Consider the following 114,702-nt stretch of genomic DNA (forward strand, 5'->3'; position numbering starts at 1 on the left):
TTCATCGAAACCCCATGGCGGGTGTACGAAAAGGGTGGAAGCTCGATTTAATGTGCAGGCGATGCGGCGTTGCCAGATCTCGCTTTTTGTCACGGCTGAAATCGGACGCACAGGCCGAGTACGTCAGTCCTGCTCGCAACGCACCCGGAGAGGAAATCCCTATGATCTACCCCCCCGCCGCGTGCTCGAAATAGATCGTCTTATCGTCTAAAAGAGACTTCCGCCAGATCTGGCGCAGACTTCTAATTTTTTCGCATCCGATATATTGCGCCAGCAAACAAAAATCGAGTTATTCATAGCAGACGTCATCGCAGCCTATCCGACGGCTTGCCGCACCTCCGTACGCTGCCGCACATTCGCATTTTTCGCACCAACGGGGTCGTGCGCAATTGCGATGTCACTATTTCGATCATTTCGAACAAGCGCCCGTATAGCGTGAAAACACCGACAAAAGCTGGTGGAGCAAACGGCGCCGAATTCGCGAAACCGCACGCAAAGGTGCTAGCGCTTCGTCACGAAATGCCAGAGCGCCGCACACTCGGTCTCGGATATCCGGTAGTGAGGCATGGCTTTGCGCAACATCACGTTGACCGGGTCGATGCCTTCCCTCAGCGCCCTGCAGAACGTTGCCTGATCGTAACTGCTCGCCGGACCGTCCCTTCGACTCTTCGCAGGAAACAGGTTGCCGGCGGTCAAGGGTGGTGCGAATGCGTCGCCCGAGCCGGTTTGCGAATGGCAGTTCGCGCAACGCGTGGTCGAGCCGGGCAACAGACGATCGTCGTCGCGCAATTGCGCCTCAACCGAATGCTGCCCGTTGAAGATCGAACACCCGAGATCGTTCGACTCACAAGGCGGCGCGCCATGCGCGACATACGTGATGTTCGCCAGCGCCAGCGCCAGCGTCAGCGCACGCGCCGCGGTTCGCCGTGACCGTAACGCCATCACTGGATCTGCACCGTGCGCGAAACGCTCGGCACGCCCTTCGCGTTCAGGCCAAACAGCATGTAGTAGCCAGGCACGACGACACCCGGATCGGAAGGAATATTGATCAGATATTCGCCCGCCGTTCCTACCGTGAAAGTCACGGGTACTCGCCGCTGCTCGTTGTTGACCGCGTGGGTCGACGAAGACATGCGCATCAACGCAAAGGCCTTGATGCCACTGCTGCCCGTTACGGCGATCGATGTCCCGAGCTGTGCCGTAGTGGGCGCGGCCGTGAGGGTCGGTCGTGTTGCCGCCGAGCCGTCCGCGTTGAGCAGGTACGGCGGCGTCAGTATTTCGAGGTTCGTATGGTTTGTCGAGCAGGTTCCGCACAGTCCACCGCCACCACTCAGTACGCGACCGTCCGACAACAGCAGTGCGATGCTGTGATAGTTACGCGGCACGGCTTGCGGCGGGAGCACCGAGAAAGTCTTGGTGGTAGGGTCCCACAACTCTGGCGCCAGCACGGCGGTGTCGTCCGAAAACGTTATCGGGAACGCCTCTCCACCCAGGACTACCACCTGACCGTTCGGCAAGACCACGCTGGTGTTGAAGGCGCGGCGGTAATTCATCGGCGTAAGCGTTTGCGTCACCGCGGTGCCGCTGCTGATGTCAATTAGCGTGGCGTCCGCAGTCGCGTTGGAATACTCGTAGCTCGGCGCACCGCCTACAGCCAGGATCTTGCCGATATCGTACATAACGGCGTTGCCGTTCATCGCATCGGTATCGCTGCCCCGGTTGCCGGCAGGCGTCACGCTGCCCGCGCCGGCGGTATCGAACCAGTGCATGGCAACGCTCGGACCGGCGTGGAAGACTCGCCCATTCGCCACCGCAAACAGCCATGCATGATTGTCGGAGCGGAAAATGCCAGCCGCGTCATTCGTGAGGATGTAGTCGGCGAGAATGGCGCTATTGACCTGCCAACCCGTACTCGGCGACCAGGTTTCGCCGGTCTTGCCGCCCTCACCTCCGTTCCATGAGCCGCCCACCAGGAATACGTTGCCATTGCTCAACGTTACGCTGCCGTGGTAGGCGCGCGCAATTTTCATTAGAGGACCTCGCGACCATTTTCCGGTCGAAGGCGTGTAGAAACTCGTCGCGTCGCTGCTCGAGCCACCAGTGACGTAAATACGGCCGTCCGGAAGATTGACGACGCCCGGGCAGAACATATCGTGGCCGGTATTCGTCACGAGAACCTGTTTGCTCGTGCCGGTAGTCGGGTTAAAGATTGCGGTGTATGTGTTGCCGGGGGTCACTTCGCCAGACGTAAAGTCCAGCTTCTGGTCGGAGGACCACACTACCACGGTGCCATCGGGCAGATTCGCCGCAGCTGCCGGCACGATCGACAGGTTATAGGGTGTAGTCCACTTCGCCGGCAATGTTTTCGCGGTCATGCCGCTGATCTGCCACGTCTGCAGAGCGGCTCCGCTGCAAGGCTGCTGCGTGATCTGCGAGCCCTGCGCCGTGAGGCTGGCAGCAGCCAGACACAGGTGACTCTGCGACGCGACGATTGCAAAGCCGCCACCCTGCGGGATCAGTTGAAAGCTTTGATTCGCCTGGCCATTGCAGGTCCACTGGTCCGCCCCAGCGCCGGCATCCATGCTGACACCGTAGATGTCGAGGCAAAGGTTGCTGTTGACGTTGACGAACTGATAAAGCCCGTTGTTCTGCGTCAGTGTCCAGTGCTGGTTATTCCCGCCATTGCACGTCCACTCGATAACCGAGGCGCCAGGCGTCTTCGATTCGGCGTTCACATCGGCGCACAAGGTCGTGCCGTTGACGGTAAGCGTGCTCGATGTCTGCGCGTCGGCAGCTGCGGAGAACATCGAAAGCGCCGCCATGAATGTGATTGGCAGCAACGCTTTCACGCACCTGTCGAACAATTGCGAGAGGATCCTAAACGATCGATTTTGTGACATAGCCTCAGTCCAATAGGTTACACACGCCCTAATGCGCCCAGTACATCGCAAACTTGATCCGCGCGAGGCAGGTCATCACTTCGCCAGCGCAACATTGCGTTCGCGTCAAAGCAGTAGATTTGGGTCGAGTGATCGGCAATGTTGCCGAGTGGCAGGGTGCTGCCCGAAAGCGCTTTGCGCATCCGGTCGACGTCCTGCAACGTCGGCGTGGCCGCCCGCCATTCGGGTCCGGCCTGGAAGCGCATGAGCCATGCGTGCAGCGCGGGCGGCGAGTCGGAAAGCGGATCGATTCCGATCGACACCAACTGAACGGGGTAGCGGTGCTGTAACTGCGATATCCGTTGCTGAACCGTGCTGAACAGCGCACCCTGCAAAGGACAAACTGAAGTGCATCCTGTGTAAATCGTCTGCAACGCGGTCACTTTCTGACGCAACAGGTCGGTTAGCAACCGTTTCTGGCCGCTTTGATCGACCAGCCAGAAGTCGTCGAGACGAATGGGCGGCGTGACGAGTCCTACGCTTGCGTGCTGCGCGTATAGCGGAAAAGAAACGCCTGCCAACGCCGCGGCCGATACGCCACGCAGCAGCGCGCGGCGTCCCGGACTTCGGACCGGCGCGCACGCACGCAACGCCGCGCGAGTCGGCGCGTGTTGATGGAACATGACTATGATCTCCCGCAACGTGTAATGGCTCGCAGAACCATTCGTCGCCATCTTCTATTGCGTGTTACCCGCGCGATAATGCGCACGAGTCGCGCGACGGCTACGTTCGCTTTCTAATTTCGAATTAACGGCATTCGGGAGCGTAGCAGAGAACCTTCCGGAAAATGACAGCGTCAGGCCCGCGACTTGCTCCGCTTTGTGAGGTCGGACACATAACAATGAAACTTCAAAAACTGGGTGTTTTAGAAAGCCCGAACAAAATCCTATGTCGTCCTGAGATTCGTCGTGAGGCGGCGGAAATGGCGAAGTCGCGAAAATGGATTGCGCGCTCAAACGTGGCGGCAAGACGCGTCAGGCAGGTGGACCAGGTCGGCCTGACCGAAGAGACTCGGCTGACCGTTACCGAACTGCCAAGCCCCGCTCCTACAACGAAGGGGTTGCCCAACAAGGCCTCAGCATCGGCACGATGGCAAGTCCGCGATGGCGAATAGCAAGCAGCACCGGTGTTCCGGCGGCTTCGAGTTTCGCCGCGACCACGGCGAGCCATTGCGCGTGTTTCGCTGGCGATGAGATGCAGGTTCCGCGCGCCTGGCTCCCGGCCGTCTCCTTGTTCCAAAGCCCAAAGTCAAACCGTGGCAAAATTCGCATTCCGCGATTTATTTGATGCGAGCGGTGCGGCGCATATAAATGCCTCGTCAGCATTATTTTTCTTTCTAAAACCATACCGAAACATTTAATTGTCATTTAATTAGGTCCCGAGCCATCCGATAAGAACCATACATTGACGGAAATTAAAGCACCCCGACTGTCTAAAAGCGACAAGTAACAATTTTGTAACGGTTTTTTTGTTGTTTTGTGAATCTCGAACTCGGGCGTGAGAACGCGTCTGGATAAGCGTTGAAACGGAGGAGGGACACGTTGCCGATAGGCTCACATAGCACAAATTTCGTTGTTACGCTTAGTTACGCCCGATGGGACATGATTTGTTCCAATTCTGTATCATTCGTATTCATCAGATCACTCAGGGAAAACCTTGTCGATTTTAATTCAATTGGAAAAACTTCGCAATTTGCGACGAATTACCGAATTTTCCGATTGAAAATGATGAAAGCGGGTTTTCAGTAGTTCGCATTAAATCTGAAGATTAAAACGCGATTAGTGCCCCACGCGAGTGCGGCAGCGGGCGGCTCTTGACGAAAGCCGATCATATTCAGTTGTACTTCGTGTTGTTGCGTATTTTTTCGTGGCGACGTCCTTATCACGCGAACGTTGTTCGTTTTAGCGGCCAGGTTCCATCGGCCTGATAGACAGATGTCCTTCTTCAGCAGACTCTCTCCAAGACTAAAACCGTCATTTCGTCGGCTTCCCCAGATCGCAAAAACTGCTTCGGCGCTTGCATTTATCGCAGGCGTACTAAGCCTTGCAGGTTGTGGCGGTGAAACAAGCGATGATGGCAGCACCGCGTCCGTGACCGCCAACTCCCTGCCTGCCGACACAGTCGCGAACGCGGCTACAGATCCGTACAGCAACGGCGTAGTGCCCCCCGATAATGGCTCTCCGCCGGTTCAGGCGAACGGTCAGCCTTATAACCGCGCCCTGGTGCAACGGGCGGGACAAGGCGATTGAACCGTTTCGCGACGATCGATACGAAACCCGCATATCCCGTGCAAGAGCATTTTCAATCGTGATGTCAGCGACCGTTGACTCACGCGTTTGACGTGTTTGCGTTACGTATGCCATCGCTTCAGGCACTGATGGTCATCGGCAAACGTAATTCCAACGTTCTCGGCCCATCCCCGGTCAGTAGCAATTTATAGCTAAGCCATGAAACTCAGACTCTACTCACTATTCGCCGTTTTAGCCCTGTTGTGCGGGCAATCGATGCCAGCGTTCTCCAAGACGAGTTCGACCGCCGCCACCGCCCAGCAACTCGCGGCGCTGCAGCCGCCGCCTACCGGAAGCGGAAACGACCGTTTTGCAATGGACGTGAACTGCAATCTCTGGAGTGCGGATCAGACGGCGCTGAGCGAATGCTCAAAGGACCTGGATCTGATTGCCGGATTGGGCGTGGGTACGGTTCGCCTCGGCGTTTCGTGGGACTTCATGACGCTGGCCGACGGCAGCACGCTGGACCCCAACAAAGTGGCCTTTCTGAAGTCGCTTCTGAACGCCGCGCGCACGCGCGGCATGAAGATTCTTTTCCAGGTGGGCATGTACGCGCCGTCTAGCGCATACCAATGCCCGGCCACCAAAAATCCGCCGACCGCATCGTCACCGAGACTCGACTTCTGCGACGCGACGTTCACGAAGTATCTCGGCTCGCTCATGGACGTCGTTCTGCCCTTTACGGCTGACATCGAACTGTTCAATGAGACCAACTGGTCGTTCTCCGCTTCGGACCCGTCTTACGGCGATCCGAACGGTATCTCCGGATACATTCTGAATCGCAGCAAGACGCTCTATTCGGAAGCCCGGCAGATCCTGAACACGAAAAGCCAGTCGGGCTACAAAACGGTTCTGCACACTCAGGGCATCTCGTACTTCTACAACTCGGCGTACCCGAATAACGGCTGGCAACCGCCCGCAGGAAACGAGCTGATCCAGGCGACCGACTACATCAAGGCAATGGGTAACAACACGAAGAGTGCTTCCAGCCCGTTGAACACCACGATCGATGTCGTCGACGTTCACCCCTACTTCGGCAGCGCCGAATACAACATGCTGGTGCAGGCATTCATGACCACGGTGTCGAACCTCGTCAGCAGTGGCGCGAAGCCGATCTGGCTGACCGAGACCAACAATGGCACCAACGGTACGGATGCCGGACAAACGGCCGCATTCAACCAGTTGAAGGTGCTGATGAACAACGGTTCGGTGGCAAAGGCGTTCTGGTATGTCGTGCGCAACGGCGATCCGAGCAATGGCGAAGGCGACGGCTATTCGATCTACGACTACAACCGTAACCTGATTCGTCCGCAGCTGGCAGCCGCGATTCAGGCCTACACGGCGACCATTCCGCGTTCGCAACGCTTCCTGTCCGGCTCTTACCTGACTGCGATCAAGTAAGCCTGCCTGCTGTAACCCATGAATGAACGGAGCGCCGACTATGGCGCTCCTTCTTTTTTCCGTTTTGGCCGGGTTGACAGGACCGCATCCAGTTTGAGGGCGCAGCGAAATTCCCGAGGACGAGCTTCGCGAGGATGAACTGGCACTGTGCCAATGCGTTGCGTCAAACTCGTCGCTGCCGTAATCGAAGGAGCAGACACGGCAAACAACGCGGCGCCACCCGAGAGTCGAGAAACGCCCGATCCTGATACGCCGTGCGTCCGGTCGCGCACGCCAGGCGGCATATTCGCCCGACAGCGGACGAGTCCGCTCAGCGGCGTGCCTTTCTGCTTTTCTTCGGCTTCGGTGGGGTGAGTGCGGCGCTCCAGAATGCGGAGGTCGAGCGTTTGGCTGCCGCTGTCGTTCTTACCCGCGCTGTGTTGGCGACGGTACAGGCGCAGCTTAACCACATGCTCAGGAACGGATTCTTCTTCGTCCACGGATTCTTCATGTCGGCCTCGATTGAACGGACGTCGAGCGGGCGAGCTACTGATAGGTCGACACGCTCGTTCTGCGCGTCGGTGTCGCGGCGAAAGCGGGCACGCAATGGCTATTCCCGAACATTCGTAGCCTCTTCGCGCCATCTACCGCATCGCTCGCCCAGCAGGACGTTGCGGTAAGAAAATCACGCAAAGCGCCATGAACGAAACCAGAATCACCGACGCATAGAGTCGGCTGATCTCGAGCCCACCTTGAGAAATGGGTTTGTCGAGCAGGTCCCCCAAGGTCGCGCCGAGCGGACGCGTCAGGATGAACGCCGCCCAGAATATAGCGGTCCGTGACAGCCGCGACCAGTAATAGAGCGCACCGACGATCAGCAGCCCCCCACCGAAGATCAAAGCGCCGTACTCATAGCCAAGCCCCAGACCGCCTTCGTCCGATCCCGCCACCCAATCGCCCAAGGCCGTACCCAGTGTCTGCGAAAAGAGGATCGTCACCCAATAGAACCACTCGGCTTTGGGCGTGGTCACGCTCTGCACCGCCACCGTACCTTCCGATTTGTACCAGACGCCCAGGCTCGCAAGCAGAAGCGCGAAGACGATGACTACACCGCCCGGATAGCCGACTCCCACCGAACGATCGAAGAAGTCGGCCAGCGTGGTACCGAGCGTGGTCGTTGCAACGATGGTCGCCCAATAGAGCGAGGCATTGAACCGCTCCGCCCTGATCTGCCCTGCGACCAGCCCAATAAAAATAACCGCAAAAATCGCGGTGCCGATCAGATAACCCAATTTGAGCGACATGGTCACCCAATCGCCGCCCGTTTCGCCAAGCGTCGTGGCGGCGATTTTGATGATCCAGAAGCCCAGCGTGATCTGCGGGACTTTACTGACTGCATGCGCGCGAGTTTGCGACGGGTTGCTATTCATGTGACGTGCTCACTATTCTCATGGCTTGAACATAGGCTCAACCATCGCAGAGCAACCCTTAACAGCACCTTAAGCATCCCGCCGAATCACGCGGTCAGATTTTCCTGCGCCAATAACGGGGCGGTAACTCCGAGTCCCTTCAACGCAGTTCCAGCCACATCGGCTGATGATCGGACGAGCGGCTGTGCTGATCGACATCGCACGATGCAATGCGTGCGCTCAGATCTTCCGTGACAAAAACGAAATCGCACGCGAATGCTCCATCGGGCCATTGCTCGTGATCGTATAGGCCGACCGTCGCGGCACGCGGCTCGCCGGGGTGCGCGCGGGCCCACGCATCGACGAACGCCGGAGTGTCGGTGATCGGTTCGAGCATCCGGCGAAAGGCGGTGTCTTCGAATGCGCTGTTGAAGTCTCCGCAGACAATCGCGCTGACCGGGCGCGCCGTATCGGCAAACGGACTGTCCGGCTTCTCGCCACGCGCGGGAGCGCGCGCGTGAGCGCACGCCTCCTGATGCAACTCGCGCAGTCTCGCCACTTGTGCGAGCCGCTGTTTCTCCGAATAGAACTCGAGGTGCGTGCTGATGACACGAAGCGGACCGACGTCGGCTTCGAGCACCGCTTCGAGCGCGACGCGCAGCATCGAGGGCTTGGCGGGGTCCGCGGGCCACGGCAGAGAATGGCGCAGCACCTGACGAACCGGCAAACGGGTCACGATGGCATTGCCGAACTGCCGCCGATGACGGCTTGCGCCCAACGAGGGCAGATCGGAGCCGATCGCATCGAGCACGGTCATCTCCGGCAGCAGAGCGGCAAGTTCGGCGAACTGATCGGACGATGGCGCGCCTTTCAGTCCGCCGGCCGCCGGTTCTTCGTTGAAGCCGCGCGTGACTTCCTGCAGACACAGGACGTCGAAGTCGCACAACGCGCGTGCTTCCCGCACGATCCGTCCGAGGTCGACGCGGCCGTCGACGCCGCATCCCCACTGAATGTTCCAGTCGACCAGTTTCATGACGGCCTCCTTGAAAGATCCGGCTACAGTGTATCGCCGCATCCTGCGCGGTGACTCAGCGCTGGACAGGACGAGCGCATTTCAATCACACGCCTCCCCTTGTTATGAGCGTCCACAGGGTCACTGAAAGTTAGCGATGAAATTGCGCGGTAAAAATTGTCAGTGAAAGTAAGCGCCAAAAAATGCCGTGCATGCGATGAATTATGCTGACCCCCTCATCCGCGACCGGCTCAATTTCTTTAGAAAACAATGAATAGCTTCGATTTGTCCATCGAAACATATCTGTCCAACATACACTTCGGCCATTTCGCGACTCTATCCATCCAGGCCATCGACAACCTGTACACCTTCAAAGGCCTCGTACTCATTCCCGTGCTGTGGTGGATGTGGTTTCAGCAAGACGAGTGCCGCGAATGGCGGCGAGAAATGGTTCTCGCGACGCTTGTCAGCGGCATCGTGGCGCTCGTCGTCGGAAGACTGCTGACTCACTGGTTGCCATTCAGGGTGCGCCCCGTCTACAACACCGAACTGCATCTGCGCTTTGCCAGCGGCGAAATCAAGGACGCAGTGCTGACCAACTGGAGTTCCTTCCCGAGCGATCACGCGATGCTATGGATGGCGGCCGCCACCGGCATCTTCCTCATGTCGCGGCGCGTCGGCGTGCTGGCGCTTCTCTATACTGCGCTGTTCATTTGCCTTCCGCGCGCCTATCTCGGCTTTCACTATCCGACCGATTTGCTGGTGGGCGCCGCGGTGGGGATCGCGATCACCTTGATCATGACGCGGGATGCGATCCGCGTACGCTACGCGACGCCGGTGCTGCGATGGACCGAACGCCACCCGGCGCCCGCAGCGACGCTGGCCTTTATTCTGTGCCTCCAGCTCGTCACGCAGTTCGACGAACTGCGCAAGCTGGCGAGTGGCGTAATGAAACACCTATGATGGCGGCGATGATTGCTCCAGGTTTGTTCTCGTGCGACGGCGGCTGACAGCGACAGCGAAAGCTACGCGGACCCCTGAACGTAGCGCGCTTCGTTCAGATCCGCGAGAAGCGTCGGACCTGTCGGTCGCCAGCCCAAACGCGCCTGCGTCTGCGCGCTCGATGCCGGCATATCGAGCGCGGCGAACATCGCCATCCATCCGAAGTACGCCTGCGCCTCGCCGCGCGCGATCGAGACGACCGGCAACTTCAGGCCGTGTCCGAGCGCCTCGGCGATCTCGCGGGCGCTAACGCCTTCTTCGCCGACCGCGTGATAGCGCGCACCGCGTTCGCCCCTCTCGATCGCGAGCCGGTACAGCCGCACGACATCCGACAGATGCCCCGCCGGCCAGCGGTTGCGTCCCTCCTCCACATAGGCGCAGACGCCTTTGTCCCGCGCGATCTGGATGAGCGGCGTGATGAGGCCTTGCCGGTACGGGTTATGCACTTGCGGCAAGCGCATCACCGACACGTTGACGCCCGCCTCCAGTTGCACGTTGCCGGCCAGCTCCGAGCCGATGCGTGGGTTCGGGTGACTGGTGTTGAAGACGTCTTCGGTGGCCGGCTGCCCGTTATCGCGGCTGCCGACGCCCGTGCCCGACGTGATCAGAAGCGGCCGATCCGAGCCGGCCAGCGCCGTGCCCAGTGCAGCGATAGCACGCTTGTCCTTCTCGCAGTTCTCCACGAAGTGCGAGAAATCGTGGTCGAAAGCAAGGTGAACGACGGCGTCCGCCTTCGCGGCGCCGCTGCGCAGGCTGTCGGTGTCTTCGAGCGTACCGCGATGGACCTCCGCACCGGCTGCGCTGAGAGCCTGCGCGCCCTGGTCGGACCGGGTCATGCCGACAACCTGATGCCCGGCTTGGATAAGTTCGGGCACCAAAGCCGAGCCGATAAACCCGGTTGCGCCCGTCAGAAAGATTCGCATGGTCAAGTCTCCAGAATAGCCACCGACGCACTATGCGATCATTCACTATGCTATTGAAGTAGTGAGCTTATCCCGGTAAAGCGACTAACAGGTTAATCATCCCAGTGAACACCGCCCAAACCCTCGGGGACTTTCTGCGCAGCCGCCGCACGCGGCTCGATCCGGCCAGCTTCGGCTTCTCGGGCCGCAGGCGTACGCCCGGATTGCGCCGGGAAGAAGTGGCGCAGCGCGCGAATATCAGCTCGACGTGGTACACGTGGCTCGAGCAGGGCCGCGGCGGCGCGCCATCCGCCGCGGTGCTCGAGCGGATCTGCGCGGCGCTGATGCTGACGAATACCGAGCGCGAACATCTTTTCATGCTGGGCCTCGGACGCCCCCCGGAAGTGCGCTACCGGTCCACCGACGCAGTGGACCCGCGCTTGCAGCGCGTGCTCGATTCACTCGATGCCAGCCCGTCGATCATCAAGACCGCGACGTGGGACGTCGTCGCGTGGAATCGCGCCGCAGCCGTCGTGCTGACCGACTACAGCGCGCTGCCGCCGGGCCAGCGCAACATCCTGCGCTTCCTGTTCGGCGATCCGGCCGTCCGGGCAAAACAGCACGACTGGGAGAGTGTCGCGCGCTTCGTCGTGGGGACGTTCCGAGCGGACGTTGCTCGCGCGGGGCTCGCTTCCGAGGTGGGCGATCTGGTCGACGATCTGTGTCGCGCCAGCCCGGACTTCGAACGCATGTGGCGCGAAAACCAGGTATTCGGCCACAGCGAAGGACAGCACGTTAAGCGCCTGCTGCATCCTGCGTTCGGGACCATCGAAATGGAGTATTCGCTGTTCGCCGTCGATGGTCGGCCAGACCTGAGCATGCTCGTGTACACGCCGCTCGACGCGCGAATCGCGGCGCGCATCCGCAGTACCGTTTCATCGATCGATGAGAGTGCCAGCGCCGCGCCTTTGACCGCTGCGTGATCGGCTTTGACGCTCGAGCGCGAGCGCGGCCGCCGGATCGCACTCGGGCGACTCCGCAATTGCTCGTGGAAACCAACGAGGTTGAAGCACCTTGGGGAACGACTACCGAACTGCATCGTTCGGCCCGTTATTTGGCCGCACGGCATCGGACAAGCTTCGCGTAAGAATCACGATGACCGCCTCGCCGGCGGCAAGCAAGTTTGCGCCCTCCACGAAGGTTTCGCCGATGCGCGTACTCACCGTCGATAGCAACACCATGCCCGGGCGCAATTGCACGGTGGCATCTTCGACGCCCATGTTCAGCGCGATGAAAAGGCGTTGATTGCCGTATCGCCGCTCATAGGTCAGCACGTCGCCGTCAGCAACGACGTTCTCGATCGTGCCCCGCACGAGCGCGGCGTTGCTGCGGCGCAGGCTCAGCAGGCGCCGATAGAGCGACAACATGCTCGACATGTCGCCGTCCTGTTCGCGCACGCTCGTCGCCGTCGCAATCGGCAACCACGGTTTGCCGTCCGTAAAGCCCGCATTCGCCAGCGAGCCATCCCATTGCATAGGCGTGCGCTCGGGATCGCGCCCCTGGCAAATGCCCGGTTGCCGGAGTTCCGCCGGGTCCTGGATCTCATCTGACGCGATATAGCCATCCGGCATGCCGATCTCATCGCCGTAGTAGAGCGTCGGCGTCCCTCGGAGCGTCAACAGCAGTACAGCGGCCACCCGCGCCTGCGCCGCGCCGACGCGCGATGCAACGCGCGGATTGTCGTGGTTTCCCAGCACCCAGTTCGGCCACCCGTACTCGGGCAACGCGATGTCGTAATCCCGGATCATGCGGGCGATGTTCTGCGCGTCCCATCTCGCGTTGAGCAGCTGGAAATTGAACGGCATGTGCACACCTTCGCCGTTCACGCCGTAATACTTCACCAGTCGCGGGACAGTCAGGTAGATTTCGCCGATCAGCACGCGCTCGCCGTACTCGTCCAGTGTGGCTCGCATCGAGCGGACGACTTCATGCACTTCCGGCTGATCCTCCGTGTAACTTTGCAAGAGCCGATGATGTTCCGGCTCGCCGGGCCGATAGCCGGGATTGGGCGGATTGTCGCGAAACTGCGCGTCCTTGATCAACAGCCACAGCACGTCCACGCGGAAGCCGTCCACGCCGCGATCCAGCCAGAATCGCAGCACTTGATCCATCGCGCGGCGTACTTGCGGGTTTCTCCAGTTCAGATCAGGCTGCTCCCGCAGAAACGCGTGATAGTAGTACTGTCCCGTCACCTCGTCCCACTCCCACGCCGAGCCTCCCATGCGGCTCAACCAGTTGTTCGGCGGCCCGCCATCAGGCGCGGGATCGCGCCACAGATACCAGTCCCGTTTCGGATCGTCCCGCGACGAGCGGCTTTCCTCGAACCACGGATGCCGGCTCGACGAATGGTTCGGCACGAAATCGAGCAGCACCTTGAGCCCAAGCCGATGTGCGTGGCCCATCAATTGCTGGAACCCGTCCAGAGTGCCGAATATCGGATCGACGTTGCAGTAGTCCGCGACGTCATAGCCAAAGTCGGCCATGGGCGACGGGTAGATGGGGGAGATCCACACCGCATCGACGCCTAGCGCCGCGACATATTCAAGGCGCGCGCTGATGCCGGGTAGATCGCCGATGCCATCGCCGTTACTGTCCTGAAACGAGCGCGGATAGATCTGATAGATCACGCCGCGTTGCCACCACGCAAGCTCCGACATTGCAATTCCTCTTCGCGATCGATCGTTTTGGCGCTATGCGCGGAACCTATGCTCAATGACCTCTGGTACAAGAACGCGATCATTTATTGCCTCTCGGTAGGCACCTTCATGGATGCGAATGGCGACGGCGTCGGCGACTTCCAGGGCCTGATGCGCAGGCTCGATTACCTGCAAGGGCTTGGCATGACGACGATCTGGCTGATGCCCTTCCACCCCTCGCCCGGACGCGATAACGGTTACGACGTTTGCGACTATTACAACGTCGACCCGAAGTACGGCACGCTCGGCGATTTCGCCGAGCTTACGCATGCGTGCGCCGAGCGGGGCTTGCGCGTCATCATCGATCTGGTGGTCAATCACACGTCCGATCAGCATCCGTGGTTCCTGGAAGCACGCAGCGATCCCGCTTCGAAGTATCGCGACTGGTATGTCTGGTCGGACGACAAACCGCCCGATGCGCAACGTGGCGTCGCGTTTCCGGGCGTGCAGAAGTCGACCTGGAGTTTCGACAAGCGGGCGAGACGCTGGTACTTTCATCGTTTCTATGATTTTCAACCGGACCTGAACACATCGAATCCGCATGTGCAGGCGGAATTGCTGAAGATCATGGGCTTCTGGATCCAGCTGGGGGTTTCCGGATTCCGCATGGACGCGGTGCCCTTCGTCATCGCGACGAAGGGCCCGAAGGTGCGCCGCCCTGTCGAGCAATATGAGATGTTGCGAACGTTTCGCGAGTTTCTGCAGTGGCGCGAGGGCGATGCGATCATTCTGGCCGAAGCCAACGTGCCGCCCAAAACCGACCTCCACTACTTCGGCGACGAGGGCGAGCGCCTGCCGATGATGTTCAACTTCCGGGTCAATCAAAACACGTTCTACACGCTCGCGACGGGCAACACGAAGCCGTTGAAGGACGCGCTCCTTGCGACGAAGCCACGGCCGCCGAGCGCGCAATGGGGGGTGTTTCTGCGCAATCACGACGAACTCGATCTGGGCCGGCTGACGCCCGCTCAGCGCGCGGCAGTGTTCGCCGCGTTCGCTCCGGACCCCGACATGCAGCTCTATGGGCGCGGCATCCGCCGCAGACTTGCGCCAATGCTGTCGGGCGACAGACGCCGCCTTGAACTTGCCTACAGCCTGATGTTGAGTTTGCCCGGCACGCCCGTGTTCCGGTACGGCGATGAAATCGGCATGGGCGACGACCTGCGCCGGCCCGAGCGCCAATGTGCGCGCACGCCGATGCAATGGTCGGGCGAGCCGCAAGGCGGCTTCACCAGTCATTCAAACCCGCCCGTCCCGACGATCTGCGGCGGGGCTTATGGCTTCGAGCGGGTCAACGTGGCGAAGCAGCGACGCGATCCCGATTCGTTTCTCAACTGGACGGAGCGGATGATTCGCATGCGCAAGGAAGTGCCGGAAATCAGCTGGGGGGACTTCGAAGTGCTGCCTACCTCGCGAAACAATGTGCTCGCGCTCAGTTATCAGTGGCGTAACAACTCCGTGCTGTTTCTGCATAATTTCCGCGCCGAAGCGTGTACCGTCGAATTCCGCCTAAGCTCCGACGAACCGGGTAGACAGTCGCTGATCAATCTTCTGTCCGACGACCACAGCGAGTCCGACGATGGCGGCCGCCACGCGGTGGTGCTCGAGCCGTTCGGATACCGATGGTATCGGGTGGGCGGCCTCGGCTATCTGCTCAGGCGGACCGAGGTCTAGCTGACGAGTCGCGATCGTGCCTTCGGTCGGACCGGGTATCGGGTATCACGGGGCGACACGGTTAAACTGATACGATCGCGTGCTTCTGGTCGTTCGCGGACTCACGCGACTTGTCGACTCACGCGAATGTTCAGCCTGCTCGACTCATCGGATACGCAATCGAATAAAGGGATGTCATGGCAAAGGATGAAATAGTCTGGGGAATTTTGGGCGCCGCAAAGATCAACGATAAGGTGGTCGTGCCCATGCACAACGCGCCGAAGTGTCGGGTGAAAGGCATCGCGTCACGCTCTCCGGAGAAGGCGCGGGAAGCCGCGGCCAGGTATGGTCTGGCTGTCGCATACGATAGTTACGAGGCGCTCCTCGCGGACCCGGAAATCGACGCGGTCTATATTCCATTACCCAATCATCTCCACGTGGAATGGACGATCAAATCGGTCGAGGCGGGCAAGCACGTCCTGTGTGAGAAGCCGATCAGCCTGGACGCTCAACAGGTTGAACGGCTGATCGCCGCGCGCGACAAGAACGGCCGATACGTCCAGGAAGCGTTCATGGTTCGCACGCATCCGCAATGGTTGAAGGTGCGGACCTTGATCGACGAAGGCGCGATCGGCGAATTGCGGGCAGTGACCGGCGGTTTCACCTATCACAACACGAACGAACACAATATCCGCAACAGGAGCGAGCTAGGTGGCGGCGGTCTGCTCGATATTGGTTGTTATCCGATCACGACGTCGCGCTTCACTATCGGGCGTGAGCCACGGCGCGTAGTTGCGCTGGTGGAGCAGGATCCGACCTTCAAAGTGGACCGGCTCGGCTCCGTGCTGATGGACTTCGATGGCGTGCAGGCGAGTTTCTTTTACTCGACTCAGACCTATCCGTACCAGCGGATGCAATTTCACGGTACCAAGGGGCGAATCGAAGTCGAAATTCCATTCAATGCACCACACGATCGACCGACGCGCCTGCTAATCAGTGAGCACAATAGCGACGGTGTCGCGACTGATCGCTGGCTGGAGCTTGCGGTGTGCGATCAATATGGCGTAGCCGCCGCCACGTTCGCGCAGGCGATCCTGAGTGGGAGCCCGCAGGCTATTCCGCTAGAAGATGCGCGCGCGAATATGCGGGTGATCGATGCCGTGTTCCGCTCGGCTCAATCGGGCGCGTGGGAGAGCATCGCCCAAAGTTGACGTGCAACGCTTGCACTTGCCGCGCTGTTCGACGCGCGGCAAGTGCCCAGTTGTCCGCTTTCGCAAAGCCATAGACTATGGCAAGCGAAAGTGGTCTCTACCTGGCCGGCGCGGTGACATCGCAGTCGCCGCCGTGGGCACCGCTGCCGGTGTTTTTCAGCGTAAGCACGAGTCTGCTACCTCTGTTTGCCGTCATGATCTGACCATAGCTAACCGTGGGAATGAACTGGATATCCGGTGCCACCGCCACCGGGGGATTTCTCGCTCCGTCGACGGTCAGGTCGAGTTCCACGGTGATAGAGTCGATTGCAGCGCCCAGATCCTGCTTCCGGCCGGCCTGATCTTTGCGGAAATTGCACAGGCCCTGGAGAACCTGCTCGAGGGCAGTCGGGATATCAACCGGCTTGCCCGGTGCGATCGGAGGCGTGTTACAGCCGACGATCATGAACGGCAAGGTGCAAAGCGCTACGTATCGGCAGGCTCGCATCAGCTTCCCCGCTTGATCTGGTGGACGTGGTGTCTGCCATCCCGTGCTGTCGCTGGTTCAGTGCCCAGCTGGCGCACGCGAACGCAAACGCTCAATACTTGATATTCCTGGCCGCCTGACGGCCGTTCTGCTTGGTTTGCCGCTTGTCCTGCCGGCATTGCGAATTGCTCTTCTGGTCCGTGGCCCGGCACTCCTGCTTCGTGTGGCGGGAACCCTGGCGTGTCTCCTGGCGAACGTCACGTCCGGCGCGACGTTGCTGAGCCTGTTCGGTTGCCCAGGAGCTTCCCGCGCAAGCCATCACGGACACAGCCGTAACCGCGACCGCGAACTCCCGGCTCCATGAAAACATGGTGACCTCCCTGACAGATTGAACACGAGTGTGCCGACTTTGTACAAGGGTGCCACGCGTGGCTGTCGCGTCAATCGGACCAAGGTCTTAGGGCCTTCGCGTCGTGCGCGATCCACATGCGGCGCGCTTCGTTTTCCCAGGCGGGTCCGAACAGCCGCCGTGCTTCCGGTTCGATGAACAAGAAAACGAGGATGTTGCGGTCCGCTCAACGAAGCGGTATCCCACGCGGCCGCGAACGGCGGTCCATTCAGAATGACCGTGAACCAGCCGTAGCCAGCGAATCAGCGAACGCTCACTCGTCCGCCAAAAAATTCGGATGACTCGTGCGGATCTGATCGATCTGACTCAGCGTCCCCGACAGATGCTTGCGTAGCGCTGCCTGCGCCGCCTCGACATCGCCTTTGTCGATCGCATCGACGATCTCGGTGTGATCGCGCACGACCGCTATCGTCTTGCCCTCCACCGGCAGATTCAGGCGCCGCAGCCGGTCGATATGGCCGCTCAACCTACGCACCAGATCCCATAGCTGCGGCACGCCGGCCGCCTCGTACATCTGCCGATGAAACGCCTGATCGAGCAGCGAGAACTGCTCGTAGTTCTTCAGGTCGAGCAATTCCGTTTGCCGCGCGATCGTCAGGCGCAGTTCAGCGATCAGCGTGGCGTCGCGCTGCTCCGCGAGCGTGCGCACCACTTCGAGTTCAATCGAGCGGCGCAGGAAATGCGCCTGCAGCGCGGACGTCACGTTGATCTGACTGACGACCGTCGCGTGCTGCGGATAGATGTCGACGAGACCTTCCTCGCCGAGCTTCATCAGCGCGTCGCGCACGGGCGTCTGGCTGAGCCCGTAGCGGTTCGCCAGCTCGGTGCGCGACAGCACCGTACCCGGCGTGAGTTCGAGGGAAAGGATCATTTCGCGCAGTCGCTCGAATACTTGCGGCGCGGCGTGGCGGGAGCGGTCGAGCCGGGTTACCGTCGACGAATGAGCGTGGTTTTTCATGGCAGAAACTGAAGCATGGAAGCAGGCGTGACCCGGCATGGCGGTCCGCTGAGGCACTAGTACTATAGCCGACGCTCGCCCCTTCCAGCGGGCTTGCGAGCGGAATTCCGCGAACAGTGCACATGGGTACTTACCCCAGTAACGCACTAATACATTAGTGCTTTACCATCCGTCCCATCAAACTCCTCTTATGCCGATTGCCATCATGACTCGCGACATCACCATCACGCAGGTGCGCATCACCCCGATCGCCTTCCGCGACGGCCCGCTGCTCAACGCCGCCGGAATCCACGAACCTTGGGCGCTGCGCGCCATCGTCGAGCTGGAGACGAGCGACGGCCGCGTCGGCATCTCCGAGACCTATGGCGACGAACCGATGCTGCGCGTGCTCGAACAGGCGAAGTCGCTGGTGACCGGCCTGTCGCCGTTCGACCTCAATCGGATGGAAGAGCGCGTGCGAGCGTCGATCAAGGCGAGCCCGGGCGCGGTCGAATTCGAACTCGCGCCGGGCTCGCACTCGGCGAAGAACGCGCCGAAAGTCATCAGCACGCTCGAAGTCGCGATGCTCGATCTGCAAGGGCAGATCGTCGGCGCGCCGATCGTCGATCTGCTCGGCGGCAAGGTGCGCGACACCGTGCCCTACAGCGCCTATCTGTTCTTCAAATACGCCGAGCACGTCGACAAGCCCTATGCACCCGATGCCTGGGGCGAAGGCCTGAGCCCCGAGCAGATCGTCGCGCAGGCGCGGCGAATGATCGAGCTGTATGGCTTCCAGAGCATCAAGCTGAAGGGCGGCGTGTTCGAACCGGCACACGAAATCGCGTGCATGCGCGCGCTGCATCAGGCGTTCCCCGGCGTGCCGCTGCGCCTCGACCCGAACGCCAACTGGACGCTCGAAACGAGCATCGCCGCCGCCCCTGAACTCGACGAGCTGCTCGAGTACTACGAAGACCCGTGCCCGGGTCTCGAAGGGATGGCCGAACTGGCGAAGCACACGCGCCTGCCGCTCGCGACCAACATGGTCATCACGACGATGGAAGATTTCCGGCGCGGCGCCGAGATGGGTTCGGTCAAGGTCCTGCTGTCGGATCACCACTACTGGGGCGGCCTGCGCGCGACGCAGACGCTCGCGCGCATGTGCAAGCTGTGGGATCTCGGCATGTCGATGCACTCGAACTCGCACCTCGGCATCAGCCTGATGGCGATGACGCACGTCGCGGCAAGCATCCCCAACCTGACCTATGCGTGCGACACGCATTATCCGTGGCAGGAGGAAGAAGTCATCAAGGGCGGCCGCGTGGAGTTCGACAACGGCTCGGTGCGCGTGCCCACCACGCCGGGCCTCGGCGTCGAGCTCGACCGCGAGCGGCTCGCCGAACTGCATGCGCAGTATCTGTCGTGCGGCGTGCGCAATCGCGATGACCTCTCGCAGATGCGCAAGTACGAGCCGGGCTTCACCGGCAAGAATCCGCGCTTTTAGCTCCCGCTTCCAATCCGCGCCTACGAGCCCTGCGACGCGCAACGCGCGTCGCCATCGAAGGAGACAACCCCATGAGTAGCCCGATTGCCGACACGGCGCGGCCCGAGCTCGCCGGCGCGCTGGCGAGCGCGGTGCGCAAGATCAAATGGCGCGTGCTGCCGCTGTTCGTCGTGATGTTCATCGTGAACTACATCGACCGCGTGAACATCGGCTTCGTGCGCCAGCATCTGAGCGCCGATCTGGGCATCGGGGCGGCGGCCTATGGGCTCGGCGCGGGGCTCTTCTTCATCAGCTACGCGATCTTCGAAGTGCCGTCGAACATCCTGCTGCAGCGCTACGGCGCGAAGCTGTGGCTCGCGCGCATCATGCTCACGTGGGGGCTGGCCGCGGCCGGCATGGCGTTCGTGCGCGGCGAGACGTCGTTCTACGCGATGCGGCTCCTGCTCGGCGCGGCCGAAGCGGGCTTCTTTCCCGGCGTCATCTACTACTTCACGCAATGGCTGCCGAGCAACGAGCGCGGCAAGGCGATGGCGATCTTCCTGAGCGGCTCGGCGCTCGCGTCGGTGCTGTCCGGGCCGATCTCCGGCGGGCTGATGCTGATCGAAGGCGCGGGGCTGCGCGGCTGGCAGTGGATGTTCATCATCGAAGGCATGTTCTCGGTCGTGCTCGCGGGCTTCATCCTGCTGTGGCTCGACTCGAAGCCGCGCGACGCCACCTGGCTCACCCGCGCCGAGCGGGACGCCTTGCTCGATGCGGTCGGCGAGGAGCAACGCCAGCGCGCCGCCGCGCACCCGGTCAAGCCATCGATAGGCGCGCTGCTGCGCGATCCGCAAATCCTGATCTTTTGCCTGATCTACTTCGCGGTATCGCTGACCATCTACGGCGCGACCTTCTGGCTGCCCAGCATCATCCGCAAGATGGGCCATTTCAACGATTTCCAGGTCGGCCTGTACAACTCGATTCCGTGGCTGATCTCGATCGCGGCGATGTATCTGTTCGCGATGCTCGCGGCGCGCTTCAAGTTCCAGCAGGCGTGGGTCGCGTGCGCGCTGCTGATCGCCGCGCTCGGCATGTATGCGGCCGGCCAGGGCGGCCCGGTGTTTTCGTTCGTCGCGATCTGCTTTGCTGCGATCGGCTTCAAGGCCGCCTCGTCACTGTTCTGGGTGATCCCGCAGGGCTATCTCGACGCGCGGATTTCCGCCGCGGTGCTGGCGCTGATCAACTCGATCGGCAACCTCGGCGGCTTCGTCGCGCCAGCGGCCTTCGGCTTCCTCGAACAGAAGACCGGCTCGATCGAGGGCGGCCTCACTGGACTCGCGGTGATGTCGGTGGTGGCCGCCGGGGTCGCGTTCTTCTCCCGCATGAGCCCGCGCGAAGGAATGCCCGCCTCCGCGCATTGACTGCATCGAACAACCGTATAGACACTATTTCCAGAAACCTTAGGAGACACGATGAAAACGATAGAAGCCACGACGGCCGTCGCACGCGCGGCCGTCGGACGATACCGATGGACCATCTGCGCGATGATCTTCGCCGCGACGACGATCAACTACATGGATCGTCAGATGCTCGGGCTGCTCGCGCCGCTGCTGCAAAAGGATATCGGCTGGAGCCAGGTGCAGTATGCACAGACCGTGATGGTGTTTACGGTCGCCTATGCGGTGGGTCTCGCGATCTTCGGCCGCATCGCGGATCGCGTCAGCACGAAGAAGGTCTACGGCAGCGCGATGGCGCTGTGGAGTCTCGCGGCGATGCTCCACGCGGTGGCATCGACCGTGCCGGGCTTCGCGGCCGTGCGCGGTCTGCTCGGCTTCAGCGAGGCGGCCAATTTTCCGGTTGCGATCCGCACTACCGCCACGTGGTTTCCGAAGAAGGAACGCGCGCTAGCGACGGGCTTCTGGAACATGGGCGCGACGATCGGCGGCATCGTGGCGCCGGCCTTCGTGCCGATCGCTGCCGTGATGTGGGGCTGGCGCGCGACGTTCATCGCGGGCGGCGCGACCGGTTTCATCTGGCTGGCGGTGTGGATGCTCGTTTATCGGCAGCCTTCGGAGCATCCGTCCGTGTCGAAGGAAGAACTCGACTACATCAATGCGGATCGCGAGGAAGTCGTCGAGCAGAAAGTCGGCTGGTTGTCGGTGCTCAAGTACCGCGAAACGTGGGCGTTTGTCTTCGGCAAGCTGCTGACCGATCCGGTGTGGTGGTTCTATCTGTTCTGGCTGCCCAAGTGGCTCAATGAGTCGCGCCATATCGACATCGGACATATGGGTCTCCCACTGATCGCTATCTATACGATGGCGTCGGTCGGCAGCGTGGCGGGCGGGTGGCTGTCGTCGCGTTTGATGGCACGCACCAACAAACCGAATTTTGCGCGCAAGCTCACAATGCTCATCTGTGCGTTGTGCGTGGTGCCGATCGCCACCTTGTCGTATTTCCAGAGCCTGTGGTACGCGGTGTTCGCCGTGGGTCTCGCGGCAGCGGCGCATCAGGGCTGGTCGGCGAACCTCGTCACGACGGTCGGCGACGTGTTTCCGAAGCGGCTGGTCGGCACGGTGGTCGGCATCGGCGGTGTGGCGGGGATGGTCGGCTCGTTCTTCTACTCCGGCGTGATCGGCGAGACGTTGCAGCGCACCGGGCAGTATTGGGCGCTCTTCACCGTCGGCGCGTCGGCGTATCTGGTTGCGTTGGGCATCATTCATCTGCTAATGCCGCGGATGACGGCGGTGAAGCTGCGGGATTGAAGTGCTGGTGGTGGGTGGGAGGACGGGGGGACGTGGTATGGATAGGTGGCGTTCCTCACCCTTGCAGGCACGGCCCCCGCAGACGCGGGGCCGCTTCTTGTCATTCCTTAGCGTCCGTATAAACACAAGCCGATATATCCACCGTTCGGAGATAATCCTTCTTGCAACACGACGCAATCTCCGCGCGTTTTTCCCGATGAAATATACGCTTGTGGCGGAGCCTTTTTATAGTCAAAGGCCTATCCATCGGTGGATGTGGACGCAGAGGTCCCGGCTGCGCGGTGATGCAGAACAACTCCAATCAACTAGTGGCGCGCATCATAAACTGCGAGACGTTGAAACGAAAGAGCCCGCATTGGCGGGCTTTTTCGTTTCATGGACAGCATTGCAGCTGATTAACTGACGTATCAGGCAGTTTTTGTCGATTGTCAAATCCGACTTTTCATGCGAATCCGGTTTTGACAATCAGATGACTCCGAATTCGAAAAATGTGGTTTTAGTGTCGAATCCTGACAATCGTTGACAGAAATTAGTTTGCGATTGCCTCAGCATGAACCGTATGCGCGCGAGGTGTGCGCCGTCAGGTGCGATGCCGGTCCGGCGTCGTGTGAGGTCACTGGAATACGCCGTTGCAGTATGCAGGGCTTCATCCAGCATCACAGGTACAAGCAATGAATAACCGTTATTACCGGCTTGTTTTCAGCAAGCTCCGGGGAATGCTCGTTGCGGTCGCAGAAACCGCAGTCGGACAAGGTAAGGCAGGTCAGGGAGAAACCGGCCCATCGGTCGCGCTGCAATCGTTCACCCTCTTCGCAATCCGTCACGCGGCCTTTGCCGCACTAGCTATTTTCGGTCTTGCGCCCGTCACGTCGTACGCGCAGATCGTTCCCGGTGGCGCACATGCACCCGGCGTCATCAGCACGGCGAATGGTCTACCACAGGTGAACGTGAACAGACCGTCGAATGCGGGCATATCCGTGAATACGTACTCGCAGTTCGATGTGCAAAAAAACGGCGCGATCCTCAATAATTCGCCCGTTAACACGAACACCCAACTCGCCGGGCAGATATCGGGTAATCCGAACTTCGGACCGAACAACGCCGCAAAGATAATCGTCAACCAGGTCAACAGCAATAATCCGTCGCTATTGCGCGGTTATGTCGAGGTCGCGGGGAAAAAGGCGGATGTCATCATATCGAACGCTTCCGGCCTGGTCGTGGACGGCGGCGGCTTTATCAACACCGCACGTGGAATTTTAACGACTGGTAATCCGCTGATCGACGGCAATGGCAATCTGACGGGTTTCAGTGTAACGGGCGGCATGATTACTGTCCAAGGGGCGGGCCTGAACACTTCAAATATTGATGAAGTGGACTTATTGTCCCGCGCCCTGCAGGTGAATGCAGCGATATATGGCAAGTCAATGCATGTTGTGACGGGCGCAAACAGCATCGACTACACGAGCCTGATTCCAACGCCGATTGCAGGAAGTGGCCCCGCTCCCGGCGTTTCCATCGACGTGTCGCAACTGGGTGGCATGTACAGCAACCGCATCGTTCTGGTGGGGACGGAGAACGGCGTGGGTGTTGCGAATGCCGGTACCATCGCTGCGCAGGCGGGGGATCTGATACTCACGAGCGCGGGCCAGCTTGTACAGTCCGGCACGATGAACGCGAGCGGCAATCTCGGAATTAACGCGGCGGGCGTCGCGAACAGCGGCACGATCTACGCCCAAGGCAATACCTCCATTGGCACGGCGGGAGCCGTTACCAACAGTGGCACCGTTGCGGCACAACAGAATACGTCGATCACTGCGGGCAGCGTTGCATCGACCGGCACGCTCGGCGCGGGCGTGAATGGCGATGGTTCGGTGGGCAGCGGCGGCGACCTGCTGCTTTCCGCATCGGGCCAGCTTGATGCCAGCGGCCTGAACATGGCGGGCGGCAATGCGACGCTCTCGGGCAGCGGCGTGAATCTCGCGGGCAGCGAGACGGCGGCGAACGGCAACATGGCGCTGGCGGCATACGCGGGCGACGTGAACCTCGCCGGGGCGACCACGAGCGCCGCAGGCGCGGTCAACGCGCAGGCTGCAGGTGCGCTGGTCAATGACCGGGGAACGCTGACGGCCGGCGGCAGCATGACGCTTGACGCCGGCAGCCTGTCGAACCAGAACGGCGGCATGTCCTCGCAGGGAGCGTTCGTCGCACAGACTTCGGGACAGATTGCGAATCAGGGCGGCGAAATGGTTTCGCAGGGTGCGATGCAGGTACGCGGCGGAGACATTTCGAACAACCAGGGGGCCATGCAGGGCGCCACGGGCGTGCTGGTAGCCGGAGCCTCGCTGGACAACAGTGCGGGCCGGATAACGTCGCTCAGCGCAGACGGCCTGTCAGTCACGACCACGGGGCAGCTTCTGAACGCAGCAGGCACCACCGCCGGTGGTGCGCAGGGTGGCGTGATTGGCGGCAATGGTACCGTGACCCTGCAAGGCGGGAGCATTGTCAATCACGGCACGGTCAGCGCGCAAACGGATCTCCAGCTTGACGCGCAGTCCCTGAACAACGACGCGGGTACGCTTCAGGCGCAGAACAATGCGACCATCAATGCCGGGGCGCAACTTACCGATAACGGCGGCGTGATCGTAGCCGGTCAGCTGGCGGCGGTGAGCGCCACGACGCTGGACAACAGCGGTGGCGTCACCCAGGCGGCGCAACTGTCGCTTGACGCCACGAACCTCCTCAATCACGCAGGCACGATCACGCAGACTGGCACGTCAGCGATGACCGTGGCCGTCTCGGGAACGCTCGATAACTCTGCGGGCGGGAAAGTCCAGACGAACAGCACGGACCTCACGCTCGCCCCGGCGGTTCTGAAAAATGATGGTGGCACCATCACCCACGCGGGAACTGGCACTCTCGCGATTGATCCGGGTAATGGCTCGGGTTCCTTTTCAAATGCGGGCGGCACGGTGATCACGGCGGGGCAGCTTTCGGTGCACGCCGGCAGCCTCAACAATCAGGCCGGCGCGCTGGCTGCGATGGGGGCCATCGCGGCCAGCGTCGCAGGCGACGTGAACAACACGCAGGGGGCGGTACGTTCGCTGTCGTCGATCTCGCTCGCGAGCGGCGGCGCACTCACGGACACGGGCGGCCAGATCCAGTCAGGTACCGGCGCTGCGGGCGACGCCAGCTCGCTCTCGGTTCAGGCGGCTTCCATCGACAGCACAGACGGGCTCATCGGCAACCTCGGCACGGGAGACACCACCGTGCAGGGCGGCAGCCAGATCGTGAACAGTGGCGGCCTGATCGCAGGTAATGGGTCCGTGAAGCTCGGCGCGTCTTCCATCTCCAACACGCAGGGCGGCCAGGTCAGTGGCGCGAATGTCGCGATCCAGACCGGTACGCTCGATGACACGGGGGGCAAGATTGGCACCTTCGCCGGTTCGGGCGGCAATGTCGTCATTTCGGCGAGCGGGGCCGTGTCGAACACCGACGGCCAGATTGGAGCCGATCACGACCTGTTGCTGAATGCCGCGACGCTCACGGGTGGCGGCGCATACAGCGCGGCCAATGACGTGTCGGTGAATGTTCAGGGCGATTTTGCGCCGACGCCGGATATGCAGTTCATGGCCGGTCACGACCTCACCTTTACGCTGCCCGGCACGTTCAGCAATTCCGGCTCGCTCGAGGCGGTCGATAACCTGGCCATCAACGCGGACGACATCGCCAACAGTGGGGCGATGATGGCAGGCGGCACGCTCATCACGCACTCGAACACGCTGGAAAACACCGGTGCAATAGTCGGCGGCAGCGTGTCGCTGAACGCCACCAACAGCATTTCGAATGTAGGACCAACCGCGCTCATTGGCGCGACGGAGAGCAACGGCACGCTGGAACTGCTCGCGCCCGACATCGAGAACCGCGACGACACCACGGCCACCGACACGCAGGCGACGACCGCGATTTTCGGCTTGGGCAATGTCGTCCTCGCAGGCGGCAAGGATGCGAACGGCAACTACACGAACGCGAATCTTATCCGCAACCAGTCGGCGCTGATCCAGTCGGCGGGCGACATGACGCTCGCCGCCAATCAGGTCACGAATACGCGGACGACGATGACCACGACGGGGCTGAATCAGTCTGTCGATCCGTCCTTGATCGCTCAGCTCGGCATCAGCCTGTCCGGGTGTACTGCGGTCAACATGGCCGCGTGCTCGGGTCAGGATGTGGGCTGGACCACCCCGGATAACCCGGCGTTCCTGACCATGATTGGCGGTGTGTACACGGTGCCGCCGCACGGCGGCCAGTGGAATAGCGGCTACCAGTACACGACCTATACGGGCGTGGCGGTAGCAAACCTGATTGCGTCCATCAGCCCGCAGGCGCAGATCATTGCGGGCGGCAACCTGGACGCGTCGAAAACGGGGCTGTTCCAGAACTACTGGAGCGCCGTCGCCGCCGCGGGCAACATTGCGATGCCCGTCTCGCTCGACGCGGATAGCTGGCGCGGGCAACTCGCGCCCGAGGTACAGGTCACCTACTCGGGCTACTATCACTACAACAACTACGACAACAGCGAACACAACTGGACCTTGCCGTTCGGCAATGCGCCGTTTGTCGGTTCCAATCCGGGCGGCTACCAGGTAGCACCGGCTGACGTTCGCGTCTACGGCCTGCCCGACTACGAATCCACTTGGACGGCCGGTGGCACGATTTCTGGTACAGGCGTGAGCGTCAACAACACGGCGGGTAATGCGGGGATTCCATCGCTCGGGCTTGTACCCGGCCAGTCGGTCAGCGGGGTGAATGTCGGCGGGGTCGGCGGCAGCGCCGTCCAGGTCGATCCGGCGATTGCTCGCGCCACGGCGGCGAACGTCCTGAGCAACCTGACGATCCCGCAGGGCGGACTGTTCAGACCGGACACGGCACCGAACGCGCCGTACCTGATCGAGTCGAACCCGGCCTTTACGAACGCGAAATCGTTCATTTCCAGCGACTACTATCTCCAGCAGCTTGGCCTGAATCCCCAGACGGTGGAAAAGCGCCTCGGCGACGGCCTGTACGAGCAGCAGCTCGTGCAGAACCAGATAACGTCGCTGACCGGCAAGGCCGTACTCGGCCCCTACACCGATACGCAGTCGATGTACGAAGCGATGCTGGCAGCAGGCGCATCGCTCGCTGAATCCCTGAATCTGTCGCTCGGAGTGGCGCTGTCGCCCGAGCAGGTCGCCGCGCTCACGACCAACGTGGTCATCATGCAGACCGAGATCGTGGACGGGCAGTCGGTGCTCGTGCCGGTCGTCTATCTCGCGCAGGCCAGTCAGCAGAACATGAATGGGCCGCTCATCGCGGCGACCAACATCGATCTTCAGAACGCGCAGAGTTTCACGAATAGCGGCACGATCCAGGCCAGCAATTCGCTGACGATCAACGGCCAGTCCGTAGACAACGCGTTCGGCACCTTGCAAAGCGGTGGCCTCATGTCGCTGGCGACAACGGGCGATGTCAACCTGACCTCGGCGACCGTAAAGGCCGGGAGCCTCGCGCTGAATGCAGGCGGCAACCTGCTGCTGAATACGGCGACGAACACCGTCAATCAGGTCAGCGCAACAGGGGCGACGCGAACCACGACCAAGCTGGGCCCCATCGCGAACGTGAGCGTGGCAGGCGACGCCGCGATTGTGACAGGCGGCAACTTCGAGCAGAACGGGGCCAATCTCAATGTCGGCGGCAACCTCGGCATGGCCGTGGGCGGCAACTACGACATCGGCACCGTTCAGACCGGCGAGCAGAAGGTGGTTCATGGCGCGAACGGCGTGTCGGATACGGACCTCAACAGCGCGAACGGCAGTTCCGTGAATGTTGGCGGCGTTTCGCAGATCGGCGTAGGCGGCAATCTGACCGCGACGGGCGCGAATATCAATCTCGGCGGCGGCGGGACGATCGCGGTGAACGGCGACGTGACGCTCCAGGCGGCGAACGCGACCTCGACCGTCGACAGCAACAGCTCGGTCAGCGACAGTCACGGCAGCAATTCAGACTCGTTGCACACGTCCGCCGATACGCTGACGGCGACGACGCTTAATTCCGGCAATTCGCTTACCGTCGCATCGGGAAACTATATCAACCTGATCGGCAGCACGATCAACCTCGACAAGGGGACGGCCACGCTTGCGGCTGCGAACAACGTTAATATCGGCGCGGCCACCACGACCTATGTCGACAATTTCCAGGGGCAGCATAGCCACAGCAACGTGGTAAGCGGCAAGGAGGTATCGAGTTCGAGCAACACGACGACGACGCTTTCGCAGGGCAGCATGATTTCTGCAGACGGCGTGTCGATCTCAAGCGGCAAGGATATCAACGTCGCGGGCAGCACGATCGTCGGGACAAACGATGTCTCACTGAGCGCCGTGCATGACGTGAACATCACCACGACGCAGGATACGAGTCAGAGCAGTTCGTTCTATGAGGAAAAGAAGTCGGGCTTCGGCGCGATGAGCGGTGGTGGCGTGAGCCTGAACTACGGCAATAGCGACACGAAGGAGACTACGCATGACAGCAGCGTGACGAACAACGCCAGCCTTGTCGGCAGCACGAACGGCAACCTCTCGATTCAGGCGGGCAACACCCTGCACGTAACGGGCAGCGATCTCGTGGCAGCCCAGAATGTCACGGGCACGGCGGCCAACGTGATCATCGATGCGGCGACCGACACCTCGCACCACGACGAAACCCAGGAGGTGAAGCAGAGCGGTTTCACACTCGGCCTGTCGGGCAGCGTGGGCGATGCGATCAACGGTGCGTACCAGCAGGGCCAGGCGCTCGCGAGCGGCAACAGCAACGGCCGCGCCGAGGCGCTGCACGCCATTGCGGCGGGCGGCAATGCGGCGATGGCGGGTATGGGTGCAGCGGGTGTGATGGGCGGCGCAACCGGGCCGAACGCGCCGAGCATTGGCGTGCAGTTGAGCTTCGGTTCCAGTCAGAGCAAGAATACGTTCACCGAGGATCAGACGACGCAGAAGGGTTCGAACGTTCAGGCGGGCGGCACCGCAGCTTTCGTGGCAACTGGCGACGGCACGCCCGGCAGCGGCAACCTGACAATCGCGGGTTCGAACGTGAGCGCGAACGATGTCGTGCTCGCCGCGAAAAATCAGGTCAACATCGTCAACACCACGGACACGGACACGACCGCCAGCACGAACAAATCGAGCAGCGCGAGCGTCGGTGTGTCCTATGGCACGCAGGGTTTCGGCGTCTCGGCGTCAATGTCCAACGCGCACGGCGACGGCAACAGCAATGCGGCGATCCAGAACGCGTCACACGTAAGCGGCGCGAACGGCGTGACCATCGTTTCGGGGGGCGATACCAACATTATCGGATCGCAGGTCAGCGGTAACCAGGTGACCGCGCAAGTCGGCGGTAACCTGAACATCCAGAGCGTGCAGGATACGACAGTGAGCGCCGCGCACCAGAGCAGCGTGGGCGGCGGCTTCAGCATCAGCCAGGGCGGCGGCAGCGCGAGCTTCAGCGCGCAGAACGGGCATGCCGATTCGAACTATGCGCAGGTGAACGAACAGGCGGGTATTCAGGCGGGCAACGGTGGCTTTGATATTAGTGTCAAGGGCAACACGAATCTGGCGGGCGCGGTGATTGCCAGCGATGCCGATGCGTCGAAGAATTCGCTGACGACCGGTACGCTCACCTACAGCGATATCCAGAATCAGTCGCACTACAGCGCGTCGAGCAACGGGATCGGCGCGGGTGTGGGCGTAGGCAACACCGGCAAGGCGACGGGTCCGGGTTCGGTCAGTGGCACACCTGGCATTACGCCGATGATCTCGCAAAACGAGAACGGTGACGACAGCGCCACCACGCGCAGTGCGGTCAGCGCAGGCGCGCTCAATATTACGGACGGCGCGAAGCAGTCGCAGGATGTGGCGGGCCTGCGCCGCGATACAACGGATACCAACGGGACGGTCTCGAAAACGCCGGACGTGAACGATATCCTGAACCAGCAGGCGGACACGATGGCGGCGGCGCAGGCGGCAGGCCAGGTGGTCGCGCAGGGTAATGGCGCGTATGCCGAAGCGAAACAGGAGGCAGCCGAAAAGGCTGGTGACACGGCTACGGCCGCTGCATGGGCCGAAGGCGGTGACAACCGTGCACTGCTGCATCTGGCGGGCGGCGCGCTGATTGGCGGCCTCGGTGGCGGCGGTGCGTTCGGGGCGATCGGTGGTGCGGCTGGTGCGGGCCTATCTTCGAAGCTCGCGGGGCAGCTTGAGAGCCTGTCCAAAGGTGTCGCAACAGAAACGGGCTCGGAACTGCTCGGCAACCTTGCTGCGAATGTCGCAGCGGGCGTGGGAGGTGTACTCGTCGGCGGCACCGCAGGCGCGGCCACGGCGTCGAACGTCGAGTTGTACAACCAGATGCTTCATCAGAAGAAGAAAGACCTCGTATCGCAGGTTTGTGGGGCGGGCGCGCAGTGCAGTGATGAGACGCTGAATGCTGTGATCCAGGCGCAGGGCGATCTTTACAATACTGCCCAGAATAACGTGCGCGACACGAGCGTCGCTGCAGGTGTCATTGCCGGCAGCGTTGCTGCGGGTGTTCTGGCTCCAGAAGCCTATGCCGCATATAAGGCTGCGCAGGCGGGGTATTCTCTTGCGACGGCCGCGTTGACCGGTGCAGCTATTTCCAGCGGGACATATACTGCGCCGATCGTGTTGAGGTCAGATTACTCCAGCGCTCAGAACTTCGTTGACAGTTTCAACCAGCAATTCTCTGCGGTCGGTCTGGGCGCAGCAGCGAGTGTAGGAGCGGTAAACGGCATGTTCGCGACATCGATGTTTGGCTGGGCAGGTGTCGCAAATTCGATAAAGAATGTTGCCACAGTCCCCGGCTTTGTGCTTCAGGTCAACAAATTCGTCTTGGGGCAGGCCGCAGGTAAAGCGGCTCAGGCGGCTGTTCAATCGCCTCAAGGATCATCAAACAAGTGATGAGGAACTAACAATGTTCGATGGCTTTTGGAGCGGTGTTTTTGGTGGTCTGTTTGGCCCAGCGATTTCGCGTTGGCTTGGGCGGTACACGTTTTGGAAAGTCTTTGTCATCTCCCTAACAGGGATTTATGCGCTGATGTTTCTAATTGCGAGTTTTAAATTGGGCGTTGCGCATGCGATAAAAACGATATCGGCAATAATTCTTACGATCCCGGGATTTTTTGCACCAGTTGGGATCGCTGCAGCCCTGGCATTCTGCGCATTCCTCGGTGCAACGTCAGCGAAGGAAAAAGAATAGTCCCTTTGGTGGACGTCAACGGCGCAACTGCATCGCGTGCGCCAGCGACCCTGGTGGGCCAGACGCCTACCGATTCGGGTGCGCGATGGATGTCTGCCGGGACAACTGCAAACGGACAACCGGTCCTGACGCAAATACTTGCGCCGTCCGATGCCCCGTTGCAGAGCTATATTCTGGCGAACTACAACGGCGTATCGCCGGGGCAGGTGCCTAGCGAATTTACGTATCCGTCGAGCAGCACTGGCGGCTCAATCAACGTGACCGGACCATTTACCAATTTCGGTCAATCAGACCTTGATTTCGTGCGCGGCACTACTGCGGACGTGGCTACGATGATATCGACTTCTGCTGGACGATTTGGATCAGCGACCGCGGCTGCGGCATCCATCCCATCACCCTACGCGCCTGTGTTCGATTCGGCGACATTTGTAGCGACAGCGTTCGGTATGGCAGCCGATGGCGTCAGTCAGTTGGTACAACCGAATGTAGGTCAGTACTATGAGAATAACATCGCCGGGATCACCGGAAATGCGGTTGGGGGCAAGTATCCGGGATTGGCGCCTGCGGTGAATGAAACGGTAAACGCCATTAATAATACTTCTGCTGCTACCGCGATCCAGAATTTCTTCAATAAATCGTGGAGCAACTTCGTAGACGGAGGGAGCAAGTGAAAATTATTGAAAATGGAAATCTAACGTGGTGGTTTAGTGTGGTGCTGATAATTATTGGGGTAGCAATCATGTTCGCATCTTTTAAGTATGCGCCGCCATCGCGATGGAGCGTTATCCCGGTTCTGTTCGGTTTTGGCGTCGCGGCTGTAGGTGGAATGGCTTGCAGGGCGCGAATGATGCACCTCAAGCCTTTTGATAACAGCTACAAGAAGGCGCGCAAGAGCTACGAAACGAAGGCGGATGAGGAAGATAAATAACGAAATGCGGTCCGTAAAGGCCGCTTACCGGAGTTGTCCACGCTATGAATCAAAGAATATTGGCTAGCTTATTTTTGAGTTTTTTCCTTGTCAATGCGTCGTATGCTCATGAGCCAAATTGCCAGTCACAGACGATTGAGTCCCATACAAGTAAAATATGCGTTGTCGATAAACCGTTTCAACATACCTACTACATGCTGTCGGTTGATGGATCATTTATATTCTCGTTGCCCGATGACTATGTTGAGAGCGTTACACTGGTGCATCATATACCTGAGGATGCAGCAATCGAATTTCCGCTTTCCAAGCAGGGCACTCCCACCGTAACTATTTCGGGTGGTTGTTTGCCTATTTCGGAAAAACAGGATGTTGATGGGAAGAAGGTTGGTATCGAAGTTGGTCGCTCCTGTTCCTTTAATTGGGGAAATGTAGCGATAGTCAAGGATTTGCAGTTTAAATCTGAGCTTTGAATGACGAAAAACCAGCTGGAAAGCCTTTCAAAGGGCGTCACGGCGGAGACGGGTTCGAGCCTCCTGGGCAACCTTGCCGCGAACGTCGTAGCGAACGTGGGCGGCGCACTGGTCGGTGGAGGAACAGCGGGCGCGGCAACCGCAACGAACGTGGACCTCTACAATCGTCAACTGGATACCAAGGAGAAATCGCTCGCGCAGCAATTGTCCGATGCGAGCGGCGGGAAATACACGGTAGCGCAGATCGAGGACCAGATGCGCCAGATGGATATGAGCGTCAACGGCACCACTACATCGGGTGCGCCAGCTACCCTGGTGGGCCAGACGCCTACCGATTCCGGTGCGCAATGGATGTCTGCCGGGACAACTGCAAACGGACAGCCGGTCCTGACGCAAATACTTGCGCCGTCCGATGCCGCGTTGCAGAGCTATATTCTGGCGAACTACAACAGCATATCGCCGGGGCAAATGCCTAACGAGTTTACGTATCCATCGGGCAGCAGAGATGGTTCGATCAACGTGACTGGACCATTCACCAGTTTCGGTCAGTCGGACGCAAACTTCGTGCGGAATACGACGGCCGATGCGGCCTCAATGATTTCAACCAATGTTGGGCGTATTGGTGCTGCCGCTGCGACAGCAGCAGCACTGCCAACACCATATGCACCAGTTTTTGAAGGAATTGCGTTTGGATCGACAGTCACGGGTTGGGTAGCAGATTTCGTGGTACAGACGGCACGTCCCAATCCGGGTTCGTATGTGGCGGGGGCAGTTGTGGATCTGCCACTGGGAGGTGTTGCGAACAAATATCCTCTCGCTGGCACGGTAATTACTGAATCTGGCAGTTGGATCAAGAACACTACGACGTTTAATGACGTCAGCAGCCAACTGAACAACGCGGTGCAAAACAAAAAATGAAGATCATAAGCAACGGAAACTGCGCGCCCTGGTTTCGCATTCTGTTGTGGGCAACGGGTATAGCGATAGCGGCAGCCTCATACTTCCTTTTGTCTGGCATAGAAAAGTTTGTTGGCGTTGTTATCGGAATGATTGTTCTGGCGACAGGTACCTATGCAGAGCGCGCAAATATGCTTCATTTGAAGCCTTTCGACGACAGCTACAAGAAGGCGCGCAAAAGCTATGAAAGGGACGATGACGAAAGCAAGAAGTGAAGATGAAAAATAAGAAGAGGCGTTCGTTAGGCCCGCTCGCGGTTCTTGTTTCTCTCGCCGTCCACGCCCAAACCCCGCCCGAGATAGCAGCGGCGGCGCGCACGAACGCCGAGCAGAACCAGCAGGTTCAGCAGCAGCGCGATGCGCAGCAGCGCGACGCGCAGCAGCGCGCGGCCACCGTCGCCGCGCCGGTTGTGCGCTCGACCGCACCGGTAGCGGGAGAATGGCCGGTGCTGCCAGTCGAGACGCCGTGCTTTCGCATCGACACGTTCGCGGTCGATGTGCCTGAAACGCTGCCTGAGGCGGTTCGCGTGAAAGGCGCGTCGGCATTGCCGATGGACCCATTCGCATTCCTGCATGAATGGCTGCGGCATTACGAGGGGCAATGCGTCGGCAAGCAGGGTGTAGACATGCTGGCGAAGGGGCTGCAAGGCGCAGTCCTGAGCCACGGCCACATCACGTCGCGCGTCCTGTTGCCGACCCAGGACCTCTCGAAAGGTACGCTGAAGTTCACCCTCATACCGGGCGTTATCAGAAACCTGAAGTTTGCTGACGCCAGCACGCAAGGCACGCTGAAAACCGCGTTCCCTGCACGCGACGGCGACGTACTCCAGTTGCGTGACCTTGAGCAAGGTCTGGAACAGATGAAGCGCATACCGAACCAGGATGCGACGATGGAGATTGTCCCCGGCGTCGTGCCCGGCGAAAGCGATGTGGTCGTGACCGTGAAACGCACGAAGCCCTGGTCGCTCGTGGTCTCGGCAGACAACTCGGGTACCGACGAGACGGGCCGGTATATCGGTAACGTAACGCTCGGCCTGTATAACCTGCTGGGCCTGAATGACATTCTCTCGGCGGGGTTCAACCAGGATTTGCAGTTTGGCAATCACGACCTCGGCACGCACGGCTGGAACGCCTCGTATGCGATGCCGTGGGGTTACTGGACTGGCACGCTGTACGGCTATACGAACACGTATTACCAGCAGATCGCGGCCACCAATGGAACCTACGTTGCGAGCGGCAACGCGCAGACGGCGGGCCTGAAACTGGAGCGGGTTGTCCACCGCAGCCAGAACGATGTGTCGGGAGTCGAGTTCCAGCTTATCAAGCGCTTCGGTGTGAGTTTCATCGAGGACGCCGAGATTCCGCAGCAGTACCGCGACAATACATTTATCGAGGCGGGGCTGACCAACCGGCACTACTTCGGCGCGGCGCAGTTCGACGGGACACTGGCCTACCGTCAGGGTATCGGTGGCCTCGGCGCGCAGCCCGACACACCGGGTGGCCCAACCTACCGCTTCAAGATGGCGACGCTCGACGCAAACCTCTCGGTACCGTTCGCGGTCGCCGGGCAGGCGCTTCGTTATGTCGGCACCCTGCACGGGCAGTTCACCAACGACGAACTGAACTATATCGATGACCTGAGTATTGGCAGCCGCTACACGGTGCGTGGCTTTAGCGGACAAACGATGCTCGCGGCAGAAAGAGGCTTCTACTGGCGCAACGAACTCCAGTATCCGCTCGGCCAGACGGGGCAGGTTCTTTATGCAGGCCTCGACTACGGTCACCTGTGGGGACCGTCCACGGCGTACCTCGCGGGTACGCAGCTCGCGGGTGCGGTCCTGGGGTTCAAGGGTTCCGTACCCTCGCGCCTGGGCACGTTCAGCTATGACGTGTTCGCCGGGACGCCGGTCTATGCACCGACCGGCTTTCCTGCGCCGAGCGTCACCCTGGGCTTTCAGGTGACAGGGCAATTCTGATGAGTGATTCACTGACCATAAGGAGATAACAATGCTGATGAGCCGGAAATTTTCGATGAGTCTGATTGGTGCCGCAGTGCTGCTTGCTGCGTGCGGCAGTGGGAGCGGCAGCGGTGGTAGTAGCGGTGACGCAGCAGCGGCGGCGGATTCGTCGGCCTCGGCACCGGGAGCCGCTTCTGCTCCAGACGCGGCGTCATCCCCGCAATCGACCGCGTTCAACTGTCCGGCCAACTACAAGCGGCTCGATATTGCCCTCGGTACGGCAGCCGGCACGCCTATGACGATGGTAACCGACGACAATATCGCAACCTTGACACTGAAGGCCCCCACTGGCGGCGTCACGCGCGCTCTGACGCTCTGCCTGGGCAAACCCGATCCGGTGCCCGCTGGCGTGCAGACCAGCTACGCCTACGAAATCACGGAAGGCGGTGATGGCGATATCACGCAGATGGACAGCCGGCTACTGACTTTCAATTTCACGACGACCCAGCCCGTGACGGGTACACCGGCGGTCGAACTGGCGACCGTCACGACGGCGGGTGTGGCCTATTCGCCGACAATTCCGGGGGCGCTGATGGCGGTAAGCCCGAACTACAGTGTTGCCGGTTATGTGAACGGGACCGGGCTGTACGTCGTTCGCCTGACGAAGTAGGCCCATGAGCGGACGACACAAGCAATGACTTGGCAGCGATGCGCGAGCATCTGCGACATACTCTCAACGCGCTATCCCGCATCAGCGAAATCCTCGAACCCTAAGACTGCGCTTCGCCCCGAACGCGGTCGCCACGAGAGGCCTTATGACCATCGATCCCTCCGTCGTCGCCGCATTCACGCCCACGGGCAAGCTGCGCGCGTCGATCAATCTCGGCAATCCAATCCTGGCCAATCGTCACGCCGACTCCGGCGAGCCGTTCGGCGTATCGATCGATCTCGCGCGCGCGTTCGCCGCGAAACTGGGCGTCGAACTGGAGCTGGTCGTCTTCGATACGGCCGGCAAATCGGTGCAGGCCGTCGGCGAGGAGCGCGCGGATTTCGGCTTCTTCGCGATCGATCCGTTGCGCGGCGAGACGATTGCGTTCACGGCGCCGTATGTGTTGATCGAAGGCTTCTACCTGGTGCGCGACGACTCGCCGGTACGCTCGAATCAGGATGCGGATCAGGCGCACAACCGGGTCGTCGTTGGCAAAGGCAGTGCGTACGATCTGTTTCTGACGCGCGAGCTGAAATCCGCGCAAATCGTGCGCGCGCCGAGCTCGCCGAGCGTCGTGCCGACGTTTATCGAGCAGCATCTGGAAGTGGCGGCAGGCGTGAAGCAGCAACTCGAGGCCGATGCGAAGCAAACTCCCGGTCTGCGGCTGCTAGACGAGCGCTTCATGGTGATCCGGCAGGCGATGGGTGTGCCGAAGAGCCGCGGCGAAGCGGCGGCTCACGCGCTGTGTTCGTTTGTGGAAGAGATGAAGGCCTCGGGTTTTGTGGCGCAATCGCTCGCGCGGCACAAGATCGCGGGAGCGTCGGTTGCGCCTGCGGCGTAGCGGGCCGCTCGAACCCGACACCGCGTAGCTTTCGAAGCTGCTGGCATAGCAGATACGCGGGGCCGCGCGATGCTTCGGCGCGGCCCCGCCATCACCTTCAGCGACGCTCAAACGAGCGTAGTCTGCACATCCACATTACCGCGCAACGCCTTCGAATACGGGCAGGTCAGATGCGCTCGCTCGATCAACCCCTGCGCCACGTCACGCTCGACACCGGGAAGACTGACGAACAGCCGCGCCTGAAGAAAGTAAGCGCCATCGGTGGTGCCGAGATCGATCTCCGCATCGACGCTGGTATCGGCCGGCAACGACAGGTGCAACGCGCGCGCCGCCAACCCGAGTGCGCCGATGAAACACGCCGACCAGCCCGCGCCGAGCAACTGCTCGGGATTCGTTCCACCCCCCGAGGTGCCGGGCGGCGACAGCTTGATGTCGAGACGGCCGTCCGAGCTGCGCGCGGCGCCTTCGCGGCCGCCGGTCGTATGGGTTTTGCCGGTGTACAGCACTTCTTCGATGCGGGTCATGGTGGCTTACTCCTGTTGATCCGGTGATATTCAGGTCTGCAAATCCGGGCTCGAACTTGCGGTGCACGTATTTGAACGCGCCGACGTATCTCGCATGTGTCTGGATCAGCGGGTTTGGTAAGCGCACGTATCCCCGGGCCGCGCGGATACATTGCGATACAAGGAGCGGCAAACGGGAGCCAGGTGGAGCGCGGCGCGACAACTCACGCGCGCCATCGCGCCCGTCGCTTCATTCAGCGACGCCGGTCGAAATACCGCCGCAACAGATAGTTCGCGGTCGAGCCATGCAGCAGCACCGACAACACGATCGCATCGAGCACGGCCGGCAGCAGCGGCGTCATCGCGCCACGCACGTATTCGAGGCCGAACATCAGGTAGTAAAACGCGCCGACGCCGCGAATCCCCATCCACGCCATCAGATGCCGCTGGCTATTGTCGACGCGCGCACCCATCATCGCGACGACGACGGACAGCGGCCGCGCGACGAAAAACAGAAACACCGCGGGCAACACGGCGCGCAGATCGAACATCTCGCGCCAGTGCGCGGACACGACGCAGCCGATGATCAGCATCAGCGACAACTCCGCGAGCCGCTCCATTTCGCGCATGAAGCCCATCATCGATTCGGCGAGGATCGCATGCGCCATTTCTGGATCCTGGGCGACATCGACCTGTTCGCCGTGCTGCACCTCGTCGAGCACTTCCGAGGGATTCTTGTCGCCCGTCGCGCGCAGTTCCTCGTGACGGACGGCGACGCCCGCCACGAACACCGCGACGAACGCATAAGCGTGCAGCAGCAGCGCCGCGCCGTACGAGGTCGACATCAGGCCTAGCGCGAGAAACCCGTCGAGACCGATCGCTTCGCCGTAGCGGGTGCGCAGAAAGAAGATCGCGCGCGCGAACACGATCGCAAACACGCAACCGATCACGAGCGCACTGACGATCCCCCACAGCACCGAGCCGACGAAATGCACGCCACTGCCCGAGCCGAACAGCCTCGCGCCGGCAAGCGTCAGTCCCAGCACCGCAAACGGATAGGCGGCACCGTCGTTCAGGCCGCCTTCACCCGACAACGCGAAGCGCACGGGCTCGTCGTCGCCAGCTTGCGTCACGCGCAGCTCGTTGGCGAGCACCGGGTCGGTCGGCGCGAGCGCGGCCGCGAGGAACAACGCCGCGCCGTCCGCGCGGCCGGTCACCAAAGCGGTGAAGCCGAACATCAAGGCGACGGTGAAGAGCATCGCCGGGCCGCCGAGCCGCAGCGGCAACAACCACAGCGGATTGCGCAGCCGCACGCGCAGATGCATGCCGATCGAAAACAACGACACGACGAGCCCGACTTCAGCCAGCGTCGCGAGCAACGCGGTATTGCGCAGCAGATCGACCCCGACGAGCCCGGACACGGCCGGCCCGACCGCCACGCCGACCAGCAGATAGATCATCGCGCCGGTCAGCGGCAAGCGGCGGATCGGCCCGCGCGCGACGGCCATGAACGTGAGCAGCGCGCCGATCAGCAGGAACCAGACCGGTTCGTCCTTCATGGCGGAATCGCGAGCACGCGCGGCGACGGCGGCAGCCAGGCCGCGTCGCCGCTAGCGCGCGCTGCTCGCGCCATGCCTGCGGCGCTGTCCGTGCTGAACCGCGGCCTGGTTCGCGCGCCCCGCGTGTTCACGGTTCGCCTGGTCGCGGCTCGACTCGCCAGGCGCCTTGCGCGCAGACGACGCCACTGGCAACACCCGACATCGCGGCGATGGCAAGGCGCTGTACAACCTTGTTCATGAGCGACCCCTCGGTTCGGACCTGCTGGAATGCACTGTCCGTTCCGTTGCAAGCCGCGTTCCTCGCCTGAGGCGTGAACGTGCCGATCGCCCTCACACACCGAATGGAAAAGTCTCCGCCGCATGGTTCTTTTCGTCGGCGGAAACGGGCAGCGCGCTCACCGCGCTCGTGCGATCGAACCACACGAACGCATCGAACTGCTCGGCCAGCGACGCTTGCGCGTAATGGCTATACCGCTCGGTCCCGGGACGGTAGATGACGCCGATGAAGCGCTCCAATAGCGGCGCGCGCAGCCGGTCGCGCAGCGTGTCGTGCATGCCGGGCCGCAGGTCGAGCAGGAAGCGCGGGAGACCCGTGCCGTGCATGCTGAATTCGACGCTGCCCTCGAGCGATGGCTGCACGGTTTTCACCTCCATCGGTGCGCCCCAATCGCTCGCCGCGGCGACCGTGCCGCTGTGCGTGCCAAACCCGATCAGCGCCGCCGCGTCGCCGAACTGCGCGCGGCACAGCTGGCCGAGATTGATCTCGTCCTGCATGCGGCCCATCTGCGTGGCGCTCGCGTCGCCGATATGCGAGTTGTGCGCCCACACGACCAGACGCGCCTGCGGCCCGCGGCTGTCGAGCGTATGACGCAGCGTGTCGAACATATGCGTGTCGCGCAGATTCCAGCTTTGCGGCCCGCCGTAGTACATCGCGCGATAGTAGTGCTCGGCGACCGCCACGAGCCGGGCGTTCTGCGCCGCGTCGAGGAAGCGCTCGCCGTCTTCGCGCGCATAGTCGAGCCGGCTTTTCAGCAGATCGCCGAGTTGCGCGACCACGTGTTCTTCGCACTGCGCGTAGCCGCCGCTCAACGCGGCGCGTCCATATACGGCCGGATCTTTCTGCCACGGACTGAGGCACCCATAACGCTCGCGAGCGATGCGCGCCGCGGCAGGGTCGACGCTGTCGAGATAGCGCAATACCGCGTCGATCGATTCGGAAAGGCTGTAGATATCGAGCCCGTAAAAGCGCGTTTCGCGCTCGGGGTGCGCGGCGTTGTGCGAGCGCAGCCACGCGACGAAGCCCATGAAGTCGGTGTTGCGCCACATCCAGGTCGGAAAGCGGCGAAACGGTCGGGACCGCCCGCCGGGCATCGGCCGCTCGCGCACATGCCGGTCGACGATCGCGGCGTCGGGCCAGTCGGCCTCGACCGCGATCATCGAAAAGCCGTGCTGCTCGACGAGGCGCCGCGTGATCGCCGCGCGCGCACGGTAGAACTCCGACGTGCCGTGACTGGCCTCGCCGAGCAGCACGACGCGATGCCCGGCGAAGCGGTCGAAAAATGCCGCGAATTCCGCGGAATCGATGTCGGGCAACGGTTCGGCCGCGTCGCGAATCGCGAGTTCGAGCGCGGCCGGCGTAGGCGCGGCCGGCATAGGTGCGGCCGGCGTAGGCGTGAGCGGTATGGGCGTGGACGTGGATGCGGGCCGCAAATCCGCGCGCGCCGCGCCGCCTGGCTCCGGCCAGCCATCGTCGCCGACGAGCGGCACGAAGCGCACGTCGCCGAACGCATCTTCGTCGTAGTCGTGTTCGTCGCGCCGCACGATCTTCACGAGCCGCTGACGGCTCTGACTGCTGCCGACCGGCATCACGAGCCGTCCGCCCACGGCGAGTTGCATGCGCAGCGCTCGCGGCACACGCGGTCCGCCCGCCGCCGCGATGATCGCGTTATAGGGCGCATGCGCGGCAAGACCTGCGGTGCCGTCGCCGACATGCACTTCGACGTTCTCGTAGCCGAGCCGCTGCAAGCGCTCGCGCGCGCCCTCGGCGAGGCTCGCGTCGCGTTCGATGGAATCCACCCGGCCCGCGATCTCCGCGGCGATCGCGGCCGCATAGCCGGAGCCCGTGCCAATGTCGAGCACGCGATCGCCGGGCTGCAACTCGGCGGCCGCGAGCATCTTCGCGACGATGTACGGCTGCGAGATCGACTGCTCGCCGCCGATCGGCAGCGGCGTATCGTCATACGCGAATTCGCGCAGTTCGGATGGCACGAATGCCTCGCGCGGCACGCGCCGCATCGCCTCGATCACGTAGTCGTCGCGCACGCCGCGTTGCACGATCTGCCGTTCGACCATCCATGCGCGCGCTTCGTCGAAATCGCTCATCGCGGCCTCCTCGCGAATGCGCGGCCCTGCGCGCGCCACGCATTGCGACGGGGCCGCGCGCGAGTTCGCTGCTCTTTCACGCTTCAGCAATGAGCATACCGCCGGCAGGTGCTCGTGGCGATGCGCGAAACGTGAAGCGCGCCCGGACCGATCTTTGCTGCGCGCTTCTCGGGAGCGATTGCACGAACAAAATGCCGTCCGAATCCGTCGCACAACCAAAGCGAAAATCATGAACATTCCCATGCAGGTCGTGTCCTTCCTCAGCTCGCGAGGTCTGAAGCTCGCGACCGCCGAATCCTGCACCGGCGGCCAGATCGCGTCGTATCTGGCGAGCGTGCCGGGTAGCGGCGCGTGTCTCGATGTCGGCTTCGTCAGCTACTCGCCATCGGGCAAAGCAGGCTTTCTCGGCGTGCGGCAAAGCACGATGAAGCAATACGGGCTTACCAGCGAAGCGGTCGCGCGCGAAATGGCCGAGGGCGCGCTGCGCCAGGAAGGCTGCTGCGCGGACATCGCGGTATCGAACACGGGGCTCGCCGATAGCGTCGCGCATGGCGGCTCCGCTGACGATCCGCCACCAGGCACGCAATGCTTCGCGTGGTCGTTCCGACGGCGCGGCAATGAGTTCACCACCTTCGCCGAGACGCGGCGCTTTTCGGGCGACCGCAACGACGTGCGGTCGGCCGCCGCGCTGTATGCGCTGTCGCGCGTCGAGCATTACTTCGCTCGACTCCCGCGCGTCGAGCGGGACCACCGATGAGAGAGCGCGACGCGCCACCAACGCGCATTGCCGGTGGCACCGACGCCATCGCCGGCGTCGGTGTAAAGGGGCGGCGCTCGCTTATCCGGCGCGCGGCCGCGTGGCGCGCTTCGGCGGTTCCATGTCATCGTCCGACATTTCCTGCAGTTGCTCTTCGGGCGCGATGCGCGAGCCGCGCTCGCGCTCCGCGGACTGATCGGTCGGCTCCTGCGGCACGGCAGCCTCGTCGGCCGCGCCTTCCGCCTCGATCTGCCGGCGCGCTTCTTCCCAATGGTCGTCGGCTCTCCCTTCCGGCGACGGATCGTTTTCCCAGATCTGGTACGCCCGCGTGCGAATGCGGGCTTCGAGTTCCTTGTCCATAAGTGCTTCTCCGTGAACGTGAGCGATGCCGCGGTACGGCGCCAGATGCACCGTGCCCGAATGACGGCGAGCCACAGGCTAGCAAGCGTTGTTCCGCGCGGTGCGCGTTCGTTCGATGGCACCCCGCTATTCGACGAGCCAATCAAATCAGCGCGCCGCCGGACTGGTGCTCGAGGAAGGCGACGTCGACGACGTCGGAACGAAAACGGCGGGCGCACAGATCCACCGCGTGCCGGCCGTGAACCAGGGCAAGCGTTTGAAGGGGATCGTGTCGCCAGGCGATATCGCGGCGGGCCGCGCGCTCACGCCTCGGGACAGGCAAGGTCGGCCGCGACGATTCGCGCACCGTACTCCTCGGCGGCGAGCCGCGCTTCCTCGATACTGTTGAACGGACCGACTTCGGGCGCGCCATCGAACGGGAACAGACGGCGGCCATCCACTTTACGGCTCACCAGCAGATCGGCATAGAATCGCCCATCGGCGCTGCGGCGCGCGGTGACGTAGATGGAAAAGTCGTCGCTTGAGGCGACCCCTGCCGCCAGATACTGCGTCAGTTTCAGCTTTCTCCTTGACATGGCTCTCCCCTGCTGCATCAGGCGATCCTGTTGTACCCTCCTGAAATCGATGTTAATGGACATGTAACAGGGTGCGCACGTCCGTAAGTGTCGACTTATAGACAAGACTGTCGCAGCGACGTTTTAAACGAATCAGTGCGAGCGCCGCGCGCAAATTCAAGACTCCCATCAGGTCTTGTCGCCGACCGCGCGACTGCCCGCCTGATCCAGCCTGGCTTGCAGCGTTTGCTTGCGCGCCGCGACCTTTTCACCGAGCGCGGCGAGATCGCAGCCGGTGCGCCGCAAGGCCGGAAAGAGTTCGCCTTCCTCTTGCTCGACGTGATGCCGCACGAGCTCGGACATGACCTTGAACGTCGCGTCGAAGCCTTTGTCGCCCGGCTTCAGCGTCTCGAACTTCGCGATCAGCGTTTTCACCAGAAAATGCTCGACGTAGGCTTCATCGACATCGAGCTTGTCGTCGTCGGGCAGCGCCTGTTGCGCGGCCGGATACAACAGTTCTTCCTCGATGATCGTATGCATCGTCAGCTCTTCGCATGCGCGCTGCGTCAGCGCGGCTTCGGCTTCGAGCGTGTCGCGCTCGTCGCCGCGCGATTTGCCGAAGGCGTCGAACAGTTTTTCCACGGCGCGGTGATCGGCCTCGGTCATGCCTACTCGGGCGCATCGCTCGACGACGGCCGCCAGGTCGATGCCGGGGACTCGTTGCGCAAGGCGCTGCGTGCGCTGCGCGAGCGCGAAATGTTCAGCCTGGAGCTTGGCCAATTTCGCCAGTGCAGGAGACACCGCGGCGCAACAGCGCGAGTAGGACAACGCGCGGCGCGCGGGGCCACGCGGCCGAACTCCTGCATTCCATGCTGCTGGAAATATAAGTCCAATGCGAGATAATGCGTGTCTGGCCCAGCAGGAAATGGGCTCGTTGCCCTATAAAAATCCACCGCTGGACTATCCTTTTCCAAGAAGGGACGCGCAGCCATGTCAAAAAAGCGGGGGCAGTCTCTGCCTAGCCAGGCACACTATCCGATCGTCGGCATCGGCGCATCGGCGGGGGGGCTCAACGCGCTGACGGAATTCTTCGAGGCGCTGCCCGCGCACACGTCGATGGCCTTCGTAGTGGTCGTTCACCTGTCACCGGATCACGAAAGCAATCTGGCCTCGCTGCTGCAGAAAGTCACCAGCATGCCGGTGCAGCAGGTCACGGGCCCCACGCCAATCGAATCGGATCACGTTTATCTGGTCGCGCCCTCGTTCGAGATGATCATGGTCGACGGCTACCTGCGCGTCACGCAGAAGCAGTCCGAGGAAGGACGCCGGGCGAGCATCGATTTGTTCTTCCGCACGCTCGCGGAGGCGCACCGCGAACGCGCGATCGGCATCGTGATGTCGGGCGCGGGCTCGGATGGCTCGGTCGGCCTGTCGCGTATCAAGGAAATGGGCGGCATTACGCTCGTGCAGGACCCTTCCGAGGCCGAATACGACAGCATGCCGCGCAGCGCGATCGCGACCGGCATGGCCGATTTCGTGATGACCGCGGCCGAGATGCCGCAACGGCTGATGGATCTGTGGTCCACCGCACGGGAAATCCATTTGCCGGCCGCGCAGGCGGAAGAGCCCGACGAAGACACGGTCAACGAGTCGGCGGAACGCGCGTTGCGCGAGATCATGGTGATCCTGCGCACCCGCACCGCGCACGACTTCCGCCATTACAAGCGGGCTACGGTCCTGCGCCGCATCGAACGCCGGCTACAGGTCAACGGCATCACCGAGCTGCAGGCGTATCGCGACTATTTGCATCTGCATCCCGAAGAAACCCAGGCGCTGCTGCAGGACATGCTGATCAGCGTCACCAATTTCTTCCGTGACAAGGAAGCGTTCGACGTGCTCGAGCGGGAAGTGTTGCCGCCCCTGTTCGAACAGCGCGGCGAGCAGGGCCGTATCCGCGTTTGGTCGGTGGGCTGCGCGACCGGCGAGGAAGCGTATTCGCTGGCCATGCTGATGCAGGAGCGCTCGATAAAGTCACACGAGGGCGTGTCGTTTCAGGTATTCGCGACCGACATCGACGAGCGCGCCATTTCGTTCGCACGCACCGGTCTGTACCCGGACTCGATCTTCGCCGACCTGACGCCGGCGCGCATCCGCCAGTTCTTCACGAAGGACGCCGCGCACTTCCGGATCAAGAAGGAGCTGCGCGAACGCATGCTGTTCGCGCACCATAACGTGCTGAGCGATCCGCCGTTCTCGCGGCTCGACATGATCTGCTGCCGCAACCTGCTGATCTACCTCGACCGCGAAGCGCAGATCGAAATTCTGCGGATGTTCCACTTCGCGCTGCGGCCCGGCGGCGTGCTGTTTCTCGGCAGCTCGGAATCGGCCGACAGCGTGAGCTCGATGTTCACCGTGGTCGACAAGCGCAACCGCATCTATCGCGCGAACATGACCGTGCGCGGCGACACGCCGGTGCCGATGGCGATTTCGGGCACGATGAGATCGCGGCCCGTGGTGACCTCGGTGCAGCCGACAGGGCGCCGGCGCTTCTCGTTCGGCGATCTGCATCAGCGGCTCGTCGAGCAATATGCGCCGCCTAGCGTGCTGGTGAGCCGCGAATCCGAAATCGTTCATCTGTCCGATCGCGCCGGGCGTTTTCTGCAATATTCCGGCGGCGAGCCGTCGCATAACATCGTGGCCGCCGTGCGCCCGGAACTGCGGCTCGAACTGCGCACCGCGATCTATCAGGCCTTGCACACGAACCGCAGTGTCGAAGCGCGCCGCGTGCACATCGAGCGCGATGGCCGTTCGTACTTCGTCAGCATGACCGCGCGGCCGGTACACGATCCGGAAGCGAACGCGGACTTCGTGCTGGTGCTGTTCGACGAGGTCGAGGACAGCATGGCCAACGCGGAAACGGCCTCGGCCGACGTGCAGAAAGACCCGATCATCAGCCAGCTCGAACGCGAGCTGCAACGCACGAAGGAACAGTTGCAGTCCACGATCGAGCAGTCGGAAACCTCGACCGAGGAGCTGAAGGCGTCGAACGAGGAATTGCAGGCGATCAACGAGGAACTGCGCTCGGCGACCGAGGAACTCGAAACCAGCAAGGAAGAGCTGCAATCGATCAACGAGGAGCTGACCACGGTCAACGCGGAACTGAAGTCGAAGGTCGAGGAAACCGGCAAGATCAACGACGACTTGCACAACCTGATCGCCGCGAACGACATCGGCACGATCTTCGTCGACCGCAACTTCTGCATCAAGCGCTATACGCCGCGCGCAACCGACGTCTTCAGCATCATTCCATCGGACATCGGCCGGTCGCTCCTCGACATCACGCACCGGCTCGAATACGACAGGCTCGCCGACGACGCGGCCGAAGCGTTCGACTCGCTGCGCCTGATCGAACGCGAGCTGAAGAGCAACGACGGGCGCTGGTATCTTGCGCGCTTCGTGCCCTACCGCACGACGGAAGACCGCATCGACGGCGCGGTGCTGTCGTTCATCGACATCACCGATCGCCGTCAGGCGGAAGACCGGCTGCGCGAAGGCGAGCGGCGCATGCGCATCGTCGCGGAGGGCACCAAGGACTACGCGATCATCACGTTCGACGATAACGGCGTGATCACTAGCTGGAACGCGGGCGCGGAACGGATTTTCGGCTATTCGGAAGCCGAAATGATCGGCCAGTCCGCCGACATCCTGTACACCGACGAGGACCGCGCCGGCAACGTCGCGCAACGCGAGTTCGCCGAAGCGCGTCTGAACGGCCGCGCCGAAGAGGAGTGCTGGCATCTGCGCAAGGACGGCACGCGCTTTTTCGCGAGCGGCGTGCTGTCCCGTCTCGACGAACCGGGCATCAGCGGCTTTGCGAAGATCACGCGCGATCTCGGCGAATATGTGCACGAACCGACCTCGGGACGCGGCACCCATGTCGAAACGCTGCGCGCGGCGAGCGAGCGCGACGCGCAGCGGCGCCGCGACGAATTTCTCGCGGTCGTGTCGCACGAGCTCAAGCATCCGCTGAACCTGATTTCGGCCAGCGCCGAGCTGATCGCGCGCGCGCCGGAAGCGCGGCAGAACCTGAACGTGTCGCGCGCGACCGATACGATCCGCCGCACCGTGATGGGCCAGGCGCAAATCATCGACGATCTGCTCGACATTTCGCGCGTGCGCACGGGCAAGCTGTCGGTCGTGCGCACCGTAGTGGACATGCGCGAGATCGTGCAGCGCGTGTGCAGCGCGGTGCAGGACGATGCCGCGCAACGCGGCATCACGCTCAGCGTCGAGATGACCGATGCGCCCGTGATCGTTCACGCCGATCTCACGCGGATCGAGCAGATCGTGTGGAATCTGATCAGCAATGCGCTGAAGTTCACGCAGCGCGGTTCGATCCAGGTGTCGTTGCAGGTCAACGATCACGCCGAGGCCGTGCTGCGCGTCAGCGATACCGGCATCGGCATCGAGGCGTCGCTGCTGCCGCATATCTTCGAGATGTTCCAGCAGAGCCGCGATCCGGGCTCGCACCGCGGGGGCCTCGGCATCGGCCTCGCGCTGGTGCGTGATCTGGTCAACCTGCACGGCGGCGCGGTGCGTGCGGAGTCGGACGGCGTCGGCCGCGGTGCAACGTTCACGGTGACCCTGCCCACCCACCGGCTCGCCACCCGCACGAGCGCGGGTATCGAAGTCACCGCCGAGCCGTTGAAGGGCACACGTATCCTGATGGTCGACGACGACGCCGCGACCGTCGAAACCTTCAAGCTGCTGCTGGAAAGCGAGGGCGCCGAAGTGCGGACCGCGACGAGCGGCGAGGAAGCGCTGACGATGATCAACGGCAACGCGCCCGATATCATCCTGTCCGACATCGGCATGCCGGGCATGGACGGTATGGAGTTCATCGGCAAGCTGCGCGGTATGCCGGCGATGAAGTCCGTGATCTGTATCGCGGTCAGCGGCTTCGGCCAGCAGGCGGACGTCAGCGCGGCCGAAGACGCGGGCTTCGACGCGCACCTGAAAAAGCCGGTGGTTCTCGAAGACCTGATGAGTATTTTCGCGCGGCTGCGCGGCTGAACTAGCGGCTTGACGGGGCGCAACGGGTCTATCCGTTGCTTTGCGACGACGACGCGTTGCGCGACGCGACCCTCGCGACGGCCGCGTTGACCTCGATCGGTGGCTGCCTGTCGCCGAACGGCGGTTCCACCGACAACACGGTCGCACTCGTCGAAGCGCGCTATCCGAGCGTTCGCGTCGTCGGATGCAACGGCAATCTCGGCGCGGCAGGGCGCAACCACGCGGTCGCGTGCGTCGAGACCGACTATGTCGCGTTCTGCGATGACGACACCTGGTGGGGCCCGGGCTCGCTCGAACGCGCGGTGCAATTGCTCGATGCATGGCCGCGCGTCGGCGTGCTGAATGCGCGCGTCGCGGTCGGCGCGGACAACACGACGGATCCGACCTGTGCGTTGATGCGCGCAAGCCCGCTCGGCCGTGTCGGTCTGCCGGGGCCCTCCTTGATCGGCTTGATGGCGGGCGCATGCGTGTTTCGCGCGGCGCTGTATCGCGAGATCGGCGGCTATGAGCCGCGTCTTTTCATCGGCGGTGAGGAAACACTCGTTTCGCTCGACGTGCTCGCGTCGGGACATGCGATCGTCTACTGCGAGCAATTGACGCTCCATCACCATCCGTCGCCGGTGCGCGACAGCGCGTTGCGCCGTCGCATGCTCGCGCGCAACGCCGCGTGGGTCGCGTGGCTGCGTCTGCCGTTGGGCGAAGCGTTGAGCGCGACTCTGCGCGCCCTCGACGTATTCGCGCGGGAAGGCACGCTGATGCGCGACGGCACCGAATTACTGGCCGGGCTGGCGTGGACCGTGCGAGAACGCCGGGTGGTCCCCCGGTCGATCCTCGCGATGCGCGACCGCGTGCGCGCCGCCGAGCGCAATCTCGACGCGTCCGCAACGACGACTGTTGGTGGCAAGTTCGACGCGCCGATCTGAGACCTCGCCCAGACCTGAATCGCGCGCATCATGATCGCGGCAACGCCGTGTCCGTGCGCGACGGCGGCTGCGCGAGCCGCCGGATCGCGGCGATCAGTTCTGCGGGCGCCACGGGCTTGTGCAAGTGCGCGTCGAAACCCGCGGTGCGCGCACGCTGTTCGTCGAGTGCGTCCGTGTAGCCGGTCAGCGCAATCGCGGGCAGTGGCCCGCCGCGTATCGACGGCCGCCCGCCTTCCAGTGCGCGCAAACGGCTCAGCACGTCATAGCCATCTTCGCCGGCCAGCATCAGATCGCAGAGCAGCACATCCGGCCATTGCGCCGGGTCCGTCGCGCGCAGCCAGTCCAGCGCTTCGGTGCCCGCTGCACATAGCCGTACGCGTGCGCCGCTCGTGCTCAGCACCGCTTCGAGCGCGTCGCGCGCTTCTTCCTGGTTGTCGATCGCGAGCACGAAGAGGCCATCGAGCGGAGCGGGCTCCGCCGATCGGTCCCGAGCTCAACGCGGCCGAGATAATCGCGAGGCGATCCGCACGGCAATCGACCAGATCGACGCTCAGCGACTCGCGTCCGCCCGCGTGGTTCACGTGGGCGGACCAGCCGCACACTTGCGCACGATGTTCGATCAGGCTTTTCCAGACCTCGACGACTCGCAGTGATCCCGGGCTCCGGCACGCAATTTCTACACGGCTGGCGTGTCCGCGCGAATGCGCATCACGGTCTGACGCGACGTGCCGAAGCGCCGCGCGACCTCGCTGACCGACTGTCCTCTGCCGAGAGATTGCAGCACGCGTTGACGCTGCTGCTCGGAAAGCGACGGCGGCCTGCCCGTGTGCTTGCCGCTCGCGCGAACGGCCGCGAGACTGTCGCGGCTGCGCAGGCTGCGGCACGCGGCGTCGAGCCGCACCAGCGCGCGCAATGCCTTCACCGCCGAGGGCTCGGGGCGCCCGGCCAGATCGGTATGGCCGACTTCGACGCAACGCAGCGCCACGCCGGCCTTCCGGCACTGCATCACGGTGGCGAGGATGTCGCGCGCGTTGCAGCCGAGCGCGGCCAGCTCGAGCACGACGAGCGTGTCGCGCGGCGCGATTCGTCGGATCAGACTCTGCAGCTCGGGGCGGTCGCGCGCCTGCGCATAGGTCGGCAGATCTTCGACCACGACCCGCGCGAGCGTGACCATGTAGCCGGCCTTGTCGAGCCGGATCAGCGCCTGCTCGTGCCGAACCGCATCGTGCGCGCCGAACAGATAGATGTGAAGTTTTTCCACTTCGCCTTCGTAGTGACGATCCGCCATTAGCGGCGCTATTACGTCGGGGTTCCCGTTTTTTCGAGCGACGACGCCTGGACACGCCGTCACTCATCGCGCTCAGGGCTGCCGCTGGCCGCCCTGATGCGTCGGAGGAGTCTGGTTCTGTTGCTGCTGTCCGCTGTCGCGGCCGGGCTGCGCCGGATTCGACGGCTGACGATTCGAATTCTTGTCCGAAGTCATGACGCTCTCCTACGTGAGATTGCGGGTGACCGTGGCTAACCGCGGCCATCGTGATCAACCCGCAACCAGCGTTCCCGGTCCTGCCCGCGCCAGAGCGTTGCGGCGCGGGCATGCAAGCGCCTGGCTATGACGCTTCCGCTGGCGATGCGAGCAGCCCGGTGGAGGAATTTTCAAAGTGTATCAATCGCGTTGAACGTCCAATACGGTTGGCGTCGGTATTGGCGCGATTGAACTGTCATTGCGTGGGCGGTGGAGGCGCGGCAAGTGACGGCCGCGCATCGGGAACCGCAATCGGGGACGGCCGCGGAATCCGTCTGACGGGAAGGCATGTAGCGCCCTGCTCAAAGCTCGGCGCCAGAGCGGCCATGCAGATATGAGCCGACGCGAAGAACGCGACGGTTCGCTCGCCTCTTTACTGAAGCCGACTGCGCAGCGTCTTCGCGGCGGCGACCATGTTCGTGAGCGCGGGAATCACTTCCGCCCACTGACGCGTTTTCGTCCAGCTCGCGCATCGTCATCGTTATCCGTTCTATTACTACTATCGAAGCTCCCCGTGCCGGACAACCGGCGGCCGGGCTTACGCCCTTCCCTTGTGGGCATTATGCGATGACAACATCGCTTCGTTTTACGCATCCAGACCGAGGTGCATGACTTCAGCAACCCGCATCCCGGTCCTGGCGAGCAACAATATGATTGCTGTGTTCCGCAGCGGCTGAAACGTCGCAGCGTCGACCCGCACTTGATGAGCCGTTCCACATCATCGTTCGTCAGGCTGGCTGGAAGCGTCGCGTGACGCCATCTCCGGATTCGAGGTAGTGGTTCCTCGAGACCGGACGGCACACGACCCATCACGGTGAGAAACCGCAGCATCGCGCGCAGCGCGACGATTGGCGAATTCGATGGTCGGCGCCTCTTGCTCGAAAGTTCGCGGTGCAGAAATCCGCGGAGATCTTCGATTGACAGGTCTTGCCAAGCCAGCCTGACGCGCCACGAAACGTCGGCGTGCCTGGTTCAGTAACCTGGTGGAGGCGCCGTATCGTAGGCCGGCGGCGGAGGCGTCGCTTCGTCGTGCGTCCGGTACACATTGGCGGCGCTGCGCGGGACCGGCACACGCTCGCCATTTGCGTACATGCACTGAACGTACGCCTGATCGTAGCGATGTTGAAGGCTGATGGAGGAGCTCTGCGCCATGCCGGCGCCGATCATGCTGCCGCCGAGCAGGCCTGTGCCTGCGCCGACCGCTGCGCCACGGCGGCCGTTGAACGCCGCACCGGCCGCCGCCCCGAGCGCGGTACCGACGGCCATACCGCCCAGGGCGCCCGTCGCTGTGGCCTGTTGGTTGCTGACGCCGCCGGTCTTCTGAGAAGCAAATTGCTGGCATGTCGCGTCGTCGGCGCGGAATTGATCGAAGGACTTGCCGGTGCCGGGCAGGGCCATCACTGTGGGACCCATCGGCACGCCCGCACAGCCGTCGAGCGCGATGATGCAGCTCAGACTGACCGCGGCGGTGACTAGCGCGGATACGCCCCGTTTCGTGCGCATTGCCAGAGAGAGAGAATTCATCTTGCTCATGTCATTTCGGCCCGGTTGGCCTCACCGGCACTTCCACCCAGCCGCTCGAACACCCCTTCACGTACGGGTAATATTTTTTTGTCACCGGGCAATACCACCAGGTACCCGACGGCGGACTCGTCTGCGTTTTTTCGACGTAGACGGTGCTCGGGGTTGGCTGGACCGACTGGACGACGAGTGGGGCGGGCGCAGCGTAGTAGACGGCGGGGGGCGCCATCATCATGGGGGGCGGGACACCCACAAGGACACCGACGCGCACATGCGCTTGCGCGGTGCTATGCAGGCATACGGCCGTAGTCGCGATCAGCGCAAGCAAAACTATCCTGGATCTCACAAACTTTCTCCTATTCGATGAAGCGGGCCTGCCGCGATCCGGCGCAAAACGGTAAGGCCATGGCGCAAAAAACCGAACGGGTTCAACCTGGCGAATTCCGCTGCGCGACAAAAAAGGGATCTCGTTGGTGCTGGTTGAAGTGAATCCCGCGTGGCCGAACCTGGTGATTCCGGGGCCGGCCGACCCCGAAGGCAGATTCCCGACATCTACGCCTTCCGCTGAACCTCGCGTCCGGAGGGGGTACGCCGACGTCGCTATGGAAAGCCAGACAAGGCTGCGGCTTGCCCCGCCGTGATGTCCAATCAACTTTCGTTGTAGATAGAACGATACGAGGCCAGCTGAGCCATCGCCGGTACCCCCGAAACTGCGGAGCCCAGTTTCACGCCACCGCGCCCACTGAACGCCTGCTGTTGAGCCGCCACGCTCGCCAGCGCCGCGTGGATGTTCGCCGGATAGTGTGCGTCACCGTTGGGGTGGTCAGAGCCCGCTAGCTGCAGTCGGATGACTTCTTCGTGCACTAGCTCACGCGTCAGAGGACCATTGCCCTGAGCAGAGGTGGCCGTGGGGAGAGCGATGACTGACACGACAGTGAGAACGGGCATGAACGCTTTAGCCATGATGAAGCTTCCAGTCTCGAGCGCCGGGAACAACAGACGCCGGGTTAGCGAAACAACGACCAGGCAAGGTCTTGAAGTCCGTGTGCCCGTTCCGTTGAGGTCCGTCATCTTCTTATCGTTCGATTACAAATAGTTCTCTTCAATACATTGTTTCCGAGCTTGCAACGTCGAGAGGCATCTATCCGCGCGCAGCGGTCGCGAAACGACAGGGCGCCGTACCGAACGGCGATCTCGGGGCGCGGAGCCCTCGTGCTGCGACCTGCATTTGATGAAGGCCGCCCAACCGGCGTAATTTGCGAGCGGACGGCGGATGTATAGGCGCGTCAAGAACCGATACGCTTGGATAACTCGGGGTCTACCTTGTCCGGTCAACGATTCGCGAGCCACCCAACCTCCATGTTCATGAAATGGCAACTCACAATTGCGCGGGTCGAATAACGACGCGCTGTCGATATACTGCAACCCACATCTGACACAGCATGTGCTCAGTTTTGCGGTGGATACCGGCTCTGTTATTTACAAAGGATTAGCCAGCGCAACGATTCACGTCCAGGCGCAGACAGTCGGACACTGAAGTCATTCACGAGATCGTGCAGCACGCGTTGCGCAGCGCAGCTACGGCATCCACTGCAAGCGGGGCTATAGATGTGCTCGGCGACGCGCTGCTCGAAGTCGAGCGCCTGGTCGCAAATACAAGCCTCCTGATGCACTGATTGGTATAGGTCCGGCAGCAATCGACATTCACGTTCCCGGTCGCGCCACCGATGCCGTCGGCGCAAAAGCAGCCGCTACCCTTCCTTTAACCCATAGGAGTCTTCAATGAAAAAGTGGTTTGCCGCGCTGCTGATTTTATTCGCAGCGAGTTCACACGCAGCCGGCGATTCGTCGATGAGCGCAACGGTTGAAAGCGTCGCAGGTATCAATCAACTCGGCGGACTCGTAGTGCTACGGTCAGCGGACAGCAAGTGCCGTTACTACGGTGTACTGCAGCAGACTGCGCGTGCGCCGCGTGGCATGGCAGAGCACATCGCTGCAGTGATCCAGGACGGAAAAGTCTATGACTGGATGACAGTTATCAGTTACTCGGAATGCCTGCAAGCGAACGGAACCTACACCAAGGAACGCGTTTCGCTGGATTCGCCCGGCGGAAAGCGGTTCCGGGTGGGCGATAGCGTAGAGCTGCGATCACCGGTGTAACGAGGGCCAGCAAGCCACCGATAAGGGCTTTTACCAGTCCCATGAGCGCGAGAAATCACGTCGACGACTATCTATTCTCGCTGATTGCAGACAGGACACGGAGCTCTACCGGACCGGAATTGCGATCGGTGGGTTCCTGGTTCGAGATGATATCGCTCGTACTTCGGACTACGACGGTTCGAGAGATCGACAGCGGTATTTCTGCAGCACGTAGTCGCTTCAGGATTGCAAATAGCAGATCGCTTCTGGTATCCCCGGCGATTCTCGGGCTACCGACATAGCCGGTAACAGTCAATGTCATACCGTCAGGCGTCAACTGGCTAAAGATCACCGATGGCGCGGGACGATCGAGAACCGATGGGTGATCCAGGTAAGCTTGCAGAAGAACATCGCGCACCTGCTCCGGATCGACGTCCAGCGCAAAAGTAAGGGCCAGTGTGACAACCCCCTGCGTTTTGTTTCCCATTGTCACGTTGCGCACATTCTGAGAAATCAGGTGCGAATTGGGAACGATCACCGTTGATCTGTCTGCGAGCTGTATTTCGGTCGCACGTACACTGATGCGCCGGATATCGCCTTCAATGCCGGTGATACTGATCATGTCGCCTACTTTGACCGGCCGTTCAGCAAGCAATATCAGGCCGGAAATGAAGTTTTTAACGATTTCCTGCAGACCAAAGCCGATGCCCACCGACAATGCGCTGACGATCCACGCCAGGTTATGCCATTTCACGCCGAGTACGGACAAGGTTTGCAGCGCGACGAGGACATAGCAGACGTTGGCGAAGACCGTTACCAGCGACGCGCGCATACCCGAACTCATTTGCGTCTTGGGCAGAAACTCGGCGTCCAGCCATTTGCGCATGAGCCCAACCAGATACAGGCACACTGCACAGGTAAAGATAGCGCTGAAGATATGGGCGGGAACGATATTGAGCGCATGTAATCGCTCGCCACCGAGTACGTCGAGAATGCTATCGACCAGATCTCGGGGCGTTGTCCCGAGGCCGCCCGTTAGCAGTGCGATGACTGCGGCGAGCATCAATGCGCTGCGAAGAATGGCGGAGAGTACCGTCGCCACCTGTTCGAGATGAACATCTTGCAGCCCGAATAGATGCCTGATTGTTTTGCCGCTGGCGTGGCATGGCGAAAATACGGTTTCGCAAACATCATGAGCGAGCTTCGTCAGCAGATAAACGCTGCTCAGTACGAGATCGAACCAGACCAGTTCGTAAGTCATGAACCGCGCGAACGAAACATAACCACAGAGCAATGCAATCAGAGAAGCTCCGACGGCAAGGCTGACGGCGGCATGAATAATGCCAGCGAGGGTAGAACGCGCCTCAGGCGATTCTCCGGCAGCGGCGAGCGCAGTGAGTACCCGGTTTGCGCGTAAAAGCGACATCCCGATGGTCAGAGCGACCACCAACGCCACCACGCCGCGAGTAAAGAGCGTAAGTTGCACGCTGGTATCGACGGCCCGGTTGATCTGCTCGATGGCTCCTGAAAACAGCAGCAGTGCGGCCAGTGTCCGTGGGAAAGGGCGTAGCGCGCGAGCGACGGGATCCGCGATGGCCGGCAACCGCCATGACGGATGTCGTGTGCAAAGCAATGCCCGGCCGAGAGCGGCGACCAGCGCGCAGGTCACAACATGTTTGATGATTTCGCTGGCGAAGCTTTGCAGCGCAGGAGGCAGCGCCTGCTGACGGGTCAACGCGAAGTAGAGCAGATCAATGGCACATATGGTGGTCACCAAAGACGCGACGACGGTCGAGATCGCCATCGCGCTGCGCCGTATCCGGCCTTCCGGAAGGCGGCGTAGGCAGAACCGTTCTGATGCTCTGTCGAGAAGCCGTGTTCCGATCGTTGCAACGGCCAGGGCGAGCAGCACAAGCAGGGACGTTGCAACCCGCTGCCCCGTTTGCCATGTCGTTTGAATCTGCCTGTCGATCTGCGCATTGAAGTCTCGCAGACGTTGATAGTCAGCCGTGTCCGGGTGGAGCGCCGACGCCCAGAACGCGGCGCTGACTACGCTGTCGGAACGAAGAGCCAGTTGATCTTTCAGATGGTTTTGCAGCAGTCGCGTGATCTGGGCGCTCAGGTTGGCAAGGTTCTCCTTGATCGTTGCCGCCTGCTTGAGTTCGGCATCGAGTTGCAATTGCTGAGCAGCGAGAACGCTGCGCTGTTGGGCGACCGCGGGAGTTTCCGCGGCGGATTCGGAAGCGGGTGCTGTTCCGAGTACGTCGAGCTGGGCATGCGTTTTCGCGCGATCGGGCTCCAGCGACGTGGTTATCAGCCTGTCGACGTCTTCGGCGACGCGGCGGCTCAATGCGTCCAGCCCGGACAGCTGCGCGTCGCTTGTTGCCGTCGAAGCACGCTGCCGGATCTGGTCCTGTTTTTCCTGAAGCGCACCGAGCCTTTGTAATGCCTCGGAGCCCGCGCCCATGGATGGCGAAAAATCAGCAGGAGCATCTATGCTAAGGGGTGGCAGCGTCGCTGCGTTGGAGGCAACCGGAATCAGGCCGAACATCGTCAGCGCGATAAGGTGAAAAATGACTGCAACTATTTGTCGCGCGGTGGAAGCGCGGCGAAGAGTATGCATTTGAGAGATCTGGCTCATGCACACGATACCTAGTAAGCGGTGTTGCATTCGGTCGCGGCCGGGCGTGAAATGAGGGAGCCGCACTGCGGTAGAAGAGCAATCTTAATGAATCATACGTGATTATAATATCATATATGATCGATACGGCAAATATGAAAGCTGAGTGCACGGTCAGCGCTTGGCCCGCTGATTTGCGATGGCGGCCGCTTGAGCATCGGCGTGCGCTATCCGGTTTGTGCGAGAAGCGTTCGGTATAGTGGGACGTTGAAAGATGGAAGCTGATCCTGGATGCTTTTTACCAGGCTTCCCGCGATATCGGGCTCCCGACTAATTGGCATCTATCAAACCATCGTTTCCTGGACTCACGGGTAGGCGCGCAGGCAACGCGGTAATGGAGGAGCATCGACATGGAACAGAGCAACGCATTGCCGGATTCGATCCGAGCAGCGATTGAGGCGCACGGCGGTGCAGCGCGATGGGCCGAACTGGCGGAAATCGAGGCGACGGTTTCCGCCTGCGGCCTTCTGTTCACTGCAAAGCGACGGCCAATACTGCGACAAGTGCAGGTTCGCGCGTCGACACACGAGCCTCGTTTCGCTTTCAACGATTTTCCGCATGTTGGCGAAACGAGTGAACTTCAAGGAGAAGAACTTGTTCGCGTCGTCGGGCGAGACGGGGCTATCCTGGCTCGCCGCGACGGACCGCGAACAGCATTTCGTGGCTGGCGACGGCAAATCTACTGGGACGACCTCGACTTTGTCTATTTCGGCGCCTACGCGTTCTGGAACTATCTGACAGCACCTTTCTTATTCTTGCGCGGCGGCTTTACGTTCCAAGAACTTCCGCCACTGGCGACTTCGGCCGGGATATGGCCAAGAATCCGGGCGACCTTTCCCAGCGATATTCCAACGCACAGCCGGGTCCAGGATTTCTATTTCGATAAGCAACATCGCCTTTGCAGGATCGATTACACCGCCATGGTTATCGGACGCTGGGCGCGGGCCGCTCACATCTGCGAGGACTTTCGCGAATTCGATGGATTCCTGGTACCGACTCGCAGGACGGTGAAGCCGCTGCCGGTTGGCAATGCTCCATTGCCAGCTCCGACTCTCGTCGCGATCGAGGTCCACGATTTTCGACCAAGGCCTTCTGATTGACGCCAGTCCAATCGGCCGCGGCGACTGACGAAGCGAGGCGGCCGCGCTCAGGCTCGTGGGATTGCATTTGGCCGGCAACCCGGGGAGCGTGTCAAGGCCGACAAGCTCGCGCCAAAAGTTCTGACACTCGTTGCGACGGGACAGTCGTATCGCGAGATTGGACAGAGGCTTTCCAGTAGCAAGAATACGGTGCTTGCCATCGTAAAAAGGGCGCGCGCCGACGAACAGGGAGTATGAATGAAGCAAGATGCATTGCTCGCGCTGCCGCTGACTGACACGGAGATCGAGCAACTCGATGATTTCCTGATCAGCGATTCGGCTCCGGAAGAGGCGATGGATGTCTCGATGATGGATGGTTTCATGACCGCGCTCGCATCGAGTCCGAACCTCGTCATGCCTACCACGATGCTGCGCTGGATCTGGGATGCAGAGCAAGGCGTGGACCAACCCGCGTTCGCGAACGCCGAAGATGCCGACCGCATCGTCGGCCTGATCATCCGGCACTGGAATGATGTCAATGCCACGCTGCGCAAGACGCCCTGCGCGTATGAACCCCTGGTCCTTGAGCGTGACGGGGATGACGGCCGGGCGCTGTCGATCATCGACGAGTGGTGTGTCGGGTATTACAAGGGCATCACGCTGGATCAGGCAACGTGGTCGCCCTTGATGGCGCAGCACCCTGAATGGTTCACGGTCATCCTGTTGTACGGCACCGAGGCCGGCTGGGATGAGCTCAAGAGACGCAAGGACGGTCTCGACCAGCATCAGGCCTTCGCGGACTCCCTGGCAGACTCGGTACTCCGCATCCATCACTTCTGGATACAACAGGTCCTACCGACAGTGCCGCACTCGCGCAGGCATTGAACACGATCGACAGCGACGACGGCCAGAAGCATGGGCGCAAGATTGCGGCATTGCGCAATGAGCTCGTGGTACTTGACGTGTCCGGATTCCATGGCGGGTTCCCTCACTGACGGGTTGGCGGCACTCACGATGCCGTGGCCCGAACGCGCGGTGGGTGGGCCTTTTGGGGCTGCGACTCGAGCGCGGTTGTCGCGCCGAGCACTGACCTGATGGCGCGCAGCGCCTCTTCCTGCGCGGGTGTCGGCGGGATGCGCAGCACCCGCCGGTCGGCCAGCAGCTTGTCGAGCAAGGTCAGGAGCCGGTTTCGGTCTTCCGGGCTGGCGAGCAGATCGGGCAACGTCTGGATAGCCTGTTGCGGCTCAAAAGTCGCGATGAGTTCCTGCTCCCCGCGAATGCGCCGCCAGTCGGCAGGAGGCAAATGCGGCAGGTCGTCGGCATATTCATCGACCAGTTGCTTGACTGTCTCGATGCGCGATAGCGGCAGCGGCTCGCCCTTTGGCGCGAGCAGGAACGCGGTGCGCGCGACCGCCTCGTTGTAGCCGCCCTGCCTCAGCGAGGCGAGCGCCGCCTGGACGAACGGCAGGCTGCGAGGATCGGCGGTGGCGGACGTGCCGGCCCCATGCTCGCCGAGGCGGTCCGGGTCGTACATTGCGAAAAGATTCGCGTAGATGGAGAAGAACAGTGCTTCGATGCTGGCGTCTCTTACCGCCCGGAGCTGATCGAGCGAGGCGCTAATCAGTTCTGAGCCGCGCTGCTCCATCTTGCGCCAGGGTTCGAGGTCGCTCGAGGGCTGCCGGCTGGCTCTGACAGCATCGGCCATCGGACGCAGCGCGGCCACCCACGGATTCAGGTCCGAGAATGCCCAACGCTGGAGACGCAACGGATGAAAATCGCGCAGCAACCGCGCGGTCATCTCGCTCGACGCATGCTGCACAAAGGGTTGAACGAACAGCTCGTAGGCTCGCTGGTTGAACGCCGACACCACCGCCACGGCCTTGAACGGCTTTTCGTCCTCGCGCCGCAACTCGTTGAAATGCTCGACGGCTTCTTCCAGCCGGTGTTCGGTGAGCGAGACCTCGTATTCCGTTTTGCCGTCTGCGCCCTTTCCCTCCTTGATCGACATGCCGTAGAGGCCCGGCGCGAGCGTCTCGATTGTCTCCAGCACGTTGAAGATTTGCGTGTATTCCTTCTTCGCCACCTTGCCGGAAACAAAGATGCCGAGATGGCCGACGTCCTCGTGCATCAGGGCGACGATGACCTGGCCGCGCGCCTTGATCTCCTCGGTGCTGCTGTAAATGTCAGCGACCCAGTTAAACGCCTGTTGCGGCGGCGTGATGTTGTCGCCCATCGATGCGAAAAGGATGATGGGCGAGCGGATGGCACGCAGATCGAAGGATTTGCCCGACGGGCCGGACACTTCGCCGGACCACAGCTTGTTGCCGATGAAGAGGTTACGGGTGATCCACTCGATCTCTTCCCGGTTCATCAGGTAGTAGCTGCCCCACCACCGCTCGAACTCGATAAAGCGCGCCGGTTCCGTATCGATGTTGGCGAACACGTTGTAGTACTTGTCCCAGAACGTGTTGGCGGGGTTCAAATACTCGAAGTTGTTCACGAGATGCGCGCCGTCGAACTTGCCGTTGCCAAGATCGGCCGCCAGGGACGAGAGCCACGTGCCCCCCAGAATGCCTCCGGCATAACGCATTGGATTGGGCACCTCGCTCTCGCTCCACGCCCCGCTCCAGTAAGACATGGGCGCGCCGTTGACCAGGATGGGACCGGTGTCTTCCGGCGACGAACTGGCAAGCATCATCGCGGCCCAGCCGCCCTGGCAATTTCCGACGATCGCGGGCTTTGGGCTGTCTGAATGCAGTTCGCGCACCTTCCGTACGAACTGCTGCTCGGCCGCGCACACGTCGAGCAGGGTCTGGCCGGGCTCTGGCTCCTGGGAGAACACGACGAAGTAGACGGGATGACCGGCGCGCAGGGCAACGCCGACCTGCGAATCGTCCTTGAAGCCCCCGATGCCGGGACCGTGCCCGGCGCGCGGATCGATGATCAGATACGGGCGCTTCTTCACGTCGACCACGACACCCTCCGGCGGCCGTATCGACAGCAGAGCGTAGTTGACGGGCCGCTCAAAGTGCCTCGCGTCGAGCACTGTGTCATAGTCGAAATGCAATGCCGGCTTGATCCCGGCCTTGTTGCGCTCGATGAACTCGTTGCCGCGTTGACGCAAGGCATCCCAGAACAGGACGGACCGCTGCGCGAAATCGGCCGTATAGTGCCAGGCACCCCATGATGTGAACTGCGCCAGGTTGGGAATGTTGAGCGCGGACGTGCCGTCGCCCCCCTTGATTGCGTCGCTCGTCCTCTGCCCGAACCGTTGCCGGGCCTCTTCCAGGCGATTGTGCAACAGGCGCAGGATTTTCAATGCGATCTCGTGATTGCGTGTCAGCTGTGAAACCTGGTCCATCTCATGAATCTCCTTAAGCGAAGCAACTTAACCCGGCACAACTGCTCATTCCGTTGCCTGGATGCAGAGAAGCTTGGATGCCGACTGGATTACGGGCAGCATCAAGCACAAACAATCCTTCAACTGACAAATATGTCATTTCACGCTGCGTCGCCATCTGGGCACCCCTTACCTCGACCTACTGCGCTTCTTCCTGAATCATCGGCGCTTCGTGCGCAGCCGCCGGGCCGAGCGTCAAGGCAAAATCCCGGGTGAGTTGATGACGGGGCGGGACCACCCGCACTGGCTCACGATGCTGGGACTTGGACCGCTTCAACGGCGGCAAGTCTGAGCGCGGGAGGTCGATACCCAATACCTCCAAATCCATCGGGATACTAACCACAACGTACTTTGTCGCCCCTTTTCGTCAAACGCCCCCTATCGCAGCACACGTCGCACGCAGGCGTTTCTTTCATGCTTCGACCACATGCGGCAGCAATGCGGCGCCACCTAACCAGCAGCGCAAGGTCCCATGCCCCGTTCGAAGAACTCCGCGGTATGGTCGATAAACGCCCTGACTTTCGCGGGCAACAGTGCGCGTCCGATGTATGCCAGGCGGACCTCGGCCAAAGTATCGGCGATCTCGAAGTCTTCCAGCAGACGAACGAGCCGTCCGGCCTTTATGTCCTGCTCAACAAGGGCGATCGGAAGCAGACCAATACCGGATCCTTCGAGTACGATGTCGCGATTGAATATGGGATTGTTCGACGCAATTTCGTAGCTGATCGGGACCGCGATGTTTTCCTGATCCATTCGAAAGGTGACGCATGGTTTGTGCATCGAAGGAGGGACCGTGACAAACACATGGTCGGCCAGGTCAGCCGGATGCCGGGGCCGAGGACGCCTGCCCAGATAAGCTTCCGTTGTGACAATGACCAGCGGCAACCGCTGAAGCAGCCGCGTCACAGCCAGATCCGTCGCCAGCATGAAAGGCAGGACGATACCCAGATCGTAACCGTCGGCCGTCAGGTCCACGGGCCGCTCGGTCAATGTGATATCCAGGGTGACGTTCGGATGCTTGCGTTTAAAGGACGCAATCAGCGGCGCGAGCCACGTCAATGCGGTGGTCGTATGTGCGACCAGTCGCAGCATGCCCGCCGGCAGTCGACCGTGGCCCGCCGCACTGGCTTCCAGGCAATCGAGGTCATCCAGGATGCGACAACATCCATCGTAAAAGCGCTCCGCGGCTTCCGTCAGCGAAAACTGTCGGGTCGAGCGATGGAAAAGTCGCGCGCCCAGGCGCTCTTCCAGCGATGCGATCGCCCGCGAAACGACCGATGGCGAGAGATCCATCATTTCCCCGGCACGTCTGAAGTGTTTGACTTCGACGATAGTCCGGAACAGGCGCAAGCTTTCAATGTATTCCATGGTTCACGTCCCATCTGCTATCTGACGACTTGTGTAGATATCCTTTGGATATCAGTCCTGTTCGTGGACCTGTACCGCACCGCACGCTGTGGAACATAGTCCAATGCCGTGCAACCGCGACAAAGGGTACTGTCCGGTCACGCCTGGTGCGCGAGGATGCGCCTGGTGTCACCACCGCACATGAAAGCGCTGAGCATTCTGCCGTAAAGACACCAGAGAACCGAATCACATCAGATCGGCTGTTCTATCAGGCTAACGCTTCTCGCACAGATCATTGCGTGAGCATTAGCCGGTGTGGGCCCAGTGAGGCGCGGCCTGTAGATGGCATCTCCGACTTCGATTAGCCGACCGGTCAGCGCACAGATGCCTGGCACCCGCGCGACGACTTCGCACCATGTCTGGTATCCATAGTGTCCGCAGCGCGCATCGCACCATGAAACGATCAGTGTTTGCGCGGTCGGTTGGTCGAGTACCCGTATGATTGGTTTGCTGGTCGAAGCGATCGACTGTCGAACCGAGGAACCGTTCAAGGCAGATCCGTGCGCAGTGGCTCGTTCGTTAAGTCTCCAATCGCCAAGCCTTGTGACGGTCATACTCCACGGATCAACAGCGCGATTCATAACCCGGCTCCCTCCGTGCAAGCTCGAACGCTTGCGCTTCGCGTGAGCGCTGCCCACCATAGCTGCTCCCTTCCGTCGATAATTACCGGTCCGATTGCGTCGGCAAAGACCTTTTTGATGTCTTTGACCCTGCGAACATAGTCACGCTTTCATGAACGGCGCCTAACCGAAAAACACCGTGGCCCCGGCAAGTCCCCTGGGTCGGGGAGATCGTTCTTCGAGGCTTTACCGGTATGCTGCTGCCGGGCCCAAAGTCCTATGCGTGCGCTGCCCCCGTGCCGCCATGTGCGTTGTCGCAGGTGGCAGCCAGGACGCTGCGGGCCGCTTCGACCAGGACTGCATATCGGCAGCAACGCGTGCAAAATCGCTCGCCGCCGGGGACCCAGGAAATGCATCGACGACACAGCGCGAAAGCTCTGCCGCTTGCGCGATACACGGATCGATTGAGATGCAGCCTGCCTTGAGAACCGAGACAGCCAGATAATCGCGGGCAATGGCTCCGAGACTTTCCAGCAGCGCGTGAGTGTCCGCTTCACCCTCGAACAGATTCACAATGATGCGGAATTCCTCGATGCCCTGTGCGAGACGCAGGCGCTTCATGCAAACGTAAGTGTCTGCTACTGCAGCGGCCGACAGGTGCATGACGACGATGACGTGGTGGGCTTGCAACGCAAGTGGTGAAAACGCGCCGTTGCCGGCAAGCTCGGCATCAATCAGCACGATGTTCGGCGGGCTCGTGAGCACCGCGTCGTACTGCAGGCCAGCGAAGTTTTCGTGATCCGTATGGCCGGTGCCAGTCGAGTGGAACTGACGTCGACCACGGTCAACGGCCAGCACGCGCGGCAAGTTGCGATGTATCGCGGGAACGAACACGCCTGCGGCGTGAATGTCTTGAAGCATTGTGCTCGCCGACCGCGCGCCAGGACATTCGTCCACCACCAGCACGTCCATACCCTGTCTGGTCAGCGCCATCGCGAGGTTGACAACGGCAGTTGTACGGCCGACTCCTTTCGAGCCGCTTGTGACAGCGACCACACGCGTAGCACTTTTGGCGAACATCTGGCGCAACCCGAGCGCCTGTCCGGAGACTATATCCTTCACTGATTCCCCCACGTATCGAGACCTCCGCGCCCATCACGAGTAGCGTTGACGGCCCGCGCGCCGTCGGTCATAACGACTTTCCGATCGCACGTTTCATCGACGCGTGAATTGTACGCTCTCTCGTCACTACTGACAACTAAATCAGAAATGGTTTACATGTCAGATATGGGTGACAGATGCAAAAAACGCGAACGGCGGGTTGGCCCCGAACTCATCTGGTTCTTTCTTGCACGTCGGGAATTGAAATGCTGCGCGCTGCCTGAAAATGGAGGTAGCGGTACGTCTAGCCGGCTACAGCAAGGCTTGACGCCGTGCCTTTCGGGTCGTCTCGATCAACAGCCGAAGGCGCTTGGGGTGCGGCCAATGTGCTGTTGTGGCGAGCGGGGGTGGAGTGACACCTGTCGATGCCTCCGACTGATGCCCGCGGTAACTTATCGAGCGGTTGCGTCGCCTTGGCGACAGCTCGGCGCCGCCATGCCGCGTTCACTCGGAAGGGGCTGCCGCGGGAATTGGGCTGTGCCAGTCCATTCAGTCATATGAGTCGCTATGGTGCGCCCATGGGTACGTCCGGGCGACGATTGTCGTAGACTGTTTCTTCCGGCTGTCGCGACAACACGCACGAAAAAAATCCGGCAAGCACTGTCTGAAGCACCTTGTCGCTCACCGTTTGCGGACTGCACATCCTGAAGAACTGCACACCCTCGCACAGGCTCACCAGGCCAACCGCGAGAGCCTCGGCCTGCAGGGGCAACGGCCTGCCGTTGCGCTCCGAAAGCATGCAGATGTGCGCGCTGATCTGTTCCAGCTTCTCCTGCCGGAAGGCGTTAATGCGCTCCCGAAACGGGGTGTCCCGGCACGCGAGCAACTGGGCCTCGACCCAAAGTGGAAAGCAATCGTGTTCAACAATAGATTGGCCGTAGTACGCGATGGCGCGGTCCTTCATTTCATCGGGCGTGCCGCCCTTCTCCATCATCGCCAGGAGATTCGTCCGCGCCCTATCGTCGTCGCGGCGCAACAACCTGAACAGCAGATCCGGCTTGCCGCCGAAGTTTGAGTAGAACGCGCCGCGCGTATAGCCAGCCGCCTCAGCGATGTCCTCCACGCTTGTCGCGGCGAATCCCTTTTTAACGAACATCTTCCGCGCAGCCTCAAGCAGGCATTCGCGCGTCTGCTCTCTGCGCTGTGCCCGCGTCAGGCGTTCCCGCTTCATGGCATAAAGTACCGGTCAGGCCGACATCTGCGGTGCCGCCAGATCGGCATGCCTGTCAGATGACGGTTTTCGCAATGATCCGTCGACGCCCGATCAGGCCGCCTCGTGGTTTATGTGACATTAAACTCATATCTGATTTTACTGTCAATAGCGACGACGAAATCTGGCAAACGTGAGGAGAAGTCGGAACCGCCATACCGCGCACTGGTATTCCGGACCAAGGCATCCAGACGCCCTTCGGAAAAGCGCAGAGGCGCGCTTCGCGAGGACGTCGTGAGCTTCCTTCGTCCGGTTGGAAGATCTTCGGGCGATAGCGTGCGGCCTTGAGTCGGCCGGCGACTGCATACGTCGCCCATCCTGAAGCGTGAGCGGTCCGCCCGTCTCATGCCAAGCAGCTTCGTTGCGGTGCCCATGATCACGCGACTTCCATACCGCTTGTCGACTGTGCGAGGCTGAGCTCCCCAAGGTAAACGCTTTCGCCCAATTCGCATTTGCGCCAGGCGCTGCCGAGGGCATGACGTATTTCGACTCTGTAAAGACCGCTTCCCTTGGTGAGACCACCGAAGCGGAAATCGCCGAAGCCGTCAGAGACAGTCTCCGCCACCTTCTGATTGCCGAGGTAAAGGGCTACGACCGCATCCGTGACGCACTCGACGACATCTCCCATCCGCGCGCTGACGCTTCCGCCGATGAAGCAGGTTTCCCAGCGCTCGAGGTCGCTGTACCACACGCGCGGTTTCGTGCCCAGGTTAGGCCGCAAGACCTTGAGCCCCTCGCGCTGGGCCTTCTCGGCCATCGCCGCGTCATCGAGCTTGACCGTCTCGAAGACGTCGGTGGGGCACGACTGCTGGCAACGCGGCTGCGGCCAGCCCTGGTCGAGTAGATGTGCATCGAAAATCCAGGTCTGCGGCAGTTGCAGCTCATCGTTCCAGACGATCGCCTTGTACGGGCAGGACTTCACGATGTCCTTGCGGCCCCGAGCCTTGTCCGGATCGATGATGACGACGCCGTCGGCGCGCTTGCGAATGGCGTCGCCGCCCACCCGCATGCACGGTGCCTCGTCGCAGTGGTTGCACATGACCGGCAGATACGTGGTTTCGACCATATGCGAGTCGCCCTGGACGCGGCGCAGAATCCGGATGGGGCTGTCGGCGTTGGCGGCGGCTGGCGCGGCATAACCGGGGAAGTCGTTGCCGACGTGCTCGTCCCGCGCGGCGATCACGCAGTTCTGGCAGTTCTCGCAACGCCCCACTTTGATAATCAGGTTCCACTTGCTCATTCGAAATTCCTCACGCGGCGCGACCGAGCATGAACGCTTCGGTGCCTAGCCACTTCTCGACCTGCACCAGGCAGGAATTTGGGCTCATGCTGCTCGTGCCGGCGGTTTGAGGCCGGTCAGGGGTGAGCATGTTCATGCAACCGCCAATCTCGACGCACTCGCCGTCTATTTCGACCAGCTGAAATTCGGCGCTCGCCTCATACGACTTGACCACTCCCGCGCTAACCAGCGGCGAGACGTCGGCTGCGCAAATCACCGCGCCGCGGTCGTTGTACACCTTGACGAGGTCGCGGTGGGCAATGCCTCGAATGGCCGCGTCGGCCGGACCTAGCCTCAGCAGCCAGAAGCGATGGCCACCAATCAGCGCGCGATGGTCATCGATGCTGTTGACCGAGGAGTTCTTGCCATCACAATGGGTATGGAAGCTGTAACGGCTGTGAGTGGCGATCAACTGCAGCGGATAACGCTGAGCCAGGTCCGAACGCAGCCCCTCCCAGGACGGGATGTATCGGTTGAGCGGTGGTCGCTCGGGATTGTCCGCAGTGTGCCGCTTCAGCAACTCGGGCACGAACTCCAGCTTGCCGCTCGGCGTCTGCAGGCCCATGCCGAATTTCTCAGCGAACTGCGACGGCAGTGGATGGGGTTCCTGCAGGTCCTTGCGCCGTCCCTCCGCGAACCAGCGCATGTCCACCGGATGGCGCAATTCGGGCTTCTCGGGCGGCACGACGAAATAGCCCTTGCGGCAGAACTCGCGCCACGAAATGTGATCGGGCAGATCCGACGAGTCGAAGACCCGCTTGACCCAGTCCAGCTCGCTGCATCCCTCGGTGAACACCCCGCCAAGGCCCAGCCGGGTCAGGATGGCAGTGAAGATGTCGTAGTCGGAACGGGACTCGCCCAAAGGCTCGATGCACTTGTGCTGCAGCGTCATCACGCGATGATTGACCGTGCTAAACCCATGGTGCGCATAGCCGCCGGAATTCGCCCATTCGCCGATGTCCCAGCGCTCCAGCGCGGTGCATGCAGGCAGGATGATGTCGGCGAACTGGGCCTCGCCCTCCATCCAGATCGACTGGTTGACCACGAACTCGATGCTCGGGTGCCGGTAGGCTTCAGCCCAGCGTCCGGAATTCGTCACCGTGCTGAAGGCGGATCCGCCGTAGCGGTAGATCATGTGGATCGGCGAATATCCGGGCATGGGGTAGCTGAACGGCGCGAACTGGGCTTCCTGGGACATGCCGTCCCAGAGGTAGCCCGTCGCATGGCCGTTGATGATGGCGTCGGGCAATTGCTGCCGCGGGACCATTTGCTTGACCGGATTCATGGACAGAATGTGCGGCATGCGCTGGTAATTGTTCACCGCATTGGCGGTCCACGCCAGGTCGCCGGATATGCCGCCGTCCGCGTAGCCGGGGAAATAGAAATGGAGGTCGTGGGGCACGCCGGCCTCAAGGCAGCCGAAATTGACCCCCGGCTTACCCCAGCCCTGCATCGCCATCATCATGATCATGCAGCGCGCCCATTGCGCTCCGGTCGCGCCGCGGCCCGCGCCGCCGAATCCCGCGCCGGTCATCCCGACCGCGAGATGGACCTTCCTGTTCCCCCATCGGCGCGCAAGCGCACGGACGTCCTTGGCGGGCACGCCGGTTTCGCCCTCCTGCCACTCGGGCGTCTTGGGAACGCCGTCGGATTCGCCCAGAAGATAGGCCCTCCACTCGTCGAAACCGGTCGTGCGGGTGGCGATGTAATCCTCGTCGTACAAGCCCTCCACGGCCCATACGTACATGATGGCGGTGGCGAGAGCAGCATCGGTTTGCGGTCGGACCGGAATCCAGCGCCCGCCCAGCAACTGCGCGGTGGGGTTGCAGTGTGGGTCGATATGAACGAACTCAATGCCGAGTTCCTTTGCCCACAGGCGCCGCGGAGTCCCCTCGAATCCCGCATAGGCCCCGTTGGTACTTTCGGGGTCGCAGGACCAGAACACGATCATGTCGGCTTCCTTCAGGCAATCCTCGACGCCACCATAGCCGGATGGCACGCCAACGCGCATCGAGTTGCCGAAATGATGCATGGCACCCCAGTACCAGCCTTCCCAGCTATCCGGATTGGCCGCGACCCGGGTAAAGCCGATCAGGTTGGCAAAGCGCGTCAGCGCGCTGAGGTAGTAACCCACGTTGCCCCACTGGTGATGGGACGACATCGGGAAGGTGATGGAACCGGGACCGTGAACGCGCTTCTGCCGGTTGATTTCCCTGGCGACAATGTCCAGGGCCTCGTCCCAACTGATACGCACATAGCCGGATTTGCCCCGGTTCTGGGGATTGCGTTCGCCGTCAGGGTCGAAGTCGACCCGCTTCATGGGGTGAAGGATGCGCTTGTCGGAATAGACCAGCGACTTGAGCGTCAACGCATGGGGCGCGACCAGGCCACGCCGTGGCGGGCTGAAACGGCGGCCGCGCGCCTCGATCACATAACTTGGCGCATCCGTGCTGTCCAGCTCGATGGGCGTCACCCGAACGACGCGGCCATCCTTGACGTAGACGAACAGAGGCCCGCCGTTGGTGCAGGTGGTGTAGCGGCGGGTGCCGTCGCGCAAAGGCGTGCCCATCGGCAGGCCGACGGTCCGCATCATGCTCAGGGTCTGCATTAGCCAAACCAACAGTTCGTCCTCGCCCTCGGTGACCACCTTGAAGTTCTTGGCAGCGTGGATGATTTCGCCCTGGTCCGGATTGGGAGAAAAGAACTTCAGGGCGGTGGCGACATCCTTGAAGACCATGCTCACGTCGGGCCGCGGATGCCTGCCGGCGCTAGAACGGACGCGTCCGTTCCTGAACTTGATGACGCGACCGATGCTTCGATCCGCGAGTCCGATCCAGGCGACGAGATCGCGCTCCTTCAGGCGATCACGATAAGCGGGAAAGCGGCGTGCCGTCAGGTCAAGAACCTTGGGCAAAGCAAAAAGAATAGTCTTGAGGACCTGTCGTTTCATTATTCGATCCAAAGGGAAGCGGGGTGCGCTAGCGGTGGCATGACGTCGCGGACCGCAGCCAGGCCCGGGGCGCGAAAAATAACGTAGTCGATGTCTTCGATGGGCATTCAAATCTCTCGATCGGTGCATTAACGAGTCGTACGCACTAGAACGTGTAGGCGACGTTCAGGAAGACGCTAAGCGGATCGAGCCGGAGCGTCGATTTGGAAACGATCTGCGTTCCAGTCGCGGTGTGTCCGTCTAACGTAAGGTTGGTCTTCACCGGCATATAGTTCACAGAGGTTCCGACAGACCAGTGTTTTGTAATGGCGTAACTTGCCCCGATCTCGAATACCGGATTCCACGATGAACTGAGTGTTGCGTGTGCCGAACCACCTGGACCAACGCTATCAGTGACAAACTGGCTATTGGTTGTCCGAACCTGGGTGAACCACGTATAGTTCACACCCAAACCGATGAATGGACGGAATTTCGAGCCGGCCGAAAACAGGTGATATCGAAGTTCGATGGCGGGCGGCATTGGCCTCGTCGAGCCGAGGTTGCCATACTTCTCCAGCGTCCCATCGCCAACCAGATTTACTGTCAATGGCAGTCCCAGAAGCATAGCGACGCCAATGTTGTCCGTGACGTAGTACTCGGTGGTAATTCCCACCGTATTCGTTGACGTCGCATGCGCCCCGGTACCGGCTAGCTGGCGATTCACCGTTTCGCCGCCAACACTCTCCACGGTGAGTGGCGTTGCGTCGCCCTGTGGCGCGATGTGAAGCCATCCGGTGGACAGCGTAATGCTTCCCGCCGACTGGGCGTTTGCATTGTCGGTAAGCGCAGCCGAGCAGAGGCAAGCCGCCATACCGGCAGAGCTGATCATTCGCCTGTAATTCCTCACGTGTCATCTCCTGTCTCGTTGCCCGGGAATTTTTGTGAACCCGTGGTGCTTCCTGTGGAACCGATGCGGCGCTCCGTCTGGGGTCGTTGCGTCGTTCCTCAGAGGCTTCGACCGCTTATCAGGTCCGCCGGTTATGTCTGATTAGGTAGTTTTACTAAATGACATAAAACAGGCACGAATGTTTAGAACACCGCTACTGCCTCATACACGTTATGTGGAAATACGCTTTCGCGTTATCCTTACCATCCTTTCTATTCTTCGTACCTCCTCGTGTCGAGACTTCAATCCGTCTAGTTATTCGTTCTCTGCCTTTGGAATAATTGCTGGTACAGCATGCCTCCATCGCCCTGCACGCTAGTAAGCGCGCATCGCCAAACGTTCAGTCTCGGGCGGGAATACGCACCACGCACCGTCGCGGTGCCGGTAGAAAAATAATCCAACCGGCCCTGTCGGCAGCAGTAGCTCGATACGCACATAGGGTCTCTGGTTTGTGCCCGCACGACCGAATCGGGTAATCCGAACCGCATTCGCCGATATTGGCCCGAGCCATTTTTCAACAACCGAACGCAAGGACCTTTCTGAAGCAATATTGACCCTCTTTCCTCTAAACCGACGCGAGCGTTTAACTCATGACACTGGCGTTTGAAACGCCGCATCAAGCCGCGTGCGCGTGACTGAGCGCCCCCGCTGATGTCAGGCTCCTATCACCATGGCCTGCTGTGCGTCTCTATCGCCGCTGGTACATCAACATTGCTCTTTCCGTGATGGCCTCGCGGCAACCGAAAGCGAAAATGCGAACGGAAAGCGCCCGAGCGCGGAAGTCGCCAATGCTTCGAGCGCGGGGTCGGGAAGTTCGACGTGAAGCGAAAGCCCGCGCGAAGTATCTTCAATAATCCTAACGGTTGCTCCCTCGACGCCAGCCTCCACGAGTGCCGACTGTAACGCGTCTACCGTTTCGCGCTGTTTCAGCGCCGGCTTGAAAATCTTGCCCACGCCTGTCAACGGCATCGCATCCAGGATTCTGATCCGTTTAGGCAGTGCCGCGCGCTCGCCTATCTCGAGTCGCACGAACTCGGCGAGTTCGTCCTCAGTCGCGGTTGCACCCGGTTTGAGCTGGACATAGGCAATCGGCAACTCCCCGGCGTGTGCATCGGGACGACCGACCGCCGCCGCGACGTTGACGGCGGGATGGCGATAGAGCGGTTCCTCGATCGCTGCCGGATCGATGTTGTGACCGCCACGTATGATCACTTCCTTTTTGCGACCAGTAAGCCAGAAATAACCATCGACATCGCATCGACCGAGGTCGCCGGTATTGAGCCAGCACCTGCCATCGCCGAGATCCAGCCAGAGCCCCTTGTTCTGCTCGGGCACGATATAGCCGAGGAAAATGTTCGGGCCGGAAATAGTCAGCAGGCCGACCTCATCGATCTCGCAATCCCGTACATATCGCCCGTCAGCGTCGACGATGACGGCTTTCATCGCCTGGCCCGGAATGCGGAGCCCGATTGAGCCCAGCCTGCGCTCCCCCAGCGGCGGATTGGCGCTGCTCACGCAGGTCCCCTCGGTCAGGCCATAGCCCTCGAGAATCCGGATGCGCGTCCTTTGCTGAAAGGTCCGGAGAACTTCGACCGGCATGGGAGCCGCACCGCACAGTCCGTACTCAAGCGAACTCACATCGTGCTCGCCGACAGGAATATCGAGTAACGCCGCATAAAGCGTCGGGACACCGCTGAAGAAATTGATGCGGTGATGCTCGACGATTTCCCAGAAACGTTTGACAACGCCATCGCCGCGATAGCCTTGCGGCGTGCCGAGCACGACCTGGGCGCCTTTGGAAAAAGGCAGGAGACCCGTTGCCATGACGGCATTCACGTGGAAGAGTGGCAGTCCGCAGAAAAGCGTCTTGCCTGGCCCGACGCTGTCGCCGAAGAATTGACCCGTGCTCCAGGCATTAGCCACCTCATTGCCGTGGCGGCGCATCGCAATTTTCGGCAGGCCGGTCGTCCCGCCCGTACAGAAGTACGACGACACGTCGTCGGCGCCAAAGTGCCGCGCGCCTTGAAGTGCCGTTCCCGACTCCTGCGCGATGGCAACGCCGAAGTCGTGGATCTCGATATGCGCAGGAACCGCGCCCCGCACGCCGCCCTCGCCGTGCAGCCTTGAACACTCACGCTGCAGCATTCGCGTCGCGGACTGTTTTGAACCCGTCACACGTTCGGCCGGATTCACGAGCACCAGATCCTTCAGCGAAGAAACCTTGTGCAGCACCGCTTGTACCTTTTGCCAAAGATCAGTTCCGGGAAACGGCGCCAGCGTTACCAGCACGCTGGCACCTGCAGCGTTGAGGAGTTGGCCGATGGCTTCCTGCTCGAGCAATGGATTGATCGCGCAGACAATTCCGGCGGCCTCCCCACCCCAGATCACGAAGTGCGTTTCAGGGAGGTTAGGCAGAACATATGCGACGACTGAGTCGCGTTGTACTCCGAGGCGCGAGAACATGTTCGCGGTGCGCGTGATATCTCGGACGAGTTCACTATACGTCCAGCACTCGGCGTTCCGATAGTCGTCGGCCGTTGCAAAGAACGAAAGTGCCGGTGCCGATGGATTAATCGCCGCGCCCCGGCAGATCATCTCGTAGGTGCTCGACGGGAGATCCGCCGGCAGCCCTTGCGTTTCGATGGCAAGGACTTCGTCTACGTTTGCGATGCCTTTCATGCTGCCTCTTCCACAACGACGTTATGCTGCACGCCCAGATCGATCGAGCGATCGTGGCTGACGATATGCGCCTCCACGACGTCCCCCACCTTCAGGTACTGCGGCCTTTCCGCCTGCATCTTCAGGAAAAGACGCCATTTTTCCGCTTCAGGCAGCTGCGCCGCGGCGCGTTGCTTTTCGGGCGACGGAATGCTCAGTGCACAGCCAGATGGCGTGCCCGTCGCGAGCAGGTCACCGATGCGCAGATCATGCACGCCGGAAAGCTCCGTCAAGGTCTCTGCCGGCCCATAGACGAGACCCGCAGTCGTGTCATTCTGGCGGACGGTTCCATTGACCGTCAGTGTCAGCACGAGCTCCTTCAACTTCGGAATATCATGTTTCTCAAGGAGGCAAAGGTAAGGGCCGACAGGGCCAAACGTGCGATAGCTCTTGCCCTTATAGAACTGCATCTGCGGAATCTGGATATCGCGCGCGGAGTAGTCGTTGACAATCACGGCGCCAGCAATGTACTCATGCAGGTTCTCGTCGGTGACCGTTTCGCGGGACGTGACGTCGCGTTTGAGCACAAGACCGAGTTCGATCTCGTAGTCGAGCAACTGCACCTCCCTGGGCTTCACGAGGGGCGAGTCGGCAGGAACGATGCAGCTCGTCGCCTTCGTGAAGATCATGTTGAATTTCTTCACATCCGGGTCCATGCCGGAGTCGATCATATGCTGGCGATAATTCGCGCCCTGACAGATGAACTGCTGGTTGGCCGTCACGGGCGACAGCCATTGCACATCCGATTCGGGAATCGGAGAGCCGTCCAGTACCGCCAGCCGTTCGACGGGATTGGCTTCGATAAACTCGGCGGTCGACTTGAATTCGCCATGAATCGGCGTGATGGCGCCATTGGCGACTACGCCCCACTGGGCGCGGCCATCATGAAGGTAATGCAGAACGTGAAGTGCCATTTATCGATCTCCGGATTCTATGAAAGTGGGGTGGTTCAGGCGAAAAGCTTCGCCAACGTGCGCAGCTTGCTCAACGTCAGGTCGGGGCTGCGGCGCAGGTTTCTGAAAAGTGCCACGAGGCTCGCGGGTGTGAACCTGGGCTTCGTGAAGCTGCGTGGCATCGTCGGTCCCCATTGCGCCATCGCTTCGCGGCTCACGGCATGGACACCCGTCGGCGCGTCCGCCGTAAAGAGGTCGCCGTCGCAATAGTGCTCGTGCTTGTCTCCCCACGGATCCTGCCAGTAGTCGAACACCTGGCTGCCCAGGATATGTCGGCCGATCCCCCATGCGTGCGTCCAACCTTTGTCGCGCAGAATGCGTTGGCCCATGCCAACCGCGTCGGCGTCAACGACTTCGTACGCGCTATGGCTGTAGGTGGGCACGAAGCCTTGTGCAAGCGCGATCGTATGGTGATCGGCTGGCTTGTCGCCGAGATCGAGCCGCATGAACGCGACGGCGGGCGAGCCATCGGGAAGCACCTGCACATCGCTGGGGATGAGGCCGAAATGCCGCGTATACCACGCGCAGGTTTCCTGGTAGTCGACGAGTTCGAGCACGACGTGTCCGAGCCGGATAATTTCCGGCGCGCCTTCGGGCGGTCGCTGCGTCCCGTTGATCCGGACCGTCGCATCCACGGAGTTGAACGGCAAGGGTGGCCGATGAGACAACGTCGAAGCTGGCTGCTGGCCCCATATCGCGTCGACGCGAAAGCCTGAAGGATCGGTCAGCCGTACCGTATAGCCGCCGCCGGGCAGGGGCGAGCGTTCGACGTCCGAGGCGCCCGGCAGTTTTGCAAGTGCATCAAGCTCGGCCCTGTTATCGACCTGTAGCCCAAAACCAACGAACCGGGATTTCGAGGCCTTCCGGACGACATAGCAGAAGTGTGAGGCACCCGTTCCCCGCAGCAGCAGGAGCGATTCATCGCGCGATACCGTTCGGAGCCCGAAGTCACTGAGAAATTGCTCGGCTTTCTCGAGATCTGGCCGGTCGAATATCAGATAAGCCAATGCCGACGCTTTCGTCGTAGGATCTGGGTGACGGGCCGGTTGTACAGTGGTCAGGTTCATGGCGATAAGAGATCACACGGTATGAATGGGGTTTCGAGACGGCATGCGGCTTCGCGATCACTGCATGACCCAGCAGTGCTGACCTAGCAAGGAAAGACTCTCGCGCACGAGCCGCGAGGCATCGGTCGCCGGGCCATCGTGAACGACGGTCTTGTCGGGCCGCACCACGGCGGCCCAACCAACCGGTACGAGACGCGGAAGGAACACACCGTCGAGGTCCTCCCAGCTGTCATGCCGAGCGAGATGCGGCCGCTCTCCACGGTGTGCGATCTGCACAGTGCTTCCCCCGGCACGCGCGAAGGCTGCTGCCTCAGAAGAATCAAGCGAGGCTCGGGCATCTGTGCCAAATCCAATCAGCACCAGGCCCTGCCCGAACACCTCGTCGCTTGGACGCGCCTTGCCATCCGAACCACGTACCCGCCCCTGCCCAATGACTGCGCCGCGCACAAGCTTCGTCGGCGAGCGGCCTTTGACAAACACACCTCTTCTAGTTGTTTTTTTCGGCTGGATCTGCGATTCCTCGGGCTGCGCACGCAGCGGGAGCACCGGTGGCGACAATTGCATTAGCCCATGAGCCCACAAGGCAATGCCGCCATTGCGCGGCGTGACGAGCTTTCTCATGAACCTTGCGAGCTTTGTTATCACCTTCTCGTGGGGGGGCCGCCTCTCCTCGTCGTAAGTGTCGAGAATGCGTGAATCCGCTCGCCCCTGCACCACCCATGCAAGCTTCCAGCACAGGTTGGCGGCGTCTCGCAGTCCCGCGGCCAACCCTCGGCCGACGGATGGAGGCCTAATGTGCGCGGCGTCGCCCGCGAAGAACACACGCCCCCGGCTGAATGCATTAAGGGTTCGCGTTCGGAAGCGATACACCGCCTTGCGCTCGATCATCGTGGCTTCCGGGTTGCCCGATGGAGCGACCATCTCGCGTATGCGGACCTCGGCTTTTATGTTCTCGTGGCGCTCGTCCGGCCGCAGCATGAACTTCCAGCGCTCACGCCCGCTGCGCCCGGCCATGCACCGGTTTGGCCGACGGTGATCGGAGATGAACTCGATATCGTCGGCTGGGCGTGAAAGATGCCGCGCAGCGGCAACGAGCCATTTCTCGGCAAATGTCTTACCCCAGAAGTGCGGCCCGATAGTCTGCCGAACCAGTGAATACGCCCCGTCTGCACCGACCACGTAGCGCGCCCGGACGATGTGAGGGCGGCCGTGATCAAGCTCCAGCGACGCGAGCACATGGTCGCCTTCTTCCGTGAAGCTCCCCAGTTCGACACCTGGCGCGATATGCACACAGTCGTATTTCTCGAGCCGGGCCCGCAGGCACCGCTCGAGTTCGTGCTGGTACAACGTGACGGGCTTCGGATAGCCATCCAGGCGGCTCGCCGAACTGATTTGGCCGACCTGCCCCAGCATGGGCGTTCTCATCCGCACATATGGAACGGTGCTGGTCTCGAAATCGGGCTCCCCAATGCCCGCAAGCTGAAGGATGCGCAGCGCGTCGTTATCCAGCTCGATTGCCCGGCGCGCGATGGAAACCTCGGTCGACTTGTCGACAATCAATACATGCACGCCGTAGCGCGCCAGTAGATTGGCAATCGTTGCACCGACAGGTCCGCAACCCACCAGTAAGACGTCAACCACCGACGGTAATGCGCCAATCGGCGGACGAACCTGTTCATGCCGGCGCCACGGCGCGGCGCCGTCCTTTGCTGCTGTCTCCACAGTCACTCCAGATGTTGTCTGTTGTACTTGTATGTAAGGCCGGCCTTCGGGTCGCCTTTAATGACATTAAAGTCATTCCTGAGCGTTTTGTCAACCTAGACATTACGATCTATACTTAGGTATAACCAAGCTTGGATCCATCATGCCGAACACTACAAAGCGTCCTACCCGCGCGGCGCCAGTCGCCCCGGTTGCCGTTCCCGAACAACGCGAGCCGCGCGGTGCGCGTCGCAAGCGCGAGACGCGTGCCCGTCTGCTCGACGCCGCCCTCAGGCTGATGGCCGAAAAAGGCATGGAGGGCGTGGCGATCAATGAAATCACCGAAGCCGCTGATGTCGGCTTTGGCTCGTTCTACAACCACTTTGAATCGAAGGAGGCGATTTACGCGACGCTTGTCGACGAGGTGTTCGAGGATTTCGCTAACATGATGGATCGCCTCGCCGCTGGCCTTTCCGACCCGGCCGAGGTGATCGCTGTCGCCGTGCGTCATACGGTCCTGCGTGCGCAGCAAGACCCCGTGTGGGGACGTTTCCTGATACGTGAAGGGTTTATTCCGACGCATGCGATGAGCCGCGGACTGGGCCAGCGGCTGCTGCGCGACATTGTGAATGGCATTGCCGCGAAGCGCTTTGTGGTCGCCGACCCGTTCATCGGATTTCTTGCGGTAGCCGGTACGGTCCTCTGTGCAATCGCCGCCGAGCTGAACTTCGTCGCACCGGGCGCGCCCGCGGCAAGCGTACTCAAGGAGCTTGGCTTTAGCGGGGAGCACTTCCCTGAGCGTACTGCAGCAATGCTGCTGCAGACACTCGGACTCAAGCGTGCGGAGGCGGAGAAGATTGCAGCGCGTCCGCTGCCGGTCGTGGAGGAGACTGCCGACGCCGATTGAATCAAGAGGTCCGGCGCCATCGGTCTGATCGGCCTGAAGTCAGCCGGGTGCGGCCCGGCGGAGAAGCCCGGTCGGGCCGCTAGCGATTAAACTCAATCACCTGCTAAAGCCTCGACGCTAGCAATCAGCTCGCGCTCCTTCTCGGCGTGATGCACCAATTCCTGTATCGGTTCAGCCTGCTAGAGCCGGGCATAACAACGCCGAACTTCTCGTACTCGCAGGGATGCGCGCCGGTGCAACGGCGGACACGAACGGCGCCGCCGAAAATTCCCGGACGACTTCGCCAATTTGAGTGCCTATCCTTCTCACTGCGATTCGATGGCCGTTGACGAGTGCATCGTAGCCGGCCGATACGGGCTGGCTGACTATGCTGCGGCAGGTCAATGTTCGTGAGTCGTTCGACTTGCGTACACTCCAGGTGACGTCAAGCAGCGCGTGTGAGCCCGGCCACGATTCAAAACGCTGCACGTCGACGGAGACCTGATACGTGCGAGCGTCCTCCGCGTGACCAGGCTGGTACGTGTCGGGGCCGCCCGCCTGTCGAGTCGCGGCCGCGAGCAGCGCATTGCGGATCTCGTCTGCAAGCGGCGATGCCCAGCGCTCGTTTTCCAGAATCCTGACGCGCGCCGCATCGACCTGTACGACGAGCTGGCTCCTTGCGACTGAAACCGGCACCTTCACTGTGCGCATGTCGATCCGGAAGGCCGGACTGACCGTAACGTTTGCACGCGTCGGTTCGCTGTCAGTGCCGAGTGTGTAGAAGCGGGCCGGCGGGGAAGCACAGGCGCTCAGCGCGGCCAGACCCATGACGGTCGCAATACGGGCGATCGCGCGCCGCGCGCGGGATTGGATCAGTTTCACCGTTGGTCTCCTTTCTTGCCGAACAGGAGCGCCTGGGGATGACGTTCCAGATAATCGGCGAGCGCATTGAGGGATTGCAGGGTGCGTGTCATTTCCTGCATCGCATCCTGGATGTCCGACTGCAGGGGCGCGGTCTGCCGGAGCGTCGTTTCGGCGGTACTGAAGGTTTTCTGCGCGGCCGCCAGGGTGTCGCGGGCTTGCGGAACGACCTCTGTGTCCATGTGCCCGAACAGCTTGTTGGCGTTTTCAAGTGCGCCGTTAAGGTTGGCTCCGATCTTGTCGAACGGCACCTGATTCAGCTTCCTCGCAATATCGGCAATCTGCACCTGAAGTTCGTCAAGGGTGTTAGGCACAGTCGGCAGTTCAATAGGATTGCGATGAACATCGACGCTCGCCCGAGGCGCTTTCGGAAACATGTCGAGCGCCACGAATAGCTGGCCTGTCAGCAGGTTGCCGGTTCGCAACTGACCGCGCATTCCCTCCATGACGAGGTTTTCCAGCAACTCATGGCCACCCTGCGAGTTCGGAGCCGGTAGCGCTTCGTTGGAGCGCCGGCTGAGCCGGTCGGGATACAGCGCCATCGATACCTTCATGCTGAAACTCTTCTCCTTTTCGTTATATTCGATACCGATGTCCGTCACCTGCCCCAGCGCGATGCCTCGAAGGTCGACGGGAGCGCCGACAGACAGGCCGCGCAGCGACTGGTTGAACCGCATCACGACATTGAGCGGCGCGCCATCGGGCTCGCGCATCGCGTCCGACTCGTCCGATGCGAGTCGGAACGCCGCCTTGTCAGCGGCCGGTTGTCCGGCGTCCTGACCCGGCGGCGACTGGAACGCCAGGCCTCCGACGACCACCGTGGCCAGAGATTGTGTATTGAGCTTCAATCCGTTCGAATCCAGACGGAGGTCGACACCGCTTGCGTGCCACCACCGTGTATTGGTGCCGACATACTGGTCAAACGGCGCATTGACGAAAACATTGACGATGACGCCGGTGCCATTCGGATCCAGCGAGAAGCCGACCACCTGGCCTACCCGGACGCGATGGTAGAAGATCGGCGCGCCGATATCGACGGACCCCAATGAGTCGCCTCTTAGCGTGTATTGATGTCCCGGCTGCCCGGACGTGACGATCGGAGGACTTTCGAGCCCGACAAACGCGGTTTGCCTTTCCGAAGACCGACTGACATCGACACCGATATACGCGCCGGAGAGCAGCGTACCGAGGCCCGAGATGCCGTTAGCGCCCACGCGCGGGCGAACCACCCAGAAGCGCGTGCCGCGGCTTGCGAATTTTTCTGCCTGTTTGGTCAGCTCGATCGTGACGATGACGTGCTGCAGGTCCTTTGACAGCGCGACCGCCTGTACCGAGCCGATCTCCACGTCCTTGTATTTGACCTTCGTTTTGCCCGCCTCCATGCCCTCAGCGTTGCTGAACGTGACCGTCACTGTCGGTCCCTTGTCGGTGACGGATTTGACTACCAGCGCCACACCGATCAGCGCACAGATGAGCGGCACTAACCAGATGAGGGAGGGAATCCAGCGTTTTCGCGGCTTGATGTCAGGTCTGGGTGGCGTGGGAAGATGCATCGCTCGGAGAGTAGTACGCAAATATGAGGTTATTTAGGAGTGCGGACGCCGCTAGCACGGTATTCGTTCATTGCCGTGAACCACGCGCTGGCCCGCAGCGGACGTTGTCCCAGATCAGCCGCGGATCGAATTGATGCGACGCGAGCATGGTGAGAATCACCACCGCACCGAAAGCCAGCGCGCCCGGACCGGCAGTGACAACCGCAAACGAACCGAAATGCACCAGCGCGACCGTCAGTGCGACAACGAAGATATCGAGCATCGACCACCGGCCCACGCACTCGACGAGCCGATGCAGCCTCGCGCGTTCGAGCGGCTGCCAGTCCGGACTGCGACGGGCCGCTACGATCTGCAGCGTGAGAATGGCGAGTTTGAGCATCGGCACCACGACGCTGGCTACGAACACGACGACGGCGAGTGGCCAGTCGCCTGAAGTCCAGAAGTACGCCACGCCGCCGAGGATCGTGTCGTCCTCCGAGTGGCCGAGGGATGACGCGTGCATGATCGGCAACAGATTCGCGGGTATGTAGGCGAGCGCGGCGGCAAGAACCAGACTCGACGTGCGCGTCACGCTATCGGGATGGCGCGTGTGCAGCACCGATTCGCACCGCGAGCAGCGCTGCTCTGACGACGCTGCGATGTGCTTCTGCACCAGTCCACAGGTATGACAGGCTATGAGCCCGGCGCTGCGCGCCGTCATATGCGCCGCCGGCGCGGGCTTCAGGCCGAAGAACGTCGCGGCTCGCGGGGCGCACCTGCGCTTCACTCTGGTCCAGCGGATCTCAGCGGGTTGTCGAAACTTTATTTCGTCCCGCGTCGACCAGAGCACGCGCGGATCGAAAGTGGCGAGAAACGCCAACATCAACGTGAGTGCACCGAATGCAAACAGTCCTGGCCCAGGGATCACCTGCGCCATGCTGACCATTTTCACGATCGTGATGACCACGCCGAGCATGAACACTTCGATCATGCCCCATGGACGGATGAGCTGCACGACGCGAAGCATTCGATTGAAATGACGTACTACCTTGCCAAGGCGCAGCGGAACGAGCACATAGAGAAGGGCGAGGAGTTCGATCAGCGGAAACAGGATCGCCGAGCAAAAGACCATCGTTGCGACGATGCGCATGTGGCCCGTCCACAACGAGCGCACCGCGCCGAATAGCGTCGCCTCCGACGTCATACCGTTGGTCTGCAGTTGTATGACCGGGAAAGCCTGCGCAATACAGAATGTGATCAAAGCTGCAACGGTGAGCGCACCAATCCGGTCGAGCGGCACGCCCGCTCCCTGCGTTCCTTCCAGGCCCGCACGGCAGCGCGAGCAGCTCGCAGTCTGCCCGCCCCGCAGCAGAGGCTTGCGAAACAGCAGATCGCACTCGTGACAGGCGATCAGTTTCTTATATTCCATACTGGGAACTGGACAACCTGAAGTTCTGGCGCGTTCGATGCACGTGAAGTCCGGCTTGACCTTCCCGTGCGTGGGCGCATTCTTATTTCGGATAGGAAACGACTGCTCCGATACCCGCCGGTACAGTCGAGGAAGAGCGGCCTGATCGGCAGGTCGCTCTTCCCGTCTTCATCGACACGCGATCATTGCGACGACGCTGTTTGCGGCTGGCCCGGCGGCAGTTCGCCCATCGCCTGGAACAGTGCGACGGTATCGTTCATGCGCTGGCTTGCCGCGCGCACAGCGCCGATCTGTGCGTTGAGAAACCGCTGCTCGCTGGCATACTGTGCCGTTGACGGCAGCGAACCCATGCGGCGGCGCGACGCGGTATCGTCGAATCCCGCCTGCGCTGCCTGTGCCGCTGCTTCAGTCGACGCGAGTGTCTGTGCGTCGTTATCCAGCGCTGCAAGCGAATCCGCGACATTCTGGAACGCCGACAGAACGGTGGACTTGTAGTTCAGCACCGCCGCATCGTAAGCATCGATCGACGCCTTGCGGTGCGCGAACAGCGCGCCGCCATGGAAGATCGGTTGCGACAGGCTCGCACCAATGGCCCAGAGTCCGCCCGCGCCTGAGAGCACCGCTGGCCAGCTAAAGCCGCCGCGGCCCATCGAGGCCGTCAGCGACAGGCTCGGAAAGAGCTGCGCGGTCGCAGCGCCGACATCGGCGGCAGCGGCCTTCACGGCGGCGTCGGCTGCCTGTACGTCGGGGCGCGAACGCAGCAGGTCCGACGGCACCACGACGGGCACGTGTTCGGGCAACGTCAGGCTGTCGAGGTCGGGAACGGCCGGGGCGTTGTCCGGCGTGCGGCCCATCAGCACCGCGAGCGCATGGATGGCTGTGGCGCGCTGCTGGCGTAACGCAGGAAGACTCGCCGCAGCCGAAGCCGCATCCTGCGTCGACGCAAGCGCCTGCGCACGCGAGACCGAGCCGAGCGCGTAGCGGTGCTGGTCCTCGTCCGCGGCCGTCCTGGCCACGGCAACGAGCCGTTCGGTGAGCGCGATCTGGCGATCGAGTGCCGCCACGCTGATCGTCGTACCGACGATGTTTGCCGCCAGCGCGCGCCGCGCCGCCTCCAGTTGATACGCCTGCACGTCTACGCGAGCGGCGCTGGCCGCATTCGCCGAACGCGTCGCACCGAACAGGTCAAAGGTGTAGGACGCGAGAACCTGTCCGGCAAAAAAGTTATAGCGAACCTCGCTGGGGCCAATGCCGGGCACAAGCGGTGAACGCCCGCGATCGACTTGTGCGGCACCATCGATTGAAGGCAGCGTCGATGCGCCGACCTGGGCGCGCAGCTCCTGCTGCGCGGCTGCGAGCGTCCGCTGCGCAGCCCCGAGCGTGGGGCTGTTGCGCAAGCCTTCCTCGACCAGTGCACTCAGCGCGTCCGACCGGTAAAGCCGCCACCATTGCGGAACGCCCACTGCGCCGATATCGAACTGCTGCGCCACGCCGCCCGCTGCGACGGTCTTCGCCGGCTGTGCCCCGGCACCGTAGTGCGCAGGCGAAGGCATCGCCGGGGGCGCGCCGTTCGGGCCGAACGTGCAGGCCGTCAGTGCGATGGCCACAGCCACGGCCATCACGGATGTCTTGTAGGCGAAGCTCATCATCAAACCTCCATCTGCTCGGCGACGACCGGTTGCGTTCCGCGCTCGTCGTGCCGGACCCTGAAGCACGCCGCGTACAGCGCGGGCAGGAAGAACACCGTCAGTACCGTCGCAATCGTGATACCGCCCATCAGTGCGGTCGCCATCGGACCGAAGAAGCCCGAGCGCAGCAGCGGAATCAGCGCGAGGACGGCGGCGGCGGCAGTCAGCATGATCGGCCTGAAACGCCTTATCGTTGCGCCGATAATCGCGTCGAAGCGCGGCTGCCCTGCCGCGATATCCTGATCGATCTGGTCGACCAGAATCACGGAGTTGCGCATGATGATGCCGAACATGGCAATCACGCCCAGCAGCGCGACGAAGCCGAAGGGCTTGCCGAACAGCAGCAGCGCGGCCACGACGCCAATCAGGCCGAGCGGCGCGGTCAGCACGACGATGAAGGTCCGCGCGAAGTTCTTGAGCTGGATCATCAGCAACAGCAGCACGGCGATGATCATCAACGGCATTTCGGCATTGATCGACGTCTGGCCCTTCACGCTTTCTTCGACCGCGCCGCCCACCTGAATGCGATAGCCGACCGGCAGCCTGGCGGTTTCCGCCGCGAGCGCATGTTCGATGTCGTGGGTCACGTCGATGCCCTGCGCGTCGCCGCGCACGTCCGCCTGCACCGTGATGGTCGGTTGACGGTCGCGTTGCCAGATGACGCCGTACTCGAGCGTATTGCGCACGTGGCCGAGCGAACCGAGCGGCACCGGGCCGTGGGGCGTCGGAATCGCGAGGCTCGTGAGCTGCGCCGGATTGACACGTTCGCTCTTGGGCGCACGCAGATCGACGTTGATCAGCTTGTCGCGCTCGCGGTACTGCGTCACCGTGTAGCCCGATAGCGTCATCGCGAGGAAGTTCGACACGTCTTCCGACGTGACACCAAGCTGGCGCGCGCGGTTCTGATCGATCTCGAACGAGATCGAGCGCTCCGCCGGCTCGTCCCAGTCGAACTGGACGTTGCGCGTGCGGGGATCGGCGCGGACCTTGTCCGATACCGTCTGCGCAATCGATCGGACGGTCGCGATATCGTCGCCGCTCACCCGGAACTTGATCGGGAAGCCGACCGGCGGACCATTCTCGAGCCGGGAGACGCGCGCTCGCACGCCGGAGAAATCCTTCTCGAGCTTGCCGTCGAGCCAACGCATCAGTTCCTCGCGGTTTTCCACGCTTTTTGCGGTAATCACGAACTGCGCGAAATTCGGCTGTTGAAGCTGCTGGTCGAGCGTCAGGTAAAAACGCGGCGCGCCGGTGCCGACGAAGTCGACGAAGTGGTCGATTTCGGCTTTGCCGTCGAGCACCTTTTCCAGGCGCTTCGCTTCACGCAGCGTCGCTTCGAACGAGGCGCCTTCCGGCAATCGCAGATCGACCAGCAGTTCCGGCCGTTCCGAGTTCGGGAAGAACTGCTGCGGCACGCGCGTGAAGGCCAGCATGGAAATTGCGAAAAGCACGACGGTGACGCCGAGCACGACCCATCGACGCTCGACGCACCACGCAACCCATCCCGACAGGTGCCGGTAGATGCCGGTGTTGCCGATTTCATGCGGATCATGGTGTGCACCGCCGGGTTGAGGCTTGCGTTCCGGCAGCAGGTGATAACCCAGCAACGGCACCAGCACGACGGCCGCGAACCACGAAACGATCAGCGCGATGGCCGACACTTCGAAGATCGAACGCGTGTATTCGCCCGTGCTCGATTTGGCGAGCGCAATCGGCAGGAAGCCGCATACGGTGACGAGCGTGCCTGTGAGCATCGGGAATGCAGTGCTGGTATACGCGAACGCTGCCGAGCGCGCCCGGCTCCAGCCCTGTTCCAGCTTCACCGCCATCATTTCGACGGCGATGATCGCGTCGTCGACGAGCAGGCCTAGCGCGAGCACGAGCGTACCGAGCGAAACCTTGTCCAACCCGATATTGAACATGTGCATGCAAAGCGCCGTCACCGCCAGCACGATCGGAATCGTGATCACGACGACCATGCCGGTGCGCAAGCCGAGCGAGACGAGGCTCACGACCAGCACGATCGCCACCGCTTCGCCAACCGATTTCACGAACTCATCCACCGAGTGCTTGACCGCGTGCGGCATGCTCGAAACCGACGCGAGTTTCAGACCCGCCGGCAGCGTGGCCTGCAGTTCGGCGGCTTTTGCGTCGAGCGCCTTGCCGAGGTCGATCACGTCGCCGCCCTTTTGCATCGTCACGCCGATGCCGAGCACCGCCTGGCCGCCGACGCGCATCTGGGTCACCGGTGGATCGTCATATCCGCGTGTGATCTTCGCGATGTCGCCCAGCCGGAACGTGCGCTTGTTGATGGTGATCAGCATGTCGGAGAGCGCCTGCACATCCTTGAGCGCGCCGCTCGGCCGCACGAACACGCGGTCGTCCGCGGTCGTGATGGTGCCGACGGGCGCCACGGCATTCTGTGCGTCGATCGCCTGCGCGAGCTGTTGCGGCGTGATCGAAAGCCGCGTGAGCTGCGCATTCGATATCTCGACGAAGATGTGCTGATCGGGGTCGCCAAAATAGTCGACCTTCGCCACACCGGGTATGCGCAGCAGGACTGTGCGCAGCTTGTCAGCGTAGTCGTGCAGTTGCGCCGGCGAAAAGCCGTCGCCTTCGAGCGCATAGATGTTGGTGTAGACGTCACCGAATTCGTCGTTGAAAAACGGACCGACGGTGCCCTTCGGCAGCGTCGCGGCAATGTCGCCGACCTTCTTGCGCACCTGATACCAGGTTTCCGGCACTTCCTTGACGGGCGCGGAGTCCTTCATGGCGAAGAAGATCATCGACTCGCCAGGCCGCGAGTAGCTCTTGATGTTGTCGATGTTCGGCGCGGCCTGTAGCTGGCGGCCGATCCGGTCCGTGATCTGTTCCTGCACCTCGCGCGCACTCGCACCGGGCCAATAGGTCTTGATCACCATCGTGCGGAAGGTGAACGGCGGGTCCTCCGACTGAGCGAGTTTCGTATAACCGATCACGCCGAAAAGCGTGACGAGCCCGATCAGAAAGATCACGAGCTGCTGATGACGCAGCGCCCAGGAGGAAAGATTGAAGCCGCCTTCGCCAGACTTGTCTGCCCCGGAAGACGGGACAGGCGCGCTCTCGCGCACGGGTTCTTGGTCACGGGAGTTCATGACGGGAAATCCTCCCGATGCAGGGGCGCCACCACCTGCACGTGCTGGCCCGTGCTAACGGCGTGTACGCCCTGCACCACGACGCGGTCGCCGTCGCGGAGGCCCGATGCGATGGAGACCGTGCGCTCGTCGTATCGCTGCACCGTCACAGGACGCAGCTCGAGCGTGTCGGTGCCGGTACGCACCACCCAGACGGCGGGGTGCTCGCCCTGATGAAAGAGCGCCGTCACCGGCACAGTGAACGGCTGTGCCCCCGACGCGTCGCCGACGGCATCGAACGCAACGGTGGCCGTCATGCCGAGGCGCACTGCAGGGCTGGGCGCGTTCAGGGTGAGCTTGACGCGCCAGGTGCGGCTTTGCGGATCAGCGCTAGGCGACACCTCGCGAACGCGGGCCTCGAAGGTCTTGCCGGGTAGCGCCGGCAGCGTTACGCGCGCCATGCTGCCGACTGTCAGTGAGTTCAGCGTCCGCTCGGGCGCGTCGCAGACGATGTCTACGTCGCCCGTCCAGTCGAGGTGATAGATGGATTGGGTTGCCTGAACGTTCTGGCCCGTGTCGGCGTCCTCCGAGGTAATCACGCCGTCGTGATCCGCAGTCAGCGTCGCATAGCGCAGATTGTCCGAGGCGAGCGCCATCTGGGCGAGCGCCGAGTCGCGCTGCGCAACAGCGGATGCGTACGCGTCCTGCGTCTGTTCGAGCTGCGCCGGTGCAATCAGGTTTGCCTGCGCCTGCGCCTGATCGCGATCGAGCTGCTGCTTCGCGTAGACGAACCGGTGTTGGGCGGCATCGAGCTGCGCTCGCGCGTTGGCCAGGTTACTGCGCAGATCGGTCGGGTCGAGCAGCGCAACAACCTGTCCCGCCTTGACGGCGTCGCCGAGGCGAACGCGCCGTTCGATGATCTTGCCGCCCACCCGGAACGAAAGCGCCGTGGAGTAGCGCGCCTGCACCTGAGCCGGCAGCGACGCACTTGCCGTGCGCCCGTCAGCGTGGACGGCCAGGGCGACCACGGGCTTCGGCTCTGGAGCGGCGGCTTCGCGCTGGTGGCATGCCGCGAGCATGACCGCGCAGCAAGCCGCAAGCACCATGCGTGCGCACTGCGGAGATTGGACGAGGGAAGGTAAGAAGCGACGCGCAGGCGCCTGCGCGATAGGGCCGGAATGTTTCACGATGTTCACAAGACGGGTGATAACCCTGGTAAGAAAGTTTCCCGATGCCGTGCAAACCCGAGTGCCAGCAAGCACGGTTCGCTATCAGCGCGGACGCATAAAACAAGCTTCGTTGATACGTTAGTCATACTTATCGACGTGCATGTCGGTACTTGCCATCTCGATGTGCCTCCACGCAACCAGTACGTGGGGCAGCGCCCGTTCATGCCTACCGCCCGGTGATCTGCGGGTCTGTCAGTTCCGGCCGAGGACTCGGGATCGACCGCTAACGGAATTTTTTCGCTCCGTCGGCATCGTTGGGTCCTTCGTACGTCCGGTTGTCGGCGTCGAGGGTGAGATTAGACCCAATACTGAGTATATTGTCAACTATGACATAAAAATCTAGAATATGGACATCGAATAACCACGACTACGGAGCCGACATGCCACAAGCCCCCAATCCGCGCGCGAGCCGCGGACGCTCTCTCAAGGCGCCAGGTGCGTCCCGCGACGCGATCAATCGAAGCTATCCGCGCGGTGCCCGTCGCAAACGCGAGACGCGCGCGCGCCTGCTCGACGCTGCGCTGAAACTGGTGGCGGCCAAGGGTTTGAGCTCCGTCACGATTAACGAAATCACCGAGGCAGCCGACGTCGGGTTCGGCTCCTTCTATAACCACTTCGAATCCAAGGAAGGCATCTTCACGGCGCTCATCGAATGGCTGTTCGAGGAATTTGCGGATACGCTCGATCGCCTCGCCGCGGGGTTGTCCGATCCAGCGGAAGTGATCGCCGTCTCAGTCCGTCACACGCTCCTGCGGGCCTACCGCGAGCCAGTTTGGGGGCAACTTCTCATTCGCGAAGGTTTGTCGCCGCGCCTGCTCAGCAGGGGTCTCGGCCTGCGCCTGCTGCGCGATAGCGAGAAGGGCATTTCAGAAAGGCGCTTTGTGATCGCGGACCGGTTCATGTCCGTTATCACCGTGATTGGCACGGTGCTCGCGGGAATTGCCGCCGAACTGCAACTGGCCATCTCGTCGAAGCGGATCGTTCGTGCGCGAAAGGTGCTTCGCTCGAAGGAGGAGAAGTTTGCCCAGCGAACCGCCGCCATTGTGTTGCAGGCGTTCGGTCTCACACGTGTAGAGGCCGAGCGGATCGCGCGACGTCCACTGCCCACCGTTCCCGATGCGCCGACCTTGCCGTGACAGTGCAACTAGCGCGGCGTTTCCGCGCCATCGCAGGTGCGGCCGCCCGGTGCGATGTCGGATTGGTGGCTGGGCGGGGCGGGTGCCCGGACATGGAATCGGGCGATCGCGATGCCGGTCAGCCCTGGTAAAGCGCACTCGCGAGATAGCGGTGGCGCAGTTCCCGCAATGCCGATGCGAGGATGGCGCTGACCGGCAACGCGAGCAGCACGCCGAAGAATCCGAATAGCCGCCCAAAAGCCAGCAACGCAAAGATGACCGCGAGCGGATGAAGGCCGATGCGCTCGCCAACCAGTCTCGGCGTCAGCACAAAGCTTTCAAGAATCTGGCCGACGCCATACACCGCGACCACCACTGCCAGGCCATACCAGTCACCGAATTGCAGCAGCGCCGCGAGGAGCGCGAACGCGAGGCCGGTCGCAAAGCCGATGTAGGGAACGAATACGGCAAGCGCGCTAAACAGGCCGACGGGCACCGCCAGATCCAACCCTGCAATCGTCAGCACAGTCGGGTAGAACACCGCGAGCACTGCAATCACCAGCAGTTGCCCGCGCAGGTACTGCGACATCATGCAATCGATCTCTCCGACGAATTCCCGTGTCTTGCCGAGCCAGCGCCGCGGCACGAAGCTCGCCATGCGCTCGAACGCCTCGTGCCTGTCGTAGAGCAGATAGAACAGGACGAGTGGCATCAGCACCGCATTGCTCACGACATTGATCATCACGTTGCTGCTGGTGCGCAGATACTGCCATACGGCAAGCATCGCGCCCTGCCCGTCCGCTTTGAGACGGGCCGCCAGCACCTCGCGGATATTCGTCACATCGAGCGAATAATCCAGTCCCAGAAAAGCCAGACGCGGCTTCAGCCATCCATCGAGTTTTGCGACGATAAATGGAATTTGCCTGATGAGTTCCGGCCCTTCCTTCTGGACAACTACGCACATGAGCAGCATGACGAGTGCGACGGACAGAGCAAACAAAGACATCATCACCAGCGCCGCAAGGCCGCGCGGAATGCGATGGCGTACCAGCCACTCCACGCCCGGCTGCAAAATGTATGCGACGAGCGCACCGAGCAGAAACGGCGTGAGAACGGCACGCAGGTTCCACAGCAACACGCCGGCCGCTAACGCAACGGCGCCCCAAAACAGAGATTGACGATGGTATATAGTCATAAGCGCCCCCACTGGGCGAGTGATCGAGTGGCTTTCGTCGTTGAGCCGAAGCATCGGCGGAAGTATCCGTCTTAACCGCAGGAGCCGGCATGCCGGGTCGCCGCGCGGCGCATCCGTCAGATCGGCGTCGCGCCGCTAGCCGTGCTGTGGGTACGCCTGTCGTCACCATGCTGGCGCGACGGGTCTTGCGGCGTCGCCGGTTTGCTGGTGCCTGTCTGCGATTGGCCGCCGGGTTGCCCGGTGACTTCGATCCACAATGGACGCGCCATCGGATCGGGCGGCGACATCATTGCCGGTGCTTGCATCGCGGGAACGACAATCGCGATGACGCGCGGCGTGGGCATCACGGTCGTGGAACAACCGCAGACCGTCGCGACAAGCGGGAACGAGCACAGCAAGGCGAAAAAGAAGCGCGGTCGGCGCGTCATTCCTGCCACCGATGCAGCGAATCGTTCAGGTCTGGTTGAGCAGTCATGGGTGACATCTCCACGGTTGATTCAGCGTGCGCTGGGATTGCGGCGACTCGCCTACAGCAACTTCGCGGACGGGCCACTATGTGATAATATTATCACATTCGCGCGATCAGTCAATATTGATTCTAGAGATCGAGCCGCGCTGCATCCGCCATCGGCGGTACGCCGTGCGCTGCGCTGCCGGTCCGACTCCCGGCCAGTTCGCAGACGCGCAGCGGGCTCAGTGCGTCAGGACGCTCGGGTGCGCGGCGAGGCGCTCGACCTCGAGTAGCGCCTGACCAAGCACATCGATAGCTCCATTCGTGGTGGAGGCCGTAGCAGCGCTGCGCAACGCGTGCTGAACGATGTCGTGAATGACGTCCGTGTTCGATGAACCGGCGTGGAACGTAAGTTGGTGTGCCATAAGTATTCCTGCGTAAAAACGAAGCCTGTTTAATGTGGACGCAGTATAAGCAAAGCGCGCCGCCATTCGACGCGCGCAATTATGAGTTGCGAGATCTTCAATACACGGTTTGCGTGAATCGCGAATCGCTGACATACGAACCACAAGCGGAACGTATTCCGATACCCACGTAGCGTCTTGTCGACGAACGGCTATGGAAGCGCGCATGCTCGACGGCTGATCCCGCTTGCGTAACGCCCGGCTGGATAGCGTCGAAGCAAATGTGCTGCGTGTCATTCAGATGGTCCGCACGGCCCCCGCCTCCGGACACACTAAAGAACTGCGCACCGCTCCAGGGCAATCGGCTAAAACCTTGCAGCGACGGCAACTATCCGTTGCCCCGCAGATGCTTGTAAGCCGACGGTAAGTGACTAGACTGGCAACGAACTGGCAAACAGCACTCATGCCTCGCCAGACCGTTGTTCCCCAAACACCGCGTCTCCTGCATCCGACGCTCGATATGGAGTCTGATCATGCCAAAGTCGAAGACCTTCATCCCCGTCCCTGTTGTCGCGTCGATCCTGTCCTTCTCGACCGCCGCATTCGCTAGTAGCAGCGGTCCCCAAACCTATGAGCAAGCGGCTGTGCAACCGGTTCAGCGTCAAACGGTCGGCTACCATGACCACACGGGCGCCAATACACAACATGCAATGGACTTTCAGGCGGTGTTAGCCCGCGTGGAAGCCCAGCGGCAAGCGTTCAACAACTGCGGCGGGGTGACTAGTTCGTCCGCTCCCCTCCCGTCAGACAACGTAGCGTCGGGTAGCCCCGTCGACTTCAGTACCGCAACAGCGTCCTGGCGTTACAAGGCAACCTTGGCCGCGCGTTGATACGGCTCGCGGCTGCTAATCGCATCAAAATCAAGACAACCAACTGTAGAGAATTGAAATGAAAAAGACCTTCCTTGTACTGTTCGCCTTCCTTACCAGCACATCCGTGCTTGCGCAAAGCAATCTGCCGCAGCAATTGCCGTCGCAGCAGCCAGCGTCCGCCGGGCAACCGTCCACGAAGCAGCTTTCACAGGGTGGGCCGCAGCTTCCGCAACCTCCACAGCTTCCGCAGATTCCGACACAAGCGTCGACGCAACTTCCGAACCAGCTCCCGACACAAGCGTCGACGCAAGTCCCGACCCAGCTTTCGAAATGACCCCGTATGGCTGCGCAACCCGCGCAGCCATACCTGGGAGACCGGCGATTGTCGCGGCTACCCGGATTCTGTTCATCGCCGTAGGCGCATGTGAGGCACGACGGCGTTTGCCGGCGATTCGTTCATGACGTCGGCAAATCGCTGGCCGCGAGACCCTGCTGGTTGGTTGAGCAATAGACTGCTCTCAACCCTTCCTCACTCAGCAATTCGACGAGGCGCGGCATCTTCGCCGGCTGCCTGCGGGTTTCGGCGATCGCATGGACTGCGTGTCGCGTGCGGGGGCTGCCGACGCGATGAAACGGACGATGCCGGGTTGCCGGCAAATCGAACCGCAGCCCGGAGGCAGCGATGGAATGCCATGAGCGCTTCTGGAGAAACGTTGTCCCCGAATCCGTAGGGGACGTCGCAGTATCCGAACACTACGTGGCGTCGTGCGCTGTCCTTCAATGCTGGGTAATGGACATCACGCGTTGCGGGCCGCTGGCCCGACTATGATGGAGATGGGCACGCGCTTATCATGCCCTTCACGCGCTGCCCGGGTGTAATTCAGCGGCCGGCGCAGGTAACGGTGCCGGCCTCTTTGTATCCACGAAGCACTGATCACCGCGTGGTCGCCAGTACGCGCACCGGAATCGACTTCGCGCCCGGCACCTTGCTCTCTTTCGCGTAGTGCCATAGCGGCAGCAGCGGATTGCATTCCGGGTAATAGCCGCCGATGCATCCCTGCGGCACGTCGAACGGCACGACGGTCAGTCCGTCGACGTGCCGCTCGACGCCGTCGTCCGCGATCGTCTCGAGGCAGATGCGGTCGCCGTGCACGAGTCCGCGCTTCTCCATGTCGCCCCGATTCATCAGAATCACCATGCGCGAACCCTTGATGCCTCTGAAGCGGTCGTCGAGGCCATAGATGGTCGTGTTGAACTGACTGTCGCTGCGCAAGGTCATCAACCGCAGCGAATCGGGCTCACGCGTGGGCATGTCCGGATCTTCGCCGATCGAAGTCGGCACCATGAATTCGGCCTTGCCGCTTTTGGTCTTCCACTTGCGTTCCCGCGCCGGCAGCGGCCGGATCACGCCGCCGGGTGTCCACATGCGCGCCTCGAAATCACCGAACATCTCGGGCCATGTCTTCGACATCTCCAGACGCACGCGCGAATAGTCGTCGCGCCACGCATCCCAGTCGACACTCGAGCGCTCGCCGAGCGTCGCCTTCGCGATGCCCGCGACGATGAACGGCTCCGAGCGGATCGTCGGCGCGGCCGGTTCGGCCATGCCGCGCGAGCCATGAAAGTGTGCCGTGCTGTCTTCCATCGACACCGCCTGCGCGCCGCCCGCCTGCCGGTCGATCTCGATGCGGCTCAGACACGGCAGCAGATACGAGCGCTGGCCGTGCACCAGGTGGCTGCGATTGAGCTTGGTCGCCACGTTGACGGTCAACCCGAGCGCGGCCCACGCCGGTTCGGTGCGCACCCGGTCGGGCACCGAGCGCACGAGGTTGCCGCCGAGGTTAATCATCGCGTTGACCTTGCCGTCGAGCATCGCCTCGAAGGCCTCGACGATGTTCATGCCTTTCTCGCGCGGCGGCTCGAACGAAAACTGTCTGGCCAGTTGATCGAGCGGCGCGAGCTCCGGCTTTTCGGTGATGCCGACCGTGCGCTGCCCCTGCACGTTCGAATGCCCGCGCACCGGCGACGGCCCCGCGCCCGGCTTGCCGATATTGCCGCGCAGCAGCAGCAGATTGCACAGCATGCGCACGTTCTGCACGCCCATCCGATGCTGCGTGAGACCCATGCCGTAATGGATGATCACCGCGTTCGCCTTCATGTACTCGTCGGCGGCTGCCTGGAGCGCGTCGCGCGGTAATCCGCTCACTCGCTCGATGTCGTCCCAGTTCGCGTCGCGCGCGTACTGAGCGAATTGCTCGTAGCCGTTCGTATGCTCGCGGATGAAATCGACGTCGACGACGCGCGCGTCGCCCGTGCTCACCGCGCGATCGTCCGCTTCGATGACGAGCTTGCAGATGCCGAGGATCGCGGCGGTATCGCCACCCGTCTTCACCTGGTGGTATTGCGTGCTGATCTGCGTATCGCTGGGTGTGAGCATCTGCAACGCTGACTGCGGGTTTGCGAAATGCAGCAGCCCCGGCTCGCGTAGCGGATTGAACGTGATGATCGGCACGCCGCGTTTGCGCGCGTCCTGCAACTGATGCAGCATGCGCGGGCTATTCGTCCCGACGTTCTGGCCGAAGAAAAACATCAGGTCGGTCTTCTCGAAGTCGTCGAGAGAGACCGTACCGACGCCCACGCCAATCGCTTCCTTGAGGCCGACGCTGGTGCTTTCGTGGCACATGTTCGAGCTGTCGGGCAGATTGTTGGTGCCGTACATGCGCGCGAAAAGCTGCAGCATGTACGAGGTTTCCAGTGAAGCGCGGCCCGACGTGTAGAACACCACGCTGGCCGGGTCCAGCGCGCGCAGTTCGGCGCCGATCGCATCGAATGCTTCCTGCCACGGCACCGGCACGTAGCGGTCGGTAGCCGGGTCGTAGCGCAGCGGCTCGGTCAACCGCCCCGCTTCCTCGAGATCGTGGTCGTGCCATTTGGCGAGTTCGCTGACCGTGTGGACCTCGAAGAAATCGGGCGTTACGCGTTTGGCCGTCAGATCCCACGCGGTCGCTTTCGCACCGCTTTCGCAAAACTCGAACGTATGCGGATCGGCCGGCTTCGCCCACGAGCAGCTGACACACATGAAACCGTCGGGCTTATTCTGATGCATCAGAACCTGGCTATCCTTCAGCGGTGCTTTTTCCTGCAGCAGGATCGTCGCAACCGCCTTGACCGACCCCCATCCGCCCGACGCGTAGTGATACGCGTCGCTTTTGTCTTCCTTGTTCATGAGTCCACCCGTTTGGCCGTAAATGTCACGTCATGACGTATCAGCACATCGCGTTCCCGGCTGCGGCGCCGCGTCGCGGTACGATGTTTGCTGCGTCGCAGGCCGACTCGCCGTGCCGCAAGCCAACCGCCAACGTCATGACCGACACCACCACCCCGCGCGACACGTCCGCCCGTCTGAATGCGATGCGCAGGACGCTGCGCGAGGTGTTCGGGATCAGCCGGCTGCGCCCCGGTCAACGGGACATCATCCGCAGCGTCATTGCGGGCGCGTTCTCGGCAACGCATCGAACTCGTCGTCGTCGATGAAGCGCACTGCGTATCGCAGTGGGGCCACGATTTTCGGCCGGCATTCCTGCGCATCGTCCGCGCGGAACGCGCCATGCTGCTCCTCGCGCGTACCGCTGTCCGCGATCATGGGGCGTGCGTTTGCGCGCCCGAACCGGAGCCTTGCCATGAAAACGCTCGAGTACAAAATCGGTTCTTCGTGGTATCAGGCCACCCGTGCGACGCTACGCCGAGCCGTCCCATCGGGGCTGTTGGCCGGCTGCGTGTCGGCGGCGACAGCCGCGGCGGCATCCACGGACGCATCGGGCAGCCCGCTCGCGCCGATCAATGCCGTCACCCACTGCCTGTGGCCGCAACGCGCGCTGCGTGAACGCGGCTTCAGCATCCGGCATACGGTGACCGGCTTCGCGATCCATCAGGCAGCCGCGATCTTCTGGGCAATGATGTTCGAGCAACTGGTTGACCGGATGGCCGGCCCCGACCCGTCACGACGGCCCGGCGCGACCGCGGTGGCCGCGGCCACGACCGTGGCGAGCGCGTATGTGGTCGACTACAAGGTGGTGCCCAACAGGCTCACCCCTGGATTCGAGGCGCACCTGTCGCGCCGCTCGCTCGGGAACGTCTACGTGGCGCTCGGCGCGGGCCTGCTCGCGGCCGCGCTGCTGCGGCGGCCGGATCGATGAAATGCGCTCGCGCAAAAAAGAGCCACCAGCCTTCAACCGGCATGGTCGCCGCAAGCGCATTTGAGAACGATGTCCCCTGGAGTCCAAACGGAGGACAAAGGCAGTATAGGAAACGCGCCCCGCCGCGCACGATGCCTGGGCCAGGCACAAGACGTGAGCGATCCGCGAAGCACCGGGCGAGCTCGCAAGCCTGCGAGCATCACGCCATCTGCTCCGCCGGCACCGCCACCGAACGGCCCGCGAGCCGCTCGAACTCGTCGACGTCGTGGCTGCAAAAAATCGTCAACGCGGGGCTCGCCCGCTTCGCCAGATCACGCAGGCGGCGCTGGTTGTACAGTCGCGCCGCGCGATCCTTTTCGAGCATCCACTGATAGAAGCGCAAACCGGGTGCGCAATGCGGACGCACCGGGTCGAGCTCGCCGTTGTCGAAATAGGCGTCGCCCGCGAGCAGCAACCAGCCGCCATCACCGTGTACCGCGACGCCCGCGTGACCATAGGTATGGCCTCGCAACGGCACGAGCGCGATCTCGCTCGCGAGTTCTTCGATGGGATGGACCTTGGCGAAGCCCTCCCAACGCTCGGTGTACTGCGGCGAATGCACGCGCCACATGTTCTGATACGACCACTGCTGCGGCCTGAAGCGCTGCCGGTCCAGCCACGTCTTCTGCTGCGCCGCGTATTGGCGCTCGCTCGCGAGCATGTGCACCGTTGCGTGCGGAAAGTCGTCGAGCCCGCCCGCATGGTCGAAATCGAGGTGCGTCATCACGATGTGGCGCACGTCGGCCGGGTCGAAACCGAGCCTCTCGATCTGCCTGATCGCCGTCATTTCATTTCGGAACTCAGGCTTCAGCAGCCTCAGGAAGAATTTGCCGAGGCGCGAATAGGGATCGGCGACATCGCGCAGACCGAAACCGGTATCGACGAGCACGAGCCCCGCCGGACTTTCGACGAGCAGACAATGGCAGGTCAGATGCCCGCGGCGGATCAACGAATCGGGGTGGCCGTTGAACAGCTTGCCGCACAGCGGGCAAGTCGAAATGCAGTTCAGATGGTGCACTTTCATGCCGCGCTCCCGGTCACGGTGACTGCATTCGTGCTTGTCGCTTCCGCGGCAGCCGTCGCGCGGCACGCGCCGTATGCGTCATTCAGCGAACAGATCCAGTCCGAACACGTCGTAGTGAATCTTCGACTCGTGAATGTCCATGTTTTTCAGTGCGTCGTGCTGCAGCCGCATGAAAGGAACGGGACCGCAGATGTAGTAGTCGGGCTCGGACAACAGGATCTCGTCGCGCAGCTTGCTGAGGTCGATGAAACCCGCGTTGTCGTAGTCGCGGCCCTGTACGTCGGTATCGAGCGGCGCGTCGTAGAACACGATCGCGCGGAAATTCGGCTGGGTGGCGGCAGTCTGCTGCAGACGGCCGCGCATCGCATGCACCGCGCCGTTGCGCGCACCGTGAATGAACACCACGCGCCGCCGACGATCGGATAGTGCTCCGCCTTCACGAAAAGTTGAATGATCGTATAGCCGTGCGCGGCCAGAACCGGGGCCGTGGCCTTGACTGTGTCCTTGGTTTTCTGCGTCAGCATTTCTTTCCTCCTGCAATAGGACGACTGGTTGCCTCGCTCGTGCGCGTAAATGGTGGGGTGGAATTGTCCGATCGCGCATACCCCTTCAAGCGTATCCAGGCGACCATGCTCCTCCAACCGATGCTCGCTGTCCACAAGCTGAAGGCCATGGACACGCCCGAGCAAACGCGCGCCGCGACACGTCCAACATCGGTCGTCCGATTGCAGACGAACGTGGGCCGGTCAGGAAACGTGCCGTGCGCGCCGACGCGCGCTGGGAGCGTTTCCGTCAAGGTCCGAAAAACGTGTTGCAGAATTTGCCGGCCACATTGCACGTCTGTTGACCCGAAGGCTGCACATTGGTGCGCTCGGGCGACGTCGCGCATGCATCCATCATGGCGACGGCAAATGTCATCACGAGCGTTCCGCGCAGCGCTGCCGCGCGCCGATTCTTCGCTGCATGAGTCGCGTTGCGATCACCATCGCAACGCGCGGATGCGCCGCGCTTGCGTGCATCGGTAGCGCACGAGCCTTGTCCGACATCAGGCATTTCGCCCTCCCTGAGCGATAGTCACCACGTTCATCGTGCCACGCACAAAGGGATTTCCAACGAGGGTACCCGAGCGCTGGCGCGATCACCACACCGCCTTTTGCTATTTTGATCCAGATCAGAAGTTGACCGACTAACCGACGACGGCGCGAACTTCGTTTGCACATGCTGTCATCACGACGTCACACCAACAGTCGAGCGTAGAAGCAATCCGGCGCGTCGGTTCGTCGAATGTGGGTCCCGCAAACTGCGGCGCGAGAGTGGACGGGGCTGTCCACAATGCGGCTGTCTCGGACAACTCACTGCGATGTACTTTTTTTTTTTGCAAATGCGAGCATGCTGAATCCGGCGTTTTCGGACATGTCATCAAGCCGGTATGACTTACTGTGAACGACGAGTAAGCTGGAGATAACAAAACGGGGAGAGAACCTGTGAAAGCCGCGCGTAATCACAACGACGTCACATGGAAATTGACGCACATCAGCGCGATTGTCCAGCGCCTCGAACAACTCGTTCAATGCGACCGCGTCGACTGGCAGGGCACGGGAATTGCGGCGCCGGCTTACTGGCGCGCGCATTGAGGCCAACGCCGAACTGCCGCCGGCGCTGCAGCCGCAAGCGCGGCTCGCTACGCTCGAAGCACGGAGCCAGCGCCGCTCGAGCGCGCAGGGCGGCAATTAGCGCGGCGCCCGTCGCGCATGATCATCGCGCACCGGCGCGATCACACACTCACGCGACGAAGGACATGATGATGATGCGGACCTACGAATACCACGGGTTCACGATCGAGGTGACCGTCGAGGCGGATTTCACGTTGCGCCCCGCCGGGCGCGCGGCGGTACGCACACGCTACGCGGCGGTGGTTCACATCTATCAGGCGGGCGCTGCGGTCGCAACGTTCTCGCCGCTGCGCGTCGACATTGGAGGCAGCCGGCCGTTCGACACCGAGGCCGATGCGTTGATGGGCGGATATAGCGCGGCGCGCCGAATCGTCGACGACCTGTTCGCCCGTGCGGCGGATGCCGCGGACTCCGCGTTGAGCGCCCTCACGAGCAGCAAAGCAGTGCGCTCGCGGCAGCCGGCACCGCGTTGATCGATTGCTGGGCAGCGGGAATGGCGCATGCGGTAACCGCCGGCACCCTTTCCCTGGAGAAACGCCATGTCCAATGACGCCTCATCGCTATCGCCGTCGATTACGTCGATGATCCGCCTCGACCATATGCACGTGCTCGCCGCTTCGCACCGATACCACGCGTCCACGCCGTGGTGGCGCAAACGCGCGATCGTCAACGGCGTGTGCGACGCGCTCGATATCCACGCGCAGCTCGAGGAGGAAATTTTCTACCCGGCGCTCGATCGCGCGCTCGGCAATGACGAGGCACTGAGAAAAAGCCGTCCCGAGCACGACGAGATGCGCGCAACGATCGCGAAGCTGCGCGGGATGGGCCCCGAAAACGCCGCCTACGACGGGCTCTTTTATCAACTGATCCGCGAAGTCGCTCATCATGTCGCCGACGAGGAAACCATCCTGCTGCCCGACGCCGAGCGCGTGCTGAAGAACGAACTGCAGTCGCTCGGCGCCGCGATGACGCGCCGCCGGATGCAGTTGCTCGGAGAGCGCCCGATGGACATTGCGGTGAATGCCGCGGGCACGTTTCCGATCGCCACGCTGCTGCTGGGATCGACTGTATTGCTCGCGTTGCGGCATTGGCTGCCGAGGTCGCGTCGCGCGGCACAGACGCGGCGTCAATGGAACTAGCACATTCTACTGACACCACGGGGCGCCGCCCGCGATCGCGCATCAACGATTCGGGCGCGATGCACCCGGCGTGCGCCCGCGCCGCTGTTTCGTCTTCGCCGGTTCACCCGGCTCGACGAGCCCGGCCGCGACGCGGCGCGCGGTTTCGGCCGCGATGTCGAGCGCGTCGTCCCATGACACGTGGCCGCACGTCCCGCGTCGCTCGAAGATCGTGTGATGCTCGCCGCCACGCTCCGTCACGACCACGACCCACTGGAAAGCGCCTTCCGAATCCCGGATGACGGTCCAGCTTACGAGGAAGTCGGCAATCTCTATCTTCTGCAGGCGCATGTCCGGCTCGCTGTCGATCCGCTTCGTCGACCGGCTCTGTCCGAATGTACGCATGGCACGAGGTCCTTCGTTTTGGCCCTTCGTTCAGGGCCTGGTTCTGCTACAACGTTGCCCGGCAGATTGCCGCCGGCATCGGGCTGTTTCGGTTTGTCGTTCATCACGGCTCCCTTGATCGATTCATGGCAGGGCCGAGCAAGCGCGATACCGCGTGGCCGCGCGAGAACCAGAAGCATTGGATCGCGCGCATGAGTTCGAGCCTCGTTGCTGGACCGGCAAGCTGGCCCGGCTAGAAACTCATCGCGAATCCGAACGACACCCCGTGCACGTTGCGACCGAACACATAGCGCACCATCGCGCGCGTACGGGTGACGATGACGGGATACCTGCTGCTGTCGAGCTCGAGGCCGACTCCCAGCGACGTGAGGTCGTTGAAACCCAGCACGCCGGCACTGTCGCCGAAATAGTGCGAGTAAGCGGCTTCGAGCACATAGCGGACCGGCCGGTCCAGCGCGTGCCAGCCGGTGGGCGCGCGCCAGCGCGTCCATAGGCTCACCTGCTGCGCCATGGCCGAGCCCTGAACGGCCTCCGACGAACTGCCGAAGCTGCGCAGGTAAATATCGGTTGCCCGCAGTTCGGCGTCGATTTCGTAGTTTTCGCGGTAATGCTCGTAGTCGAGCATCAGGGAGCCGCCATAGCCGTAGGCGTTCAGCGAGCCGTTTTCGAGGAACTGCAGGTTGCTGTCGGTGACATGGTTGAAGAGGGTCTGCCCCACCTTCAGGTCACTCGAGACACGCCCAATCGTGCCGTTCAAGATCGGACGGAACACCAGTTCGTCCGTGATGTGGAAATCCCACCCCAGGCCGACCGTGCCACTGAAGGTGTTCCACTTCGTCGGCACCGCACGCTGCTGGGCACCATCCGTGGCAATAAAGATCGGATCGTAGCGGCTGTAGGCGAGCGTGCCCTCCATGTACAACGGAAACGACCTGCTGAGGGTGAAGCCGCCGCCAAATTGCGTCTGCCCAAAGCCGGGATTACCCGTCAGGCCGTTGTTGACCGACAGGTTACTGGTCGTAACGTCCGGGACTGTCGTGTAGGTCATGATCGCGAGCACAGCGTCTGCGTGCTGCTTTACATTGCCGCCAATCACGGTATTGCTCGACAATTGCCTCGGCGCGACCTGTGCGTGCGAAGGGCAGGACAACAGGTTCAAGGTTAGAGCGGCACACGCCCCAAATGCGCGAAGTGACCAACACTTCCGAAGCGCCGGCATAGTCAAACAACCTCGCCATTTGTCGACGAGATTGCAGGCTCACTTGCAGGGTCATACACGGCATATCCAACGAGCATGACGCGCTCCTGTCAGTCGGCTGATCGTGTTCGTCTTCCGCGAAGTCGCCATCCCGTTGCACAAAAGCACGCGCACGCAACTGATGCAATTCCGACGGGCATTGCGCCGCTCACAGCACCTGGAAGGTCTGCGTTAGTATGTGATAGAAATACCTGAAAGGAAGTAGTACCGCAATACGGGCGATCTTCAGTCGCTTGCGTGGCGTTCGGCGACGAACATCGCCGTCGACTCACGAAACCTCGCAGCCCCACTTTCGCAGGGAGCCTCGTTATGTCCACTCATTCGGTCCCGAACGACAAACCCGTCAAGATCCCCGGCCCGGATCATCCAATCATGATCGAGCACCACCAGGCGCGCGTGATCGTCATGGCAGGCGGTCACGTGATTGCCGATACGCACGACGCATTGACGCTGCTCGAAGCCCGCTATCTGGCCGTGCTGTACATCCCGCGCAAGGACGTCGACATGACCCGGCTCGAACGCACGGCGCACGCCACTTATTGTCCGTACAAGGGCGAATGCGCATACTTCTCGATTCCTTCGGCCGGCGAGCGCGGCACCAACGCGGTGTGGACCTACGAGCACCCATACGACGCTGTCGAGCCGATCCGCGAGCACCTTGCGTTCTATCCCGACCGCGTGGATTCCATCACGCAGGAACCGGCCGCGCACTAGGCGAACGCGCACGTCATGCCGCGTGCGGTCGCGGCGATCGCGGCGACCGGCATGGCGCGAGCGGCACGGACGGCGCCGCCGCCGCGCGGCGGCTGCTGCTCGCACCACGCAAGCTATCAATCCGAGCGGGTTTCCCTCTCGCGTTCGAAGTAACAGAATCTACCGTCACGCCTGCTCCCTCACTCGGCTTTCATGCCGGCACCAACCACCCAGATGGGCGCACATCCGACTGCCGGTTCCGCTCATTCTCTTTGCGATCGGTATCCAATCCGCGCCACAGAGATGAATCAACATGGCTGAAAAAGTTACATCGACGGAATCCGCGATGACACAGGGCGCGCTCCAGGCGATGACGGCGAACTGCGCCGGCTCGTTCAGCGTTGGCGGCGCGCTGGTCGATGATAACGGGGCACGCGGTCGCGATGCTCGACAACCGCGGCTATCTGCTGCTGTGTCTGCCGGGCGTCGAGGGGCTGTCGAAAATTCGGCGCGCCTTTCTCGAAGTCACGCGCGGCTACGCAGCAAGCTGCTGACGACGCCGCCGCCGCTCTATAGTCAATCGATCAAGGTCAGGCCGGTGCAGGTGACGGATCAGGCCTTGATTCATTCACTGGGATGACGCCTGGCGATATTCGACTACCGACCGGCGAAACGGCAGGGTCTGCAATAGCCCGTGCCATTTTTATGCTTGCCGACTCGCGAAAAATCACGCGCGGAATCGAATCAGGTTCACAGCGCATGCGCGTCGAATGGATCACCCCAACCTTAACAAGACCTTAACACCTCAGTATTGCCAAATATTAATTTCAGGTCACGCAAATGACTTTTTTTACGGTTCAAATTCGTCCCGCACTACCCAAATTCGTTGTCAAACAAAAGGACGAGACATGAAACCGATCACGAAATGGAAGCGTAAGCAAAGCGCAATGTGCGCCGCCGTCGCACTGCTCGCCGGGTTGTACTCGGCAGTCGCAACAGCCGGCGACGATCACGACCACGGCCGCGATCACGATCGCGATCGCGCGTCCGTCAAACATGTGCTGCTGATCAGCTTCGACGGTCTGCATGAGCAGGACGTCGCGCGTTGCATCGGCGCGAATACGTGCCCTAACCTGGCGCTGCTCGCGAAGTCAGGCACCACCTATACGAACGCGCATACACCGGGACTGTCGGATTCGTTTCCGGGCCTCGCCGCGCTCGTGACCGGCGGCTCGCCGAAGTCCGCGGGGCTGTTCTACGACGTCTCCTACGACCGCACGCTCTATGCGCCGTCCGATACCCATTGCACGGGCCCGACCGGCTGGAATGTCGTCTTCGACGAAACGACCGGCATCGACGGCGAGAACGGCGGCGCGCTGATCCATCTCGACGGCGGCGGCGCGTTCAATCCGCAGGCGATTCCGCATGCGCTCGTCAATGGCGTCTGTACGCCCGTCTATCCGCACAACTATCTGAAGACCAACACGGTTTTCGAAGTGATCAAGGGCAACGTCAACGGCGCGCGCACCGCGTGGGCGGACAAGCACGCGTGGGGCTACGACTGGCTCAACGGACCGTCGGGCGCGGGCGTCGACGACCTTTCGCGCACCGAAATAAATTCGATCGATCCAGATACTAATACCTACTACCTCGACACGTACACGCACACGGAGAAGTTCGACAACTACCACGTGCAATCGCTGATCCACGAAATCGATGGCAAGGATTCGACAGGTCAAAAGAACGTCGCGGTGCCGAGCGTGTTCGGCGCCAATTTCCAGACCCTGAGCGTCGCGCAGAAGGCCACCGTCGCGTCGGGCGGCGGCTATCTGGATGCGAGCTTCACGCCGGGTCCGCAAGTCGCCGGCGCGATCGCGTATATCGACGACGCGTTGGGACGCGTCGTGTCCGAACTGAAGCAACGCAATCTCTATTCGTCGACGGCGATCATCGTGACCGCGAAGCATGGCCAGTCGCCGACCGATCATTCGAAGCTCGTGAAGAACGGCGATACGCTGACCAGGTTGCTCGAAGCCAACAACTACCTGGATTCGGGCGGCAATATTGGGCAGGCCGCTACGAAGAGCGGCAACCTCAACGACGGCACCGGACTTGTCGGCACGGGTTTCGTGCAGACCGACGACGTCGGCCTGATCTGGCTGCGCGATCAAAGCCAGGTGTCTTCGGTCGTGAAGACACTGAAAGCCAATCTGAGCTGCAACGCACCCGGCATTTGCGCGGACGGCCCTCAGGCGTACATCCTGTCCGGCCCGCAGCTGGCTAACCGGTTCGGCGACCCGTCGCGCGGACGTACGCCTGACATCATCGTTCAACCGAACCCGGGCGTCATCTATACGTCGAGCACGTCCAAGGACGAAGAGCATGGCGGCAACGCGCCCGACGACAGCCATCTCGGCCTCGTGATGTACGTGCCTCACACGCATCACGCCGGGCAGGTCAACGACGAGCCGGTGCTGACCACGCAAGTCGCGCCGACGATCTTGCGTCTGCTCGATCTGAAGCCTGAGCTGCTGCATTCGGTCGCGATTGAAGGAACGCGTGCGCTGCCGGAATTCGATCGCGAAGACTAAGCATGGCCGTAGTCCACGTATTTGAGTAGTAAGCTGCGCCGCGATCGGTGTTGGAACGATCGCGGCGCAGTCGTTTTTGCGGGGTCCAGCCGCGCGGACCTCGCGTGCCGGCCCGTGCGGAAATGAAAGCCGCCTGATTCTCGCCAAACAGGCGTGCGTCGATTGCCTGACAAGGAGCCGCAATGCCATGAATAGCATTGCTCTCGGATGCGTCGCGGTGTTGGGGCTGCTGTTATTCGGCCTCGGCTTGTCGGTATCGATGACGCGTTTTCGCGAACGCACCAATGCGGGCTGCGCCGACGATCCGGCCAACCTGCTGCAGAAGCTGGTTCGAGCGCATGGCAATGCCACGGAATACGCGCCGTTCCTGGCGGTGCTGTTTCTTTTCCTGGGCGCGAGATCGCCGTCCGCGGTGTCCGTGTCGCTGATGGTCATCGCGACCGCGTGCCGATGTTTGCTCGTCGTTGGACTGCTTGCATTTCCGACGATGGCGATGCCCAATCCTTTGCGGTTGGTCGGTGCGCTTGGGACTTATGGGGCGGGGATTGGGTTGTGTCTGGCGCTAATGCGCTGAGGCAAGGTCGGGACCGACGCACAGTGGATAGATGACTTCCCGCGCCAGCCCAAAAGAAAATAAGCCCCACCGCGCGGCGGCCGTTGTCCGCGGACGTCGGCAGCACCGCGTCCGGCTGGGCTGCGACGAAGAAAGGCCATTTCGTCAGCATGACGAACCCGAAGTCGATCGTGTTCTACGGCAGCATCTTTGCGTTGATGGTGCCGCGCATGCGCCGTTCTGGCTCGATATCGCGGTCGTGGCGCTGTCGATCGGCATTTCGTGCGCGTGGTACTGCGCGATGGCGTTGCTTGCCTCGCATCCGTCGGTTCGGCGCACGCTGGTTCGGCGCAAGGCCGGGCTGGATACGGCAGCGGGTGTGCTGTTGGTGGGGGTCGGCGGGCGGATGTTGGCGGGGCGTTGAGCGATTACCGGCGCGCGAAGCGATAGCGCCTTTGCGTGATCAGGCGGACCCGGACTGCGGAGCGCCGCCGCCGCGAATCACGAGTTCCATAAAACCCGTCTGCGGATCAGGCTCCCGCGCGAACGAATAGCCCGGAACCGACACGAGCAACAACTCGACGGTCGTGCGTACCGTGCAGCCGCGCGCCACATGACCGCCGAACACCTGCCCGCGCGCATCCGCGATCGACATGTGCAGATGAGCGCCATCGGGCGAGACGGAGCCTGCGAGGGTCAATATTTCGAGGTCGCCGCGAATTTCCGTCGGCGCTTGCGCGCCGGCGAACCTCAATGCCGCAACGTGGAGGCTGCCGATGCCCTGGACGACGAAGGCCGCTTGCAGGTCGCGTTGACGAAGCGCGTCTTCGACGGCGACGCGAAGGTCGTCGCCGGGCGCGAGTCGGAGGGGATGGGCTTGCATGCCTTGGCCGGTTGAGACGCGGTGGACTCGGGGATTATGCGTGAATGAGGAAGTATCTCACAGGCGCTTGTTTATGCTGGGTTCGTGCGGACTCGACGGCGAAAATATATTCAGTTTATATGTACAGTTAAACTGTACATATGCTATGTTTTCGGCATGTCACGACAATCACCGTCTTCCCAATCTACCGATCTAGCCGCCCTTGCGGGCGAACTGCGCATTGCCGTGAGCAAACTGGTTCGCCGCGCGCGAGAACTTTCGCAATCGAGCGACTTTACGTCGGCGCAGAAGTCGGTGCTGTTTCATCTGGAGCGCGACGGCCCAGCCACAGTTTCCGCGCTAGCGCGAGCGCAGCGCGTAAAACCCCAGTCCATGCGCATTACCGTTGCCGGTCTGGAGACGCTGGGCGTCGTCAAAGGCGAAGCGGATCCAACCGACGGACGCAAAACTCTTATCCATCTCACCCCCACGTTCAGACGAACGCTCAAGGCAAGTCGGGCGGCCAAAGAGGACTGGCTGATCGGTGCCTTGCAAGCGCAGCTATCGCCGCGAGAACAGGCCACGCTCGCCGCCGCGGTGGAACTGCTGCAGCGGCTCGCTGACTCCTGAACGTTTGCAAGTGCTTCATCCGAACCGGCATCGAAACGGGCACAGCCCGCGACCTCATCGATTTACTCGATTCAAGGAGCAACTGAAATGGATTGGCCGCATGTCGTCTCTTATTTTTTCGGCGGTGTCCTGTTCGCGAATGCCGTGCCGCATTTCGTCAGCGGTGTGATGGGCGAGCCGTTTCAGAGCCCGTTCGCGAAGCCGTCCGGAAAAGGGCTGTCGTCATCGACCGTCAATGTACTGTGGGGCTTCTTCAATATGGTCGTCGGCTATCTTCTGGTTTTTCGTGTTGGCGACTTTCGGATCGAGGCAACGGGCGATGCCGTGCCATTCGGCCTCGGTATCCTGACGATGGGCATGCTCTGTGCGCGGCTGTTCGGTCCTTTGCATGGCGGCAACATTCCGAAACGTACTTGAGCGCCTCGTAAACGGTAGTCGGCGCATGTGTCGAACCTGCGGAGTGTCCCTCACGTCGCCTTGACATGCAAGCAATCTCTTGCCTATAGTAAACGCAACAAATTACTTGCCTGTAGCCGCTCATGGCCGAGCGCCCCGACGACACCGACGTGCTATTCAAAGCCCTCGCCGATCCGAGCCGGCGCAAGCTGCTGGATGTGCTGCACGCGCACGACGGCCAGACTCTGAACGACCTGTGCGACCACCTCGACATGACGCGGCAAGGCGTGACCCAGCATCTGGGCCTGCTGGAAGCGGCTAACCTCGTCGTTACCGTACGCAGCGGGCGCGAAAAGTTGCACTTCCTCAATCCGGTGCCGCTGCAGCAGATCTACGAGCGCTGGATTGCCAAGTTCGAAAAGCCGCGCCTGAAGGCGCTCTCGACCCTGAAACGACGCCTGGAGAAAGGCAATGACTAGATCGACGTTCGTCTATGTGACCTATATCCGCACTACGCCGGAACAGTTGTGGTCGGCGCTCACCGACGCGGAGTTCATCAAGCAGTACTGGTTCGGCATGCACTGCGAAAGCGAATGGACGGCGGGCTCGTCGTGGAAACTCGTGTCGAGCGGCGGCCAGATCTTCGACGCGGGCGAGATCGTCGAGGCCGATCCGCCGCGGCGTCTGGTGATCCGCTGGCAGCACCAGATTCGTCCCGAGTTGCAGGCTGAAGGCGATTCGCGCTGCACGATGGAGCTCGAACCGAGCGGAACGGCGGTCAAGTTGACGCTCACGCATACGATCGAGCGCGATCCATCGAAATTCATCGAGGCGGTGTCGGGCGGCTGGCCGAAGATCATGTCCAACCTCAAATCGCTGCTGGAGACAGGCTCGATCGCGTTGCAGGAGGCTTATCCGGCCAATGGCGGGAGTCATGCCGGGAAGGCCTGATGCGGGGGTACGCTGTAGAGCATCAGGTGTGTGGTTTCATCGTGGGGCCGAACGATGCATCCGAGGTTCGACAGCCGTCCATCCGCGAGATCACGCTGATAGAATCGTCTGCCCGACCCTCGCCCGTCTCAGGAAATCAGCATGGAAATCCAGCCCTATCTGTTCTTCAATGGCCGTTGTGAGGAAGCCATTGAGTTCTATCGTTCGGCGCTCGGCGCGCAGGAGTTGCTGAAGCTGCGCGCGAAAGACGCGCCGCCCGATCCCGCTCGCCCGGTGGCGCCCGAACACGCCGACAAGATCCTGCACGCGACGCTCGTCATCGGTAACACGCACGTGCTGATGTCGGATGGCGATTGCCGCGGCGGCAATGCCGTGCATGCGGGCTTTAGCCTGTCGGTCACCGCCGACGACCATGCGTCCGGCGTAAAGTATTTCAACGCGCTGGCGGACGGCGGACAGATCACGATGCCATTCCAGCAGACCTTCTGGACCAGCGGCTTCGGCACGTTGATCGACCGCTTCGGCGTGCCGTGGATGGTCAATGTGCGGCACGAGGAGCCCACGGCATAGCATTGAAGCGGGCCGGCGTTCCATATCACGCGCACTCGCGAGCGCCGCTTCGCCGCGGCGCAACTACCTGTCCGTTCCGTCTTTCCATGAGTCATGTCTGCCAGGAAGGCGGCGCCTGCTGCGCGCGGTTCCGCGTCTCGTTCTATTGCGGCGAAACCGATTCGATGACCCCGGCGGTGTGCCCGAGTTGCTGACGACCCCCATCTCGCCTCATCGCGTCGCCATGCGCGGGACCGAGAGCAAGCCTGCGCGCATGGAACGGCGACCAATGCGCCGCCGCGCCTAAGCGACGCTTACTGCGTCGCGGACGCCGTGCTCGCCGGCGTGCTGTGGACCGACGCGGCGTCGCTCGCGGCGGGCGCTGCGCTTGCCGCCGCGCCCGCCTCGCCGTTCGCACGATTTGCCGCGTCGCTATCGCCCGGTGTGCCGCGCGGGCTCGCCGAATTGCTCATGACACCGCTGCTCACCTGGCCCGTCGAGATACCGCCATTCCCGGCCGTCCGCTTGCAGCCGGACGCGCCCGCCAGCAACGCAACGGCCGACAGCGCGATCAGCATGTTTGCCGAAACCTGCCGCATGATTCGCTCTCCCTGGGATGACTCGCCTCTTGCAGCGAAGCATGCGCCATGCCCAATAGCCACACCGGGCGCGCGTCTACTCGCGCGCGTACGCGGACCAGGTCGAGCAGGACTACGAGGTGTTCCGCCACGCGTGCCGCAGCGGCAAGCTGGAAGCACGCACCGACTCCGACATGGCGGCCGACTTCGTCGCTTGGACGAGCCGAGGCGTGGGGCTTGCCATCGAGGCCCGGTCGTTCAAGCCCCGTCGGCCTCGCCGACGACGCCGAACTCGGCGGTCGTCTTCACGTAGAACAGATGCAAACCCTCCGCGCGCAGTCGATCGAAAAGCCGATCGGCTTCGTCGCTCGTCACCGCCATCACGACGGACAACGGCTGATCGGCAAGCTCGAAGAAGTGCGCGGAGTGAATGCGATGATGATGGCCGATGCCTTCGCAAGCCGGGATCAGGGTCGCGCCGCGCAGGCCGAGTTCGCTCGCGAGACGCACGAGCCAGTCGGCAAGCGGCTTGCCATGATGGCTGCGCCCCTGCTGGGTGAAGAACGTGATCTGAAAGCCGTGCATGTCGGTGCCTCCCCGATGCGGATCGCGCCGTGCGCAAGGCGATCCGCACGCGAGCCGGTGGCCGCATTGCGCCATCCCCTGCCCGCTTACTTTTGTAAGCGGAAACCTGCAGCGCCGCGTCAGGCGCCGGTTGCAACCGATTCGGGCATCCCGGCTTGCCGCAGCACGGCTCAGGACGGTCATGACACAAGTTTAGGTGTCGGGCCGCGCGAGTGCCAGGTCGAAACTGGTCACGTGCGGCGCGGCCCGGGCTCACTGACCGTACACGTCGAAATCGAAATACTTTTTCGCAATGCGGTCGTAAGTGCCATCGGCGCGGATCTCGGCAATGGCTTTGTCGATCTTTTCCTGCAGATCGGTATCTTCTTTACGCAAACCAATCGCTGTGCCGCTGCCGAGCGTTTTCGCGTCGTAAAGCGGATTGCCGGCAAATCCGAAGTCCTTGCCGCGCGCGGTGCGCAAAAAGCCGATATCGGCTTGCACCGCGTTTTGCAGTGACGCGTCGATACGGCCGGCAAGCAGATCCGAATACACCAGATCCTGATCCTGATACGGCACGATCGCGGCGCCGGCCGGCTCCCAATACGTCTTCGCGTAAGTTTCCTGAATCGAGCCCTGCTCGACGCCGATGCGCTTGCCCTTCAGCGCTTCCGGCGTCGGCTCGATCGGCGAGCCCTTCTTCGCGACCAGACGCGTCGGAATGCGGAACACCTTCGACGAGAACGCGATCTGCGCCTGACGCGCGGGCGTCATCGACATCGTCGACAGCACGCCGTCGAATTTGCGGCCTTTCAGCGCGGGAATCATGCCGTCGAACGAATTCTCGATCCACACGCATTTCGCGTTGAGCCGGCGGCAGATCTCATTGCCGAGATCGATATCGAAGCCGACGAGCTTGCCGTCGGCAGCTTTCGATTCGAACGGTGGGTAGCTCGCGTCGACCCCGAACCGCACGGTCGACCAATCCTTGGCGATTGCGCTTCCGGACGAGACGGCCAGCAGCGCAATCGTCAGGGTTGCCAGCATGGCTTTCATTGTTGCTCCTTATTGGTCATTTGAAGAATTCAAACCGCGCGAAACCCGACATTCGACCGTGATCTGGTCACCGGCGCAAATTCATTAAAAAAATCAATTTATGCAGCGCGCGCATAGATTGGTGACTAGACTTCCAGATTCCGATCAGTCACAGGTGATTAAAAAACGGTACGGCGCCGCTTAGAGATTCAACGTCGCGTCTTATCGCGGCAACGCAGTCTGTTTCAAAAAATAAATGCGCGCCGATCGGCGTCGGCTTTTCGCGCGCAATTTCATTGAACAGATCGCAATGACACTAATTCACTCGATGAGCAGCCGATAAGCGCCGCGCGGATTTACGCACACAAAACGACCACCAACGGACAACCGTGCGCCGGTTGCTTTGCCATAAGTTGTCACTTAGAATTTTCCGCAAGGCTTCCTGAGGAACCGATGACATGGCTGCGAACAACGGAAAACCGGTGTCGTCGTTCGTTCCTCGGGGAATGCCTGGCCTCTGGGTCGTCCTGTTCGTCATCTGGATGATCGCCAATGCATCGCTCGCCGTCGAACCCGCACTCGTCGGTCTCGTCATTACCTTCGTCATCGCGCGTGTCTTCGTATCGTCGAGCGAAGCATGGCAGCGCCTACGTCTAACGCCAGGCGCACCGTATCACTTCGCCGCGTATAGCGCGACCTTCGTCGTCGAGCTCGTACGCGCCAATCTGAACGTGATGGCGCTGGTGTACTCGCCGCGTATCGACATCAAGCCGGGCATCGTCAGGGTTCGCACGCGCCTCCAAACACCGCTTGGCCGTCTCGCGCTCGCCAATTCGATTGCGCTCACGCCGGGCTCGCTCGTCATGGATATTCGGGACGACATACTATTCATTCACTTGCTCGACGTGAAGACGACCGATATCGACGAAGCGACCGCGGCACTCGTCGCACCGTTCGAAAAGCATCTGGAGAAAATCTTTGGCTGAGATCATGCTCCGGATCGCCGCCGTGCTGATCTTCTTCGCGATCCTGTTCGGCGTGATCCGTCTCGTGATCGGCAAGACCCTCGTCGACCGCATCGTCGCGATCGACATGCTGACGGTCGTCTCGCTGTCGCTGATCGCGCTGTACGCGCAAGTCTCCGGTCGTTTCGTCTATATCGACGTCGCGCTTGTCTATGCACTGCTGAGCTTTCTCGCGGTGCTCGCGATTGCGCGCTTTCTCGAAAGGGGGCTGTGAGCCATGCTCGAACTCCTTCTGCTGCTGATGTGCGCGAGCATCCTCGTGAGCGGCGTACTGGCCGTCTGCCTGAAGAATCTGCTGGCCGCGATGGTGAGCTCGGGGCTCGCGAGCCTGTTCGCCGCGATAGCCTTCCTGCTGCTCGCCGCGCCCGACGTCGCGATGGCCGAAGCCGCGATCGGTTCCGGACTCGCGACCTTCATCTTTCTGTACGCGATCCGCAAAACCGGTTATCAGAAGGGCTAGCGCATGTTCGAACTGATCGGCAGCGTGTTCATCCTCGTGGGCGCCGTCTTTCTGTTCTCCGCCGGCCTCGGGCTGCTGCGCATGCCGGATGCGTATACGCGCATTCAGGCCGGCACCAAGGCGTCGACGCTCGGCAACATGCTCGTGCTGATCGGCCTCGCGTTCTATCACCCGAACTGGACCTTCCGTCTGATCCTGCTGATCTACTTCGTGCTCGTGACCAACCCGGTGTCCTCGCATGCGCTATCGCGCGCCGCCTGGCTGATCCGCACGCCGATGACCTCGTCCACGATCACCGACGCACTCGCCGACGAAGGCGGGCGCACCGCGGGGGAGGCCGAATCATGATGCGTCGCGCGTTTGCGCTGCTGACGGTGCTGCTGTTCGCGGTCGTGTTCTGGCGGCTGGTCGGCGGCTACACGGAGTTGCAGGCGCTGCGCCCGCTCGCCTGGTACTACGTCGTCAGAGGGCCGCTCGAACTCGGCGCGCCGAACATCGTGACCGGCATTCTGATCACCTTTCGCGGCTTCGACACACTCGGCGAAGTCGCGGTGCTGTTCATGGTCGCGGCGAGCGTCGGGGTGCTGCTGAAAGAGGAAAGCAACTCGACTTCCGCCGCTGCGGCAGACGAATCCGCGCCCGCGCGCCGCCCAGCCGGCGAGATCGTACATACCGGCAAGCAGGTGCTTCTGCCGATGATCCTCACCTTCGGCGGCTACGTGATCGTCAACGGCCATCTGTCGGCGGGAGGCGGTTTCCAGGGCGGCGCGATCGTCGCGTCCGCCGTGATGCTGATGCTGCTCGCGCGGCCCCGCTCGACGCTGAACGTCGCGCTGCTGAGCGTCGTCGAGTCGCTCGCGGGCGTGATCTACGTGTGCATCGGCATTCTCGGCCTCGTGCTCGCGGGCGGTTTTCTCGACCCGCGCTTTCTGCCGCGCGGCGAGTTCGGCGCGTTCTTCAGCGCCGGCGCGATCCCGCTGATTTCCACGCTGCTCGGCGTCAAGGTCGGCGCGGAGCTGAGTGTCATCATCGACCGGTTCAGAAGCTGAACTAGAAGGAGAGCGCATGAGCACGGGCATCCCGGTTTCGAAGATCCTGCTGATCACGGGCTTCTGCCTT

102 protein-coding genes and 2 pseudogenes (1 of these 104 only partly in view) are annotated in these 114,702 nt (G+C 61.8%); 51 read left to right on the forward strand and 53 right to left on the reverse strand.

Annotation, left to right across the window (positions count from 1 at the left end):
* Positions 1–501: 501 nt before the first annotated feature.
* Genes HDG33_RS06965 through HDG33_RS06975 form a run of 3 tightly spaced genes read right to left on the reverse strand, consistent with a single transcriptional unit; the run spans position 502 to position 3,562 of the window.
* On the reverse strand, positions 502–942 hold the full coding sequence (locus HDG33_RS06965; RefSeq protein WP_184023330.1) for a hypothetical protein: 441 nt from the start codon (positions 940–942) through the stop codon (positions 502–504).
* Positions 942–2,900 carry an RICIN domain-containing protein gene (locus tag HDG33_RS06970; RefSeq protein ID WP_184024211.1) on the reverse strand — a complete coding sequence of 653 codons (1,959 nt, stop codon included), beginning with the start codon at positions 2,898–2,900 and terminating at the stop codon, positions 942–944. Before HDG33_RS06970 ends, HDG33_RS06965 begins: the two co-directional genes overlap by 1 nt.
* A 17-nt stretch (positions 2,901–2,917) precedes the next feature.
* On the reverse strand, positions 2,918–3,562 hold the full coding sequence (locus HDG33_RS06975) for an SCO family protein (RefSeq protein WP_184024214.1): 645 nt from the start codon (positions 3,560–3,562) through the stop codon (positions 2,918–2,920).
* Between the two features lie 218 nt (positions 3,563–3,780).
* Here HDG33_RS06975 and HDG33_RS38195 point away from each other — a divergent pair, with 218 nt between their 5' ends.
* Together HDG33_RS38195 and HDG33_RS06985 are read left to right on the forward strand one after the other, a co-directional pair.
* A complete protein-coding gene (locus HDG33_RS38195) occupies positions 3,781–4,053 on the forward strand; it encodes a hypothetical protein (protein WP_184023332.1) in 273 nt (90 codons plus the stop codon).
* A 1,390-nt stretch (positions 4,054–5,443) separates the two neighbouring features.
* Positions 5,444–6,628, forward strand: coding sequence for a glycoside hydrolase family protein (locus HDG33_RS06985; RefSeq protein ID WP_260330334.1), 1,185 nt, complete (start codon positions 5,444–5,446; stop codon positions 6,626–6,628).
* 38 nt (positions 6,629–6,666) lie between these two features.
* Here the strand turns inward: HDG33_RS06985 and HDG33_RS38015 are convergent, their stop codons facing one another.
* From HDG33_RS38015 to HDG33_RS07000, 3 genes are all read right to left on the reverse strand, one after another.
* Positions 6,667–7,107: a hypothetical protein gene (locus HDG33_RS38015; protein ID WP_184023334.1), complete on the reverse strand. Its 441-nt coding sequence runs from the start codon at positions 7,105–7,107 to the stop codon at positions 6,667–6,669.
* A gap of 144 nt (positions 7,108–7,251) precedes the next feature.
* On the reverse strand, positions 7,252–8,037 hold the full coding sequence (locus HDG33_RS06995; RefSeq protein ID WP_184023336.1) for a hypothetical protein: 786 nt from the start codon (positions 8,035–8,037) through the stop codon (positions 7,252–7,254).
* A gap of 139 nt (positions 8,038–8,176) precedes the next feature.
* Complete coding sequence (locus tag HDG33_RS07000) at positions 8,177–9,049, reverse strand: endonuclease/exonuclease/phosphatase family protein (protein ID WP_184023345.1); 873 nt, start codon at positions 9,047–9,049, stop codon at positions 8,177–8,179.
* A 249-nt stretch (positions 9,050–9,298) separates the two neighbouring features.
* On the opposite strand from HDG33_RS07000, the gene HDG33_RS07005 reads away from it, so the two are divergent.
* Positions 9,299–9,991, forward strand: coding sequence for a phosphatase PAP2 family protein (locus tag HDG33_RS07005; RefSeq protein ID WP_184023347.1), 693 nt, complete (start codon positions 9,299–9,301; stop codon positions 9,989–9,991).
* A 62-nt stretch (positions 9,992–10,053) separates the two neighbouring features.
* Here the strand turns inward: HDG33_RS07005 and HDG33_RS07010 are convergent, their stop codons facing one another.
* Entirely contained in the window at positions 10,054–10,953 is a 900-nt protein-coding gene (locus HDG33_RS07010) for an SDR family oxidoreductase (RefSeq protein WP_184023349.1), read from the reverse strand.
* Positions 10,954–11,057: 104 nt separating this feature from the next.
* Between HDG33_RS07010 and HDG33_RS07015 the strand changes: the two genes are divergently transcribed.
* Positions 11,058–11,915 (forward strand): helix-turn-helix domain-containing protein, encoded by an 858-nt coding sequence (locus tag HDG33_RS07015; RefSeq protein WP_184023351.1) that lies wholly within the window; start codon positions 11,058–11,060, stop codon positions 11,913–11,915.
* A gap of 102 nt (positions 11,916–12,017) precedes the next feature.
* On the opposite strand, the gene HDG33_RS07020 is transcribed toward HDG33_RS07015, so the two are convergent.
* Positions 12,018–13,649, reverse strand: a complete 1,632-nt coding sequence (locus HDG33_RS07020) for an alpha-amylase family glycosyl hydrolase (RefSeq protein WP_184023353.1) — start codon at positions 13,647–13,649, stop codon at positions 12,018–12,020.
* Positions 13,650–13,697: 48 nt separating this feature from the next.
* Here HDG33_RS07020 and HDG33_RS07025 point away from each other — a divergent pair, with 48 nt between their 5' ends.
* Together HDG33_RS07025 and HDG33_RS07030 are read left to right on the forward strand one after the other, a co-directional pair.
* Complete coding sequence (locus HDG33_RS07025; protein WP_184023355.1) at positions 13,698–15,362, forward strand: alpha-amylase family protein; 1,665 nt, start codon at positions 13,698–13,700, stop codon at positions 15,360–15,362.
* Positions 15,363–15,538: 176 nt separating this feature from the next.
* On the forward strand, positions 15,539–16,552 hold the full coding sequence (locus HDG33_RS07030) for a Gfo/Idh/MocA family protein (protein WP_184023357.1): 1,014 nt from the start codon (positions 15,539–15,541) through the stop codon (positions 16,550–16,552).
* 97 nt (positions 16,553–16,649) lie between these two features.
* On the opposite strand, the gene HDG33_RS07035 is transcribed toward HDG33_RS07030, so the two are convergent.
* The 3 genes from HDG33_RS07035 to HDG33_RS07040 all read right to left on the reverse strand — a co-directional run bounded on the left by HDG33_RS07035 (position 16,650) and on the right by HDG33_RS07040 (position 18,385).
* Complete coding sequence (locus HDG33_RS07035) at positions 16,650–16,997, reverse strand: hypothetical protein (protein ID WP_084754269.1); 348 nt, start codon at positions 16,995–16,997, stop codon at positions 16,650–16,652.
* 133 nt (positions 16,998–17,130) lie between these two features.
* Positions 17,131–17,388, reverse strand: coding sequence for a hypothetical protein (locus tag HDG33_RS37175; RefSeq protein WP_260330336.1), 258 nt, complete (start codon positions 17,386–17,388; stop codon positions 17,131–17,133).
* A gap of 292 nt (positions 17,389–17,680) precedes the next feature.
* Positions 17,681–18,385, reverse strand: a complete 705-nt coding sequence (locus HDG33_RS07040; protein WP_184023359.1) for a GntR family transcriptional regulator — start codon at positions 18,383–18,385, stop codon at positions 17,681–17,683.
* A gap of 205 nt (positions 18,386–18,590) precedes the next feature.
* On the opposite strand from HDG33_RS07040, the gene HDG33_RS07045 reads away from it, so the two are divergent.
* From HDG33_RS07045 to HDG33_RS07105, 13 genes are all read left to right on the forward strand, one after another.
* Positions 18,591–19,865 (forward strand): glucarate dehydratase family protein, encoded by a 1,275-nt coding sequence (locus tag HDG33_RS07045; protein ID WP_184023361.1) that lies wholly within the window; start codon positions 18,591–18,593, stop codon positions 19,863–19,865.
* Between the two features lie 71 nt (positions 19,866–19,936).
* Positions 19,937–21,265 carry an MFS transporter gene (locus HDG33_RS07050; protein ID WP_184023363.1) on the forward strand — a complete coding sequence of 443 codons (1,329 nt, stop codon included), beginning with the start codon at positions 19,937–19,939 and terminating at the stop codon, positions 21,263–21,265.
* 51 nt (positions 21,266–21,316) lie between these two features.
* On the forward strand, positions 21,317–22,606 hold the full coding sequence (locus tag HDG33_RS07055) for an MFS transporter (RefSeq protein ID WP_184023365.1): 1,290 nt from the start codon (positions 21,317–21,319) through the stop codon (positions 22,604–22,606).
* A 671-nt stretch (positions 22,607–23,277) separates the two neighbouring features.
* Positions 23,278–31,605, forward strand: a complete 8,328-nt coding sequence (locus tag HDG33_RS07060) for a hemagglutinin repeat-containing protein (protein WP_184023367.1) — start codon at positions 23,278–23,280, stop codon at positions 31,603–31,605.
* Between the two features lie 13 nt (positions 31,606–31,618).
* Positions 31,619–31,903: a hypothetical protein gene (locus tag HDG33_RS07065; RefSeq protein ID WP_184023369.1), complete on the forward strand. Its 285-nt coding sequence runs from the start codon at positions 31,619–31,621 to the stop codon at positions 31,901–31,903.
* A 5-nt stretch (positions 31,904–31,908) separates the two neighbouring features.
* Positions 31,909–32,574, forward strand: coding sequence for a hypothetical protein (locus tag HDG33_RS07070; RefSeq protein WP_221311327.1), 666 nt, complete (start codon positions 31,909–31,911; stop codon positions 32,572–32,574).
* Complete coding sequence (locus HDG33_RS07075) at positions 32,571–32,831, forward strand: hypothetical protein (protein ID WP_184024345.1); 261 nt, start codon at positions 32,571–32,573, stop codon at positions 32,829–32,831. The genes HDG33_RS07070 and HDG33_RS07075 overlap by 4 nt, the downstream gene beginning before the upstream one ends.
* 44 nt (positions 32,832–32,875) lie before the next feature.
* Positions 32,876–33,301: a hypothetical protein gene (locus HDG33_RS07080; protein ID WP_184023373.1), complete on the forward strand. Its 426-nt coding sequence runs from the start codon at positions 32,876–32,878 to the stop codon at positions 33,299–33,301.
* Entirely contained in the window at positions 33,302–34,219 is a 918-nt protein-coding gene (locus HDG33_RS07085; protein ID WP_184023376.1) for a hypothetical protein, read from the forward strand.
* Complete coding sequence (locus tag HDG33_RS07090) at positions 34,216–34,473, forward strand: hypothetical protein (RefSeq protein WP_184024347.1); 258 nt, start codon at positions 34,216–34,218, stop codon at positions 34,471–34,473. Before HDG33_RS07085 ends, HDG33_RS07090 begins: the two co-directional genes overlap by 4 nt.
* 2 nt (positions 34,474–34,475) lie before the next feature.
* Positions 34,476–36,233 (forward strand): ShlB/FhaC/HecB family hemolysin secretion/activation protein, encoded by a 1,758-nt coding sequence (locus tag HDG33_RS07095; RefSeq protein WP_184023378.1) that lies wholly within the window; start codon positions 34,476–34,478, stop codon positions 36,231–36,233.
* A gap of 31 nt (positions 36,234–36,264) precedes the next feature.
* Positions 36,265–36,885: a hypothetical protein gene (locus HDG33_RS07100; protein WP_184023381.1), complete on the forward strand. Its 621-nt coding sequence runs from the start codon at positions 36,265–36,267 to the stop codon at positions 36,883–36,885.
* Between the two features lie 145 nt (positions 36,886–37,030).
* A complete protein-coding gene (locus tag HDG33_RS07105; RefSeq protein ID WP_184023383.1) occupies positions 37,031–37,765 on the forward strand; it encodes an ABC transporter substrate-binding protein in 735 nt (244 codons plus the stop codon).
* A gap of 107 nt (positions 37,766–37,872) precedes the next feature.
* On the opposite strand, the gene HDG33_RS07110 is transcribed toward HDG33_RS07105, so the two are convergent.
* The 3 genes from HDG33_RS07110 to HDG33_RS07125 all read right to left on the reverse strand — a co-directional run bounded on the left by HDG33_RS07110 (position 37,873) and on the right by HDG33_RS07125 (position 42,209).
* Positions 37,873–38,289 (reverse strand): organic hydroperoxide resistance protein, encoded by a 417-nt coding sequence (locus HDG33_RS07110; RefSeq protein WP_184023385.1) that lies wholly within the window; start codon positions 38,287–38,289, stop codon positions 37,873–37,875.
* Positions 38,290–38,522: 233 nt separating this feature from the next.
* Positions 38,523–39,827, reverse strand: a complete 1,305-nt coding sequence (locus tag HDG33_RS07115) for a cation:proton antiporter (protein WP_184023387.1) — start codon at positions 39,825–39,827, stop codon at positions 38,523–38,525.
* A gap of 330 nt (positions 39,828–40,157) precedes the next feature.
* Positions 40,158–42,209: a protein-L-isoaspartate(D-aspartate) O-methyltransferase gene (locus tag HDG33_RS07125; protein WP_184023388.1), complete on the reverse strand. Its 2,052-nt coding sequence runs from the start codon at positions 42,207–42,209 to the stop codon at positions 40,158–40,160.
* Between the two features lie 229 nt (positions 42,210–42,438).
* Between HDG33_RS07125 and HDG33_RS07130 the strand changes: the two genes are divergently transcribed.
* Entirely contained in the window at positions 42,439–42,966 is a 528-nt protein-coding gene (locus tag HDG33_RS07130; protein ID WP_184023394.1) for a CinA family protein, read from the forward strand.
* 81 nt (positions 42,967–43,047) lie between these two features.
* On the opposite strand, the gene HDG33_RS07135 is transcribed toward HDG33_RS07130, so the two are convergent.
* The 3 genes from HDG33_RS07135 to HDG33_RS07145 all read right to left on the reverse strand — a co-directional run bounded on the left by HDG33_RS07135 (position 43,048) and on the right by HDG33_RS07145 (position 44,546).
* Positions 43,048–43,326: a DUF2934 domain-containing protein gene (locus tag HDG33_RS07135; protein ID WP_184023396.1), complete on the reverse strand. Its 279-nt coding sequence runs from the start codon at positions 43,324–43,326 to the stop codon at positions 43,048–43,050.
* Positions 43,327–43,628: 302 nt separating this feature from the next.
* Positions 43,629–43,901: a DUF6723 family protein gene (locus HDG33_RS07140; protein WP_184024220.1), complete on the reverse strand. Its 273-nt coding sequence runs from the start codon at positions 43,899–43,901 to the stop codon at positions 43,629–43,631.
* Between the two features lie 168 nt (positions 43,902–44,069).
* Positions 44,070–44,546, reverse strand: a complete 477-nt coding sequence (locus HDG33_RS07145; RefSeq protein WP_184023405.1) for a hemerythrin domain-containing protein — start codon at positions 44,544–44,546, stop codon at positions 44,070–44,072.
* A 324-nt stretch (positions 44,547–44,870) separates the two neighbouring features.
* Here HDG33_RS07145 and HDG33_RS07150 point away from each other — a divergent pair, with 324 nt between their 5' ends.
* Complete coding sequence (locus HDG33_RS07150) at positions 44,871–48,953, forward strand: CheR family methyltransferase (RefSeq protein ID WP_184023410.1); 4,083 nt, start codon at positions 44,871–44,873, stop codon at positions 48,951–48,953.
* A gap of 56 nt (positions 48,954–49,009) precedes the next feature.
* Positions 49,010–49,876 (forward strand): glycosyltransferase family 2 protein, encoded by an 867-nt coding sequence (locus HDG33_RS07155; protein WP_409258977.1) that lies wholly within the window; start codon positions 49,010–49,012, stop codon positions 49,874–49,876.
* A 28-nt stretch (positions 49,877–49,904) separates the two neighbouring features.
* On the opposite strand, the gene HDG33_RS07160 is transcribed toward HDG33_RS07155, so the two are convergent.
* The 5 genes from HDG33_RS07160 to HDG33_RS07175 form a co-directional block, all read right to left on the reverse strand.
* Entirely contained in the window at positions 49,905–50,324 is a 420-nt protein-coding gene (locus tag HDG33_RS07160; RefSeq protein WP_184023418.1) for a response regulator, read from the reverse strand.
* 228 nt (positions 50,325–50,552) lie between these two features.
* Positions 50,553–51,164 carry a recombinase family protein gene (locus tag HDG33_RS07165; protein WP_184023420.1) on the reverse strand — a complete coding sequence of 204 codons (612 nt, stop codon included), beginning with the start codon at positions 51,162–51,164 and terminating at the stop codon, positions 50,553–50,555.
* 72 nt (positions 51,165–51,236) lie between these two features.
* A complete protein-coding gene (locus HDG33_RS37180; RefSeq protein WP_013094087.1) occupies positions 51,237–51,359 on the reverse strand; it encodes a hypothetical protein in 123 nt (40 codons plus the stop codon).
* Between the two features lie 1,011 nt (positions 51,360–52,370).
* Positions 52,371–52,931, reverse strand: coding sequence for a YMGG-like glycine zipper-containing protein (locus HDG33_RS07170; RefSeq protein WP_260330338.1), 561 nt, complete (start codon positions 52,929–52,931; stop codon positions 52,371–52,373).
* 636 nt (positions 52,932–53,567) lie between these two features.
* Positions 53,568–53,882 carry a DUF4148 domain-containing protein gene (locus HDG33_RS07175; RefSeq protein ID WP_260330339.1) on the reverse strand — a complete coding sequence of 105 codons (315 nt, stop codon included), beginning with the start codon at positions 53,880–53,882 and terminating at the stop codon, positions 53,568–53,570.
* A gap of 819 nt (positions 53,883–54,701) precedes the next feature.
* On the opposite strand from HDG33_RS07175, the gene HDG33_RS07180 reads away from it, so the two are divergent.
* On the forward strand, positions 54,702–55,079 hold the full coding sequence (locus tag HDG33_RS07180) for a hypothetical protein (RefSeq protein ID WP_260330340.1): 378 nt from the start codon (positions 54,702–54,704) through the stop codon (positions 55,077–55,079).
* Between the two features lie 67 nt (positions 55,080–55,146).
* On the opposite strand, the gene HDG33_RS07185 is transcribed toward HDG33_RS07180, so the two are convergent.
* Positions 55,147–57,699 carry a DUF3772 domain-containing protein gene (locus HDG33_RS07185; RefSeq protein WP_260330341.1) on the reverse strand — a complete coding sequence of 851 codons (2,553 nt, stop codon included), beginning with the start codon at positions 57,697–57,699 and terminating at the stop codon, positions 55,147–55,149.
* Positions 57,700–58,088: 389 nt separating this feature from the next.
* Between HDG33_RS07185 and HDG33_RS07190 the strand changes: the two genes are divergently transcribed.
* Positions 58,089–58,838, forward strand: a complete 750-nt coding sequence (locus tag HDG33_RS07190; RefSeq protein ID WP_184023422.1) for a hypothetical protein — start codon at positions 58,089–58,091, stop codon at positions 58,836–58,838.
* 237 nt (positions 58,839–59,075) lie between these two features.
* A complete protein-coding gene (locus HDG33_RS07195) occupies positions 59,076–59,702 on the forward strand; it encodes a UPF0149 family protein (RefSeq protein WP_184023424.1) in 627 nt (208 codons plus the stop codon).
* 124 nt (positions 59,703–59,826) lie between these two features.
* On the opposite strand, the gene HDG33_RS07200 is transcribed toward HDG33_RS07195, so the two are convergent.
* From HDG33_RS07200 to HDG33_RS07255, 12 genes are all read right to left on the reverse strand, one after another.
* Positions 59,827–62,178 carry a DUF3141 domain-containing protein gene (locus tag HDG33_RS07200; RefSeq protein WP_184023426.1) on the reverse strand — a complete coding sequence of 784 codons (2,352 nt, stop codon included), beginning with the start codon at positions 62,176–62,178 and terminating at the stop codon, positions 59,827–59,829.
* A gap of 489 nt (positions 62,179–62,667) precedes the next feature.
* A complete protein-coding gene (locus HDG33_RS07205; protein WP_184023428.1) occupies positions 62,668–63,585 on the reverse strand; it encodes a LysR family transcriptional regulator in 918 nt (305 codons plus the stop codon).
* Between the two features lie 230 nt (positions 63,586–63,815).
* Positions 63,816–64,265 carry a DUF3331 domain-containing protein gene (locus HDG33_RS07210; RefSeq protein ID WP_311548226.1) on the reverse strand — a complete coding sequence of 150 codons (450 nt, stop codon included), beginning with the start codon at positions 64,263–64,265 and terminating at the stop codon, positions 63,816–63,818.
* A gap of 165 nt (positions 64,266–64,430) precedes the next feature.
* The gene (locus HDG33_RS07215; RefSeq protein WP_184023432.1) at positions 64,431–65,306 is read right to left on the reverse strand and encodes an AAA family ATPase; all 876 of its coding nucleotides are present in this window, start codon (positions 65,304–65,306) and stop codon (positions 64,431–64,433) included.
* Positions 65,307–65,850: 544 nt separating this feature from the next.
* Entirely contained in the window at positions 65,851–66,516 is a 666-nt protein-coding gene (locus tag HDG33_RS07220; RefSeq protein WP_184023434.1) for a TetR/AcrR family transcriptional regulator, read from the reverse strand.
* A 415-nt stretch (positions 66,517–66,931) separates the two neighbouring features.
* Positions 66,932–67,795 carry a 4Fe-4S dicluster domain-containing protein gene (locus tag HDG33_RS07225; RefSeq protein ID WP_184023436.1) on the reverse strand — a complete coding sequence of 288 codons (864 nt, stop codon included), beginning with the start codon at positions 67,793–67,795 and terminating at the stop codon, positions 66,932–66,934.
* Between the two features lie 10 nt (positions 67,796–67,805).
* A complete protein-coding gene (locus HDG33_RS07230; protein WP_184023438.1) occupies positions 67,806–70,784 on the reverse strand; it encodes a molybdopterin-dependent oxidoreductase in 2,979 nt (992 codons plus the stop codon).
* A 145-nt stretch (positions 70,785–70,929) separates the two neighbouring features.
* A complete protein-coding gene (locus tag HDG33_RS07235) occupies positions 70,930–71,652 on the reverse strand; it encodes an OmpW family protein (protein WP_184023440.1) in 723 nt (240 codons plus the stop codon).
* A gap of 762 nt (positions 71,653–72,414) precedes the next feature.
* The gene (locus HDG33_RS07240) at positions 72,415–74,388 is read right to left on the reverse strand and encodes an acyl-CoA synthetase (RefSeq protein WP_184023442.1); all 1,974 of its coding nucleotides are present in this window, start codon (positions 74,386–74,388) and stop codon (positions 72,415–72,417) included.
* Positions 74,385–75,341 carry a fumarylacetoacetate hydrolase family protein gene (locus tag HDG33_RS07245; RefSeq protein WP_184023444.1) on the reverse strand — a complete coding sequence of 319 codons (957 nt, stop codon included), beginning with the start codon at positions 75,339–75,341 and terminating at the stop codon, positions 74,385–74,387. Before HDG33_RS07245 ends, HDG33_RS07240 begins: the two co-directional genes overlap by 4 nt.
* A 35-nt stretch (positions 75,342–75,376) precedes the next feature.
* Complete coding sequence (locus tag HDG33_RS07250) at positions 75,377–76,447, reverse strand: VOC family protein (RefSeq protein ID WP_184023446.1); 1,071 nt, start codon at positions 76,445–76,447, stop codon at positions 75,377–75,379.
* A 57-nt stretch (positions 76,448–76,504) separates the two neighbouring features.
* Positions 76,505–78,169 (reverse strand): FAD-dependent monooxygenase, encoded by a 1,665-nt coding sequence (locus tag HDG33_RS07255; protein ID WP_311548227.1) that lies wholly within the window; start codon positions 78,167–78,169, stop codon positions 76,505–76,507.
* Between the two features lie 142 nt (positions 78,170–78,311).
* Between HDG33_RS07255 and HDG33_RS38200 the strand changes: the two genes are divergently transcribed.
* Entirely contained in the window at positions 78,312–79,055 is a 744-nt protein-coding gene (locus HDG33_RS38200) for a TetR/AcrR family transcriptional regulator (protein WP_184023448.1), read from the forward strand.
* A gap of 171 nt (positions 79,056–79,226) precedes the next feature.
* Here HDG33_RS38200 and HDG33_RS07265 read toward each other — a convergent pair whose 3' ends face one another.
* The 6 genes from HDG33_RS07265 to HDG33_RS07290 all read right to left on the reverse strand — a co-directional run bounded on the left by HDG33_RS07265 (position 79,227) and on the right by HDG33_RS07290 (position 88,823).
* Positions 79,227–79,862: a membrane integrity-associated transporter subunit PqiC gene (locus HDG33_RS07265; protein WP_221311328.1), complete on the reverse strand. Its 636-nt coding sequence runs from the start codon at positions 79,860–79,862 to the stop codon at positions 79,227–79,229.
* A gap of 50 nt (positions 79,863–79,912) precedes the next feature.
* Positions 79,913–81,508 carry an intermembrane transport protein PqiB gene (locus tag HDG33_RS07270; protein ID WP_184023452.1) on the reverse strand — a complete coding sequence of 532 codons (1,596 nt, stop codon included), beginning with the start codon at positions 81,506–81,508 and terminating at the stop codon, positions 79,913–79,915.
* 67 nt (positions 81,509–81,575) lie between these two features.
* Entirely contained in the window at positions 81,576–82,916 is a 1,341-nt protein-coding gene (locus HDG33_RS07275) for a paraquat-inducible protein A (protein WP_184023454.1), read from the reverse strand.
* 182 nt (positions 82,917–83,098) lie between these two features.
* Positions 83,099–84,562 (reverse strand): efflux transporter outer membrane subunit, encoded by a 1,464-nt coding sequence (locus tag HDG33_RS07280; RefSeq protein ID WP_184024241.1) that lies wholly within the window; start codon positions 84,560–84,562, stop codon positions 83,099–83,101.
* A 2-nt stretch (positions 84,563–84,564) separates the two neighbouring features.
* Positions 84,565–87,738 carry an efflux RND transporter permease subunit gene (locus tag HDG33_RS07285; RefSeq protein ID WP_184023456.1) on the reverse strand — a complete coding sequence of 1,058 codons (3,174 nt, stop codon included), beginning with the start codon at positions 87,736–87,738 and terminating at the stop codon, positions 84,565–84,567.
* Positions 87,735–88,823, reverse strand: coding sequence for an efflux RND transporter periplasmic adaptor subunit (locus HDG33_RS07290; protein WP_184023458.1), 1,089 nt, complete (start codon positions 88,821–88,823; stop codon positions 87,735–87,737). The genes HDG33_RS07285 and HDG33_RS07290 overlap by 4 nt, the downstream gene beginning before the upstream one ends.
* A gap of 503 nt (positions 88,824–89,326) precedes the next feature.
* On the opposite strand from HDG33_RS07290, the gene HDG33_RS07295 reads away from it, so the two are divergent.
* Positions 89,327–90,082 carry a TetR/AcrR family transcriptional regulator gene (locus tag HDG33_RS07295; protein ID WP_184023460.1) on the forward strand — a complete coding sequence of 252 codons (756 nt, stop codon included), beginning with the start codon at positions 89,327–89,329 and terminating at the stop codon, positions 90,080–90,082.
* 118 nt (positions 90,083–90,200) lie between these two features.
* Here HDG33_RS07295 and HDG33_RS07300 read toward each other — a convergent pair whose 3' ends face one another.
* The 3 genes from HDG33_RS07300 to HDG33_RS07310 form a co-directional block, all read right to left on the reverse strand.
* Positions 90,201–91,256 (reverse strand): AI-2E family transporter, encoded by a 1,056-nt coding sequence (locus HDG33_RS07300; protein WP_184024244.1) that lies wholly within the window; start codon positions 91,254–91,256, stop codon positions 90,201–90,203.
* A gap of 116 nt (positions 91,257–91,372) precedes the next feature.
* The gene (locus HDG33_RS07305; protein WP_184023462.1) at positions 91,373–91,684 is read right to left on the reverse strand and encodes a hypothetical protein; all 312 of its coding nucleotides are present in this window, start codon (positions 91,682–91,684) and stop codon (positions 91,373–91,375) included.
* Between the two features lie 265 nt (positions 91,685–91,949).
* Complete coding sequence (locus HDG33_RS07310) at positions 91,950–92,132, reverse strand: hypothetical protein (RefSeq protein WP_184006903.1); 183 nt, start codon at positions 92,130–92,132, stop codon at positions 91,950–91,952.
* A gap of 512 nt (positions 92,133–92,644) precedes the next feature.
* On the opposite strand from HDG33_RS07310, the gene HDG33_RS07315 reads away from it, so the two are divergent.
* Both HDG33_RS07315 and HDG33_RS07320 read left to right on the forward strand, forming a co-directional pair.
* Positions 92,645–93,001 carry a hypothetical protein gene (locus HDG33_RS07315; protein WP_184023464.1) on the forward strand — a complete coding sequence of 119 codons (357 nt, stop codon included), beginning with the start codon at positions 92,645–92,647 and terminating at the stop codon, positions 92,999–93,001.
* Between the two features lie 58 nt (positions 93,002–93,059).
* The gene (locus HDG33_RS07320) at positions 93,060–93,317 is read left to right on the forward strand and encodes a hypothetical protein (protein ID WP_184023466.1); all 258 of its coding nucleotides are present in this window, start codon (positions 93,060–93,062) and stop codon (positions 93,315–93,317) included.
* A 600-nt stretch (positions 93,318–93,917) separates the two neighbouring features.
* Here the strand turns inward: HDG33_RS07320 and HDG33_RS07325 are convergent.
* Complete coding sequence (locus tag HDG33_RS07325) at positions 93,918–96,209, reverse strand: FdhF/YdeP family oxidoreductase (protein ID WP_184023468.1); 2,292 nt, start codon at positions 96,207–96,209, stop codon at positions 93,918–93,920.
* Between the two features lie 137 nt (positions 96,210–96,346).
* Between HDG33_RS07325 and HDG33_RS07330 the strand changes: the two genes are divergently transcribed.
* The gene (locus HDG33_RS07330) at positions 96,347–96,517 is read left to right on the forward strand and encodes a hypothetical protein (RefSeq protein ID WP_184023470.1); all 171 of its coding nucleotides are present in this window, start codon (positions 96,347–96,349) and stop codon (positions 96,515–96,517) included.
* A 146-nt stretch (positions 96,518–96,663) separates the two neighbouring features.
* A complete protein-coding gene (locus HDG33_RS07335; RefSeq protein ID WP_184023472.1) occupies positions 96,664–97,179 on the forward strand; it encodes a hypothetical protein in 516 nt (171 codons plus the stop codon).
* 199 nt (positions 97,180–97,378) lie between these two features.
* Here the strand turns inward: HDG33_RS07335 and HDG33_RS07340 are convergent, their stop codons facing one another.
* Together HDG33_RS07340 and HDG33_RS07345 are read right to left on the reverse strand one after the other, a co-directional pair.
* Entirely contained in the window at positions 97,379–98,242 is an 864-nt protein-coding gene (locus tag HDG33_RS07340) for an MBL fold metallo-hydrolase (RefSeq protein WP_184023474.1), read from the reverse strand.
* A 78-nt stretch (positions 98,243–98,320) separates the two neighbouring features.
* Positions 98,321–98,671: pseudogene (locus HDG33_RS07345) on the reverse strand (nitric oxide dioxygenase); the annotation flags it as partial.
* Between the two features lie 1,055 nt (positions 98,672–99,726).
* Here HDG33_RS07345 and HDG33_RS37190 point away from each other — a divergent pair.
* The 3 genes from HDG33_RS37190 to HDG33_RS07360 all read left to right on the forward strand — a co-directional run bounded on the left by HDG33_RS37190 (position 99,727) and on the right by HDG33_RS07360 (position 101,054).
* Entirely contained in the window at positions 99,727–99,876 is a 150-nt protein-coding gene (locus HDG33_RS37190; RefSeq protein ID WP_260330343.1) for a hypothetical protein, read from the forward strand.
* Positions 99,877–100,046: 170 nt separating this feature from the next.
* The gene (locus HDG33_RS07355; protein WP_260330344.1) at positions 100,047–100,388 is read left to right on the forward strand and encodes a hypothetical protein; all 342 of its coding nucleotides are present in this window, start codon (positions 100,047–100,049) and stop codon (positions 100,386–100,388) included.
* A gap of 66 nt (positions 100,389–100,454) precedes the next feature.
* Entirely contained in the window at positions 100,455–101,054 is a 600-nt protein-coding gene (locus HDG33_RS07360; RefSeq protein ID WP_184023476.1) for a hemerythrin domain-containing protein, read from the forward strand.
* 42 nt (positions 101,055–101,096) lie between these two features.
* Here the strand turns inward: HDG33_RS07360 and HDG33_RS07365 are convergent, their stop codons facing one another.
* A complete protein-coding gene (locus HDG33_RS07365) occupies positions 101,097–101,438 on the reverse strand; it encodes a hypothetical protein (RefSeq protein ID WP_260330345.1) in 342 nt (113 codons plus the stop codon).
* On the opposite strand from HDG33_RS07365, the gene HDG33_RS36910 reads away from it, so the two are divergent.
* Positions 101,429–101,674 (forward strand): hypothetical protein, encoded by a 246-nt coding sequence (locus HDG33_RS36910; RefSeq protein ID WP_221311329.1) that lies wholly within the window; start codon positions 101,429–101,431, stop codon positions 101,672–101,674. The two genes, HDG33_RS07365 and HDG33_RS36910, sit on opposite strands and share 10 nt — an antisense overlap.
* Here HDG33_RS36910 and HDG33_RS07370 read toward each other — a convergent pair.
* Complete coding sequence (locus tag HDG33_RS07370) at positions 101,671–102,657, reverse strand: hypothetical protein (RefSeq protein WP_184024250.1); 987 nt, start codon at positions 102,655–102,657, stop codon at positions 101,671–101,673. The two genes, HDG33_RS36910 and HDG33_RS07370, sit on opposite strands and share 4 nt — an antisense overlap.
* A 348-nt stretch (positions 102,658–103,005) precedes the next feature.
* On the opposite strand from HDG33_RS07370, the gene HDG33_RS07375 reads away from it, so the two are divergent.
* The 5 genes and pseudogenes from HDG33_RS07375 to HDG33_RS07390 form a co-directional block, all read left to right on the forward strand.
* Positions 103,006–103,410: a DUF427 domain-containing protein gene (locus HDG33_RS07375; RefSeq protein ID WP_184023478.1), complete on the forward strand. Its 405-nt coding sequence runs from the start codon at positions 103,006–103,008 to the stop codon at positions 103,408–103,410.
* A gap of 398 nt (positions 103,411–103,808) precedes the next feature.
* Positions 103,809–103,943, forward strand: a complete 135-nt coding sequence (locus HDG33_RS37195) for a hypothetical protein (protein ID WP_260330346.1) — start codon at positions 103,809–103,811, stop codon at positions 103,941–103,943.
* 354 nt (positions 103,944–104,297) lie between these two features.
* Entirely contained in the window at positions 104,298–105,980 is a 1,683-nt protein-coding gene (locus tag HDG33_RS07380; RefSeq protein ID WP_184023487.1) for an alkaline phosphatase family protein, read from the forward strand.
* A gap of 187 nt (positions 105,981–106,167) precedes the next feature.
* A complete protein-coding gene (locus HDG33_RS07385) occupies positions 106,168–106,554 on the forward strand; it encodes an MAPEG family protein (protein WP_184023489.1) in 387 nt (128 codons plus the stop codon).
* A 56-nt stretch (positions 106,555–106,610) separates the two neighbouring features.
* A pseudogene (locus HDG33_RS07390) lies at positions 106,611–106,957 on the forward strand (LysE family translocator); the annotation flags it as partial.
* A gap of 39 nt (positions 106,958–106,996) precedes the next feature.
* Here HDG33_RS07390 and HDG33_RS07395 read toward each other — a convergent pair.
* Positions 106,997–107,416 carry a PPC domain-containing DNA-binding protein gene (locus HDG33_RS07395; protein WP_184023491.1) on the reverse strand — a complete coding sequence of 140 codons (420 nt, stop codon included), beginning with the start codon at positions 107,414–107,416 and terminating at the stop codon, positions 106,997–106,999.
* Positions 107,417–107,572: 156 nt separating this feature from the next.
* Here HDG33_RS07395 and HDG33_RS07400 point away from each other — a divergent pair, with 156 nt between their 5' ends.
* The 5 genes from HDG33_RS07400 (at position 107,573) to HDG33_RS07420 (ending at position 109,942) form a co-directional block, all read left to right on the forward strand.
* On the forward strand, positions 107,573–108,025 hold the full coding sequence (locus HDG33_RS07400) for a MarR family winged helix-turn-helix transcriptional regulator (protein ID WP_184023493.1): 453 nt from the start codon (positions 107,573–107,575) through the stop codon (positions 108,023–108,025).
* 87 nt (positions 108,026–108,112) lie between these two features.
* The gene (locus tag HDG33_RS07405; protein WP_184023495.1) at positions 108,113–108,442 is read left to right on the forward strand and encodes a hypothetical protein; all 330 of its coding nucleotides are present in this window, start codon (positions 108,113–108,115) and stop codon (positions 108,440–108,442) included.
* A 122-nt stretch (positions 108,443–108,564) separates the two neighbouring features.
* On the forward strand, positions 108,565–108,900 hold the full coding sequence (locus HDG33_RS07410; RefSeq protein WP_018422741.1) for a helix-turn-helix transcriptional regulator: 336 nt from the start codon (positions 108,565–108,567) through the stop codon (positions 108,898–108,900).
* A complete protein-coding gene (locus HDG33_RS07415) occupies positions 108,893–109,372 on the forward strand; it encodes an SRPBCC family protein (protein WP_090810571.1) in 480 nt (159 codons plus the stop codon). Before HDG33_RS07410 ends, HDG33_RS07415 begins: the two co-directional genes overlap by 8 nt.
* A gap of 141 nt (positions 109,373–109,513) precedes the next feature.
* Positions 109,514–109,942, forward strand: coding sequence for a VOC family protein (locus tag HDG33_RS07420; RefSeq protein ID WP_184023497.1), 429 nt, complete (start codon positions 109,514–109,516; stop codon positions 109,940–109,942).
* 293 nt (positions 109,943–110,235) lie between these two features.
* On the opposite strand, the gene HDG33_RS07425 is transcribed toward HDG33_RS07420, so the two are convergent.
* From HDG33_RS07425 to HDG33_RS07435, 3 genes are all read right to left on the reverse strand, one after another.
* Positions 110,236–110,520 carry a hypothetical protein gene (locus HDG33_RS07425; protein ID WP_184005314.1) on the reverse strand — a complete coding sequence of 95 codons (285 nt, stop codon included), beginning with the start codon at positions 110,518–110,520 and terminating at the stop codon, positions 110,236–110,238.
* 237 nt (positions 110,521–110,757) lie between these two features.
* The gene (locus HDG33_RS07430) at positions 110,758–111,084 is read right to left on the reverse strand and encodes a DUF190 domain-containing protein (RefSeq protein WP_184023499.1); all 327 of its coding nucleotides are present in this window, start codon (positions 111,082–111,084) and stop codon (positions 110,758–110,760) included.
* 252 nt (positions 111,085–111,336) lie between these two features.
* Complete coding sequence (locus tag HDG33_RS07435) at positions 111,337–112,119, reverse strand: ABC transporter substrate-binding protein (protein WP_184023501.1); 783 nt, start codon at positions 112,117–112,119, stop codon at positions 111,337–111,339.
* 437 nt (positions 112,120–112,556) lie between these two features.
* Here HDG33_RS07435 and HDG33_RS07440 point away from each other — a divergent pair, with 437 nt between their 5' ends.
* The 6 genes in view from HDG33_RS07440 to HDG33_RS07465 are tightly spaced (at most 16 nt apart) and all read left to right on the forward strand, a layout consistent with a single transcriptional unit that may run on beyond the window.
* Positions 112,557–113,084 carry a Na+/H+ antiporter subunit E gene (locus tag HDG33_RS07440; RefSeq protein WP_184023503.1) on the forward strand — a complete coding sequence of 176 codons (528 nt, stop codon included), beginning with the start codon at positions 112,557–112,559 and terminating at the stop codon, positions 113,082–113,084.
* Positions 113,077–113,337: a monovalent cation/H+ antiporter complex subunit F gene (locus tag HDG33_RS07445; protein WP_018422733.1), complete on the forward strand. Its 261-nt coding sequence runs from the start codon at positions 113,077–113,079 to the stop codon at positions 113,335–113,337. The genes HDG33_RS07440 and HDG33_RS07445 overlap by 8 nt, the downstream gene beginning before the upstream one ends.
* 3 nt (positions 113,338–113,340) lie before the next feature.
* On the forward strand, positions 113,341–113,583 hold the full coding sequence (locus HDG33_RS07450) for a hydrogenase subunit MbhD domain-containing protein (RefSeq protein WP_018422732.1): 243 nt from the start codon (positions 113,341–113,343) through the stop codon (positions 113,581–113,583).
* A gap of 3 nt (positions 113,584–113,586) precedes the next feature.
* A complete protein-coding gene (gene mnhG, locus HDG33_RS07455) occupies positions 113,587–113,931 on the forward strand; it encodes a monovalent cation/H(+) antiporter subunit G (RefSeq protein WP_090810583.1) in 345 nt (114 codons plus the stop codon).
* Positions 113,928–114,632 (forward strand): Na(+)/H(+) antiporter subunit B, encoded by a 705-nt coding sequence (locus HDG33_RS07460; protein ID WP_184023508.1) that lies wholly within the window; start codon positions 113,928–113,930, stop codon positions 114,630–114,632. Before mnhG ends, HDG33_RS07460 begins: the two co-directional genes overlap by 4 nt.
* A 16-nt stretch (positions 114,633–114,648) precedes the next feature.
* Positions 114,649–114,702, forward strand: the 5' portion of a protein-coding gene (locus tag HDG33_RS07465; RefSeq protein WP_184023510.1) for a sodium:proton antiporter. The gene runs 321 nt beyond the window's last position; only the first 54 of its 375 coding nucleotides appear in the window; its start codon is at positions 114,649–114,651; its stop codon lies beyond the right edge, outside the window.

This window comes from Paraburkholderia sp. Cpub6, from assembly GCF_014201065.1.
Classification (GTDB): domain Bacteria; phylum Pseudomonadota; class Gammaproteobacteria; order Burkholderiales; family Burkholderiaceae; genus Paraburkholderia; species Paraburkholderia tuberum.

Excerpts from the sequence above, each read along its gene's own strand:
- HDG33_RS06965 (WP_184023330.1), bottom strand. The coding sequence starts at position 942 with ATGGCGTTACGGTCACGGCGAACCGCGGCGCGTGCGCTGACGCTGGCG.
- HDG33_RS06970 (WP_184024211.1), bottom strand. The coding sequence starts at position 2,900 with ATGTCACAAAATCGATCGTTTAGGATCCTCTCGCAATTGTTCGACAGG.
- HDG33_RS06975 (WP_184024214.1), bottom strand. The coding sequence starts at position 3,562 with ATGTTCCATCAACACGCGCCGACTCGCGCGGCGTTGCGTGCGTGCGCG.
- HDG33_RS38195 (WP_184023332.1), top strand. The coding sequence starts at position 3,781 with ATGAAACTTCAAAAACTGGGTGTTTTAGAAAGCCCGAACAAAATCCTA.
- HDG33_RS06985 (WP_260330334.1), top strand. The coding sequence starts at position 5,444 with ATGCCAGCGTTCTCCAAGACGAGTTCGACCGCCGCCACCGCCCAGCAA.
- HDG33_RS06995 (WP_184023336.1), bottom strand. The coding sequence starts at position 8,037 with ATGAATAGCAACCCGTCGCAAACTCGCGCGCATGCAGTCAGTAAAGTC.
- HDG33_RS07000 (WP_184023345.1), bottom strand. The coding sequence starts at position 9,049 with ATGAAACTGGTCGACTGGAACATTCAGTGGGGATGCGGCGTCGACGGC.
- HDG33_RS07005 (WP_184023347.1), top strand. The coding sequence starts at position 9,299 with ATGAATAGCTTCGATTTGTCCATCGAAACATATCTGTCCAACATACAC.
- HDG33_RS07010 (WP_184023349.1), bottom strand. The coding sequence starts at position 10,953 with ATGCGAATCTTTCTGACGGGCGCAACCGGGTTTATCGGCTCGGCTTTG.
- HDG33_RS07020 (WP_184023353.1), bottom strand. The coding sequence starts at position 13,649 with ATGTCGGAGCTTGCGTGGTGGCAACGCGGCGTGATCTATCAGATCTAT.
- HDG33_RS07025 (WP_184023355.1), top strand. The coding sequence starts at position 13,698 with ATGCTCAATGACCTCTGGTACAAGAACGCGATCATTTATTGCCTCTCG.
- HDG33_RS07030 (WP_184023357.1), top strand. The coding sequence starts at position 15,539 with ATGGCAAAGGATGAAATAGTCTGGGGAATTTTGGGCGCCGCAAAGATC.
- HDG33_RS07035 (WP_084754269.1), bottom strand. The coding sequence starts at position 16,997 with ATGATCGTCGGCTGTAACACGCCTCCGATCGCACCGGGCAAGCCGGTT.
- HDG33_RS37175 (WP_260330336.1), bottom strand. The coding sequence starts at position 17,388 with ATGTTTTCATGGAGCCGGGAGTTCGCGGTCGCGGTTACGGCTGTGTCC.
- HDG33_RS07040 (WP_184023359.1), bottom strand. The coding sequence starts at position 18,385 with ATGAAAAACCACGCTCATTCGTCGACGGTAACCCGGCTCGACCGCTCC.
- HDG33_RS07045 (WP_184023361.1), top strand. The coding sequence starts at position 18,591 with ATGACTCGCGACATCACCATCACGCAGGTGCGCATCACCCCGATCGCC.
- HDG33_RS07050 (WP_184023363.1), top strand. The coding sequence starts at position 19,937 with ATGAGTAGCCCGATTGCCGACACGGCGCGGCCCGAGCTCGCCGGCGCG.
- HDG33_RS07055 (WP_184023365.1), top strand. The coding sequence starts at position 21,317 with ATGAAAACGATAGAAGCCACGACGGCCGTCGCACGCGCGGCCGTCGGA.
- HDG33_RS07060 (WP_184023367.1), top strand. The coding sequence starts at position 23,278 with ATGAATAACCGTTATTACCGGCTTGTTTTCAGCAAGCTCCGGGGAATG.
- HDG33_RS07065 (WP_184023369.1), top strand. The coding sequence starts at position 31,619 with ATGTTCGATGGCTTTTGGAGCGGTGTTTTTGGTGGTCTGTTTGGCCCA.
- HDG33_RS07080 (WP_184023373.1), top strand. The coding sequence starts at position 32,876 with ATGAATCAAAGAATATTGGCTAGCTTATTTTTGAGTTTTTTCCTTGTC.
- HDG33_RS07085 (WP_184023376.1), top strand. The coding sequence starts at position 33,302 with ATGACGAAAAACCAGCTGGAAAGCCTTTCAAAGGGCGTCACGGCGGAG.
- HDG33_RS07090 (WP_184024347.1), top strand. The coding sequence starts at position 34,216 with ATGAAGATCATAAGCAACGGAAACTGCGCGCCCTGGTTTCGCATTCTG.
- HDG33_RS07095 (WP_184023378.1), top strand. The coding sequence starts at position 34,476 with ATGAAAAATAAGAAGAGGCGTTCGTTAGGCCCGCTCGCGGTTCTTGTT.
- HDG33_RS07100 (WP_184023381.1), top strand. The coding sequence starts at position 36,265 with ATGCTGATGAGCCGGAAATTTTCGATGAGTCTGATTGGTGCCGCAGTG.
- HDG33_RS07105 (WP_184023383.1), top strand. The coding sequence starts at position 37,031 with ATGACCATCGATCCCTCCGTCGTCGCCGCATTCACGCCCACGGGCAAG.
- HDG33_RS07110 (WP_184023385.1), bottom strand. The coding sequence starts at position 38,289 with ATGACCCGCATCGAAGAAGTGCTGTACACCGGCAAAACCCATACGACC.
- HDG33_RS07115 (WP_184023387.1), bottom strand. The coding sequence starts at position 39,827 with ATGAAGGACGAACCGGTCTGGTTCCTGCTGATCGGCGCGCTGCTCACG.
- HDG33_RS07125 (WP_184023388.1), bottom strand. The coding sequence starts at position 42,209 with ATGAGCGATTTCGACGAAGCGCGCGCATGGATGGTCGAACGGCAGATC.
- HDG33_RS07130 (WP_184023394.1), top strand. The coding sequence starts at position 42,439 with ATGAACATTCCCATGCAGGTCGTGTCCTTCCTCAGCTCGCGAGGTCTG.
- HDG33_RS07135 (WP_184023396.1), bottom strand. The coding sequence starts at position 43,326 with ATGGACAAGGAACTCGAAGCCCGCATTCGCACGCGGGCGTACCAGATC.
- HDG33_RS07140 (WP_184024220.1), bottom strand. The coding sequence starts at position 43,901 with ATGTCAAGGAGAAAGCTGAAACTGACGCAGTATCTGGCGGCAGGGGTC.
- HDG33_RS07145 (WP_184023405.1), bottom strand. The coding sequence starts at position 44,546 with ATGACCGAGGCCGATCACCGCGCCGTGGAAAAACTGTTCGACGCCTTC.
- HDG33_RS07150 (WP_184023410.1), top strand. The coding sequence starts at position 44,871 with ATGTCAAAAAAGCGGGGGCAGTCTCTGCCTAGCCAGGCACACTATCCG.
- HDG33_RS07165 (WP_184023420.1), bottom strand. The coding sequence starts at position 51,164 with ATGGCGGATCGTCACTACGAAGGCGAAGTGGAAAAACTTCACATCTAT.
- HDG33_RS37180 (WP_013094087.1), bottom strand. The coding sequence starts at position 51,359 with ATGACTTCGGACAAGAATTCGAATCGTCAGCCGTCGAATCCGGCGCAG.
- HDG33_RS07170 (WP_260330338.1), bottom strand. The coding sequence starts at position 52,931 with ATGAGCAAGATGAATTCTCTCTCTCTGGCAATGCGCACGAAACGGGGC.
- HDG33_RS07175 (WP_260330339.1), bottom strand. The coding sequence starts at position 53,882 with ATGGCTAAAGCGTTCATGCCCGTTCTCACTGTCGTGTCAGTCATCGCT.
- HDG33_RS07180 (WP_260330340.1), top strand. The coding sequence starts at position 54,702 with ATGAAAAAGTGGTTTGCCGCGCTGCTGATTTTATTCGCAGCGAGTTCA.
- HDG33_RS07185 (WP_260330341.1), bottom strand. The coding sequence starts at position 57,699 with ATGAGCCAGATCTCTCAAATGCATACTCTTCGCCGCGCTTCCACCGCG.
- HDG33_RS07190 (WP_184023422.1), top strand. The coding sequence starts at position 58,089 with ATGGAACAGAGCAACGCATTGCCGGATTCGATCCGAGCAGCGATTGAG.
- HDG33_RS07195 (WP_184023424.1), top strand. The coding sequence starts at position 59,076 with ATGAAGCAAGATGCATTGCTCGCGCTGCCGCTGACTGACACGGAGATC.
- HDG33_RS07200 (WP_184023426.1), bottom strand. The coding sequence starts at position 62,178 with ATGGACCAGGTTTCACAGCTGACACGCAATCACGAGATCGCATTGAAA.
- HDG33_RS07205 (WP_184023428.1), bottom strand. The coding sequence starts at position 63,585 with ATGGAATACATTGAAAGCTTGCGCCTGTTCCGGACTATCGTCGAAGTC.
- HDG33_RS07210 (WP_311548226.1), bottom strand. The coding sequence starts at position 64,265 with ATGGTGGGCAGCGCTCACGCGAAGCGCAAGCGTTCGAGCTTGCACGGA.
- HDG33_RS07220 (WP_184023434.1), bottom strand. The coding sequence starts at position 66,516 with ATGAAGCGGGAACGCCTGACGCGGGCACAGCGCAGAGAGCAGACGCGC.
- HDG33_RS07225 (WP_184023436.1), bottom strand. The coding sequence starts at position 67,795 with ATGAGCAAGTGGAACCTGATTATCAAAGTGGGGCGTTGCGAGAACTGC.
- HDG33_RS07230 (WP_184023438.1), bottom strand. The coding sequence starts at position 70,784 with ATGAAACGACAGGTCCTCAAGACTATTCTTTTTGCTTTGCCCAAGGTT.
- HDG33_RS07235 (WP_184023440.1), bottom strand. The coding sequence starts at position 71,652 with ATGATCAGCTCTGCCGGTATGGCGGCTTGCCTCTGCTCGGCTGCGCTT.
- HDG33_RS07240 (WP_184023442.1), bottom strand. The coding sequence starts at position 74,388 with ATGAAAGGCATCGCAAACGTAGACGAAGTCCTTGCCATCGAAACGCAA.
- HDG33_RS07245 (WP_184023444.1), bottom strand. The coding sequence starts at position 75,341 with ATGGCACTTCACGTTCTGCATTACCTTCATGATGGCCGCGCCCAGTGG.
- HDG33_RS07250 (WP_184023446.1), bottom strand. The coding sequence starts at position 76,447 with ATGAACCTGACCACTGTACAACCGGCCCGTCACCCAGATCCTACGACG.
- HDG33_RS38200 (WP_184023448.1), top strand. The coding sequence starts at position 78,312 with ATGCCGAACACTACAAAGCGTCCTACCCGCGCGGCGCCAGTCGCCCCG.
- HDG33_RS07265 (WP_221311328.1), bottom strand. The coding sequence starts at position 79,862 with ATGGGTCTGGCCGCGCTGAGCGCCTGTGCTTCCCCGCCGGCCCGCTTC.
- HDG33_RS07270 (WP_184023452.1), bottom strand. The coding sequence starts at position 81,508 with ATGCATCTTCCCACGCCACCCAGACCTGACATCAAGCCGCGAAAACGC.
- HDG33_RS07275 (WP_184023454.1), bottom strand. The coding sequence starts at position 82,916 with ATGGAATATAAGAAACTGATCGCCTGTCACGAGTGCGATCTGCTGTTT.
- HDG33_RS07280 (WP_184024241.1), bottom strand. The coding sequence starts at position 84,562 with ATGAGCTTCGCCTACAAGACATCCGTGATGGCCGTGGCTGTGGCCATC.
- HDG33_RS07285 (WP_184023456.1), bottom strand. The coding sequence starts at position 87,738 with ATGAACTCCCGTGACCAAGAACCCGTGCGCGAGAGCGCGCCTGTCCCG.
- HDG33_RS07290 (WP_184023458.1), bottom strand. The coding sequence starts at position 88,823 with ATGGTGCTTGCGGCTTGCTGCGCGGTCATGCTCGCGGCATGCCACCAG.
- HDG33_RS07295 (WP_184023460.1), top strand. The coding sequence starts at position 89,327 with ATGCCACAAGCCCCCAATCCGCGCGCGAGCCGCGGACGCTCTCTCAAG.
- HDG33_RS07300 (WP_184024244.1), bottom strand. The coding sequence starts at position 91,256 with ATGACTATATACCATCGTCAATCTCTGTTTTGGGGCGCCGTTGCGTTA.
- HDG33_RS07305 (WP_184023462.1), bottom strand. The coding sequence starts at position 91,684 with ATGACGCGCCGACCGCGCTTCTTTTTCGCCTTGCTGTGCTCGTTCCCG.
- HDG33_RS07310 (WP_184006903.1), bottom strand. The coding sequence starts at position 92,132 with ATGGCACACCAACTTACGTTCCACGCCGGTTCATCGAACACGGACGTC.
- HDG33_RS07315 (WP_184023464.1), top strand. The coding sequence starts at position 92,645 with ATGCCAAAGTCGAAGACCTTCATCCCCGTCCCTGTTGTCGCGTCGATC.
- HDG33_RS07320 (WP_184023466.1), top strand. The coding sequence starts at position 93,060 with ATGAAAAAGACCTTCCTTGTACTGTTCGCCTTCCTTACCAGCACATCC.
- HDG33_RS07325 (WP_184023468.1), bottom strand. The coding sequence starts at position 96,209 with ATGAACAAGGAAGACAAAAGCGACGCGTATCACTACGCGTCGGGCGGA.
- HDG33_RS07330 (WP_184023470.1), top strand. The coding sequence starts at position 96,347 with ATGACCGACACCACCACCCCGCGCGACACGTCCGCCCGTCTGAATGCG.
- HDG33_RS07335 (WP_184023472.1), top strand. The coding sequence starts at position 96,664 with ATGAAAACGCTCGAGTACAAAATCGGTTCTTCGTGGTATCAGGCCACC.
- HDG33_RS07340 (WP_184023474.1), bottom strand. The coding sequence starts at position 98,242 with ATGAAAGTGCACCATCTGAACTGCATTTCGACTTGCCCGCTGTGCGGC.
- HDG33_RS07355 (WP_260330344.1), top strand. The coding sequence starts at position 100,047 with ATGATGCGGACCTACGAATACCACGGGTTCACGATCGAGGTGACCGTC.
- HDG33_RS07360 (WP_184023476.1), top strand. The coding sequence starts at position 100,455 with ATGTCCAATGACGCCTCATCGCTATCGCCGTCGATTACGTCGATGATC.
- HDG33_RS36910 (WP_221311329.1), top strand. The coding sequence starts at position 101,429 with ATGTACGCATGGCACGAGGTCCTTCGTTTTGGCCCTTCGTTCAGGGCC.
- HDG33_RS07365 (WP_260330345.1), bottom strand. The coding sequence starts at position 101,438 with ATGCGTACATTCGGACAGAGCCGGTCGACGAAGCGGATCGACAGCGAG.
- HDG33_RS07370 (WP_184024250.1), bottom strand. The coding sequence starts at position 102,657 with ATGCCGGCGCTTCGGAAGTGTTGGTCACTTCGCGCATTTGGGGCGTGT.
- HDG33_RS07375 (WP_184023478.1), top strand. The coding sequence starts at position 103,006 with ATGTCCACTCATTCGGTCCCGAACGACAAACCCGTCAAGATCCCCGGC.
- HDG33_RS37195 (WP_260330346.1), top strand. The coding sequence starts at position 103,809 with ATGATAACGGGGCACGCGGTCGCGATGCTCGACAACCGCGGCTATCTG.
- HDG33_RS07380 (WP_184023487.1), top strand. The coding sequence starts at position 104,298 with ATGAAACCGATCACGAAATGGAAGCGTAAGCAAAGCGCAATGTGCGCC.
- HDG33_RS07385 (WP_184023489.1), top strand. The coding sequence starts at position 106,168 with ATGAATAGCATTGCTCTCGGATGCGTCGCGGTGTTGGGGCTGCTGTTA.
- HDG33_RS07395 (WP_184023491.1), bottom strand. The coding sequence starts at position 107,416 with ATGCAAGCCCATCCCCTCCGACTCGCGCCCGGCGACGACCTTCGCGTC.
- HDG33_RS07400 (WP_184023493.1), top strand. The coding sequence starts at position 107,573 with ATGTCACGACAATCACCGTCTTCCCAATCTACCGATCTAGCCGCCCTT.
- HDG33_RS07405 (WP_184023495.1), top strand. The coding sequence starts at position 108,113 with ATGGATTGGCCGCATGTCGTCTCTTATTTTTTCGGCGGTGTCCTGTTC.
- HDG33_RS07410 (WP_018422741.1), top strand. The coding sequence starts at position 108,565 with ATGGCCGAGCGCCCCGACGACACCGACGTGCTATTCAAAGCCCTCGCC.
- HDG33_RS07415 (WP_090810571.1), top strand. The coding sequence starts at position 108,893 with ATGACTAGATCGACGTTCGTCTATGTGACCTATATCCGCACTACGCCG.
- HDG33_RS07420 (WP_184023497.1), top strand. The coding sequence starts at position 109,514 with ATGGAAATCCAGCCCTATCTGTTCTTCAATGGCCGTTGTGAGGAAGCC.
- HDG33_RS07425 (WP_184005314.1), bottom strand. The coding sequence starts at position 110,520 with ATGCGGCAGGTTTCGGCAAACATGCTGATCGCGCTGTCGGCCGTTGCG.
- HDG33_RS07430 (WP_184023499.1), bottom strand. The coding sequence starts at position 111,084 with ATGCACGGCTTTCAGATCACGTTCTTCACCCAGCAGGGGCGCAGCCAT.
- HDG33_RS07435 (WP_184023501.1), bottom strand. The coding sequence starts at position 112,119 with ATGAAAGCCATGCTGGCAACCCTGACGATTGCGCTGCTGGCCGTCTCG.
- HDG33_RS07440 (WP_184023503.1), top strand. The coding sequence starts at position 112,557 with ATGGCTGCGAACAACGGAAAACCGGTGTCGTCGTTCGTTCCTCGGGGA.
- HDG33_RS07450 (WP_018422732.1), top strand. The coding sequence starts at position 113,341 with ATGCTCGAACTCCTTCTGCTGCTGATGTGCGCGAGCATCCTCGTGAGC.
- mnhG (WP_090810583.1), top strand. The coding sequence starts at position 113,587 with ATGTTCGAACTGATCGGCAGCGTGTTCATCCTCGTGGGCGCCGTCTTT.
- HDG33_RS07460 (WP_184023508.1), top strand. The coding sequence starts at position 113,928 with ATGATGCGTCGCGCGTTTGCGCTGCTGACGGTGCTGCTGTTCGCGGTC.